Origin of the sequence: Calidifontibacillus oryziterrae, assembly GCF_000331575.1 — a bacterium.
GTDB lineage: Bacteria > Bacillota > Bacilli > Bacillales > Bacillaceae_J > Calidifontibacillus_A > Calidifontibacillus_A oryziterrae.
The window spans coordinates 288,357-403,699 of sequence record NZ_ANOK01000003.1; the positions used below are offsets into that span (position 1 = coordinate 288,357).

The following is a 115,343-nucleotide window of genomic DNA, read 5'->3' on the forward strand; positions in this document are numbered from 1 at the left end:
TCGCTTGTGAAGACGCTATGAAACCGTCATGGCCAGGGTGGGATGATTATGTTGGTGAAGGTAAAAAATGTAGATATTTTAACAAGTGCGCCCTTTGTAAACAAGCTGTTGTATTCCCCGAAGCCCTGCCATATATCGCCCGGAGAATTCTAGATTTGGATAAGTTGAAAAAATCACATAGTTCTTCTGATTGGGTACTTAAATACGGTGATGAGAATGACGCATGGATTCAGATCTTAGAATATTGGAACAATGAGAACCAAGTAAATGACGCATGGGAGTTAGCTAGGATGGGTTTTGTAGTTTTACCACAGATAATGAGAGGTGTGTAGAATGGGGAAGAATCTGTATGATCTAGCTATTGACCAAATAACAGAAAAATACAAGGAAGAACTAATGGATGAAGAGATAGCCGATGTTAATCCTCAATTTGAGGAAGACGAGAAATATGAAATGTCTGTTAATTTCTATAGCCTATCAGAAATCCCATTTGACAATATACAAGATTTTAAGGTTAGTAAACTAAGTACCTTTAAAGATATTATTTGGGATTGGAGGCAAGAAGGAAGCCCAATATATAAAGATATTTGCTTTTTTTCTTGGGACAAAGAAGTTTCAGAGGGTGTCTCACTGCTTGCAAATGAAAACAAGTACCTATGTCGATTGCTCAAAATGATAGCATTCTATTCCTTACCTCAAAATGCTTGTTTACAAAATGTAAAATCTTTTAATTCATCGAGAAACATTTTAGCGCAACTTATAACTTTAGGAAAGTTTCTTTATAAACATAGACTTTTTATTGATATTCAAGGCAACGGGTCTTTTACTAACGCTATTTATCTAAGACAAGAACACTTTATAGATTTTATCAAAAATGATTTGAATGGTCCTACAGCTGTCTATGACTTCGCTAAACAAGTTAAACATTGGGTGGGGCTATCTAAAAGCAAGTTAGTTCCATTGGATTATCGCCTGAATTTTGAACCATTCGATGTAGAAATGTATTCAAAACTGGGTAAAAATGCGGAAGATAATAAGGGCGAGTATTTACCTATTTCAATTGATACGCTTTCGGAATTAGTTCCTTATTGCATTGATAGTATTGAAAAAAAATCTATAGAAGTTCTGAAACTATACAGTGTCCTTTGGCCCATTATTGCCAGTAGGGATATTGCTAAAATCCAGTCCTTTGAATGGGGTAAAGCTATTTACAATTTGTTAAATATGGATTTGAAGATATTAGATCTTCAAAGCTATAAATTCACGGATTATAGACAAGTTACAATGAGCAAAGCCTTAAGTAACAAACTTAGATATGCCGTTAAGGATCACCCAGAGTGGCATGAGCAAAATCCAATTTACATTTCTAACGTTTGGACATTAAAGCTTAGTGAAGTTGTAATGATAGCTTTAGAGCTAGGGATCGAATTAGAGAGTCTAGATTTGGCTATTGTGTATGATGTATTTAAGATTAAGCTAGATGCTATGAAACTTGTAACAGAGTTAAGAAATTCATGCGTTGTCATTCTTTTTTTGGTTACTGGTATGCGAAATAGTGAAATGTATCTTCTTGAAGCCGGTGATTGTTGGCATGTTAAAGGGTCTCAGGATGATTTCCGAATAAGAATAACAGTTTCTAAAACATCCGAAGGTTCTACAGGTGATCCGGTAGTACTTCCAGTACCAGAAATAGCATATAAAGCGTTTAAATGCTTAGAGGCCTTAACAGTGGAGGCACGTGCATGGGGAAAATCAAATAAGCTGATGATTAGTACTGTTTCAAGATTTGGAACAGAGATTTGGGCACGAAGTATCTATCAGTTTCTTAAACGTTGGTGTGAAGATCTGGGAATAGAACACATACATCCTCATCAGTTTCGTAAAACAATTGCTATGTTTGCCATTTACCAAAATCCGAACAACATTAGTGTTATTAAGAGACTATTTTCTCACAAGAGTCTAGCAATGACGCTCTCATATATCGTAAAAATGCCTGGTATGGCTGAAGAAATCAAATTAGCTGTAATTGAACAAAATAAGGAGTTGCTAAGTGAATTACTTGAGGCTATAGACAAAAAATGTATTGGTGGTAAAGCAGGTATTAGGATTAATAGATTAGTAGATGAATCAACGATAATTAAGGCCAAATTGAATGATGACGGTTGGGAGGGCCTTGAACAGTATATTCAAATCCTACTACAGGATGGTTTAAATATTTTGCATCGGACATCTTTCGGTGCAATTTGTACAAATACTCATTCTGGATTAGTTCATTTAGGACCGGAATCTTGTAATTGCAATGTTACGGATTGTAATTGGACTGTTTTCACCGCCAATTCGATAGAAGACCTTGAAAATACTATCAAATTTCATGACAATTTTTTAAAAGATGATTTTTGTGGTGAGGATCAGAAGAGTTTTTCTCAAAAAACTATAAGGGATTGCGTTGAAAGGTTGTACGAATTAAAAGGAATTGATTATATAAAAAGGCGTTTTCCCGATCTTACCAGAGAAAATATCCAGATTTTGGAAGAGCGGGGGCATAACTATGGCAAACAAGATATTAAAGCATGATGAAGCACTTAAGTTAGTTTATTCCCTGATTGCCTCGTTACGAGATGGAGGAAAGGAAAAAATTACGATTACAGAGGTAGCTGAAATCTCTGAAGTTAGTCGTGCAACCATTTATTCGAAGCACCCAGATTGGGTTGAAGTACGTGATGTCATAAAAAACAATAAGCCCTCCAAACAGCTCAAACTTGCTTTGGCAAAAAATTATGAACAAACCAAGTGGCAAATAGAAGCTCAACGACTTGAAAATGAATTAAGAACTTGCCAGGAAAAGTTGGATTTCATAAGTGAACAGGCTGACAATGTATTCAAAAAACTTCTTGATGAACTTCATAAATATATGTACCTAGCCAAAAAAACGCCTGAACAAATTGAAAGAGAAACCAATACTCTTTTCGAGATAAAAGAACTGAAGGATCGTTGTGAATTCTATGAAACAGAGATTAAAAGACTAAAAATTGATTCAGGTCGTAATACCAAGATGGTTCCCTTTGTGAAAAAAGAAATAATTGACGTGTATACGGAAACTCAAAGAGGAAACATAAGTAATTTGGATTTACTTGAGTTAACGTACGAAGCCTTACTAAATTTTAATAGATTATTCTCTAAAAGTTATCCACCTACTATCGTTTACGTACTATGTGGAAATTTTGCAAGTGGTAAATCATCATGGATTGCAGATCACAAACCACAGAATGTGGGTTCTGTTGTGTACTTTGACGGAACAAATCATACTCAATCAATTAGAAGAATCATCTTGAGGTATATAAGAAACCTAAATTCAGATTGCAAGATTGTTTGTGTAAGAATTTTATGTGATACGAGAGAGTGTTTGGAAAGAAATATTAACGAGAGTAGAATTAGACTTAATACTACTATTCCTAAAGAATTAATAATTAAGTTTGCTGAGATATTTGAAGAGGTTACGGTTAAAGAAGGATTCGATGAAATTATCATCGGGGGATCACGTAATGTCTGAATCGGGACGGATTAAAGGAGCAAAAAACGTAAAGGCATTTGAGGAATTTATTAAGCTACATAATCAACAAGACGATTGGCTCAATTACCTTAACCCGAGTAAAGAAAAATTAAGAAGATCACATATATGGGAAGAGTGCGGCTTTAGTAAAAGTGCGTTGAGACAAAATCCATTACTAAAAGATATGTTAAAGAATCTTGAGCTTGAGTTATTGCAAAAAGGGGTGTTAAGAAATAAATCCTTGCAGCTGGAAGATATTAATTATCCTGACCAAATCGAGTTTGTTATGTCTTATGACGAAAAGTTAATGAAATTAAAAGATAGTATGGACATGGTTGATAAGATGATTGCTTTATACCAATTGGAATTGGAAAGATTAGATTGATCGATTTTATTATGGACTTCAGTCTGTTGAGCCTGAGTAAGGCGAAACATAAAACCACCCGCTATGCGGGTGGGCAGCAAATTGTTATACAAAAAAACTCACTTTCAGTCCTATAATAGAGATTGTTCAAGCCTCTAAAATAAGAAAGGAAAGTGAGTATTTTGGCAAATAAAGCGAATAATTTGGCACATACAAAATGGATGTGTAAGTACCATATCGTCTTCACTCCAAAGTATAGACGAAAAATAATTTACAATCAATATAGAAAGAGTATTGGAGAAATTTTAAGAACACTATGCAAATACAAGGGAGTAGAGATAATCGAAGGTCATTTAATGCCAGATCATGTGCATATGTTAGTGAGCATACCACCCAAGTTATCAGTTTCAAGTGTTATGGGATATTTAAAGGGGAAGAGCGCACTCATGATTTTTGACAAACATGCAAATTTAAAATATAAATTTGGAAACAGGCATTTTTGGGCTGAAGGATACTATGTAAGTACAGTAGGGTTAAACGAAGCTACAATAAAAAAATACATTCAAGATCAAGAAAAACATGATATAGCATTAGATAAATTAAGTGTAAAAGAATATACAGACCCTTTCAAAGGGTAGCCATGTAGTAAAAATAGCCCTTTAGGGGTGGCAAAAGTGGCAAAGGCAATAGAGGCTTGAATTCATATGAAAGCCAGCGCCTTTAGACGCTGGCCGGTAGTAAAGGCTTATAGCCTTAGTGCAAACCACCCTTTGGAAGGGTGGTTATGATTAATAATGTCTTTTGATAAGGCTTAAATGTTAAAAAAGGTAGTTGAAGTTAATATGCATCTGTTTAATACTGAAGGTTTGAAAAATACTGACGTATTTCCTAAAGACACTGTTCCAATCTTTTTAGATGAAAACTTTAGAGTTATAGAAGTCCCGAGTTATTGGGCAATTGCATTAGCGCAAAAAAGATCGAGAAGTATAGAAACTCTTAAGCAGTACACAACAGTTTTAGCAAGATTCCTTCAATGGCGAGATGATAAAGGGATCAAAGCAACGAATTGGCATTTGACAGATGAAGATGTAATAAACGCTTATATCGGCTATTTAATAAATAATAGAGACGTTAAAGGAAGACCAAGTAATAAAACTATTGAGGATTACATAGCTACATTGAGCTACTTTTTTAAATGGGCAGGAGAAAAAGGATATAAACATTATTGGAAAATGGATTTAAAGAAAGTAACTGTACAAATAAAGGGTAGCTCTGCAATGGTTAAAACTGAAAAACAAGTAGAAAAGCGAATACGTATAGGAAATGGTTCAACCATGCATGTTGATCGTGAGCAGGATAAGTTTATTCATAGAGAAAATATTCCTAGAATTATAGAATTGTTTGATGATGTTGTGTACGCCTTTATTGTGCTTTTTTTATGGAAAACAGCACTAAGACCTAAAGAGTTATTCCAGTTGCCGTATAAGGGTACAGGATTAAATGCCGGACTAAAACGTTATCGAGATGAAGAGTTATCAGATCTAAAAGAAATCCTGTTTCGGTTTGAATCAAAGGGAAAAGATAGAGACATCAAGTTCCCATCTGATGTTTGGGCAATTATATGTAGAAAATGGATGCCCGAACGGGTTATCCGTGCTGCAAAATACCAAGAAAGAAATGACGGTAAAATGCCACCAAATAATGCATTGTTTCTATCAGAGAACGGAACGATTGTTACACCCAAAATGCTTCGTGACAACTTTAACAAAATAGCCAAAAATCCTAAGTGTCCAGAGAAGAAAATAACTCCAAAAATGTTTAGACATGCTTTTGCAACATACTTTATTCTCGATAGATTAAAACAATATGAATTATTAGGCAAGGCTTATGTTTATAATGCCGTCATAGATGCGGAATTGCGTGAGTGGATGGGGCATGAGAATATTGAAACTACATATAAATACTATGTCCATTTGGTTAATCGTTATTTTCATAATGGCCTATTAGATGTTCTCGATGATCCTGTTAATAAAGAGATATTTGAAGCTTTTGGGAAAAAATAATGGGTTTAGCTGAGGGATGCATTTATAAGAATTTCATGATTGTTGCCTTAAAAGGAATAACATTATTCAAGTAAAGGTGTGAATGCTTTTATTATGGTGCAGAGATGCCTAACGAAGCAGTTAAACTTGTTTTTTGATTTGTTAGATTACAAAAAATAACAAGTATTGCAATAATCTATTGGTCAGAGTAAGCGGACAAATAGCTCCTGTTATTTAACTTTTGTAATAAAGAAAATAAGGCATTATTAATATTAATGAGGATGAGCTTTCATTTTTTTTAGAGGGGACACCTAGTGGAATAGTGATATTCAAACAGAGAACTAAAATGCTACTGAGGGATGAGGAATCAATTGAGCATTCACTAAAATGTAACAAGAAAATGAATGGTTGATATTGATGTTGTTGAAAACTATGAAAATTACATGGAGTTACCGACTAATTAAAATGCAGGAGCGCAACATTGTTATGATCTTTTTTTTGTTAACACTTGTCTTTTTCTAATACTAGTTCTACTTCTTTAATAAGTAAGTGTGGCTTCATTTTTAAGGTGGATGAAATTGAAAAAATACTATTAACTGTAGGTTTTCTTTTGCCTCGTTCCAATAAACTTATATACGTTCTATCAAGGCCAGATTCTAATGCTAATTTCTCTTGTGATAGGGATAGTTTCTCCCTATGATGCTTAATTATTACTCCAAAGGCCTCTTCGATTTTCATTATAATTTCCTCCATCTCTAAAGCAATTTTAGTGATTAGAAGGAAGAAGTCTACAGACTATAGTCTACAGAGGTTTTTTGTGTTATTATTCTTTTAATATGTGAAATTTCTCAGGAGGAAATTAGTAAATGGAGAAAATAGATGAATACAGACTTCCAATTCAACTTGCTACCTATTTTCAAGATAGTAAAAAAGTCAGTGAATTTCTTAACGAAAAGGTTTTAGAAGATATAGAAGAGTTATATACGATGTATAAATCGCTTTACCTTTTTGATGAAACCGAATTTAGTAAATATGCCATAAAGTGTGTTGAAAGGTGTAAGGATATTGATGGTTTCTATTATTATTTTAAAAAAGTTATTGATTCTAGTATTGAATTAAACTCTAAAGGGAACATGAAAAGTAACTCTGGTATAGATATTGATTATGTAGATAAAATCTTTAAAAAAGTATCCAACCTTTTTGTTAAAAACTTAGAGGAAATAAAGGATGGGTGGGGTATTTTAAATATAAAAAATACTTATACTTTGTTGGGAAAGCTAGAACTTATTTGTGAGTTAGTCGAAGATGAATTTTATTTAGATGTGTTAACAATGGGGAAGGTAATAATTGAAAGATATGAAGACAAAGGAAACGAAGATTATATGGGGTAACTCAATCTATTTGTAGAAAAAAATGCTTATTACGGTACCGACACGGTGCGTTTTTCGACAGCAGGTCATACAAGAATTTCAGTATATTATGATTTTTTCTATAATGGTCACCTTAGTTTCACTGATTTGGCTATCTATTTTCAAAGACAAAACAATAGCTCTTTCTATTTAGTTAACGAGGGGTGAATGCTTAACAAGGGCATTAGCTTCTTTCATTATAGAGTAATGCAAATAGAGTAGGCGCATGATTTTTCATGCGCCTACTCTATTATATTATGGACTTCAGTCTGTTGAGCCTGAATAAGGCGAAGCATAAAACCACCCGCTATGCGGGTGGGCAGCAAATTGTTATACAAAAAAACTCACTTTCAGTCCTATAATAGAGATTGTTCAAGCCTCTAAAATAAGAAAGGAAAGTGAGTATTTTGGCAAATAAAGCGAATAATTTGGCACATACAAAATGGATGTGTAAGTACCATATCGTCTTCACTCCAAAGTATAGACGAAAAATAATTTACAATCAATATAGAAAGAGTATTGGAGAAATTTTAAGAACACTATGCAAATACAAGGGAGTAGAGATAATCGAAGGTCATTTAATGCCAGATCATGTGCATATGTTAGTGAGCATACCACCCAAGTTATCAGTTTCAAGTGTTATGGGATATTTAAAGGGGAAGAGCGCACTCATGATTTTTGACAAACATGCAAATTTAAAATATAAATTTGGAAACAGGCATTTTTGGGCTGAAGGATACTATGTAAGTACAGTAGGGTTAAACGAAGCTACAATAAAAAAATACATTCAAGATCAAGAAAAACATGATATAGCATTAGATAAATTAAGTGTGAAAGAATATACAGACCCTTTCAAAGGGTAGCCATGTAGTAAAAATAGCCCTTTAGGGGTGGCAAAAGTGGCAAAGGCAATAGAGGCTTGAATTCATATGAAAGCCAGCGCCTTTAGACGCTGGCCGGTAGTAAAGGCTTATAGCCTTAGTGCAAACCACCCTTTGGAAGGGTGGTTATGATTTAATTTATGTTAAGTTATCTAATTGATTTTTAATAAGGGATACGTTTCATAGTAACTATAAATAATTCTAGGAATACAAGCTTTTTTGAGGTGAAATTAATTTGAACTATAAAGGGTATTAATGTCGTTACGTTTTACAGTAACTATAATTAGTTGCTCTTAAATGTAACGATAATAAACCAGCAATAGGTTATTGATCAACAAATTATTTTTCATTGTTTGTGTCAATGATATATAGGTAAAATTGCATAGCGAAGAGATTTACATATGGTAAAATAATAATTGTAAATAAACTGTAAACTATCCTGTTTGTAGAATTTCATTTTTAACAGAGTCATCTGAGATAGCCTATTATTATCCAGTTAACTTCAAAAAAACTCTATTTTTTAAAGGGCATTTGATTTAAAGGATTAATAGTTTATTGTTTTTGCTTATCTATAATATCTAAATATTGATAGTGTAAAGTGTCCGCATTTTGACGGGAATTGTGAGCGATATCGTAAATTCAGAGGTGAGGCGAACTTTTAAATAAAATGAAAGATTTGGAGAGTCTGCCAACCTTGCTAGTGAACAATATATGGCTATTGTTCACTATACAAAACCCTTTAAATTGGAAATTCAGTTCTAAATCAGCAGCCTGTTTTGGTAAAATGAACTTAAACTTTGTGAAAAGGTACACTTAAACTACCATGAAAATAACTTCGGGGATTCCGGAAAAAAGGCAATACTAAATAAGACGCAGCTCATTCATTTTTAAAAAAGGAGAGCGCCTGATCATTGAGGGTATGAGAAAGTATATATTTACTGGATTAAGAAGCTTCTGGTTCAGTTAATGTTACTGTGTAACCAAGACTTTCAAGTCTTTTTAATGAATGGCGTACGATTGCTTGTTGTCTTTGTTTATCAAAATAATCTTCTCCTAAGTCTACATACATTTCTTTGCATGTTAATAGATAATAAGCAATACGTAACATTGCGTGAGCGACAACAATGCCTGTTCGTTTTTTACCTTTTCGAGCAGCATTCTACGATAAAGAGCGCCAAGATAATTTTTAGATCCTCTTACGGAATGGGCTGCTTCAATTAAGGCGGACTTTAGGTATTTGTTACCTTTTCTTGTTTTGGACGATTTCCTTTTTCCTGCACTTTCATTATTACCGGGAACCAGACCTGCCCATGAACACATGTGAGGCGCACTTGGAAATTGTTCTTTTACATTTGTTCCAACTTCAGATAGTATTTGCTCTGCCATTAGAGTGGCGATACCCGGTATGGAGTCTAAACGTTCAACATCTTCTTGATATTCACTCACCCTTTTTGCAACTTCATGATCAAGCATTTCAATCTGTTCTTTTAAAAAGTCGATATGATTTAGAATTGTTTTAAGCATCATGCGTTGGTGTGGGCTTATGTAACCATATAATGCTAGTTCAAGTTCGTCTTTTTTCTTCTTTAATGTTCTACGAGCGAAGCTTGCGAGTTTTATAGAATCTTCTTCGCCATCTGCAATCGCTCGAAGCATTTCTAAAGATGAATCGCCTATTATTTCTGATACAACAGATCCCAGCTTGATGTTAGCCCCTTCTAAAACCTTTTGAATTCGATTTTGTTGTCTAGCTGATTCTTCGATGATACTACGACGATATCGAACTAGTTCTCGTAATTCTCGTTGAGTTCGGTCAGGAATAAAATTAGCTTTAAGTAATCCGTGACGAAGAAGTTTTGCAATCCATTCAGAGTCTTTAACATCAGTTTTTCGTCCCGGAACTGTTTTGATATGTTTGGCATTTACCACTAGAAATTCAATGTCCTCAGCTTCTAGTAAATTAACAATAGGTTTCCAATAAACACCAGTACTTTCCATTGCAACATGAGTGCAGCCATGTTGCTTAATCCAGTCAATTAACTGTAGTAGAAAAATAGTATTCGTTGAAAATGTTTGAATCTCCTTTCCTTCAGGTGTGACAACACATGCGGTGATGCTATCTTTATGAATGTCCATACCACATGCTCTTTCAATAATTACATCCATTGAAAAAACATCCTTTCTACGGTCAATATAATCAGAGGCTGGTGCAACAACCAGAATAGGATTAATCTACCATGTGTGCTTCCCGTAGGGGAGCGACAATTAGTGGTGCAACATGGTCGCAAGAGTCAGATTAACGGAAGGGCTCTAACGCACCATAGCTCACCGACCTTCCTCACCCAGCCGTATAATCAGTATCGACGGGACAATTCATTTTCATTCTTTGTGGTGAAGCACTGTTTTTGACGCTTCGTTAACTAGAGAAGAGGCAGCAGTATCAATAAATAAATTTGACAAGTACATCTTTGAAGAAGATTCAATTATAACAATGATACTAAAAGGGCAGCTATTGATTGAAAGTCAAGTTGAGTCTTTATTAAATACAGTACTATTCGAATCGTCAGTATTCGATTTTAGTAGAATGTATCTTCCTCAAAAATTAGATTTACTTGTAGCAATTGGAGTATTTTCGAAAAGTGATGTCACGTACAGAAAATCAAGTGAAATGCAAATTGGCCCTCAAGAATCCAAAACTGGTTCCACATCGATTTTACGTTTAAATGAAATGATTTGTTCATCTTTAGTTCATAAAAGAGGTATATTCTGAGGATGTCGAAAAGAGATTGGAGGAATTCATGATGAATCTTGCATTTAAAGAAATGAAAAAAAATAAAGTGAGATTTTTGATATTAGGTTCAATTGTTTTTCTCGTTAGTTTTCTTACTTTTATTATATCGGGTTTGGCAAATGGATTATCGCAAGACAATGCCGGATTAATTAGGGATCTACCAGAAGGGCAATTTTATATGACTGAAGCTGCGGAGGAAACTAATAATCTGTCAAAAATAGATAACAGTATCCAAAATGAAATAGTAAACAAACAAAAAGATGCTGTAGCATTCTCTGTTCAAATGGGTTTTCTAAATGGCAAGGATGATAAACAACAAAGTGTTGCCTTTGTTACATCAAGCTATTCAAAGTTATTTGAAAATGTGAAACACGATGAAATTATATTAGACAGCTCATTAATGGATAAAGGAATAAAAGTTGGAGATACCTTAACTAACGATCATTTTAGCGGCAAATTTATTGTAAAAGGCTTTGCTGATCATAAGAAATATAGTCATGTCCCAGTTGCTTATATCAATAAGGAGGACTACAAAGAAATCTACAGAGTTGAAGAAATGCAAGTAGTCTTTATCCCAGGAGGGGATTCCTCTCAAGCATTCACAGGGTTACAATCATTTTCAAAGCATGATTTTCTAAATACGATTTCAAGTTATAAAGCAGAACAAATGTCCCTTAATATGATTATTTGGTTTTTAGTTGCCATTAGTGGAATGTTATTTGCTATCTTTTTCTACATGATGAACATTCAAAAGATTGGTTTATATGGCATTTTAAAAGCAATTGGCGTAAAAACGGGTAAATTATTTAAAATGATGTGGACACAGATGATTTTTATTACAGTGATTTCTCTTGCAATGTCTATTGCTCTTAGTCAAGTTTTTAATATCATTGCACCCGAAGGAATGCCTTTTCAATTAACTGGTGAAACAACGGCTCAATTGTCTATAGTCTTTCTAGTGATTGGCTTTATTGGGGCCTCACTCTCAGGCATTCAAATTAAGAAGATTGAACCATTACAAGCAATACAACAAGGAGAGGTTTAATATGACAATATTTACAATTGATGAAGTTAGAAAATCATTTACAAATGGAGAGGTAAAAGAAGAAATATTAAAAGGAATTAATCTTTCCCTACAAGAAGGGGAAGTGACGGCATTGGTTGGCGCATCAGGGTCTGGTAAAAGTACTCTTCTAACAATAGCGGCAGGACTTCAGCCTGCATCAGACGGAAAGATCATATTCGATGATAAAAATATGGCTGACATGAGTTCAGAACAAATCCGAAAGGTACGGGCAAGTAAATTTGGTTTTGTCTTTCAATTCGCCCATCTTGTACCCTTTTTAACAGTGGAAGAACAACTAATGCTCATGCTAGATGTCTCTGAAACGAAATTTAAGAAACAGGAACAAAAAAGAGAAGTGAACAGAATTCTACAATTAGTTGCAATGGACCATCGTAAAAATGCTTATCCACCTTCATTGTCAGGTGGGGAGAAACAGAGAGTTGCGATTGCTCGTGCAATCATTCATAAGCCTAAAGTTCTTTTCGCTGATGAACCAACTGCAAGTCTTGATTCGAAAAGATCTAGAGATGTAATGGCATTAATCCGCGATTTAACCAAAACGCTAAACATTACTACCCTAATGGTTACACATGATGAAGAAATGCTCCCATACGCAGATCGTATAATCAAAATGAGCGATGGTCTAATTTCGCCGAATAAAGACTCAATTCTTGAGCTGCAAGGAGCTTAAGAATCCACCTAATTATAAGACAGCCCTGCCTTCTTGCGCCGGGCTATTTTTTTGTATACATTTTTAATAACAAGGTGATTGGTAGGGGATGACATTATGACGAATATTCTAATTGTTGATGACGATATCAACATAGTACAACTTGTATATATTCACTTAACTGAACAAGGTTATCATGTGTTCAAAGCAAATAATGGTATTGAGGCCTTAGAAACACTTAAAAAGGAAATGTGTGACCTCGCTATTGTAGACGTGATGATGCCTTATATGGATGGGTATGCTTTAACGAAAGAAATTAGAGCAAAATACGATATTCCGGTAATTCTTTTAACAGCCAAGAATCAAATTGAGGATAAGGAAAAGGGGTTTCAATCTGGAACGGATGATTATCTAGTTAAACCATTTGAACCAAAAGAATTAAGTTTTCGGATAAAGGCTTTGTTGCGGCGGTATGATGATCAATCAGACGAGTCTATTGTTCGTATGGGGAATATAACAATTAACAAAAAAAACTATGAAGTTCAAGTTGGAGACCGAACGATTCTTTTACCTTTAAAGGAATTCGAACTTCTGTATTTTCTTATGTCAAAACCAATGCAAGTGTTTTCGAGGGATCACCTTATTGAACAGATTTGGGGCTTAGATTATGAAGGAGACGAACGAACGGTAGATGTTCATGTGAAAAGATTAAGAGAGCGTTTTTCGAAATTAACGGATGATTTTCAAATTAAAACAGTACGAGGGGTTGGATATTCATTGGAGGCCAAGAAATAATGAAAACTCTTTACGTAAAATTCGTTGTCATTACGATTGGGATTATGGTTTTAAGCAGTGTCCTTGCTTTTATAATATCCAATACTTATTATCAGCAAAAGTTAAAACCATATAACGACCAAAAAATTACAAAGATTGCACAATCTATCGCTACATATACGAATGAGCACCCCAATGTCAATTTAAAAGAGTACTTAGAAAACATCTCTTCAATTGGATATCAAATTTACCTGATCGATCCTGTTGGAGAAGAAGTCTTTTTTGGCACACCATTCAGAGATAAAAATATTTCGGTTTCAATCAAAGAACTTGTATTGAACGGCAATATCTACCATGGCATTCTTCAATTTCCGCAAGAAACGTTTGTAACAGGATTTTTTGCAAATGAATTGAAGAACACAATTGGTGTCCCATTAATACATAACGGAAAAAGTTATGCCCTTTTCCTCAGACCGGATATTAAACTTCTTTTTAGTGAGATGCATTTTTTAATTGGGTGGATGATTGTAATTATGATTTTTTTGACCATTGTTTTGGTGCTTTTTAATACTAAGTATTTAGTAAAGCCAATTTCAAAATTAACAAGAGCCACGAAATCACTTTCTAATGGTGATTACAATGTCGAACTCGATATTACTCGTCACGACGAGTTAGGGGACCTTTCACATAGCTTTTTACGGATGGCAAGAAAATTGGAACAAATGGATGACATCAGAAAAGAGTTCATTTCTAACATTTCTCATGATATTCAGTCGCCTTTGTCCAATATAAAAGGTTATGTTGACCTATTAGAAAATGAATCAATCGGTTTAGAAGAAAGAGGTCAATACGTTTCCATCATTAATAATGAAATACAGAGGCTTTCAACGCTAACGAAACAACTATTACTTCTTGCCTCATTAGATCGCAATGATGATATTATGAAAAAAAGGACATTCAATGTTGGTCAGCAAATTAAAGAATTAGTACGAAATTATCAATGGCTGGTAAGTGAAAAAGGTATTATGTTGAGCTATTCCTTACTGGATACTGAAATCATCGGTGACCCATCTTTACTCAATACGGTATGGGATAACTTATTAACAAATGCGATTAAATATAACAAACCCGATGGAAGTATTGAAATATCAATTGAACAAAAAAGAGAATCGATGGTAGTAACCTTTAAAGATACGGGAATAGGATTAAATAGTACCGATATTGAAAGGATTTTCGACCGCTTTTATCGGGTAGATACCGCACGGACACGAACAATTGAGGGAACAGGCCTCGGGCTATCCATTGTTTGGACCATTGTCAAAATGCATGATGGTCATATTCATGTGAATAGTAAAGAAAAGGAAGGAACTACGTTTATTGTTGAGTTACCTTTAAATATATAATTTCTATTTAAATTTTAATAAAAACCCCTGAAAGGATGGTTCCCTTTCAGGGGTTTTGTCATTCGGATTCCTTTGTTCAATAAAATTCACCTGTTCATACTGCGTTCATATAAGTATGGAATAATAGTAACCATATATTGGAACAAATAAAGGAGGAAATAAAAATGCCTAATAAATTAATAGGCTCATTTTTCATTCTTATGTTCATCCTTATTATGGCCGGATGTCAGGCACAGGAAACTTCAACAACAGACATGGAAAGAGCATTTCCCGTACATATTGCTGTGGCGCAGACAGGGTTATTGAAAGAAAGTCAGCTTTTCACTGGGGAAATTGTGGCTAGTAAGGAACTCAATATCTCCCCAAAGGTATCTGGAACGGTCCAGGCCGTATACGTTAAAAAAGGGCAACGAGTCGAAGCAGACCAGGTGTTAGCGGCATTAGAACAAACTGATTTTGAGAATAATATTAAACAAGCAAAAGTATCGCTTCAAACCGCCCAAGTAAACGTAGAAAACGCCAAGTTAAACTATCGGAAAGGTGTAGAGCAGGCGGAACTTAACTTAAAGAATTCCGAAATAGCTTTCGAGGAGGTTCAAGTCAGTCTTTCAAATGCAATGACTACCCATCAAACAGCAGAAACAAACTATCAGCGCGTATTAACACTTTATGAACATGGAGCCATGGCTAAACAGGAGCTTGAGCAGGCTGAAAATACACTAAAACAAGCTGTAGCTGGATTACAACAAAATGAACTTTCATTAAAAAAAGCACAAGCGGCCATTCAGGCAGCCGAAAAGGCCATGGCTAACGCCAAACGGACAGAATCGATTAAAGTCGCAGAAGCCTCTGTCGCCCAAGCTAAACTTTCCATTGAATTGGCCGAACGACAAAAAGAACAAACGGTCATTACGGCCCCTATGAGCGGTGAAATAACGAAAACAACCATAGAGCTTGGGGAGCTTGCTTCCTCGCAAACGGTGTTATTTACGTTAGTACAGACTGAGCCACTGCTAGTCAAAGCATCTGTTACTGAGGAAATGTTGGTAAATCTAGAGGTAAATAAAGAACTATCTATATTTGTGAAATCTATTCAAGCGGAAGTGAAGGGAAAGGTTACCTTTATTAGCTCGGTTAAAGACCCGCAGACTAAGGTTTATCCAATAGAGATTGAACTGTTTTCTTCCACCCCAAAAGTAAAACCGGGTATGCTTGCTGAAATAGCTATCAGTCTTCATAAAAACGACATCGAAAGTGTTCTTGTACCAAGTTCTGCTTTGATATTGGCGAACCAAGAGTATAATGTTTTCGTTGTGAATGGCGATAGGGCTGAGCGTAAACTTGTGGAAGTTGGTGAAGAAAATGAACACTTTGTACAAATTAAAAAGGGACTTACTAAAGGCGAAAAAGTCATTGTTAAAGGTCACCTTACGTTAGAAGACGGGTCATTGATCCAAATCGCGGAGGTGAATAAACATGAAGCTAATTGATACATCTGTCAAAAGACCAATTGGTGTTTTAATTAGTATTTTCATCGTGTTGTTAATAGGCATCGTTTCCTTAAGAAGCATTGCCATCGATTTATATCCCAATTTCAATATCCCTGTTGCTTATATTAGTACTTCTTATGATGGAGCTGCTCCTGAAGAAATAGAAAATCTTGTAACGAAACCTTTGGAGAGGTCACTCAGCACAATTGAAGGTCTAGACACAATTCAATCTTCATCAGTTAGTAACCAATCAATCATCTTAATGGTTTTTCAGACAGGTACGAACCTAGATAAGACCCTAAATGACATTTGGGAAAAAGTAGATCAAGTGAAGGGAGCGTTGCCACAGGATGCGAAAACACCTTTAGTTATGAAAATAGATCCAAATGCGAAACCTATCATACAGTTAAGTCTATCTGGAAATGATCAGTCGTTACAAACAATGACTGATCTAGCCGAAGATCTCATTCAACCACAAATCGAAAGAATTCCCGGAGTTGCCGAGGCGAGTTTAACTGGCGCACAATCTAAAGAAATAAAGGTGGAAGTAGATCCGAGCAAGTTGGAGGGATATGGTTTAAGCATGGCGGATATCTCCCAGGCCATATCGATGAATAATAAAAGTATGCCGGCAGGAAAAATTCTAAGAGGATCACAAGATATGAATATTCGCTTGCTTGGTGAGTATAAACAGCTTAAAGATCTAGAACGATTATTAATCAGCATACCATCTAAACAAACGATAAGATTAACGGATGTGGCCAAAATTGAGGAATCGTTTACGGTACAAAGCGCTTATTCTTATATAAACGGAGAACCCGCCATAGGTATTTCTGTAACAAAACAATCGGATGCAAATACGGTTCAGGTTGCCAAGGAAGTTATAAAGCAAGTAGAGAATCTAGCTTCATCTTTGCCTGCCGGTGTTAGCTTGCAAGTGGTTTCGGACAGCTCAGAGTTTATCCAGTCAGCGATTGATAATGTTTTGAAAAACTTAATCTATGGAAGTATTCTTGCTTCCATTGTCTTGTGGCTATTTTTGCGTAATTTTCGAAGTACATTGGTGATCATTTTGTCCATTCCGATTTCGATTATCTCTACCTTTATTATGATGTACTTTTTCGGAGAAACGATTAATATGTTGACCATGAGTGGACTGGCGCTCGGAGTTGGGATGATGGTAGACAGCTCGATTGTTATTTTAGAAAATATATTCCGTTATCGGCAACAAGGTTATAGACGACTGGAGGCAGCTATTGCAGGTGCCAAAGAAGTAGTGATGGCTGTTATTGCTTCAGCCTTAACTACCGTTGTTGCCTTCCTTCCTGTAGCTTTTACCCAGGGAATGGCAGGTCAATTGTTTAAACCGCTTGCTTTGACGATTAGTTTTTCCTTGATTTCTTCTTTAGTCGTATCGATTACTTTAGTTCCGATGTTGGCCAGCCGTCTTTTAAAAACAGAAGATATAGTTTCAAAAAAATGGACTAATCAAATAGGTTCAATGGTCAAAGAAAGGTATTCACGTTTTTTACATTGGTCCTTGCGAAGGAAGAAAACTGTGCTTTCAATAACGGTTGGATCTATGTTAGCAAGTCTTTTGCTTTTGCCTTTATTAAAAATGGACTTTTTACCAGCACTTGATCAGGGAGAAATTCAGGTAACAGCTACATTTCCTGAAGGTACCAATATAGAAGAAACATCCGAGGTTGTTTCATCTTTGGAGAATTTTCTTGTTGAAAAGCCCAGTGTGGAGTTGGTATCTGCAACTATCGGTGGAGCCGGTGGCAGAGATGGGGATCAGTCAAACGAAGGCAACTTGTTCATACGTCTTCACAAAACGGAAAACAGAAACAAGTCAACGGAACAAATCATCGAGGAGATTAGTGAATTTGCCAATCGATTTCCGGACGTAAAACTAAACACAGCGGCAGTGCAAGACGGTGGTATAGGCCAATCTGCTATATCTTTAAAAATAGCAGGCAATGATGTAGATATTTTACAGGATTTATCTGAAGAAGTTGAGACCATTCTGACTACCATTCCAGGGATTGCGAACATCAATAGCTCCATGGGAGATACTCGTCCTGAACTACAGATTCGTGTCAATCAAGATGCCGCTGATTACTATCATTTGACCATAAGCCAGGTAATGCAAAATGTACGTGCTAGTTTTCAAGGACAGGTGGCTACTTCCCTGAAGATTGACGGACAGGAAATTAACGTTTTCGTTTCTTTACCGGAAATATATCGCAAGGATTTGAATCATTTACAAGATTTACGAATCATGACACCTATGGGAACAGCGGTACCGTTAGCCGCCCTTGCAGAAATAAAAATTGTAGATGGGCCGAATACGATTAGCCGTGAGAACATGGAAAGAGGTGTAGAGATTACAGCAGATGTTTTCGGTAGTGATTTGCGGTCTGTCACACGGGACATAGAGCAAGTAATAGATTCTATGAATGCACCGGAAGGCTATAGGATCTACCTCGATGGACAAAACACGGAACAAAGATTTGCATTTAAAGAAATGCTTATTGCATTGGCCCTATCCATTATCTTGGTTTATTCAATCATGGCTATACAATTTGAATCCATTTTGTATCCATTTATTATTATGTTCAGCATCCCTGCCACCATTATTGGGGTGATTGTCGGCCTATTTATTACCCGACAACCTTTAAATGCTCCGGCATTAGTTGGTTTAATCATGCTTGCTGGAATCGTAGTAAATAATGGGATTATCATGGTTGACTATATTAATAGTTTAAGAGCCCAAGGGATGGAAAGAGCTGAAGCGCTGGTGACAGGGAGTACTCGCCGTTTGCGTCCCATTTTTATGACCATGCTAACAACCGTACTGGGAATGCTTCCCCTTGCAATAGGCCTAGGAGAAGGGTCTGAACTGCAGCGATCATTAGGTATTGTTATTGTCTTTGGTTTATCACTTTCAACTTTGATTACATTATTCGTGATTCCGATTATGTATGTCTATCTAGATAATATGAGTATGTGGCTGCGTAAATTATTTTTCAAAAAGAATGATGCAGATCAGATTAGTCTTTAAGTAGGATATTTTTGAATATTGCATTTGTTCATACAGTGTTCATATTCATTGAGTATAGTTTAAATAACAATTTATTTGGAGGGATTATTTCAAATGAATAATAGTAAATTATTATTGCGATTCGCCGGTCTTTTTGGAGTGATTGGGGCCATTTTGGGGGCACATATGGCTGGGGCTGGTTCGTATGCTTTTCGCCCCGTTCACGCACACATCCTTGTTGTGGGCTGGTTAAGCTTGTTTGCATGGTCAGTATATTATAAGGTTTTCCAAACCTCTCAAACCCTATTAACCAAACTTCATGTTTGGACGGCGATTATTGGATCCGTAGGTTTAACCGTTGGGATGTGGCTTTACATGGTAAAACCATTCGATTTACCGCAAGGATTAACATTAACCTTTTATATAGGCGGTGGGGTTGCATTACTTTCAAGCTACATCCTATTCTTCCTGTTGACCATGTTATATCGTGAAGGAAAATAAACATTTTGAAATCACAATCATCGGAGGTGGAAGTAATCGCCTCCGCGTTCTATATTTTCGACAAAAATATTAACTAGCGCTTGAAAATTGGGAATGATCAAGATGATTGAATCTGAGGTAAAAATACTATGGAACGTTTGCGGGAAGTAATTGCATATGCTGGATTGCATTTAGAAGAAAGGTAGAATAGCTAATTACTGAAGGGAAAGTTAAGGCAAATGTATTCTATCAATCGATAAGAAAAAAGGATCTTCCATTGTTCATGGGGAAATTGTAGATATCATTACTGGACAATTAACGGAAAAGTTAATTAAAAGTCATATGGAAAGATTCAAGCCATATGTTGTTGGGGGAGTAAGATGAATAAAGTAAAATGTGAATGTGGCCATGTTAACCCTCATGGAACGATATTTTGTGAGGCCTGCGGTAAGTCATTTGAGGAGAATGGCACTCATGGCCTTTTAGATATGCGTTATGATGGTAGTGCAAGGCGCTCACAAACATATAAAAAAACTTTTATAGATAGTATTTGGAATTTTTTCTCTTCTGTTAAGGTTGGAGTTTGGTTAATTGTTATAACACTAGTTGCCTCTGCATTAGGTACATTATTCCCGCAGGAGATGTATATACCTCGAAATATGTCTCCCGGGGATTTTTATGAGCAGGAGTATGGGGTTCTTGGAAAGGTTTATTACGGGCTAGGATTCAATAATTTATATGGTTCCTGGTGGTACATGATCCTAGTAGCATCGATTGCAATCTCACTTGTAATCTGTTCTTTAGACCGAGTAGTTCCTTTATATAAAGCCCTCAAAAAGCAAGGAGTAAAAAGAAATCCAAACTTTCTAAGTAGACAACGGTTGTTTGCTGGGGCAAAGGTGGATACACCGGAGTCTATCGATACGTGGATTAAAGCGTTAAAAAAGATGCATTACAACGTTCGTGTTGAAGATGGAAATATTCTTGCTGAGAAAGGCCGTTTCTCACGCTGGGGCCCTTATGTTAACCATATAGGATTAATTATCTTCCTAATTGGTGCGATGCTTCGCTTTTTCCCAGGCATGTACATTGATGGTGCATTATGGCTTCGTGACGGAGAAACAAAAGTGATTCCTGGTACGAATGGGAAGTATTATTTAGAAAATAAGCAGTTCATAAAGGAAGTATATGATGATGAAGACAACCTTACTGTCGGGATGGGTATGGCTAAAAACTACCAAGCGGATGTTCTCCTTTATGAACGTGTAGATGAAGCTGTTCCGGGAACTGAGCCTGAGCTAAAAAAAATAAAGGAGCAAAAGGTCCGTGTTAATGAACCATTAAAGTTTGAAGGGTTTGCACTATACCAAACGGATTACAAGCTAGATGAATTTTATGAAATGACATTTAATCTCACTGAAAAAAATACAAAGAAAAACTATGGCAGTGTTGTTATTAATTTGGAAAATCCAGAAAAACTATATGATCTTGGTGATGGCTATAAAGTAGAGATTATGAGCTATTTCCCTAACTTTTATTTCAATGCAGAAGGCAATCCGAATACTAGAAATAGATTACCAGACAATCCGGCATTCATTTTCAAAATGTACTCGCCTCAAGCCACGGACGGAGAAGTTAGCTTTGTTGGAATTCAATCAAATGCTGAGCCATTTGGTGAAAATATATTTAGAATGGCATTTCAAGATATGACCACAAGAAATGCAACCGGACTAACCGTACGCCTTGACCGAACAATCGGTATTATTATTGCTGGTGGGATTCTTTTCATGATTGGTGTAATCCAAGGGATGTATTGGAACCATCGCCGGATTTGGATCCAAAAAAATGATGAAGACATTATCGTAGCGGCACATACTAATAAAAACTGGTATGGACTAAAAAGAGAGATTGAAACAATGTTTAAAGGAACGACGTTGCCGATTCCTAACGATAACTTAGAAAGTGTGAAATAAGGGGGGCGAATTAAATGATCGAAATAAGCAGTAATTTATTATACGTTGCGTTTGTTTTATACTTATTTGCAACTATATTTTTTGCGGCATCTATTCGTGATAAACATTCAAAAGCAAATACAAATAAATGGGGAAAGTTAGGGATATTAGTTACGATAATAGGCTTTTTAGCGCAAATAGGATACTTTATTACAAGGTGGATTGCTTCGGGACATGCTCCGGTTAGTAATCTATTCGAATATACAACTTTCTTTGGAATGATGCTCGTATTTGCTTTTATTATCATTTATTTTATGTATAAAAATACGTTGATTGGAGCTTTTACAATGCCGGTCGCATTATTAGTAATCGCTTATGCAGCAATGTTTTCAAGAGATGTTTCACCATTAATTCCAGCCTTGCAAAGTCATTGGCTCTATATTCATGTTACAACAGCGGCTTTAGGTGAGGCAATATTAGCGATCAGCTTTGCTGCCGGACTAATATATTTAATTCATGTTGTTGACCAATCAAGGTCTAGTAAGCGGACATTTTGGCTTGAGTTTGTTTTATATGGAATTATTGCCGTTATTGGTTTTGTAATCGTATCCTCTACCTTTAAAGCAATGGATTATGAAATGACCTTCAAATGGATTAATAAAACGAAGCAGGAGGTCGAACTCGTATATGAAATGCCTGCTATTGCAGGACCAATTGGTGGAGAAAAGATTACTGAGGGATTTGGTCCAGTATTTGAAACACCGTCTTGGATGACTGGAGAAAATGCACCAAAGAAATTTAATACATTGATCTGGTCATTATTTTCTGGTTTAATCCTGTATGGTTTCATGCGTCTGCTATTGCGTAAGAGGATTGCGGCAGCGATTCAACCGTTGTTAAAAAGTGTGAATCTAGATTTAGTAGATGAGATAAGCTACCGTTCCGTTACGATTGGTTTTCCAGTTTTCTCATTAGGGGCGCTGATATTTGCGATGATTTGGGCCCAAGTTGCCTGGACTAGGTTTTGGGGCTGGGATCCAAAGGAAGTATGGGCTTTAATAACATGGTTATTTTACGCTGCGTTTTTACATTTACGTCTTTCAAAAGGCTGGCATGGTGAAAAATCCGCATGGTTAGCGGTAGTGGGCTTTGCAATCATCATGTTTAACCTAGTAGCAGTAAATCTAGTCATTGCTGGCCTACATTCTTATGCGGGTTAATATTATTCATCTTAATCGCCAAAAATGGCTCGAAGAAGAGTTGGAAATGACTCGACAAAATTTGAAAGATACAATCCGAAAACAACAAGGGATGACTTTTAAATTTATAAAACGTAATGGGGAATTTATCCATACAATGTGTGATGGGGAACTACTTTATCAAGCAGGGATGACACCTGAGCATATTGTAGGTAAGGGACTTTATGACATTTATCCTGAAAATGTTGCTAATAATAAAATACGATATTACGAGAGGGCATGGGAAGTAGAGGAGAATGTTAGTTACGAAGGGAAATTAGGAGATATCTGGTATCTCGCTTCCTTACGACCTATCAGAAGAGGTGGACAAATAGTTGAGGTTATTGGTTCATGTGTGGATATTACACAAAGGAAGGTATTAGAAGAGGAAATAAAAATAAGTGAATACAAGTATCGACTTATTGCAGAGAATACGCAGGATTTACTTGCAATATTAGATTCAAATGGTATTATTCAGTATGCCTCTCCTTCCCATGAAACGGTCTTAGGATACCGTCTCTTTACATATGAAGGGAATTCCCCTTTTGACATGGTGCATCCAGATGATAGAATTCAGATTCAGAAGGAATATCAACAAATGGTTTTGTCCAAAGCCCCACGTTATGTTGAATACCGTTGTAAACATGCAAATGGTGGTTGGGTATATTTAGAAGCTTTTGGAACACCTGTATTTGGTGAACAGGGAGAACTTGAACATTTTATTGTTGTAGCTCGTGATATTTCAAAACGAAAGAAAGCTGAGGAATTGCTCATTAAAACTGAAAAGCACTCCGTTGTAGGACAATTGGCTAAAGGGGTGGTCCATGAAATTAGAAATCCCCTTACTTCCATAAAAGGTTTTGTTCAGTTATTGCAAAAAAACGAGTATCAACCTTTCTATTCAGATATTATGATGTCCGAGATTCATAGATTAGAAAGTATCGTGAATGATTTTCTGTTACTTGCTAAGACTGAAAAAAATCAAATGAGAGACGTGGACAGTAAGAATTTTTTTGATAAAGTCGTACAAGTATATAGGCTTAAAGCAATTCTAAAAAATGTTAAAATCCTACAAGAGCCACTATTAGAAAATATTTTTATTTATTGTGATGTAGATCAAATGAAATATGTTTTTATCAATATTCTACAAAATGCAACAGAAGCTATGCCAAATGGTGGTATTATTACAATCCAAATGGTTAGGAAGGATTCAGAATTTATTACATTCAGATTTATAGATCACGGGCAGGGTATCCCAGAAGAAAGAATGAAATATATTGGAGGACCATTTTATAGTAATAAAGAAAAAGGAACGGGGTTAGGTTAACGATTAGTCAAAAAATAATTTATGAACATGGCGGAACAATGGTAATCAAAAGCACTGTAAATAAAGGCACAATCGTTGATGTCAACTTACCATTCAAATGACTTTATTTTGTTGAAAATATAATCTAAAAATAACATGAGTAAAACAAGTAGCAATCCTGTTTTGCTCATTTTTTATTGTAAAAGAAGAAAATACAAGAAAAATAGCGTTTGGAGTAAATTTAGGAAAAAGGAGGCAATATAGTAAAGATATTTTCTTTGAAAAAGTCCCACGGGGGCTTTAGTTTAACAAACCACATAAAGAACGTCATTTCCAATAGCTAAGGAAATGGAGTTTCTTTAGTTGAATTTTGAAGTCTTTGCGATCTCCGCAGTGAAACAATATCCCTCAAAAGTTCAGTAGATTAGTGGAGAATTGTTGGCTATTGTTCACTAACTAAAAAGCTAATACAAGAGCCTTTAATCAAAAATGTCGGTCTACTACCTTGGCAATAGACCGACATCTTAAAATTGGGGCTGTTTCTTTAATGGCCAGTTTATTGAAAAGTGTTTCAATTTGGAAGCGCACTCAGAAAGATTTACTCCATTAATCTCCCTAAAGGACCAAAAATGTATTGAAGAAGAGTTATAGGACCTGGTAGGTTTTCTAAGTTAAAAAAGGACATAAAGGCTGACAAAATCAGGATTACAGAAAATGTAATTCTGTCAGCCTTCAAGGTTTTTTTGAATTGCTTCCACTCGAATAATACAATTAACCAAATAATAAATTGCACAATAAAAACGGTTGTCCAATTCAATTGCATTATTCTATCACCTCATCTTTTGGTAGTGCTGCGGGCGGGCCAATGTAACCAGGTCTCCTTATATTGGCATTAACATTGATTTGCACCTGTACCTCTGGGAACTTTTCATCCCATCTATCTTTTACCTTTCTCCATTCCTTCGGATATTTTTGATGAAATCTCCTCCCGAAATCGATGACATCTGCCTTGAATTCCTGTTGGAGATTTTTCACTGTCAAGGCTATTATTTCCTTTAAGGCCTTTTCATATTCTTTCTTCATTTCCATCAAGACATCCTCATTCATAAGATTTAAATGAGTTTCGTTTTGAACAATATCTCCTTCAATAGCAATGTTTAGATTCATAATCCAGTGATTCTCTTTGATTTCGGGGCTATACTTTATTTTTCCTAAGGTCGGTGTCATCGTAATTTCTCCGTCCGTACCCTCAGGTTGAATGGATATAGTACTCCTTTTTACAATGTCCTTTAACCACAGTAATCCGCGAGCTTCCTTCATGCTTAACGTTCCAACCATTTTATCTTTTTTAAAAACAGCCGTCCCATCAATAACAGGTATGGTCTCATATGTTTTCCTTGCTTTTTCTTTTGATATCAGCTTTTTTATATAGGGCATAGATACACTTTCACTATCCCCCATTAAACCCATATCGACATCCCTTAATGTTGTTTTTGTTCCATACTCGTCTTGTGTTAATTTTTTAAGAGCCTCTGCTGAATATCTTTCTAGAGGTGGGACTAGCGTTAACATTTCCTTTGCCTCACCTTCACTTACATATAAAAAGGAACTTTCCCTTGGACTTGGGTGGCGAAACAAATAATCTATTTCATTACGTATACCGTCTAAAGCAAGTTGTTTCCCAAAAATATATATTTTACACTGCCCCCAAAACAGTCTCCTCGGAACGTTGGTTTGTAATATTGAAATCGCATTTGCCAGATTATCACCTGTTCCTTCACGTACAAAAGTAGAGCCTAAACTTGGATCCTCACCTCCTTGTCCGCTTGAAATGGTACGTGGGATAAAGATTTGGACAGATATTCTTGTATTTCCATCCTCTAAACGATCTATTGCAGCTGAGGTAACAATTGCAAGTTCCTGCATTTCTATTCGATCCCAGCAGCCTGCAAGAGTTGGAACACAAAAGCACATGATGAAAAAAATCCATTTCTTCAACTGCTCTTACTCCTTTCCCGGCGTACTAAAGCAATTAGTAGTAAAACTAAAGGAAGAAGAGTCTGTACGATGACAAAATAAAAAGGCTGAATTTTTGTCAGGTAGTCTACTAAGGTCACTATATTAGGGATGTCCCAATAACTAAAAAAAAGTAAAAGTAGGCTTAAGGGAAACACAATAAGCCGATAACTTGAAAGTCTTAACAGCTGTGCAAGTCCCAAACTTACGACATATAAAAATACGGTAACCTTAACAAAATTTCCTAAAACCCAGGAAGCAGTAACAATGATTTCAAAGTTTTCAAAAAATCCAAATACACTAATGTTACGGAAAATAGAATATACTGGATAAAAGTTATTAAAGGATGAAACTCCTAATAGGGTGATTACAAAAAAGTTAATATATAATAGTATAAACATAACGAAAAGAGACGCTCTCATCCCAGACTTTAAACTCCGTTTTTGGCTATTTATAAAAGGATAAATGAATGACAAAAGAAAAAATTCACTAATCCATGCATTATTTACAAAACCTCCCTTAATTACAGGGATCAAACCATTCTCTAGAATAGGTAACATGTAGGTAACATCAATATCCTTAAGTAAAAAAAGAAGAGATATAGTAGTTATTAGGAATAGTGTGGTACAAATTACAGCAGATCTTGCAATCACTTCAATCCCCCCACGCGCCGCTAGTGCGCTTACAAACAGGATACTGATGGAAAAAACAACGACTGGGGTTTGGAGCATAACGTTACCTGTGATGAAATCAGAGTACTGTCTAATTAATATTCCTGTATTGTGCATATAAAATAAAACAAGAAAAAGACCCAATAACCTTCCTAGTGGTTTTCCAAGAATTTTTTGACTATATTCAATGGGGGTCAATTTTGGAAACAATTGATGGAGTTTCCAAGTGATATATACCGTTACAAAACCTATTAGAGAGCCTAGGATGGGTGTCATCCACATATCACGACCTGCAAGTCTTCCTGCTATGGAGGGGATAGAAAGGATCCCCGTAGCAATAATAGTTGGAACAATCATAAACTCCATTTGAAGGGCAGTTATTTTCCCTTTTTCTAGCACGTTACTTTCACCACCTTCTTACCTACTCACTACCATTATTAGGTCCAGGCTTTAAGTTAGTTCCTTGTCTATTGGCATTAAATTCTCCTGTTAAATGAGGACGTTTGTTCATCTTCCATAAAGAAGTACGAAAGAGTGTATCTCTCATCAGATGTTTTTGTAGAGTGTTTATTGGACTCAAGTAAGGAATCCCAAAGGATCTTAGCGTTGATAGATGAATAATGAGCATAATTAAGGCAATCATCACACCAATTAATCCTAAAAAGCCTGCTAGGAAAATGATAGGGAACCTTAACAATCGAATGGCAAGACCAACTGAATAGCGAGGGACCATGAATGAAGCAATTCCTGTGATACTCACCACGATGATCATGGGTGCTGATACAATCCCCGCCTGAACAGCTGCCTGTCCAATAACAAGTGCCCCAACGATACTAACAGCTGAACCCACTTGTTTAGGAAGACGAATTCCTGCCTCACGCAAGGCTTCAAAGGCAATTTCCATTATTACAGCTTCCACGATGGCAGGGAAAGGGACGCTTTCTCTCGAGGACGCTATACTTAGCAGCAGGTCTGTCGGAACCATTTCCTGATGATAAGTGGTAATAGCAACATATATGGAAGGGAGGAATAAGGCTATTCCTAAAAAAAGAAACCGAAGAGCCCGAATAAAGGTCCCGATCCAAAACCGTTCATAATAGTCCTCCTGAGATTGAAATAAACTAAAGAAACTCACTGGTACAACCAATGAAAATGGTGTTCCATCAATCATTAAAATAGCTCTGCCCTCTAGCAAATTAGCACAAACCACATCAGGACGCTCTGTATATAATACCTGCGGAAAAGGGGAATAGGGGTTATCCTCAATAAATTGTTCAATGTACCCACTTTCTAACACCCCATCAATATCAATGCGTTTAAGGCGGTTTTCGATTTCCTCAATCAACGTTTTATCTACTAATCCCTCAATATAAGAAATCGCAACCTTGGTTTTCGTATATTTGCCGACATGGACGTTCTTCATTTTTAGTGCAGGGTCTTTAATAATCCGACGCAATAAAGATGTATTGACACTAAGTGATTCAGTGAAACCTTCCCTTGGACCTCTAATGGAGGACTCAGCCTGAGGCTCCTCAATCGAACGCATTTCAAACTTTACTAAGCCTAAGGATAAAGCTTCTTCAAATCCATCAAAAAGCAAAATTGGATTTCCAGTGGCAACTGCATCGATACACGCGGAGAACGTAGAAATCTTTTTTATATTTGAAACTGGTAATCGATTTTTTATAGAAAGAAGAAAGTCTGTTTCATCAAACTTGTTTTTATCAAATAATATTTCAAGCACTTGTTCATCTAGCTTTTGAGTATCACTTAAACCTTCTATATAAATAATAATAGCTTCTTTTTTACCAACAACAAAAGAACGAAATATTACATCTGAACTCTCCTGATATAGAGAGGAGAAATATTGTATATTATCTTCTAGCTTTTTTGATAAGGTGGTGTCCTGAGATGGATTTTGTTGTTGTTCTTTATGCTCTTTTTCTATTTTCTTTGAAGGAAGCCTTCTAATTCGAATCACCTCAAAATCCTCCTCTATCTATATGTGTAATTTTATATTTCCTGAATTTCTCAAAAAGTATACAAAGTGGAAGAAGATAAAAATAAACAAAAAAATTAACAGCTCGTACTAATTAAAGAGCGTGTATGGGATAGAATTTTAAAGCATAGTGTTTATTTGTAAGCGTCAAACCGTACCCACATGTTAACAAATACTAGATTATGAGATAATCTCTTCAAATTAAAATTTGAGGAGGTTTTTTGATGTCTCAAAATGATTTGCGCCAAGAATGGGAACGACGTATCGCTGTTTTTAGAGCTAGTGGACAGCCCCAAACCAAATGGTGCGAAGCCAACGAATTAAATATTCATCAATTAAAATATTGGTTAAAGAAGATAGAAGGTCCAAAGTCTGCTTCAACACCATTATCAAAATGGGTTCCGGTCACAATGGATGACCAAGTGGATGACTCATCCGAATCAACCATACAGATTAAAATGGGGCAAGCATCCATAGAGGTTAAATCTGGTTTTGATCCTACTCTCCTTGCGAACGTCGTACGGACGTTAGGGGCGCTATGTTAAATGAAACGTTGGTCGACCGTGTGTATCTTGCACGCGGAAGTACAGATTTACGAAAGTCTATAGATGGATTAGCTGCTATAGTGAAAGTGGGGTTTGAACTAGACCCATTTTCGCCCAGTAGTTACTTTGTCTTTTGTAATCGAAACCAGGATAAACTCAAGATCCTTCATTGGGAAACCAACGGTTTCTGGCTTTATTATCGTAGGTTGGAACGCGGGAAATTTCAATGGCCAACGGAAGATAGCGAAGCACCATTAAAAATAAGCCGTCGTCAGTTTCGGTGGTTATTGGATGGACTTCCGCTTGAACAGCGACAGGCTCATCCCAAAGTTATCGCTAGAACGGTCATTTGAATCCTATTTTTCGTGCCCAATTCTAAAGGAATTTGTTTGAATATGTCGAATATATTAAGATATGAAAACGACAATGAACACATTCACCCCAACAATGAAAATCTCCAAGAACGATGTGAAACCCTTGAAAAGCAAGTGGCTGAACTGGCTGGGAAGGTCAAATGGTATGAGGAACAATTTCGTCTCAGCCAAAAAAGACAATTTGGCTCATCGAGTGAAAAAACAAATCTCGATCAGTTAGAACTTTTATTGTTTAATGAAGCTGAGGTAGAAGTATCATCCTTAAATGATCCAGTTACCGAAACGATTACTTATCACCGTCGTAAGAAAAATGGACAACATGAAACGATGCTAGAAGACTTGCCTACGGAAACGGTAGAATACCGCCTTTCCGCAGAAGAGCAGGTCTGTTCGTGTTGCGGCGGGAAATTACATGAAATGAGCACGGAAGTGCGTCAAGAAATAAAAATCATTCCGGTTGAAGTGAAAGTGGTGAAACATGTACGGTATGTGTATGCTTGCCGTCACTGTGAGCACGATGAGATTCAGACCCCTATCGTCACAGCACCCATGCCAGCACCTGTTTTTTCTGGGAGCTTAGCTTCCCCTTCAAGTATGGCGTATGTGATGAGCCAGAAATATGTAGAAGGGTTACCCCTTTATCGTCAAGAAAAGCAATTTGAGCGACTGGGTTTTACATTATCTCGCCAGACGATGGCGAATTGGATGATCCACGGGGCTGATAAGTGGTTGAGCATCATGTATGATCGAATGAAGGAGCACTTACTCAAACAGGAGACCCTTCATGCAGACGAAACGACCTTACAGGTGCTTCATGAACCAGGGCGAAAGGCAACATCGACTTCTTATATGTGGCTCTATCGCACAGGAAGAGTAGGTCCTGCCATTGTCCTTTATGACTACCAACAAACACGAGGGAAAGAACATCCTCGAAAGTTTCTAACTGGTTTTAAGGGCTACCTCCATGTAGATGGCTATGCAGGATATCATGGAATTCCAAATGTGGCTTTAGTTGGTTGTTGGGCGCATGCGCGACGCAAATTTGATGAGGCGTTAAAGGCATTACCAGTTTCGAAGCAATCAACTCCAGTAGCTGCAAAAGAAGGTCTTACCTTCTGTAATCAACTTTTTCTGATTGAGCGTGATTTAAAGGATTCAACCCCTGAAGAACGCTTTGAGGCAAGAATTGAACGCAGTCAGCCAGTGCTGGATGCTTTTTCAGTGTGGCTTAAAACTCAACGATCTAAAGTTCTTCCGAAAAGTGCCCTAGGTCAAGCCATTCAATATTGTCTAAACCAATGGGATAAACTCGTGGTCTTTTTAAAAGATGGTCGATTGGAAATAGATAATAATCGTAGCGAACGTTCCATTAAACCATTTGTCATTGGCCGCAAAAATTGGCTATTCGCCAACACAAAAAGAGGTGCTAAATCTAGCGCAACCATTTACAGTATTATTGAAACAGCTGAGGAAAATAACTTAAATCCATTTACGTATCTCACTTATCTTTTTGAGAAACTACCAAATATGGATACTCAAGATCAAGATGCATTAGATCAATTAATGCCTTGGTCATCAACCATACCGTTAACTTGCCGTGTATTCAAAAAGAATACTTAAATCATAACGAACCAGCCCTCATCTTCACAGGTGGGGGCTATTTTACGCTTACATTTCAAAACGAGTGGGTTTCTTCTATAATATATATATTATAGAAGGGTCTTTGGCTAGAGTGCCTAAATTATTGGAAGTAAATGCATTCGGTAAAAAAGAGTGTATTAATTAGTGATGGTTCAAGCTATGGAATGCTAAAAAATTCTTGTGCCGATACATAATCTTGTTTAAACTAAAATGGCGACTATACCCTGCATAAATAGTAACCCTAAGGGAATTGACTTGCAGGAAAAGGTCAAGCAGAAATGAACTGCCTAACCTACATCTATTTTAGGCGCGTGCAATGATTGCTATTTAGGGAAATAGAATAGACGTTTATCTTTACTAACTATAAACAAAGTCATACATAATAATATGACAAACCGTTCAATATAGTCTGATTTCAGGTGGTTATACTTAGACATGTTTGGAATAACGTACTCAGACAAAATTTAGTTGATAAATAAGCTAGAAACCTTATGAAATCATATATTTTAGATTAGTCATCCAATATATGTATGAATATAAAAAGTCGAATAAGAGCGGGCCCATTGGCTGGACCAGTTGTAGCTGCAGCTGTTATCCTAGGTGAGGATTTTTATTTACCAGGATTAAATGATTCAAAGAAGGTTTCTGAAAGTAAACGAGAGCAATTTTATAAATACATTATGGAACACGCAATATGTGTTGCGATTGGTAAAGCGACAGCAGCAGAAATAGATGAACTTAATATATATCAAGCAACGAAGCTCGCAATGTCAAGGGCTGTTGACAGCCTAAAAATAAAGCCAGATTATTTATTAATTGACGCTATGGAAATTCCAATCACTATTCCGCAAAAGCCTATTATTAAAGGGGATGCGAAAAGTGTATCGATTGCTGCAAGCTCCATTATTGCCAAGGTAACAAGAGATCGGTATATGAAAGACTTAGGTGAAAAATATCCTCATTTTGGATTTGAAAATCATATGGGGTATGGGACAGCTGCACATATGGAAAGCATTGAGAAATATGGAATTATTGACGAACATCGTCGCTCATTTGCACCAATTAAACAATATGGTTAATTCCTATAGCTAGAATGGTACAAAACCAACTCTAGCATCTTTTTTCTTTTTACTGAGGAAGGAGTCCATAAAAATGATTGACTTTCAAAACTTACAATCATTTATATCGAACGAAAATTTGTTTAAGTCACAAAAGCTTACGCTTAAACCTGGACAGATTTTCTATGGTGGAATAGTAAAGCTTTATCCGGATGATCTTGCACTTATTCAGCTTGGTGGTGTTAAGCTGCATGCAAAGTTACATGCAGCACTCGACATTAATATGAAATACTGGTTTCAAGTTGTACCGAACGAAAATATGATCGAATTAAAAATAATAGAACATTCCCAATTAAACAAAACGAATAATAATCAAGTTAATCCAATTCTTTCTCCTACTCAATTTGATGCTTCGCAGCTTCTAAAGCAATTAGGACTAGCAACAACCAGTGAAAATGAACAATTAATTAGCATGGTTGTAAAAGACGGTCTGCCTATTACGAAGGATGGATTGAAGCAAGCTTCAGAATGGTTAAAAGATAAAACAGACATCAAAAGGGCATTAATTGCTACAAAGTTTGTAATTCAGAACGATCTGCCAATGAATCATAACATTTTAAATAGTATGTATGCCGTATATACAAAAGAATCGTTGTCTTCAAGTCTTGTAAACATTTTTGCGGATATACTTGACGTACCGCAAAAGACCTCGACAATGATGCAACTAGCAAATTTGTTACAGTCGGTTATATTAGTGAAACACCAAGACGAAGCTGTGAAGATGATTCAGGATCTGCTCAAATTTATAACAAAAACAGAATCCAATGCTGAACAAAAAACCGCACAAGGACTATTGCACAAACTTGGGTTCACGTCAGCGGAATTAAATGAGTTGAAAAGTTTAATTAATTCAAATGAAAGAATTATATTAGAAAAGAATGCTATCATCTTGAAGGTAGTAGAGAATAATAATACTGCTATAAAACAAGCCTTGCTTCACCATAATGAAATTTTAACTGAAGACGAAATAAATCTCTTAAATAAAACTATTCAACCATTAAATGAGTCCTCAGCTAATTGGGGAAATGGGAAGGTGGTTTTAAGGAATTTCATACAGTTATTCAACAGTCTTGGCCTGAATTACGAACGGTCTTTGCTATTTGCAGAGAATAAGCAAGAAATAGAAGCAAATCTGCAAACATTAAAGCCTTTATTAATGAAAGTTCTTTCAGATGAGGTACTAACCCCACATCTGAAGGATAAACTTGACCAATTACTTCAACGGATAACAGGGCAACAACTACTTTTTTCCTCGGAGCAAGGACCGGTTCAACAATTGATCATGCAAATCCCGATTCAGCTACAACACTTTATGACCGATTTAACGATACAGTGGAGTGGAAGAAGAGGGAAAAACGGTGATATTGATCCCGATTTCTGTAGAATTGTATTTTACATAGATTTAGCACATATTAAAGAAACATTAGTTGATGTTCATGTACAAAATAGAATCGTAAATATAAGAGTATATAATGAAACGCCACAACTAGATATTTTAGTAAAGAAGTTGATGTTTTCGTTAAAAGAAAATCTCAATAAGTTAAATTATCATTTATCTAGCATAAAGGTTGTCGACCAACAGCAATCTGTCCGAAAGGTTAATTCTATACAAACGAAAAATATTTCTTCAGCAAACGGGGTGGATTTTCGCGTATGAATGATTTACATAAACAGAGAAAACAGGCTGTTGCATTATCCTATAATCAATCAAAGGATTATGCACCAAAGATAGTTGCCAAAGGTCGGGGAGAAATTGCTGATAACATACTAGAGAAAGCAAAACAATTTAATATTCCGATTCAAGAAGATCCATCACTTGTACAGCTACTTGGACAGTTAGAAATAAATGAAACCATTCCTGAAGAGCTTTATCAAGCTGTTGCGGAAATTTTTGCTTTTTTATATCGTTTAGATCAAACAATTTGTAAAGAAGAATAGAAGAAAACTAGCATCAGTAAAGGATATGTCAGCAATTTATTTTTTGACTGAAAATTAAAAAAGCTTGCAGGATTTTATACTTTTATGTTGAAATATAGACACTGGACAAATATATATATACAATAGTACAGTAGTCCAAGTTTGTATACATAAGATAGGAGGATGGAGAATGAATATCCACGAGTATCAAGGGAAAGAAATCCTCAGAAAATACGGGGTGGCAGTTCCAAATGGGAAGGTTGCTTTTTCGGTTGAGGAAGCTGTTGATGCAGCACGCGCACTAGGTGGCAATGTTTGGGTAGTTAAAGCTCAAATTCATGCTGGTGGTCGCGGTAAAGCAGGGGGAGTTAAAGTTGCAAAGAGTCTTGATGAGGTGCGCGAGTATGCTAACGAAATATTAGGCAAAACGCTTGTAACCCATCAAACAGGCCCTGAGGGCAAGGAAGTTAAGCGTTTGCTTATTGAAGAGGGCTGCGACATTAAGAAGGAATACTATGTAGGACTTGTATTAGATCGTGCTACGTCTCGTGTCGTTATGATGGCATCAGAAGAAGGTGGTACAGAAATTGAAGAGGTAGCAGCTGCTACACCAGAAAAAATATTTAAAGAAGTAATTGATCCAGTTGTAGGTTTAACTGGTTTCCAAGCACGTCGTTTAGCATTTAATATTAATATTCCTACTGAACTAGTAAACAAAGCTGCTAAGTTTATGCTTGGATTATATGAAGTATTTGTTGCTAAGGATTGTTCGATTGCAGAAATTAACCCACTTGTTGTAACAGGTGATGGAAATGTTATGGCGCTTGATGCGAAATTCAACTTCGATTCTAACGCTTTATATCGTCAAAAGGATGTAGTAGAATATCGCGATTTAGATGAAGAGGATCCAAAAGAAATTGAGGCTTCTAAATATGATTTAAGCTATATTGCTTTAGACGGGAACATTGGTTGTATGGTAAACGGTGCTGGCCTTGCAATGGCTACTATGGATACAATTAAGCACTACGGCGGAGAACCTGCTAACTTCCTAGATGTAGGTGGCGGTGCCACAACTGAAAAGGTTACAGAAGCTTTCAAAATCATTCTTTCTGACAAAAACGTGAAAGGGATATTTGTTAACATCTTCGGTGGGATAATGAAATGTGACGTAATTGCCCAAGGTGTTGTCGAAGCTACGAAACAAGTAGGTTTAAAGCTTCCACTTGTTGTTCGTTTAGAAGGTACTAACGTTGATGCCGGAAAAGAGATTTTAAAGAACTCAGGTTTAAATATTACGTCTGCAGACTCTATGGCTGATGGCGCACAAAAAATTGTATCACTAGTAAAGTAGTAGAAAGGCGGGGTACTAATGAGCGTTTTTATAAATAAAGATACAAAAGTAATTGTTCAAGGTATAACAGGTTCCACAGCTTTGTTTCATACAAAGCAAATGTTAGAGTATGGAACAAAAATAGTCGGTGGGGTAACACCAGGTAAAGGTGGTACAGAGGTTGAAGGTGTACCAGTATTTAACACTGTAGAAGAAGCAGTCAAGGCTACAGGTGCAAATGCTTCTGTTATTTATGTACCTGCTCCTTTCGCAGCTGATGCGATTATGGAGGGTGTAGATGCTGAACTTGATATTGTAATTTGTATTACTGAGCATATTCCAGTTTTAGATATGGTCAAAGTAAAGCGTTATATGGAAGGCAAGAAAACGCGTTTAGTTGGGCCTAACTGTCCGGGGGTCATTACACCTGATGAATGTAAAATCGGGATCATGCCAGGCTATATACATCAAAAAGGCTACGTAGGTGTTGTTTCCCGTTCTGGTACATTAACTTATGAAGCTGTACACCAATTAACTCAAGCCGGTGTGGGCCAATCGTCTGCTGTTGGGATTGGTGGAGACCCAGTAAATGGGACTGACTTTATTGATGTATTAAAAGCATTCAATGAAGACCCAGAAACTGAAGCTGTTATTATGATTGGTGAAATTGGCGGAACGGCTGAAGAAGAAGCGGCTGAATGGGTGAAAGCTAACATGACGAAGCCTGTCGTTGGTTTCATCGGTGGTCAAACGGCTCCTCCAGGAAAGCGCATGGGTCATGCTGGCGCGATTATTTCTGGTGGGAAAGGTACAGCTGCTGAGAAGATTAAAGTTATGAATGAATGTGGTATTAAAGTGGCTGAAACTCCATCTGTTATGGGTGAAACATTAATTTCTGTGTTGAAAGAAAAAGGCTTATACGAAAAGTGTAAGAATCTATAAATCATCGTGTTAATTTCTCTATTGCCTGCTGGCACACAGCAGGCAATTATCAATCAATTGCTATTCATAAATTTGGGCAAATAATGAGAATCCCGGTGGGGGGATCTTACCAACCCCCCAATTATCCAAAAAAATGGAGATGTTCGAAATGGATGAAGTCCGACAAAGGTTAGTTTGTATCCATTCGTGTCAAGGAATTGGCTGGAAAACAATCTATAAATTTATTAAATTTGATTCCTCACTTCGTTTGATTTTTTCCTTAAAGGAACATGAATTCAGTGAACTGTTCCAAATGAATGGAAAAAATGCTAAACTTTTTTACCGAGATCTACATAGTAAATCATACGACCAATTGAATAGAGAGTATGATCAAAAGAAAATTCATTTACTTGTGATTGGGGACGAAATTTATCCGCCGTTATTAAAGCAAATTTACGATCCACCATGGGTGCTATACGTTAAAGGGAAAATTGAGTTGTTACAAGGAAAATGCTTTAGTGTTGTAGGAACTCGTAACGCAACAAAATACGGATATAACGCATTGAATAAAATAGTACCTCGGTTAATTGAGAATCATTGGATTATTGTTAGTGGGCTTGCAGCTGGAATTGATACAGAGGCGCATCGAATAGCAATTCGAGAAAATGGAAAAACTATTGCCATTTTAGGTTCAGGCTTCGAGCATATTTATCCCCCTCAGAATAAAATCCTCGCAGAAGAAATTTCTTCAAATCACTTGCTTATTTCTGAATTTCCGCCAAATAAAAAACCGGAAAAGTGGCATTTCCCTTTAAGAAATCGAATAATAAGTGGTATTGCAAAAGGTACATTGATTATTGAAGCTAAGGTACGCAGTGGATCCTTAATTACTGCTGAGCAAGCTCTAGAACAAGGTAGAGATGTATTTGCAATTCCTGGTTCAATATTTGATGCAAACAGTCAAGGGACGAATCACCTTATTCAACAAGGGGCAAAATTAGTGATAGATGCAAACGATATCATGCAAGAATTGTAAGTAAAAATTCATAAAAAATACAATAAATTGGATATTTTGAGAAAACATGTTTGACAAAACCATAGAAAGTATTTAATAATAGTGAAGATTTTATTTATACTATCAGAATTTCCATGTATAAGGATCATAGTATAGGAAAGGACATATCTTCCGCTATTATCAGCGGAAAGTGAAGTCTTTCTAATACCTCTTTGGGGGGAAGATTTAATGGCAGATTATTTAGTAATTGTGGAGTCACCAGCAAAGGCTAAGACAATAGAACGTTATCTTGGACGTAAATATAAAGTAAAAGCATCGATGGGACATGTTCGTGACCTACCTAAAAGTCAAATGGGTGTTAATCCAGGTGAAGGAATTGAACCTAAGTATATTACGATCCGCGGAAAAGGGCCCGTTTTAAAAGATTTGAAAACAGCTGCAAAAAAAGTGAAGAAAGTTTTTCTAGCAGCTGACCCTGATCGCGAGGGAGAAGCGATTGCTTGGCACTTAGCACACATTTTAAATATTGATGAAACTTCACCTTGTCGTGTTGTTTTTAATGAAATTACAAAGGATGCTATTAAAGAAGCATTTAAACATCCTAGGTCAATTAATATGGACCTCGTTAACTCGCAACAAGCTAGAAGAATTTTAGATCGTCTTGTCGGTTATAATATTAGCCCAATTCTTTGGAAGAAAGTGAAAAAGGGACTGAGTGCGGGTCGTGTGCAATCGGTTGCTGTTCGACTTATTATTGAACGTGAAAAAGAAATAGTACAATTTATTCCGGAAGAATATTGGTCGATTAACGGACAATTCGATATGAATGGTGAGGTTTTTGAGGCTTACTTTTACGGACTTGGTGGAAATAAGGTTGAACTGAAAACAGAGTTGGATGTAAAAAATGTATTAAGCAAAGTAAAAGGAAATAAATTTAATGTGATTTCTGTAAAAAAGAAAGAAAGAAAAAGAAATCCAGTAGCACCTTTCACGACATCTACCTTACAGCAGGAAGCTGCTAGGAAGTTAAACTTTCGCGCTAAAAAGACAATGATGATTGCTCAACAGCTTTATGAAGGGCTTGACTTAGGTAAAGAAGGAACCGTTGGTCTGATTACTTATATGAGAACGGATTCAACAAGAATATCAGAAACTGCACAAACAGAAGCAAGACAGTTTATTACCTCAGAATACGGAAAGGACTATGTCGCACAAGACGTGCGTACTGAGAAGAAATCAAGCAATGCTCAAGATGCTCATGAAGCAATTAGGCCTACATCTACGCTCCGAACACCAAATAGTTTAAAAACGTTACTTAGCCGTGACCAATTAAGACTGTATCGCTTAATATGGGAACGTTTTGTTGCGAGCCAAATGGCAGCGGCAATTATGGATACAATGACAGTTGATCTTGAAAATGAAGGGGTTCAATTTAGAGCGAATGGCTCGAAAGTGAAATTTCCAGGTTTTATGAAGGTGTATATTGAGGGTAATGATGATGTAACAAAGGATGAAGATAAACTTTTACCTGATATTGAGGAAGGGAAGATTGTTGTATCTAAGGAAATAGATCCGAAACAACATTTTACCCAACCACCGCCAAGATACACAGAGGCCAGACTTGTAAAGACACTCGAGGAATTGGGAATTGGACGACCTTCAACTTATGCACCAACGCTGGATACAATTCAGAAACGTGGGTATGTAGCACTTGATAATAAACGGTTTATCCCAACTGAATTAGGAACGATTGTTCATGAATTAATGATGGAATTTTTTCCTGAAATTCTCGATTTAGAGTTTACTGCAAAAATGGAATCGAGTCTTGACCAAGTTGAAGAAGGAACTGAAAATTGGATTAAAATTATTGATGAGTTTTATCAGGGCTTTGAAAAACGGTTAAAAGTTGCTGAACAAGAAATGCAAAAGGTTGAAATAAAAGATGAGCCAGCTGGTGAATCATGTGAAATTTGTGGTCATGATATGGTTTATAAAATGGGCCGTTACGGAAAATTTATGGCATGCTCTAATTTTCCGGAATGCCGTAATACAAAAGCGATTGTTAAGGAAATTGGCGTAGCATGTCCGAGCTGTGAAAAAGGAAATATAATAGAAAGAAAAAGTAAAAAGAATCGACTTTTTTATGGTTGTGATACTTTTCCTAATTGTGAATTTGTCTCATGGGATAAACCGCTTGCGAGGAAATGTCCAAAGTGTAATGGTTTATTAGTTGAGAAAAAAGCAAAAAAAGGTATCCAAGTACAATGTACATCTTGCGATTATAAAGAAGAGGTTCAAGAATAAATAAGTGAAAAAGAACTCCGTGTGACAACTGATTAATATATGTAGATAAAGGATGAACTCGATTGAATAATGAATATATAACAATAGTTGGCGCGGGCTTGGCTGGGAGTGAAGCTGCATGGCAGGCCGCAAACCGTGGAGTAAAGGTCAAACTTTTTGAAATGAGGCCGAAGAAGCAAACACCTGCCCATCATACAGATCAATTTGCTGAGCTTGTATGTAGTAATTCTTTGAGAGCTAATACACTAACTAATGCTGTTGGAGTTATGAAAGAAGAAATGAGACAGCTCAACTCCTTGATCATTCAGTCAGCTGATGAATGTTCAGTGCCAGCTGGTGGTGCTTTAGCAGTTGACCGCCATGAGTTCGCTGGAATGGTGACTGAAAAGCTGAAAAATCATCCAAATATTACTGTAAAAAATGAAGAAGTGTTAGAAATTCCAGATGGGATTGCAATAATAGCTTCCGGCCCATTGACCTCAGAAGGCTTAGCTAAGCAAATTAAAGAGGTAACTGGTGAAGAGTACTTTTATTTTTATGATGCGGCTGCCCCGATCTTAGAAAAAGAAAGCATTAACATGGAAAAAGCGTACTTAAAGTCGAGGTATGATAAGGGTGAAGCAGCATACCTTAACTGTCCGTTGACAGAGGCCGAATTTACTACTTTTTATGAGGCGTTAATTACTGCAGAGACTGTTCCATTAAAGGAGTTTGAGAAAGAAATCTTTTTTGAAGGCTGTATGCCGTTAGAAGTAATGGCTAAGCGCGGTAAAAAAACACTTCTTTTCGGACCTCTTAAGCCAGTAGGGTTAGAGGATCCGCGCACGGGTAAGCGTCCATTTGCAGTTGTACAGTTAAGGCAGGATGACGCAGCAGGGACGCTATATAACATTGTTGGTTTTCAAACCCATTTAAAGTGGGGGGCGCAGCAAGAAGTTATTCGCTTAATACCAGGTTTAGAAAATGCAGAGATTGTCAGATACGGCGTCATGCACCGAAATACATTTATCAATTCACCAAAGCTTCTTAATGCAACATATCAATTGAGAGCTAGTGAAAAGCTATTTTTTGCAGGTCAGATGACAGGTGTCGAAGGTTATGTAGAGTCAGCGGCTTCAGGTCTTGTTGCGGGGATTAATGCAGCAAAGTTATATTACAATAAACCGCCAGTCGAGTTTCCTGAGGATACAGCAATTGGAAGTATGGCAAAATATATTACAAGCACTAACAGTAATAACTTCCAGCCTATGAATGCAAACTTTGGCTTGTTTCCGCCATTACCTGAGAGAATTAAAGGTAAACAAGAACGTAATGAAAAGCATGCAGAAAGAGCGTTAGCGTCAATTCGGAATTTTGTAAATTATATATAAATTATTTGCAAAGGGCTACACCAATATGGTACGATTTAGTAGCCCTTATAATTTTATCTAAATATCATTTATTACCCACATTTCTTAATGTTTAGATGAGAGTGATAACGAGAAATTATTTTTTAATTAAAGCAGCAATGAAAGGTAGAATTTGCTGCTGTTTTGTATGTTTGGAAATTATTAAATATAGGGGGGCTATTATGAATTCTTCATTTCATGCAACCACTATTTTTGCAATTAAACATCAAGGAAAATGTGCGATGGCTGGTGATGGTCAAGTTACCTTCGGGAATGCTGTTGTTATGAAGCATACCGCTCGAAAGGTTCGGAAATTATATAACGGAAAAGTTGTTGCCGGTTTTGCAGGATCTGTTGCTGATGCTTTTACTTTATTTGAAAAATTCGAAGGAAGATTAGATGAGTACAATGGTAATCTGCAACGCGCAGCTGTTGAATTAGCAAAGGAATGGAGAAGCGATAAAGTACTTCGTCGTCTTGAAGCAATGCTGATCGTTATGAATACTGAGCACCTTTTTATTGTTTCAGGGACAGGTGAAGTAATTGAACCTGATGATGGAATTCTGGCAATAGGATCAGGTGGGAATTATGCATTGGCAGCTGGTCGAGCTTTGAAGAAATATGCCGGGGAAGGACTAACGGCAAAGGAAATTGCAAAGTCTGCGTTAGAGATAGCTAGTGATATTTGTGTTTATACAAATTCGAATATCATTGTGGAAGAACTATAAAAGTTGGAGGGATCAATAATGAAGAAGGATTTAACTCCACGGCAAATAGTCGATAAGTTAGACCAATTTATTGTTGGCCAGAATAAAGCAAAACGAGCAGTGGCTGTTGCATTGAGAAATCGTTATCGTCGCAGCTTGTTAAATGAGAAGCTTCGAGATGAAATAACACCTAAGAACATCTTAATGATTGGACCTACAGGTGTTGGAAAGACCGAAATCGCAAGAAGACTTGCGAAGCTAGTAGGAGCACCTTTTATAAAGGTAGAGGCTACAAAATTTACGGAAGTTGGCTATGTTGGACGTGATGTCGAGTCTATGGTGAGAGATCTTATCGAAACTTCGATTCGATTGGTTAAGGAAGAGAAAATGCAAAGCGTTCAAACAAAAGCTGAGGAAAATGCAAACAAACGCCTTGTAGAGTTACTTGTTCCTGCAAAGCAAAAACAAACTCAATATAAAAATCCATTAGAAATGTTTTTTGGTGGACAGAACGAAGCCAATGATACGGAACAACAAACTGATGATCAAGACATTAATCAAAGACGTAAGCAAATGGCCCATCAATTAGCGTTAGGTGAACTAGAAGATCATATGGTTACGGTTGAAGTTGAAGAGCAACAGCAATCCATGTTTGATTTGCTTCAAGGCTCAGGGATGGAACAAATGGGAATGAATATGCAGGATGCCTTTAGTTCCCTCATACCGAAAAGAAAGAAAAAACGTAAGTTAACGGTGCGGGAAGCAAGAAAGGTTTTGATCCAGGATGAAGCCAATAAGTTAATTGATATGGAAGAGGTTACAGGTGAAGCAGTATCAAAAGCGGAACAAATGGGAATTATTTTCATTGATGAAATTGATAAAATTGCGGGAAAACATCAAAGTTCTGCAGATGTTTCCCGTGAGGGTGTTCAACGAGATATCTTACCAATTGTTGAAGGGTCAACAGTTATGACAAAATATGGACCAGTAAAAACGGATCATGTTCTGTTTGTTGCTGCTGGAGCATTCCACATCGCAAAACCATCGGATTTAATTCCTGAACTGCAAGGTCGTTTTCCAATTCGAGTAGAATTAACTAACTTGGGAGTTGAAGATTTTATTAGAATTTTAACGGAGCCAAGTAACGCACTTCTTAAACAATATCAAGCATTATTGGAAACCGAAGGTATAAAACTTGAATTTTCTGACGATGCTATTCGTAAGATTGCGGAAATTGCTTTTGATGTCAATCAAGAAACCGATAACATTGGTGCAAGGAGGCTTCATACAGTACTTGAGCGATTGTTAGAGGATCTTTCCTTTGAAGCAAGTGATATAACCATGGAAAAAATAACAATTACGCCAGAATATGTTGAAGAAAAATTGAACTCTATTGCAAGAAATAAAGATTTAAGTCAATATATATTATAAATAGCGTATCTATAATAGGAGGAGTAAAATGAAACTGCTAGAAAAAACAAGACAAATTAATGCTATGCTACAAAAAGTTGCAGGGAAGCCAGTTAATTTTAAAGAAATGGCAGAAACTTTACGGGACGTTATTGAAGCAAATATTTATGTCGTTAGTCGTCGAGGGAAATTATTAGGATTTGCAATCAAACAGGAAATTGAAAATGAACGCATGAAAAAGATGCTTGAAGAAAGACAATTTCCGACTGAATATACAAATAACCTATTCAATGTAACAGAAACATCAGCTAATATTGATATTAATAGTGAATACACAGCCTTCCCAGTTGAAAATAGAGATCTCTTTCAATCAGGGTTAACTACAATCATTCCGATTATTGGCGGCGGAGAACGATTAGGTACGCTAATACTTGCAAGAGTTCAAGAAAAGTTCGAAGATGATGATTTGATTCTTGGCGAATATGGTGCAACTGTTGTTGGAATGGAGATCCTACGCGAGAAAGCGGAAGAAATCGAAGAGGAAGCAAGAAGCAAAGCAGTTGTCCAAATGGCGATTAGTTCCTTATCTTATAGCGAACTTGAAGCAATTGAACATATTTTTGAAGAGCTTGACGGAAATGAAGGCTTGCTCGTAGCAAGTAAAATAGCTGACCGAGTTGGAATTACTCGTTCTGTGATCGTTAACGCGTTACGCAAGCTAGAAAGTGCTGGTGTTATTGAATCACGCTCTTTAGGAATGAAAGGAACATATATTAAAGTATTAAATGATAAATTTCTTGTAGAGCTTTCCAAACTAAAAACAAGTTAAACGATAAAAAATATTGGAACTATTAGGAAAAATAGCCAAATATAAGTAGGATTTTTAAAATCTGTGTCGAATGTATTCGATGCAGGTTTTTTTTGTTTTAAAAAAATAGGACTATTAGATGCTTTTTTGTATACATTTGTCGACAATTTGATTTTTATGTTATCTTTTACAGGAAAATCATTTATAATTAAAAATAATTGTGTTCAATATTTAATATGTAAATTATATTAATTTGTGCCAGCAAACTATGAGTTCAATGTGTAGTAAGAGTAAGTAAAATGAAAATAGAGCGAGGGGAAATTATGAAACTATTTTCAAATTCGATGAATCTGTTAGAAAATTCATTAGCCTATTCTTCTCTTAAGCAGAAGGTGACTGCGAATAATATTGCAAATGTGGATACACCAAACTATAAAGCAAAAGATGTTAGCTTTAAAACGGAATTGGAAAATGCGTCTTTACGTGCTTATCGAACGGATCATCGCCATATTGAGTTTAAACGTGGGGCTTCTAATTTAAGTGTCTACACAACGAAAAATACCTCCTATAATCATAATGGTAATAATGTTGATATTGATAAAGAAATGTCTGATATGGCACAAAATCAAATCTACTACTATGTCCTAATTGATCGTATGAATAGTAAGTTTAATGGCTTAAAAGAGGCTTTTAAGGGAGGTAACGGATGATGCGAGTTTTTAACGGAATGAATATTTCTGCATCTGCTTTGACAGCACAACGTTTCCGTATGGATGTAATATCTTCTAATATGGCAAATGCTGAAACGACAAGAGCTAATTTTGTCAATGGAGAGTGGCAGCCATATCGAAGAAAGATGGTTGACTTATCGCCAACAACTGGTAGATTTGATTCATATTTAAACAAAGCGATGAAAAATTCAGGTTCACCTGGTGAAGGTGTCCGTGTTAGCAGGGTTGTAGAGGATCAAACACCATTTAAAATGGTTTATAATCCAGATCATCCAGATGCGAATGAAGAAGGTTATGTAGCAATGCCTAACGTAGACCCGCTTAAGGAAATGGTCGATTTTATGAGTGCGACTAGATCATATGAAGCAAATATTACTGCGTTTAATGCTACAAAAGGAATGTTAATGAAGGCGCTTGAAATCGGAAAGTAGTAGGAGGGAAGATAAATGGAACGAATTTCACCTTTTAATATGAATCAACCCATTAGACCATATGAGATAAATAATACGCAAAAGGCAACTGCCGCAGATGCTCATAAGAGATTTTCAGAAGCTTTAAGTAATGCCATTAATGATTTAAATAAATCACAAATACAATCTGATACTACAACAGAAAAATTTATTACAGGGCAAATATCTGATATCCACGAAGTCATGATTGCAGCGCAAAAAGCTAGCGTGACTCGTCAGGCCGCGATTGAAGTTAGGAATAAGGTTATTGACGCCTATAAAGAAATAATGAGAATGCAAGTATAAATAATTAGTTAAATAAAGAGAGAATGTATTTAAAAGAGGAATTGTATATTGATTTATTAAGCTGGGGGACGCTATGAACGAGAAGCTATTAAACTTCAAAACAAAATTTATAGATTTTTGGAACGCGAGAACAAAAACCCAACAAGGGGTTATTATCGGTTCAATCGTTTCCATAATTGCTCTATTAATTCTCGTATCAACCATTGCTGCTAAACCAAATCTCGTCCCACTCTTTCATAATGTATCACCACAGGAAATCGGTCAAATTAAAGCTACTTTGGATGAAAGAGGTATTCAATCTGAAATCACTCCAGGTGGTACCGGAATATTAGTTCCTGAAGAGCTAGTTGATACTTTATTAGTGGAATTATCCGCAGAGGGAATTCCGGATAGCGGTGAAACGTACTTTTCATCGTTTGGTGAAAGCGGGTTTGGTATAACGCAAGAAGAATTTGAAATGAGGAAAAATGCTGCTGTACAAAGTGAATTAAAACGACTTATTAAAAAGTTTGAAGGTGTACAAGATGCAGAAGTAATGATTTCGCTACCACAGCAGAGCGTGTTTATAGGTGAAGAGCAAGGGACTGCTTCCGCATCAATTGTCATCCACCAAAAGCCTGGCTATAAATTTAAAGATGAACAGATTGAAGGTCTTTATCATCTAGTTTCAAAAAGTGTGGCAAACCTACCTATTGAGAATATCGTCATTACGAATCAATATTTTGAGCATATCGATAAGAAGAATTTATTTGCTTCAAATAGTGATACATCCCGTATTCAATTTGCTGATCAATATCAAATTCAGAAACAAATTGAAAGGGATATTCAGCTTCAAGTGCAACAAATGTTAGGTCTAATGATGGGTAGGGAAAAGGTTATTGTTACTGTCACAGCAGACATTGATACATCTCAGGTTAATACTAGAAGCGATATTGTACAACCAATCGATGAAGAAAATATGAAGGGTATTGCAATAAGTGCTGAGAAAATTTCCGAATCGTTCGTTGGTAGTGGGACGGGGCCTGGCGGTGTTGTCGGAACTGGTGAAACTGATATTCCGAATCAATATGTTGAGCAAACAGGAGAAAATGGAGAATACGAAAATATAGAGGAACGAATTAATTATGATGTAACACGGATCATGGAGACAGTTGAAGGATCTCCGTATAAAGTGGAAGACTTAGGTATTCAGGTGGCAATCGATAGTACAGATATGGATGAACAAACGATGCAAGCTTTGACACCTGAAATTCAAAATATGTTAAATGGAATTATCAAAACAACTGTTTCCAATAAAGATGCAAATCTAGATGGTCGTGTTAATGTTACATGGCAACAATTTAATGGCATTGTACCATTACCAGAGCCGACTTTTATGGATTTCTTAATGAATAATCCTTCACTAGTACTTGTAGGCTTGCTATTATTACTAATTATTATTGTAGCAATTGTATTGCTTGTTCGTAGGAAAAAGAAAGGGAATGTTGATAATGAGATACAAGAAATGGCGAAGACGCCATCATTTGATATCCCAGATGTTAACGAAGAACACGAAACAGAGGCAGTTGCAAGAAGAAAACAATTAGAAAAAATGGCAAAAGAAAAACCAGATGAATTTGCGAAGCTGCTTCGCTCATGGTTAGCAGAAGATTAGGAGGAAAGTGTAATGGCTAGGAATTCTGAAGAATTAACAGGCAGACAAAAGGCCGCAATACTCCTAATTTCTCTTGGACCTGAAGTTTCTGCACAAGTTTATAAGCATTTATCAGAGGAAGAAATTGAAAAGCTTACCCTTGAAATCTCAAGTGTCAAAAAAGTAGAAACAAAGCAAAAGGAGGATGTACTTGAGCAATTCCATCAAATTGCACTTGCGCAAGAATACATCTCTCAAGGCGGTATAGGCTATGCCAAAACCGTCCTTGAAAAAGCATTAGGATCTGACCAAGCGGCATCAATTATTAACCGTTTGACTTCATCCTTGCAAGTAAAACCATTCGACTTTGCGAGAAGAGCCGAACCTTCCCAGATACTTAACTTTATCCAAAACGAGCATCCGCAGACAATTTCTTTAATTTTGTCGTATCTTGACCCAGAGAAAGCTGGTCAAATACTATCTGAGCTTCCCCAAGAAGTACAAGCAGATATTGCAAGAAGGATTGCTTTAATGGATAGTACATCACCAGAGGTCATTAATGAAGTTGAACAGATTCTGGAACGAAAGCTGTCTGCTACCGTTACACAAGACTATACGCAAACCGGTGGTATTGAAGCAGTCGTTGAAGTGTTGAATGGTGTAGATAGAAGTACTGAGCGGACAATACTAGATGCGCTTGAAATTCAAGACCCAGAACTAGCTGAAGAGATTAAAAAGAGAATGTTTGTCTTTGAAGATATCGTTACGCTTGATAATCGGGCTATTCAACGTGTCATCCGTGATTGTGAGAACGAAGACCTTATGCTTGCGCTTAAGGTTGCAAGTGAAGAAGTGCGAGAGACAGTATTTAAAAACATGTCTAAACGTATGGCAGAAACGTTCAAGGAAGAAATGGAGTTTATGGGACCTGTACGTCTTCGTGATGTTGAAGAAGCACAGACAAGGATTGTTGCAACGATTAGACGTCTAGAAGAAGCAGGTGAAATCGTTGTAGCACGCGGTGGAGGAGATGATATTATTGTCTAGGGTTATTAAGTCACACTTTACATCGACTGATCAGAAAAATGAACGTGTAATAACTCTTAAACCATTATCATTTCATCTAAATACTTTTACGAATGATATAGAAGCAGAAGAAATAGATCAGCAACTTGATTTAGAAGAACTCGAAACTCAAAAGGAAGCGATCATACAAAATGCTGAGGCTGAGGCAACGAATATAATTAATGAAGCTGAAAACCAAGCCCAAGAGCTACTCCATCAAATTGAACTAGAGAAACAAAATTGGGAAGTGGAGAAAGAACATTGGATTGAAACAGCAAAACAAGAAGGATATGCGGAAGGTTTTGAGATCGGTAAAGAACAAGCGCTTAATGAGTATAAAGCAATTGTTGATGAAGCGAAAAGAACTGTTGAACTTTGTAAGAATGATTATAAAAAAAACATCGATCAATCTGAATTAACAATCCTTCATCTCGGATTAAAAACAGCTGAGAAAATTATGGGATTCACTTTAGATTTAAACCCCGATGCGTTTTTAAATTTAGTTAGAAGGGTTATTAAGGAAGCTCGTGATCATCAAGATATTCAAGTCCATGTTCATCCCGCTTATTATGATTTAGTACTATCGCAAAGAGAGGAACTAAGAGCGCTATTAAATAATCCTACAGCACAGTTGTATATCTATCCTAATGACGAGCTTGAAACGACGAATTGCATTATTGAATCGTCATTTGGAAGAATTGATGCAAGCATAGATAGTCAGTTAAAGGAAATGAAGCATAAGCTACTCCAAGTTTTGGAGGGGGAAATGGATGATGAAGGCAGTTGATCTCATTTCAAGAATCGATTTCATTGATACGTATAAGCGTTATGGTCGAGTAACTAGAGTTGTCGGTTTAATGATAGAATCGAGAGGTCCAGAAGCTTCGATCGGCGATTTATGCTATATACATGTAGGTAGTAAAAGAAAGAGAATTATTCAAGCCGAAGTTGTCGGTTTCCGTGAGGAATTTGTTGTTCTTATGCCTTATACAAATGTTCAGGATATTTCACCTGGTTCATTAGTTGAGGCAACTGGTGAGTCGTTGCAAATTAAGGTTGGCACTGGCTTAATCGGGAAGGTTTTAGATTCGTTAGGACTTCCAATGGATGATAGTCCGCTCCCTAAAGGACTAACTAATGTATCGACAGACCAAGCTCCACCAAATCCAATGAAGCGACCACCGATTACAGAAGAAATTGAAGTTGGTGTTCGCGTAATTGACAGCATTCTAACGGTTGGAAAAGGACAGCGGATTGGAATATTTGCTGGTAGTGGTGTCGGTAAAAGTACGATTATGGGGATGATTGCCCGAAATACAGAGGCTACAATTAATGTAATTGCGTTAGTTGGGGAACGCGGCCGAGAGGTTAGAGAATTCATCGAAAGAGATTTAGGGGAAGAAGGCTTAAAAAGATCTGTTGTCGTTGTTGCAACCTCGGATCAACCAGCTTTAATGAGAATTAAAGCAGCCTATACGGCAACTGCAATTGCAGAGTATTACCGTGATCAAGGTCATAACGTCATGCTAATGATGGATTCTGTTACACGTGTAGCGATGGCGCAACGCGAAATTGGGTTAGCCATTGGCGAGCCGCCGACGACTAAAGGTTATACTCCTTCCGTATTCTCGATGTTGCCGAAGCTTCTTGAGAGAACTGGCACGAATCATTTAGGTTCAATCACAGCTTTTTATACAGTTCTTGTTGATGGTGATGATATGAATGAACCAATCGCCGATACTGTTCGTGGAATTTTAGATGGTCACTTTGTTTTAGACCGGGCACTTGCAAATAAAGGTCATTACCCCGCTATTAATGTACTAAATAGTGTAAGTCGGGTAATGAACAACATAGTTACGAATGAACACCGCAGGGCAGCTGAAAGATTACGAGACTTGTTAGCAACCTATATCGATGCTGAAGATTTAATTAATATCGGTGCTTATAAGCGTGGTTCATCTCGTGAAATCGATGAAGCAATTCGTTTTTATCCAAAAATCAACGCCTTTCTGAAACAGGAAGTTGATGAACAAGTACGAAAAAAAGATTCCATATCAACTTTAATAGAACTTATGGGAATAGGTGAGTAGATATGGGATTTCAATATAAATTTGAAAAGATTTTAGCAGTTAAAGAAAATGAAAAAGATAAAGCGATCGGCGATTATCATGAATCGGTGGTCAAATTTGAAGAAGTGGCAACGAAGCTTTATAACGTTTTGAAGCAAAAGGAAGATATAATTGCTGAGCAGGAGCAGCAAATACAAACTGGATTAAATATTATCCAAATCCAGCAGCTCCAACGCTTTCTAGAAACTTTAGAACAATCGATAAATTATTGGCAAGAAAAAGTAGCAAATGCTAGACATCATATGGAAGTTAAAGAAAAAATTCTCCTTGAAAAAAATATTGAAGTGAAAAAGTATGAAAAAATGAAACAAAAAGCGAAACTTACATTTCATCAAATTGCGAAGGTAGAGGAGAATAAATTAATGGATGAGATCTCGATCCAACAATTTATGAATCGAGGAAATTAGGTGTTCATATGAGTAAAAACGACCAACAACAAACAGCAAATATTGAACTAAAGCAAACAAAAGCCGAAAGTAATTATAGCAAGTTACAATGGTTTTTCTTTGTGATTGTCATCCCATTTCTTTTTGCGATTGCCATTGCTCTAGTCGTTATGACAATCGCAGGCCTCAATGTTTTTGATATTGTCGAAAAATATGGGGAGAAAATCCCTGGTGTGTCTTCAATAATCAATAAAAATGAAGGCTCTAGTGAAAATATTGAGAATGTATTTACGTTGAGAGCAACGATTGAAGATCAGAAGGCTGAAATTGCCAAGCTTCAAAGCGAGATTGATAGTAAGCTAGCTGAAATAGATGCTTCACAAACTGAAATCGATGAATTGACTGCACAATTAACAGAATTACAGGAAAAGGAAAGAGAAGTAACAATAAAGCTCGAAGAGCTTGCGAAAGTATATGAAACAATGTCTGCTAAAAAATCGTCGGCTATTTTAGCTGAAATGACAAATGATGATGCGATTGATATTCTTGTAAAAATGAACAACGAATCAAGAGCAGCTATTTTAGAAAAAATGGAACCGGCAAAAGCAGCGGAGTTAACGGTACTACTAAAAGCTGAGGAAAATAAAATGACGGCAGAACAGACTGAGGAAGATGGAACTCAACAAACAGAAGAGTCTCAACAACAGGACCAAAATGAGCCAGCTTTTGAAAACACAGTTCAGTAAAAGGACTTTACGATTCCTTAACTTGAAAGGAGGTGAGAAAAGATGAATGCGGCACAATTATTAGCAATCGCAATTCCAAATGGTGGTACCAGTATTCGTTCCCAAGTAGCAAATCAAACCCAACAAACTAGCAATCATTCGGTTGGATTTTCAAGGTTGTTGATCGGGGCGTTGACTCAAGCTGAGGATGCGACGACAGTGGAAGATATGAATCTAGCAGCTGTTTCTGATGATTTCGATGCTAAGCTCAATTCTATCGACTACGAACAACTATTTGCTGTTTTTGAAGAACTATTCGATATGCTACCAATGACTGAAGGATATTTTGATCAGGCGCTTTTACAAGATCCGGATGTAATCGCATTATTGAACCAACTGCCACAACCAATGCAACAGCTATTGTCTAATTTTTTAAGCTCAGCAATAGCATTTGAACAGGTGTTAGTGCAGACAGAAAAAGGCAGCAAGGAACAAGTAATGCTTTTAGTAATGGCGATGCTCCAGCTTGAGAAAAAGGGGCAATTTCCGGAGCAAATGAAGCAGATCGACTTTGTGAAGCAGCTGCAGCAGCAACTAAATGAAGTATTTAAAATGCAACTTCCAGAACAATCTGGAAATGTAGCACTGTTAGTTAGTAAGCTCATCCAAACACTTGAGAAAAGAACAACTAATGATTCAGTAAAGGTCGAAGCTGGACAACCTTTCACACAGCTCAAAACAGAACTAACGCAAATTATTCAAAGAGTGTTGTATAGCGAAGCTAATAATCAAGGTAATCCAAACAATCCTTCTGGGCAACAAAGTGCTAACAAAGGGACTGCTGTTAATATCACAACTGAAATAACAGGTACATCCGTTCCTTTTGAAGAAGGGGTATTTGACCAGCTTGTTAACAGTTCGCTTAAAGATGGTGGCTCGGTTAATCGAATTCAGCAGTATGTATTAAATGTTCAGCAACCAACAGGCTCTCCCGTTTCAGAGGAACAAATTCTTAGCCAGCTCAAAAACATCATGAAGCAAAGTAAATTTAGTACAACACCTAATGGAACAAATCAGCTCATGATTCGCTTGAATCCGGCACACTTAGGCTCATTAACAATTAAGCTGACAGAATCAAACGGTGAAATGATGGCACGAATTATTGCTTCAACGGCAACTGCGAAAGAAATCATTGAATCGAACTTGAATGGACTGCGTCATGTGTTTACATCGCAAAACATTACGGTTGAGAAGTTTGAGATAAACTACCAAGGCGACAGCCAGTTTGAAGGTGCAAAAAAAGAACAAAATGAGCAGGATAGTTCAAAATCAAGACAACAGGCCTCTGAACAAGATGCGAATTCGGAGAACGAATCACAATCTGATTCCTTCAAAGACGAGTTGCTCAATCTAATCGTATAGGGGGGATAAGCAATGACAACTGCAATACAACCAAGTGATTACTTAGATTACTACAAAGAGACGCAAAAAAGGCAACCATCCAACAACCTTGGCAAAGATGAATTTTTGAAAATTTTAATGGTTCAGCTTGCCAACCAGGATCCGTTAAATCCAATGGAGGATAAAGAATTCATTGCGCAAATGGCCCAGTTTACATCATTAGAACAAATGACGAAAATGGCGTCATCGTTCGAACAATTTATTGCTTTTCAAAAAAGTAACACATTAACAGGCTATGTCGGTTGGATTGGTAAACAAGTGGATTGGGAAGTAATCATTAAAAATTACGATGAAGAAGGTAATGAATTAGAGCCAACGGTTGAAACTGGCACAGGGACAATCGAATCAATTGTAAATAAAGGTGAAATTGTTGAAATTCATTTGCATGACGGCAAAATCATTTATCAAGATGAAATTAAAAAAATCCAAAATCAATACGAAACATCGTATGAAAATCAATTAACGATGGCGAGTCAAATGATTGGAAAACTAGTCTCATGGACGAATGACGGCGATGAAGTTGTCGAATCCATTGTCCGATCTGTGCAAATGAAAAATGGTAAAGTCATGTATGAGCTCGAATCAGGTCATACAATTAATGGGAACCAAATAACTAAGGTTACAAACTAGAAGATTAACAGATTTATAATTTTAATGAAATTGGTGGTGGGGAATATGGATCATCGTATACGTCAATTAAACTACCATCCACTCGCACAAATTAACCAACCGGTCAAAAAACCGCTTGACCCAAATCGTACATCGTTTAAAGACTTACTAGATACACTGCAAACGGAACAATCTTCACTGAAAATTAGTAAGCATGCGGAAAAGCGCTTAAACGAGCGAAATATTCACATCGATCAAGAGTTATGGCAGCGGATTGAGCAAAAGGTAAATGAAGCGAAAGTAAAAGGTGTTCATGATTCATTAGTCGTGACAGACCAAGCAGCGCTGATCGTCAGTGCGAAAAATAACACAGTTATTACGGCAATGGATAGACAAGAGGCAAGCTCACAAATTTTTACAAATATTAATGGTACGATTCTGATGTAATGAAATGATTTAAGAGCTGGACCGTAAGGAAGCTCTAAAACGTTGCTGACCGACAGACGCAACAGATTTAAAATAAAGGAGCGAAAAAAATATGTTACGTTCAATGTATTCAGGAATTTCTGGAATGAAAAACTTCCAAACAAAGCTAGATGTTATTGGTAACAATATCGCCAACGTCAATACGTATGGCTTTAAAAAGGGACGAGTTGTTTTTAAAGATTTATTTAGTCAGCAAATTGCTGGTGCTAGTGCACCTGGAGCTACACGAGGTGGGGTCAATCCGAAACAAGTTGGGTTAGGGAGCCAATTAGCATCAATTGATACCATTCATACTGAAGGAAGTACACAACCAACAGGTAGAACTTTAGACTTAGCAATCGCAGGTGATGGCTATTTTATGGTTGGGACAGGCGAAGTTGATGACACAGGATTTGGAAATAACACATTTGATACAACAAATGGAGTTCCAGATATCAGCTATACACGTGCCGGGAATTTTTACTTTGATGAAGAGGGCTTTATTGTTAATGCTGATGGACTTTATTTAATGGGATTAACTGCAGATGGGGATGATGTAGAAAGTATTGATTTGAGTGATTTTAGTGGTTTAGACGATAGTGAATTAGGGGCAATCCGTATACCAGAGAACGCTCAAACTTATAGCATTGGTGCGGATGGAGTTGTTACCTATAATAATAAAGATGGTGAGTTACGAGTTGCTGGGATCATATCAATTGGCAAATTTGCTAACAATGAAGGACTTCAAAAGATAGGCGAAAATCTATATAAACCAAGTCCAAACTCAGGAACACATGATGTATACGATGGTGACACTTTTCAAACTACTGATCTTTATTTTCCAGGAGTTAATGGTGCTGGGAAAATTGCAGCAGGCGCTCTTGAAATGTCGAATGTTGACCTTTCAGAAGAGTTTACGGAAATGATCGTTGCGCAACGGGCGTTCCAGGCAAATACAAAAATGATTACAACATCTGACGAAATTCTCCAAGAGCTAGTGAATTTGAAACGATAATGTAAGGAGGTAGGGAGCTGGGCTCTAACTGCTTAGCTCCCATCTATATTGATAAAATTAACGAGATTGAATGGTCAAAGCTTTCATGTCAATGCTTTATATATAGAGCAAGTCCAATCATTTCCAGATACGACAATTACGATGACGAATGGTAAAAAAATTGTCGTGCGGGAACAAGAGGAAGATGTTATTCTTTTAGTTAAGGATTTCTACCGGGATGTCAACATTTTTGACCTTACAAATCGTGAAGAAGGGGAGGGGGAGTAATTGTTTAAAAATAAGCTACTTAGCATTATGATTATTATTCTAATTGTGATTACATTAATCGGCGTTGTGGCGTTCTTTGTCATCACAAACTTTACAAAAGGTGGCGCAGACGAGACGCAACCAACTATTGATGAAATACTCGAACAATCGGTTGATATAGAAGAAATGACGACTAATTTAATCGACGGTTCCTATGTTGTAATTCAATTGAAAATCCAAACTGATAATAAAAAAGCAAAAGAAGAGCTTGAAAAACGTAATTTCCAAATAAAAAATATTTTAATTCAAGAGCTTGCTTCAATGAAATCTGATCAATTTAAAAGTAAAGAAGGTCTCATAGAAGTTGAGGATATTTTAAAAGTGAGAATGAACGAAATCCTTCAAGAAGGTACTGTTCAAAGGGTTTATATAACGAATCGCTTAATTCAGTAATAGGTTTTTACTTGAGCATTCGGGAGGTGAGTTTGAATGGCAGAAGAAGTCTTGTCCCAAAATGAAATAGATGCACTTCTCTCCGCACTTTCTGCTGGGGAAATGGATGCAGATGAACTAAAAAAAGAAGAAAAAGAGAAAAAGGTCAAAGTCTATGATTTTAAGCGAGCACTCAGGTTTTCAAAGGATCAAATACGTAGCTTATCGAGAATTCATGAAAACTTTGCACGTTTACTCACAACCTATTTTTCTGCACAGCTCAGGACCTATGTTCATATATCAGTTGCGTCTGTTGATCAAATCCCATACGAAGAGTTTATTCGCTCCATACCGAAAATGACAATTTTGAACGTCTTTGAGGTACCACCGCTTGAAGGTCGCTTATTGATCGAAGTGAATCCTAATATTGCGTATGCGATGATGGATCGTGTTTTAGGTGGTAAAGGTATAAGCATCAATAAAGTTGAGAATTTGACAGAGATTGAAACAAGAGTAATGTCGAACTTATTTGAAAGAGCTGTTGAAAATCTTCAGGAAGCTTGGGCATCTGTAGTTGAAATAGATCCCATTTTAACAGACTTTGAGGTAAATCCACAGTTTTTGCAGATGGTTTCACCGAATGAAACGGTAGTTGTTATTTCGCTGAATACAACGATAGGAGAAACAAGCGGAATGATTAACATATGTCTCCCACATGTCGTACTTGAGCCGATTATACCAAAGCTATCTGCTCATTATTGGATGCAAAATATTAAGAAAGAACGGTTACCTGAAGAAATTTCATTATTGGAACGTAGAATTAAGAAGGCCGATTTACCAGTTCAAGCAATTCTTGGTGAAGCAAAAATAACAGTTCATGAATTTTTGAACTTAAATATAGGTGATGTTGTTCAGCTTGATCAGCTTGTTGAGCGGCCATTAACGATCAGAGTTGCTGATCATCCTAAATTTATTGGCCAACCTGGTAAACTTAAAAATAAAATTGCTATTCAAATACTCGAAAAAATAAAGGGAGGTGAAGACGATGGTGAGTGAAGATATGCTGTCTCAGGATGAGATTGATGCTCTATTAAAAGGTGGAGATGATTCAGATTTTGATAGTACGATCGATGATGTAGATGACGCTGAACCGATTACTGAAGAATATTTAACATCATTAGAACAAGATGCATTAGGTGAAATAGGGAATATCTCATTTGGCAGCTCTGCCACAGCACTTTCGACTTTACTTAACCAGAAGGTTGAAATAACCACACCAGCTGTCTCAATTGTTAGAAAAGCGCATTTAGCAGATGAATTTCCACAGCCCTATGTAGCTGTTCAAGTAGAATATACTGTTGGTTTTAGGGGCTATAACTTACTAGTTATTAAACAAAGTGATGCCGCGATAATTGCTGATTTAATGCTTGGTGGTGACGGTACAAATCCATCACCAGATCTAGGCGAAATTCAACTAAGTGCTGTTCAAGAGGCAATGAACCAAATGATGGGTTCTGCTGCAACTTCTATGTCTACTGTTTTTAGTAAAAAGGTTGACATATCACCGCCAAAAATTGATATTCTTGATTTCATGGAGGGAGAAGGTACTGATCAAGTACCTGATGATGAAGTGCTTGTGCAGGTTTCTTTCAATTTGAAAATTGGTGATTTAATAGATTCAAATATAATGCAACTATTACAGCTAGATTTTGCAAAGGAGCTTGTTGAAAACTTATTAAATCCAGCTCAAGAAACCGGCCCTGATTTAACCGATAGTCCCTCTGCCCAGTCTTCACACGATACGGCAGCTGCAACACAAGTTGGACAGCAGCAAAGTGCACCACAATACAGCGCACCGCAAGAAGTACCAACGCTGAACACGAATAATCAGCAGCCTGTGGGGTATAATGCACCACCTATGGCACAGCCAATGATGCCTTCATATAATGGTCCACAGCACATTGGAGCTGGACAAGCAAACCCAGCTAATATTCAACCTGTTGCATTTTCAGCATTTGAGCAAACTACATTAGAGCCTCAGGAATCTAGTAATCTAAATATGTTATTAGATATACCTCTACATGTAACGGTTGAGCTAGGAAGAACAAAGCGATCAGTTAAGGAAATTCTTGAACTGTCTGCTGGTTCAATCATAGAATTGGATAAGCTTGCTGGTGAACCTGTTGATATTTTAGTCAACAATAAACTGATAGCGAAAGGTGAGGTTGTTGTTATTGAAGAGAATTTTGGTGTGAGGGTCACTGATATTATTAGCCAAACAGACCGTATAAAGAAGCTTCAATAACAAAATGATAAATTATTAATTTTTTAATAACGGGGGAATGTATAATGGCAGGTAAAATTTTAATCGTAGATGATGCTGCTTTTATGAGAATGATGATAAAAGATATTTTAACGAAAAATGGCTTTGAAGTTGTCGGTGAGGCTGCCGATGGAGCCCAAGCTGTTGAAAAATATCAAGAGGTATCTCCTGACTTAGTGACAATGGATATTACGATGCCTGAAATGGATGGAATTACTGCACTAAAGGAAATTAAAAAAATTGATCCAAATGCAAAAATTATCATGTGTTCTGCAATGGGACAGCAAGCGATGGTTATCGATGCAATTCAAGCTGGTGCAAAGGATTTCATTGTGAAGCCTTTCCAGGCTGATCGCGTCATCGAAGCGATTAAGAAAACATTAGGATAGTAAAGAGGTGGCAACTTTTGTTGCGTAAACTGCTATTATTCATAACAATTGCTATTTTATATTCTCCGTTTGGACCAGATGTTCAGGCGGAGACTACAACTAATAATGAGAATAAAACAGTAAGTGAAATGCTCCAAGAAGGTAAGGATGATGAGTTTGATCGAGAGCAAAGCTTGGACCAGACGATTGAGGGCCAAGAGACTCAAGATCAAAATCAGGATCGCGCTAATAATCAGGTTGAAAGTCCGTCTGCTTTAGAAACGGCTCCCCCTGAATTTGAAAGCCAATTTTCTTTGTTCGATTTTGTCAAAATGTTCTTTGCATTAGGTGTTGTCATTGCTCTAATTTATATTATTCTTCGATTTATTAATACAAAAAATCGACTTTATGGTCAAACGAAAACATTAGAGAATATGGGTGGAATTCCATTAGGAACAAATCGCTCGATTCAGTTAGTTCGCATTGGTGATACCGTGCTAGTAGTTGGTGTTGGTGAAACGATTCAATTATTAAAAGAAATTACTTCTCCTGAAGAAGTTGAACAGCTAATGAGTAACCAAAGTTCAACACAATCACTTCAGGTTGGACAAGCGTTTTTGAAAAAAGTTTTCCCAAAAAGTGATGATCATAGAGTCAATACTAGTTCAATGAATAGCTTTAGTAACATGTTAAAGGGGCAATTGGATGAGTTAACTGAAGGGAGAAAAAAAGTTTATGACAAATTTAAGAGGGATCACGACGAATGAATGAGTTTCTTCCTGAGATTAATTTAGATATAGCGAATGCTGCTGGGGCAGCGAACGTATCCACAACCGTTCAATTAATCCTTCTGTTAACTGTTTTATCAATCGCTCCGAGTATATTAATTTTAATGACAAGCTTTACTAGGATTATCATTGTACTTTCATTTGTACGAACATCACTTGCAACACAACAAATGCCACCTACGCAAGTATTAATTAGTTTGGCGTTGTTTATGACATTTTTTATTATGGCGCCAACCTTTTCGGAAGTTAACGATCAGGCACTCGGTCCTTTTTTAAATGGTGAAATAAACGAGCAGCAAGCGTTTGAACGAGCGGCTGAACCAATGAAAGAGTTTATGAGTAACCATACGCGAGAAAAGGATTTGCTATTATTTTTAGGCTATGCTGAAATGGAAAGGCCACAAACGATAGATGATATTCCATTAACAGCACTTGTACCAGCTTTTGCAATTAGTGAAATAAAAACAGCTTTCCAAATTGGTTTTATGATTTTTGTACCATTTTTAGTAATTGATATGATTGTCGCGAGTGTTTTAATGTCGATGGGGATGATGATGCTACCGCCAGTTATGATTTCATTACCTTTTAAAATACTATTATTTGTCATGGTTGACGGTTGGTACCTAGTTGTAAAGTCATTGTTAATAAGCTTCTAAACTTTTAAAGGGTGATCTTACATGAACTCGCATTTTATCATCGGTGTTGCAGAACAAGGGATTATGACAGTTCTAGCAATCTCGTTACCTTTATTGTTAATAGCGCTAGGAATAGGTCTCTTGGTTAGTATTTTTCAAGCGACAACCCAGATTCAAGAGCAAACATTAGCTTTCATCCCGAAAATTATCGGTGTTCTTCTTGGCCTCATTTTTTTTGGACCGTGGATGCTTTCAAGAATCGTAGATTATTCATTTCAAATCTTTAATAATCTTTATCGGTTTATAGGATAAGTTATGATAACTTTAGTAAATGAACTACCTGTATTTTTATTAATTTTAATTCGTGTTACATCTTTTTTTGCTACTGTCCCTCTTTTTTCTTATCGGAACATACCGAATGTTCATAAAGTAGGTTTAGCAGTTTTTTTGTCTTATTTAATGTTTTTAACATTGGATCGCCCAATTATAGCGATTGACGGTACATTTTTTATGCTAATTCTTAAAGAAGCCTTAGTAGGCTTATTAATAGGCGTAATCGCCTTTATGATTTTGTCAGCAATTCAAATTGCCGGTGGTTTTATCGACTTTCAAATGGGTTTTGCGATCGCAAATGTTATTGATCCGCAAACTGGAGCGCAAAGTCCGATCATTGGACAATATTTATATACATTTGCCTTGCTTTTATTATTGGCTGTTAATGGCCATCATTTACTTTTGGATGGCATTTATTATAGCTATAGATTCATACCGCTTGATGAACCTTGGATCCCACTAGGAAGTGAAAGGCTTATAGAATTTGTAACTAGAACATTTAATTCAATGTTTGTCATAGCCTTTCAAATGGCTATCCCAATTGTTGGTTGTTTATTTTTAGTTGACGTTGCACTAGGTATTACAGCGAGAACAGTTCCACAGCTTAACATTTTTGTAGTTGGTCTACCACTTAAAATATTAGTTAGTTTTATACTATTAGCGATAATTTTACCTGCATTTATTATTCTATTTCAAAATTTATTTGAATCGATGATCATCGCGATGAGAAATTTGATGCAGATCATTGGGAGCTGATAAGCTTGGGTTTTTATGTTGAATTAGACCTGCAATTTTTTTCGGGAGAAAAAACAGAAAAAGCAACGCCGAAAAAACGACAAGATGCCCGCAAAAAGGGGCAGGTGGCAAAAAGCCAAGATGTCAGTGCTGCTCTTATGTTATTCGCTGTGTTTTTGTTGTTATTATTTTTAGGCGGCTCATTAAAGGAGCAAATGCTTTCTTTCGTAACCCACACGTTTAATGAATATATACTTTGGGATGTTACGGCAGAGAATATTCATAAAATGTTTATTGAGTTTTCAATTAAGGCTGCATACTTTGTTGCTCCGATTATGCTCACAGTAATTATTGTGGGGATTGCCGCAAACTATATGCAATTTGGTTTTTTATTTTCAACTGAAGCAATTAAATTCAAACTTGAAAAACTCAACCCAATTAGTGGTGCAAAACGAATCTTTTCATTAAGAGCAATTGTAGAACTGTTTAAATCGATATTGAAAATATCGATTGTAGGTACAGGCGCTTTTGCCGTTCTTTGGATAAATTTTGATGAGATTCCAGTGTTATCGCAAAAAACAATAGGCGTAGCATTAGCGTTTGTAGCAAATATCACGGTTCAAATGGGACTGGTAGTCTCAATCTTATTAATTATTTTATCGGTGTTTGATTATTCGTATCAAAAATATGAGCATGAAAAAAACCTTCGCATGTCAAAGCAAGATATAAAAGATGAGTACAAGAACATGGAAGGGGACCCGAAAATCAAATCAAAAATTAAGGAAAAGCAACGGCAGATGGCTATGCAGCGAATGATGCAGGAAATTCCTAAAGCAGATGTTGTCATAACAAATCCAACCCACTATGCTGTCGTACTGAAATATGATGAAGCGAAAGCTGATGCCCCAATTGTTGTCGCAAAAGGGGTCGATTATATAGCGGTAAAAATAAAGCAGATTGCTAAAAACCATGACATTGTTATGGTTGAAAACCGCCCCTTGGCTCGCGCCTTATATGCACAGGCTGAAATAGGCGATGTTATCCCAGAACAATTTTTTAAAGCTGTAGCTGAAATTTTAGCTTACGTCTATCGACTTAAAAGAAAAGTTTGATAGCTTACTAGATTGGAGAGAAAGTGAATGTCAGCAAGAGACCTTCCAGTTCTATTAGGTGTTATTCTAATTGTAGCAATGCTAGTTATCCCTCTTCCGGGATGGCTTTTAAGTGTACTAATTATTATTAATATTACGCTGGCATTGATCGTTATCCTAGTTTCAATGAACATGCGGGAAGCTCTTGAATTCTCAATCTTTCCTTCCTTATTGCTATTATTAACATTGTTTCGGCTAGGACTAAACGTTTCTACAACAAGGGCAATTCTTAGTAAAGGGGATGCCGGTGGCGTTGTTGATACATTTGGTAGCTTCGTAACAGGGAATAACCCGCTTGTCGGTTTTGTTGTATTTTTGATTTTAATTATTATTCAATTTATTGTCATTACAAAAGGAGCGGAACGTGTTTCTGAGGTAGCTGCACGTTTCACCTTAGATGCGATGCCTGGTAAGCAAATGAGCATCGATGCTGATTTAAATGCGGGAATGATCTCCGAATTAGAGGCAAGAGAACGTCGTGAAAAAATTCAACGTGAGGCTGATTTTTACGGGGCAATGGATGGTGCCAGTAAATTCGTAAAAGGGGATGCGATTGCTGGTATCATTATTACTCTCATTAACATTATCGTCGGAATTATTATTGGTATGATGCAAATGGATTTATCATTTGGTGAATCAACGCAGAGATTCACACAGTTAACTGTTGGTGATGGCTTGGTCAGTCAGATTCCAGCACTGTTAATTTCAACAGCTACTGGTATTGTTGTGACAAGAGCAGCATCGAACGGTAACCTAGGCTCTGATGTAATCGGGCAGATGTTTGCCTTTCCAAAACTTTTGTATGTTGCGGCTGGAACAATTGCGGGTCTTGGTCTTTTTACACCAATTAATGATATACTAACTTTACCAATTGCTGGACTATTATCTATTGGGGGATATATGCTGTCCAAGACGGAAAAACAGAAGGATGAGGTTGCTACAGCTGTTGGTGAGGAAGAAATTGAAGCAAATGATCTGAAAAGCCCTGAAAGTGTCGTAAACTTATTAAATGTTGATCCAATTGAATTTGAATTCGGTTATGGGTTAATCCCACTAGCTGATACAAATCAGGGTGGGGATTTATTAGATCGAATTGTTATGATTCGAAGACAGCTAGCAATCGAATTAGGATTGATTGTTCCAGTCGTTCGGATCCGTGACAATATACAATTACAGCCTAATGAATACAGGATTAAGATAAAAGGGAATGAAATCGCCCGTGGTGAGTTATTGTTAGATCATTATATGGCGATGAGTCCGGGCATTGAGGATGAAAATATTGAAGGTATTGACACAGTAGAGCCTGCTTTTGGATTGCCTGCAAAATGGATTGCCGAGGACATGAAGGAAAATGCTGAGTTGTCGGGTTATACGGTGGTAGATCCACCTTCTGTTGTATCTACGCATTTAACTGAGATTATAAAAAATAATGCAAATGTGTTATTAGGCCGCCAAGAGACGAAACAGCTTATCGATCACTTAAAGGAATCGTATCCTATTTTAGTTGACGAAGTGACACCAGACCCATTAACAATCGGGGATGTTCAACGGGTACTTGCGAAGCTATTGAAAGAGCGCGTTTCCATTCGGAATTTACCAATTATCTTTGAAGCGCTTGCTGATTACGGCCGTCTTACATCTGATCCTGACCTTTTAACCGAATATGTAAGACAAGCTTTATCAAGGCAAATTACAAACCAATATTTAATGGGTGAAGATTCACTAAAGGTTGTTACATTGTCAGGTAAGGTTGAAAAAGTCATTGCTGAAGGTATTCAGCAAACTGAGCATGGGAATTATTTATCTTTAGATCCTTCAATCACGCAAACCTTAATTGAGACAATTGCGACTGAAATTGAAAGGGTTTCGATGATGGGACAAAACCCTATCATTTTATGCTCACCAGCTGTGCGAATGTATGTGAAACAATTAATTGAGCCTTACCTTCCTGGTGTTGCCGTGTTATCTTACAATGAATTGGAATCTACTGTAGAAGTGCAGAGTGTTGGGGTGGTGAAAATTGAATGAAGGTAAAGAAGTTTATAGCACCAACTATGCCGGAAGCAATGAAAATGATCCGAAATGAATTAGGACAGGATGCGGTTATTTTAAATTCAAAGGTTGTTCAGAAGGGCGGATTTTTTGGACTTTTTACCAAGAAAAACATTGAAGTAATTGCCGCTGTTGATCCTCAACCAATTCCTAAAAAACAGCCAGTAAATAAGGATGTTGTTCAATCGGTTCAAACAAATAAGCACATTGTCTATGCTAACGAACAAGAGGCTGTAAAACCTGATAAAGAGCTATTAAAAGAAATTCAAGCTTTAAAGTCAATGATGCAGAGCCTCTCGCATCATGATGACCGGGATAACATTGAAGAATATCCCGGTCCATTAAAAGAAATGAACCACTATTTAGCTGATCAAGAAATAGAAGCATCAGTTAGAAAAGGGATCATGAGTCATCTCCTTGAAAAGTGGTATTTAAATCATGCTCAAGCAGACTATTCAAAAATAGTTGAATGGGTAAAGGATTATATGAATGAAATGCTATTGCCTTACTCTTTTGGAGCAATTGACTACTCAAAAAAATATATAAACGTGGTCGGTCCTACAGGAGTAGGGAAAACTACAACACTTGCTAAAATAGCTGCCCAGGCTGTTCTTAAGTATCAAAAGAAGGTAGCATTTATTACAACTGATACATATAGAATTGCAGCAATTGATCAGTTAAAAACGTATGCTAAAATACTAAACGTCCCATTAGAAGTTACGTATACAATAGATGACTTTAAGAAAGCGAAGGACAAATTCGCGCATTTTGATTTAATCTTAATCGATACTGCAGGTAGAAATTTTCGCAACAAACAATATGTAGAAGATTTAAAGTCTGTCATTGATTTTGACGAGCAACTAGAAACAATATTAGTACTTGCGTTAACATCGAAGTATTCCGACATGATCGATATCGTGGATCAATTTTCCTTCATAAAAATTAATAAGCTAATTTTTACTAAGGTAGATGAAACGTCCAGATACGGATCAATGTTAAATCTTATTTTCAAATACAAGCTAGGTGTAGCTTACTTAACAAACGGGCAAAACGTGCCTGATGATATTGTTGAAGCTTCACCTAAATCGATTGTAAATACTTTCTTTGGGGTAAACAAACATGAGGGATCAAGCTGAAAAATTGCGTGCAAAAATTGAACAATTAAACAATGGTGCCCAGTCAAAATCAATCGCTGTCGTTAGTGGTAAGGGTGGCGTGGGGAAATCAAACTTTTCGTTAAATTTTGCACTAGGTTTAGCGAAAACTGGTGCAAACGTGCTACTATTTGACATGGATATAGGTATGGGAAATATTGATATCTTAATGGGTGTGACACCAAACCATACGATTGTTAATATGTTTGAAGACGACTTAAAGCTTCAGGACATTATTGAAAAAGGGCCAAACAATTTGTCATACATAGCTGCTGGGACAGGTCTTTCAAGAATGTTTAAGCTTGATTTTGAAAAGTTTAATAGCTTCATTACTCAACTTGAGGAACTACTTCAGGAATATCAATATATAATTTTTGATATGGGAGCAGGAATAACAGAAGAAAGTCTTCAATTTATCATGTCTGCTCAAGAAATTATTGTCATTACGACACCTGAGCCAACATCTATAACAGATGCGTATGCAATGATTAAATATATTAATATTCATGAATCAGAGACTCCATTCTATTTACTTGTTAATAGAGCTTATTCCGAAAAACAAGCCTTATCGACTTCAAAGCGTCTTGGCAATGCTGTAAAGCAATTTTTAAAAAAGGATGTTCGAATGTTGGGAAATTTACCTGATGACCGGGTAGTATTAAAAGCTGTAAGTCATCAGATGCCATTTTTACTTTATGCACCGGACTCAAGAGTAAGCCGTGCAATGTTAAAGGTTGTGGATCGTTATACTGAAAACGCTTTTGAAGATAAACCAACATCATCCTCCTATAGTTTTATTGCCAAGCTAAGGCAATATTTTATAGAAAGGTAGGGTTATACATGACGAGTCCAATTAAGGTGTTAGTAGTTGATGATTCAGCATTTATGAGAAAGCTTATCTCAGACTTCCTAAAAGGGGACTCTCGTTTTCAAGTTGTAGCTACTGCAAGGGATGGGCTTGATGCTATTAAAAAGGTGAAGCAATTCCAACCAGATGTTGTTACACTTGACATTGAAATGCCTGAAATGAATGGCCTTGATGCATTAAAGGTAATTATGAGTGAGAACCCAACCCGAGTAGTAATGCTTTCTAGTACAACTCAGGAAGGCGCTGAAAATACAGTAACAGCTATTGAATATGGTGCAGTAGATTTTATTGCTAAGCCATCAGGTGCAATATCACTTGATTTACACAAAATAAAAGGTGAAATACTTACTAAAATCTTGATGGCGTCTAAAGCCAATATTCGTGGAGTGTCGTCGGCCACTGCTTTAACGACTAATACACAAATAGCTAATAAACTGGATTCTAAAGAAACTAGCATTGTGAAACAAGATGGCAAGCCAATAGTCGGGTCAATGATCAGCACCGGCAAGAAGCTACTTTGTATAGGGACCTCAACTGGTGGGCCAAGAGCGTTACAGCAGGTTTTAACGAAGCTTCCAGCAACTATAGATGCTCCAATTTTGATCGTTCAACATATGCCAGCAGGCTTTACAAAATCATTAGCTATTAGATTAGACACTCTTTGTGCGATCCGTGTAAAAGAAGCAGAGGATGGAGATACACTCCAAAAAGGGACTGCCTATATCGCCCCTGGTGGATATCATTTAAAAGTAAAAAGTGTTGGTAGTAATTTGAACATTTATTTAGATTCATCTGACCCAAGAAACGGACACCGCCCTGCGGTCGATGTAATGTTTGAATCAATAGCTCAGTTAAAAGGCTATGAAAAGGTTGCCGTTATTATGACTGGGATGGGCTCAGACGGAACACTTGGTTTGAAAGCATTAAAAAATTCAGGATCAACAATTGCAATTGCTGAGTCAGAAGAATCTTCAATTGTATTCGGAATGCCGAAATCTGCTATTGCAACAAATTTAGTTGATGAAGTGGAACACCTTGAAAAAATTAGCTCTACTATTTTAAAGTACATTAATGCTTAAAAAGGGGTGTAAAGTATGGATACAAATCAGTATTTAGAGATGTTTATTGATGAAAGTAAAGAGCATTTGCAATCCATTAATGAACAATTATTGGCACTCGAAAACGATCCAACTGACATGGGGATTGTAAACGAAATTTTCAGATCTGCACATACTCTTAAAGGTATGTCTGCAACGATGGGCTATGAGGATTTGGCTAATTTAACCCATAAGATGGAAAATGTATTAGACGCAATAAGGAATAATAAAATTGTCGTTAATCCAGACATTTTAGACGTTGTGTTTGCTTCAACAGATGATTTGGAAGCCATGGTTAATGATATTGCTAGTGGTGGCGATGGGAAGAGAGATGTAACGGAAGTTGTTTCAAAATTATTACTAATTGAAAAAGGCGAAGACCCTAAATCCGCTAGTAAACAAACTACTCAAGAAGAACAAACTTCAAGTAAGGGTTCTGCAACAAGTGATTTGGAAGCTTTTGATCAATTCGAATTGACTGTTTTAGAACAATCAAGAGAACAGGGATTTGAAAGCTATCAAACAACTGTTAAGTTACGAGACGACTGTCTCCTTCGCGGTGCACGTGTATTTATGGTGTTCGAAATATTAGAACAAATTGGTGAAGTTATAAAATCAAATCCTCCTGTTGAAGATTTAGAGGAAGAACGTTTTGATTATGAATTTACTGTCGTATTAGTATCAAAAGAAAGCGCAGAAGATATTGAAAAACGTATAATGAAAGTTTCAGAGATTGAAAGTGTAACCGTAGTTAAGCTTACCGCTGATGATATTAAAAAGAAGCAAGTTCAAAAAGCTAGCAAAGCTAACAATCAACCAGAATCTGGCAATAGTGAGTCTGGTGAACAGCCTGATAGTAAAAAGACGAATGGTGGCACAAAGGAAAAATCAAAAGGACAAAGTGTTTCTAATAAAACGATTCGTGTTAATATAGAACGGTTAGACATTTTGATGAATTTGTTCGAAGAGCTCGTCATTGATAGAGGAAGACTTGAACAAATATCAAACGATTTGAATAATCCTGAGCTTCATGAAACGGTAGAAAGAATGTCGCGAATATCTGGCGACCTGCAAAATATTATTCTAAATATGCGAATGGTTCCGGTTGAACAAGTGTTTAACCGATTCCCACGGATGGTCAGACAACTAGCTCGTGATTTAAATAAAAAGATTAATTTGGAAATTATTGGTGCAGAAACTGAACTAGACCGTACTGTTATCGATGAAATCGGTGATCCGTTAGTACATTTAATTCGGAATGCTCTAGATCATGGTGTAGAAACACCGGAAGTTCGTCGTTCAAAAGGAAAGTCTGAAGAAGGAACAGTTGTTTTAAAAGCATACCATAGTGGAAATCACGTGTTTATTGAAATAGAAGATGATGGTGCTGGGATAAGTAGGGACAAAGTTTTAAGCAAAGCTATTGAAAGAGGCGTTGTGACAGCTGAACAAGGCGCGAATATGACGGACAAGCAAGTGTATGAACTAATAATGGCATCTGGGTTTTCAACGGCTGAAAAAATTTCAGATGTATCGGGTCGTGGTGTTGGTCTTGATGTTGTGAAAAATACAATAGAGTCATTAAGTGGATCTGTAACCATCGATTCAAAGGCTGGGGAAGGATCAATTTTCTCTATTCAACTGCCACTTACGCTTTCTATTATTTCTGTTATGTTGGTTGAAATTCAAGAAGAAAAATATGCAATTCCTTTATCTTCTATTATTGAAACAGCAATTATTAAGAAGGAAGACATTTTGAATGCACATAATCAAAAAGTGATCGACTTTAGAGGAAAAGTAGTTCCATTACTATTTTTGAAGGACATTTTTGAAGTCCCTGTTATGAAAGAGGATGATGAGTTCTTCTCAATAGTCATAGTCCGGAAAGGCGACAAAATGGCAGGTCTAGTTGTAGATTCCTTTATCGGTCAACAGGAGGTCGTTTTGAAGTCATTAGGAAACTATTTAACGTCTGCTTTTGCAATATCAGGTGCGACAATACTCGGAAATGGTCAGGTTGCGTTAATTATTGATTGTAATGCCTTAATAAAATAAGATACGATACTGGTTTTATTGAGGGTCATCCGCGTAAAGGAGGAAATCAAATGTCTGATACTTTAGTAAATGACTTAAAAGTAATTGTGTTTCAGTTAAAGGACGAAGAGTATGGCATACCTGTTCAACAAGTTCAATCAATTGAAAGAATGATGCATATCACTCGCGTCCCTAAAGTGGCAAAATTTGTTAAAGGTGTTATGAACTTACGAGGGGTTGTTACACCTATCATTGATTTACGGAGAAGATTTGGTATCGAGCCTATTGAGTATTCAGAAAGTACAAGAATTATTATTGTTGGTGTCGGTGATATGGAAGTAGGCCTTATCGTTGATGCAGCCAATGATGTAATTGATATACCAGAGGGTTCAATTGAACCACCGCCAGAAGTAGTGGGGTCTGTTGAAGTCGAATATTTAAATGGCGTTGCTAAGGTAGAAAAACGACTGTTAATCTTACTAAACTTGGAAAAAGTATTAAATACTGAAGAAATGAAAGAACTTAAAGTACTAGAGGGATAATGATATGTCATTTTTCGATAAAATAAAAAGCCACCATTTAGATATTTTGAAGGAAGTTGGCAATATTGGTGCAGGAAATGCCGCAACCGCTCTATCAAAAATACTTGGAAAAACGATAGATATGACAGTACCGAAAGTAAGTGTTGTATCCTTTGATGAAATGATGGATCTAGTAGGCGGATCAGAAAATGTCATTGCTTCAGTCTTTCTTAGAATAGAAGGGGATGCACCAGGTAGCATGTACTTTATGCTACCTTTAGAGCAGGCAGAGAAGTTTGTGTAACAAATGACAGGAGAAGAGGGCTTTTCTTTTGAAAACCCTCCTTATTCAGAACTTTCTGTATCTGCTTTACAAGAACTAGGGAACATGGTTTCGGGTTCTTATTTATCAGCCTTATCAGATTTTACTCAGCTTAATCTATATCCGTCTGTTCCAGCCCTTTGTATTGACATGGTAGGAGCTATTTTGAGCTATGGTTTAATGGAACTTTCCCAAGTTAGTGATTATGCTATTGTTATAGATACTGCTGTTAGTGAACAAACTTCTCCAAACAATGATAGTGTGAAGGGGCACTTTTTCCTTTTACCGGACCCTGATTCTTTTGGGAAAATTTTTAGTGCGTTGGGAGTTCCTATTGATGAATGAGACAGTGAATATTATTAAAGTCGGGATTGCCGATATGAATGTAGTCGAATCCCCAAATCTCATTCGTACGTCGGGTTTGGGGTCATGTGTTGGCGTAGTAATTTATGATTTGACGAAAGAAGCAGCTGGCCTAGCTCATGTTATGCTTCCCGATTCATCATTAGCCAAAACAGGTACAATTAACACTGCAAAATATGCAGATACCGCAATTGAGGAATTATTGAATCGCATCTATAAATTAGGTTGTAAACAAGCGAATTTAAAGGCGAAAATTGCCGGTGGTGCGCAAATGTTTCAATTTTCCGCACAAAATGACATGATGAGGATTGGGCCAAGGAATGTCGAAGCAGTAAAGAAAGAATTACAAAGGTTCCGGATTTCAATTACCGCTGAAGATGTTGGTGGGAATAGTGGCCGGACAATTGAATTTAACCCAGCGACAAGGAAATTAAATATTAGAACCGTGAATCAAGGAGTTAAGGATATTTAATGATAAATTCATTGTTGTTTAATGTTTTTACCGCCTTTTTTGGTTTTTTCCTTGTTGTTATCATATCAATTAAAACAAACACCTTGGAGACATCTTTCATTCGTGGCTTGTTATCGCTTATTTTATTTTTTTTCCTAGGTTTTGGCTTACGATGGGTAATTAAGTATGTTTTAAAGGATACTATTAATAAGAATGATAGTATAAATTTATCTAAACAAAGAGATACGAAGGATAAAGTAGCATACGATGGGAGCGGAATTTTGAGGCAATCTGTAGGAACAAGTCATGATCCGGCCTCTTTATCTTCACAATCTGATAATGATGAGGGTATAGGAGAGTCTTTTGAAGGGGACTTATATGAAAGAACATCGGAATATGTTCGTGAATTATTAAATGAAGATGACCAAAATTAAATTGGCTTTTTAAGGAGGGAAGGCGATGACACAACCATCAACAAATGAGGATCAAATATGGCAAAGATGGATAGAAACAAGAGATCCTCAAGCTGGTGATTCGTTAATCCGTCTTTATATGCCTTTAGTCAATTACCATGTACAAAGAATATCTGTTGGCTTACCAAAAAGCGTAAGCCGAGATGATGTAAAAAGCTATGGACTTATGGGATTATATGATGCCCTTGAAAAGTTTGATTATAAGAGGGATCTGAAGTTTGATACTTACGCTTCTTTTCGAATAAGAGGCGCTATTATAGATGGTCTCCGTAAAGAAGATTGGCTTCCGCGTAGCATGAGAGAGAAAAATAAGAAGATCGAGGCCGCAATCGACCGCCTTGAGCAAAAGCTTATGAGAAATGTAACAATTGAGGAAATCGCAATGGAAGTGGAAATGTCCGAGGATGAAGTTCAGCATATTATAACTGAAGGTTTTTTTGCCAATATTTTATCAATTGATGAAGGCACAAAGGATGCTGAAGAAAAAGAAGGTCTTAGCTTTACGATTCGCGACAAAAAAACTTTGACACCTGAAGAAGAGATGGTAAAAGAGGAGCTTTATAAAGTTTTAGCTAATGCCATTGAAGGCCTTAATGATAAAGAGCAGCTTGTTATAAGCTTATTTTATCAAGAAGAGCTTACATTGACGGAAATTGGACAAGTCCTTGGATTATCAACGTCGAGAATTTCACAAATTCATTCAAAAGCACTATTAAAACTACGAGGTTTATTAGGTAAGGCCTTGGCAATGTAAGGAATTTTGTAAAAAATTTTCGAGGGGATAAACCAATGGAAAAATTACAAGGATTGTTCAAGATAAAAATCAGCCCCGATAAAATGGAAGCCACCATCCAATATAATGATAAGCGTCCTAACAATGAATTGAATGTGAATGATCCATTTATCTTTGAGGAGCTGCTAGATTTCATCGCTGAAAATCATGTTACGTACGGATTATTGGAGGATGTAATTAAAAATGTTTATGCAAGACCTGAAGCTTTTCGGGAACCTGTTGTTATTGCAAAAGGGAAACCACCTATAAATGGTACCGATGGCTTCCTAAGAAACGAAATCATTACTGTATCAAAAAAAGAGATCGATCAAAAGCAGCATTTTATTAATTTGCGAGAAGTAAAACAAATACCATCTGTAGCAAAAGGACAAAAGCTGGCAACAATAATTCATCCAACTATGGGTGAAGACGGTTGTAATGTCTTAGGTCAAAAAGTACCAGCTAAAACCGGAAAACCCTATCGATTAAGACCTGGAAAAAATATTGAGCAAATTAATGATGAGATATTTGCGGCAATTGATGGACAAATTAGTTTTGGGGATCGGACTATTAATGTTTTTCCAATGTACGAGGTTAGAGGAGATCTTGACCTTAAAACAGGAAACATTGATTTTATAGGGAATGTTATCATTAGAGGCAATGTTCCCACTGGCTTTAAAGTAAAGTCAAAAGGGGATATACAAATTTATGGTCTTGTCGAGGGTGCAGAATTAATTGCGGACGGCTCGATATATATTACCGGTGGAATTGCTGCATTAAATAGGGGTATCGTAAAAGCTGGAGTGGATATTCATACTTCGTACATAAACCAAGCACACGTTGAATGCTGCCGTAATATTGAAGTAGAGAGGTCGATTTTTCACAGTAAATGTATTGCCGGTGGAAGCATTGTTACGAAAAATGGTACAATAGTAGGTGGAACTATATCGGTAGGTACCGGCCTCGAAGCCAAATCAATTGGGAATAAAATGCACACAAAAACTGATTTGTTTATTGGAATTAACGAAAGAATTGTTGAGCAGGAAAAGTCGTTACAGCATCAGCTTATTGATATAGAAGATGTTGTTTATAAACTTGAAATTGCTGTTAACAATCTAGCAATGAAATTAAAGCAAACGGGTACGCTTTCACCAAAAGAAAAGCAGCTGTTGGTAAAAAGTCGAAATACGATTGAACAGTACCGAAAAAAACAAACTGAAGTTCGAGAAGATTTAGATGAGCTCCATGCTTTGTTTACTAATTTTGAAGATGCCTATGTAATTGTTTCAGATGTGATTTACCCTAATACATGTATACATTTCGGTAAATATGTTCATTTGGCAAACCAACATTATCGTCATGTGAAAGTTCACTTAGTTGAGAATGAGGTAGCTTTTAGTCCGCTGTAATAAAAAAAGGAAGTGGTAAAATGGGTTTACGATTAGTTGAAATGCAGGTTGCGCTTCCAAGAACACAAGATGTCGGAAAAATGCAAGAACAAATGCAGCAAAAAGGACAGCACCTTCAAGAGCATTTAGCATCCATGCAGAATAAAGAAGATGAAATTAAAAGTAAACAAGTCTATAAAAAAGATGAACCAACAAAAAATCAACTGCAAAAGGATGGACAAGGCTCAAACAAAGAAGAATTACCGCAGAGAAGGCACAAAAATACCTCAAATACCAATCAAAATGAAAAGTTGCACCATCCCTATAAAGGAAATCTTATAGATATCGAGGGATAATATGGTCTCAATATTGATAGCAATTAGCTTTATTTTACATTTATTAGCTTTTTTCTGGATTATTTTACTTTCTATTAGAGTAAACAAATCAAAGGAAATTAATGCAAAACAAGTTGAAGTTCAAAAGGAAATTGAAGACATGTTTCAAGCCTATTTACTTGAAATGAAAGAAGAAAATGAAAAACTATTGCATATTATTGAAGAATCTGGGAAAACTAACAAAGTCAAACCATTAGCTCAAACAGCGACAAGCGAACCAATAAATGATATGCAAACTTCATATAAGCCATCGCCGTTACTTCAGGGGAAAATAGCAAAACAGACGTATCAAAGTCAAAAACCTCAACAAAGAGCCTCACTGACAAATGAAAAACCAAATAATTATGTGCCGCCCGTACCGGTAGGGGAAGAGCAATTTGAACAATCATTCACATCACAGGTTTTTCGCCTAAATGCGGATGGCCTTTCGGCCGGTGAGATTGCTAGAAAACTGAATAGAGGTAAAACTGAAATTGAATTATTGCTTAAATTTCGCGAACAAAGTAAATAAATATCTTGATACATGAGGAGCAATATGGTATAGTAACTTTCGGTGTTAAATACACACGCTCGTCGATTAAAGTATTGGTGCTGCATGATGTAGTGTTACTTTAGGATGAAATGAGCGGAGGAATTATAACCAATTAGGAGGAAAAAAGAATGTCAGTTATTTCAATGAAACAATTGCTAGAAGCAGGTGTTCACTTTGGACACCAAACACGTCGATGGAATCCCAAAATGAAGCGTTATATCTTTACAGAGCGCAATGGTATTTACATCATCGACTTACAAAAAACAGTAAGAAAAGTAGAAGAAGCATTTAACTTCATGAAAGAAGTTGCTGCAAACGGTGGTACTATTCTTTTTGTTGGTACGAAGAAACAAGCTCAAGATTCAGTGAAAGAAGAAGCTGAGCGTTGCGGAATGTACTATGTTAACCAACGTTGGTTAGGTGGTACATTAACAAACTTCGAAACAATCCAAAAGCGTATACAACGTCTTAAAGATATTGAAAAAATGCGCGAAGATGGTACTTTCGACGTTTTACCAAAGAAAGAAGTCGTAAATTTAAACAAAGAATTAGAGCGTCTTGAGAAGTTCTTAGGCGGTATTAAGGAAATGAAAGCAACTCCTGATTGCCTATTTATTATTGATCCTCGTAAAGAGCGCATTGCCGTTGCTGAAGCTCATAAATTAAACATTCCTATTGTAGGGATTGTTGATACAAACTGTGATCCAGACGAAATTGACTATGTTATTCCAGGAAATGACGATGCAATTCGTGCTGTGAAACTTCTTACTGCAAAAATGGCTGATGCTGTTATTGAAGCAAAACAAGGTGAAGAAATTACTACTGCATAAGAAAAGTAAACAATAAAGGTGGTAAGAGGGATAAGCCTTTTATCACCTTTTTTAAAAGAATAAATGGAAGTAATTACATAACATAACTGTAAACCAAGGAGGAATTTAAATGGCCATTACTGCACAAATGGTAAAAGAACTTCGTGAAAAAACTGGTGCTGGTATGATGGATTGTAAAAAAGCACTTACTGAAACGAATGGTGATATGGAAAAAGCAATCGATTATCTTCGTGAAAAAGGAATTGCAAAAGCTGCAAATAAAGCAGACCGTATTGCAGCAGAAGGAATTACAGCTATTAAGCATGACGGAAATACTGCAGTTATTTTAGAAGTAAATTCTGAAACAGACTTTGTTGCAAAGAATGAAGGATTCCAACAATTAGTATCTGAACTTGCAGGTCATATATTATCACAAAAGCCTGCAAACGTTGAAGAAGCGTTAAAACAAAATTTAAATGGTAGCGGTCCATCAGTAGAAGAGCACATTAATACTGCAATTGCTAAAATTGGTGAAAAGCTTTCATTACGCCGTCTCCAAGTCGTTGAAAAAGAGGATAACGATGTATTTGGTGTTTACCTCCATATGGGTGGACGTATAGGTGTATTAACTGTTTTATCTGGAACAAGTGATGAAAACCTTGCTAAAGATATTGCTATGCATGTTGCTGCGGTTAACCCACGATACGTTTCTCGTGATCAGGTTTCAGAAGAAGAAACAACAAGAGAGCGTGAAGTATTAACGCAACAAGCACTTAACGAAGGAAAGCCAGCAAATATCGTTGAAAAAATGGTAGAAGGCCGTCTTGGTAAGTTCTTTGAAGAGATCTGTTTACTTGATCAAGCCTTTGTTAAAGATCCAGATCAAAAGGTTGGCAAATATGTACAATCTAAAGGCGCTACTGTAAAAGGCTTTGTACGTTATGAAGTTGGAGAAGGAATGGAAAAGCGTCAAGACAACTTTGCTGAAGAAGTAATGAGTCAAGTAAACAAATAAGATTATGGTAGGGAACACGAAGTGTGTTCCCTATTTTAAGATGCAAATAGAATGATTGCTAGACCAATAAGATAGCGTAAAATTGATGTAACGGTGGAGGTTGTCATGACGAATCCTAAATACAAGCGGGTAATATTGAAGTTAAGTGGTGAGGCTCTTGCAGGTGATAAAGGATTTGGGATAGACCCAACCATTATTAAGAGCATTGCTACGCAAGTAAAAGAAATCGCAGAAATGGGTGTTGAAGTCGCTGTTGTTGTCGGTGGTGGAAATATTTGGCGTGGTAAAGTAGGTAGTGAAATGGGTATGGACCGGACAACTGCTGATTACATGGGAATGCTTGCAACATGTATGAATTCCTTGGCTCTACAAGATAGTCTTGAAAATTTAGGAATACAAACACGAGTCCAAACCTCAATTGAAATGAGACAGGTTGCTGAACCATACATAAGAAGAAAAGCTATACGGCATTTAGAAAAGAAACGTGTTGTTATTTTTGCAGCAGGAACAGGCAACCCATATTTCTCAACGGATACAACAGCAGCTCTTAGAGCAGCTGAAATTGAAGCGGACGTAATATTAATGGCAAAAAATAATGTTGATGGTGTTTATAGTGCTGACCCATCAATAGATAAAAATGCTGTTAAATATGAAACACTCTCATATTTAGATGTTTTGAAGGAAGGTTTAGCAGTGATGGATTCAACGGCTTCTTCTTTATGTATGGATAATAATATTCCATTAATTGTCTTCTCTATTATGGAGGAAGGAAATATTAAAAGAGCAATTATCGGTGAAAATATTGGAACGATCGTGAGGGGGAAATAATAATGGGTCAACAGGTTATTCGTAATACAAAAGAGAAAATGAACAAAGCGATTCAAGCTTACAAGCGTGAGCTTGCAACAGTCCGGGCGGGTCGTGCAAATCCATCAATTTTAGATCGAGTTCAGGTAGACTATTATGGAGCACCAACACCATTAAATCAATTATCTTCAATTACAGTTCCTGAAGCTCGGCTATTAGTCATTCAACCGTATGATAAATCAGTACTTCAAGAAATTGAAAAGGCAATTCAAAAGGCTGACTTAGGGTTAAATCCAACAAATGATGGTTCAATTATTCGAATCTCTATCCCACCATTAACAGAGGAACGCCGAAAAGCGTTAGTAAAAGATGTAAAGGCTATGGCTGAAGAAGCAAAGGTAGCACTTCGTAATATTCGTCGTGATGCTAATGATGAATTGAAAAAGCTAGAAAAAGATGGTCAAATTACTGAGGATGATCATCGTAGTTATACTGAAGATGTTCAAAAAGAAACAGATAACCATGTCAAGGAAATTGATAATATTACTAAAGAAAAAGAAAAAGAAATAATGGAAGTTTAGACCATTTCACGATACAATATAATGTACAGAACCCTCTATTATATTTCAGGGGGTTTTTTTACTATTAACGATTTTAAATTTAATTTGGTGGAGGATTCGAATGCTCGAAAAGTTCTCATTTCGAAAGGAGAAAACTGATTCAAAGGGATCAGTTTATTCACTAGAACAAATAGATCGTAGTTCTGTACCTAATCATATAGCCATCATTATGGATGGAAATGGTCGTTGGGCAAAAAAACGTGGGCTTCCTAGAGTTGCTGGCCATCATGAAGGAATGAAGGTTGTCCGGAAAATTGTAAAAGCTTCCAACGAAGTTGGAATTAGAGCTTTAACTCTCTATGCTTTTTCGACTGAAAATTGGAAAAGACCAAAAACTGAAGTTGATTATTTAATGAAGTTGCCAGAGGAATTTTTAGGGACCTTTCTACCTGAACTAATTGAAGCAAATGTTCAAGTTAGAGTAATGGGCAATAAAGATCAACTGCCACCCCATACACGAAATGCAATTACGAAAGCGATAAGTGAAACAAGAACGAATGATGGGCTAATATTAAATTTTGCCTTAAACTATGGCAGTCGTTTCGAAATTATTGAAGGTATTAAAAGCTTATTAAAAGAAAGCAACGAAGGTAAACTAAATATAGAGGAAATAAATGAAGAGGTTTTCGAAAGGTTTTTATTGAGTGCTGGTCTTAAAGATCCTGATTTGCTTATTCGAACTAGCGGTGAAATTCGTTTAAGTAATTTTATGCTTTGGCAGTTGGCGTATTCAGAGTTGTGGTTTACTGATATTCTCTGGCCGGATTTTAATGAGAACCACTTTTATCAAGCTATTGTCGAATATCAACGCCGGACGAGGAGATTTGGTGGCGTATAAATAAAGGTGAGGTACGTAATGAAAACTCGAATTATTACAGCTGTTTTTGCGATAGCAATTTTTTTGCCACTAGTCATCATTGGAAATACTCCATTTATTATTTTGGTCTATTTACTAGGGACCATTGCTTTTCGTGAATTATTGCGAATGAAAAGAATAAAGTCTTTATCAATACCTGGAATAATAGGTTTTGTTTTTTTGTGGGTTCTATTGATTCCACAGTCTTTGGTTATTGAAAATATTGGAACAAATTTTTCGAAAATTGAAGCTGCATTAATTGTGGTAATGCTGTTATTATCGTATACGGTTATTTCAAAAAATAAATTTTCATTTGATGATGCAGGGTTTATGATTTTATCAACATTGTACGTCGGAGTCGGCTTTTATTATTTAATAGAAACTAGGATGATCGGCTTAACGTATGTTTTTTATGCCCTTTTTGTTATTTGGGCTACTGACTCAGGTGCTTATTTTGTTGGAAGAGCCTTTGGGAAAAGAAAGCTATGGCCAGAAATTAGTCCAAATAAAACAATTGCAGGATTTGTAGGCGGTATTTTCTCAGCTTTATTAGTGGGTTGTGTATTCCAACTTATTTCCCCAATTCATGATTCTACATTTTTCTTACTGGCAGTTACAGTTGTTACATCCGTATTTGGACAGATGGGCGATTTAGTTGAGTCTGCTTTGAAACGTCATTTTATAGTAAAAGACTCAGGACATATTTTACCTGGACACGGAGGTATATTAGACCGCTTTGATAGTCTTTTGTTTGTTTTACCAATACTACATTTCTTACAGCTAATATAAGGAGTCGTTATGAAAAAAATAAGTTTACTTGGCGCAACTGGTTCAATTGGAACACAAACACTTGATATAATAAAACTTCATCCTCAGCAATTTTCACTAGAAGCAATTTCAATCGGAAAAAATTTAACATTGGGCTTGGATATTATACATACATTTATACCGAAGGTTGTTTCAGTAATTGATAAAGATAGTTGTGAATATTTAAAACAACACGTTCCAAGTGGTGTGAAGGTTGTTTATGGTGACGAGGGTTTAATAGAAGTAGCAGCAAATTGTGATTCAGATGTTTTGGTCAACGCTGTTATGGGAAGTGTAGGGTTACGACCAACATTAAAGGCGATCGAGGCAGGGAAAACAATAGCAATTGCAAACAAGGAAACATTAGTAACCGCAGGCCATCTTGTTATGGAACAAGCAAAAAAACATAATGTTATGATCTTGCCAGTTGATAGTGAGCATTCCGCCATATTTCAATGTTTAAATGGTGAAGATAAGAAAGCTTTAGCAAGGATTGTCCTAACAGCATCAGGCGGTAGCTTTCGAGAAAAATCTCGTGCTGAGCTTGAGCATGTGACAATAGAATCGGCACTTAACCATCCAAATTGGTCGATGGGCGCAAAAATTACTATTGATTCAGCGACAATGATGAATAAAGGTTTAGAAGTAATTGAGGCCCATTGGTTATTTAATATGCCGTACGATAAGATTGATGTTGTCCTTCACAAAGAAAGCATTATTCACTCACTAGTAGAATTCGAAGATTCTAGTATGATCGCTCAGCTAGGATCACCAGATATGAGGGTACCAATTCAATATGCTCTAACATATCCTGAAAGACTTGCACTACCCCTTGCGAAAAGGTTAAACTTAATTGAAATAGGTTTGCTACATTTCGAAAAGGCTAGCCATGAAAGATATCGCTGTTTAAAATTTGCTTATGATGCTGGCAGAATTGGTGGAACAATGACTACAGCGTTAAACGCAGCGAATGAGGAAGCTGTTCAAATGTTCTTAAACAAGGAAATTTCTTTTTTAACTATTGAAAGCCTAATTGAAAAAGCTTTAGAGTTTCATTCTCCTATTTCAAACCCTAATTTAGATACAATTATTATGGTTGATCAAGAAGTAAGGGAGTATGTAAAATCTATAAAGGGAATAGGATAATTTATATAAAAGGTGGTTATAAATTTGAACACGGTAATTGCATTCGTGATAATTTTCGGAGCGCTTGTATTCTTCCATGAATTTGGTCATCTAGTTTTTGCAAAACGAGCTGGAATGCTTTGTCGTGAATTTGCAATTGGATTTGGACCTAAAGTGTTTTCATTCCGTTGGAATGAGACTTTATATACAATTCGCCTATTACCATTTGGTGGATTCGTTCGAGTTGCTGGTGAGGACCCGGAATTAGTAGAAATAAAACCAGGCTATAATATTGGATTGCTTTTTAATTCAGAGGAGAAGGTCACAAAAATTATTGTCAACAATAAGTCTAAATACCAAAATGCAAAAGTAATAGAAGTTGAAAATATCGATTTAGTGCATCGCTTATTTATTTCAGGATATGAACAAGATGAGGATGTATTACAAACGTTTCAGGTTCATGAGCAAGCTATGCTCGTTGTAGATGATCAGGAAACGCAAATCGCACCATACAACCGCCAGTTTGCTTCAAAGACCGTTACACAACGCTTCCTGCAAATTTTTGCTGGACCGGCAATGAACTTTGTTCTCGCTTTTGTATTGTTTATTGTATTGGGCAGTCTAGTTGGGACTCCGGTAAAAGAACCTATATTAGGGGAATTAACAACGGACGGTTCAGCCATTGATTCGGGGTTAAAACAAGGCGACCGGGTATTAATGATAAAAGACTCAAAACAAACGGGTTGGGATGAAGCAAATGTAATTAATAATTGGGATGAAATGGTTGATATTATCGAAATAAGTGCTAAGGAACCTTTACAATTCCTCGTAAATCGTAATGGTGAAAAACTTCAATTTGAAGTGACGCCAAAGCCGCGGGAAATGGATGGAACTGGGTTCATCGGCGTTTATCCAACTGTTGAAAAGTCTGTATTTGGATCTATTCAATATGGATTTGAACAAACATATTTTTGGACAAAAGAAATTATTTTTGGTTTAGGGAAACTTATTACGGGTCAGTTTACAATTGATGATCTTTCTGGCCCAGTAGGAATTTACAGTTTAACAGATCAGGTAGCACAGTCAGGTATTTATAATTTAATTCGCTGGGCTGCTCTCTTAAGTATAAACTTAGGAATTATTAATTTATTACCCCTTCCGGCACTAGATGGGGGCAGGTTAACGTTTATTACGATAGAAGCAGTACGTGGCAAACCAATTGACCCTCAGAAAGAAGGGATTGTTCATTTTATTGGTTTCGCTTTATTAATGCTATTGATGCTTGTCGTAACTTGGAATGATATTCAAAAATATTTCCTATAAATAACACGTTCTAATTCATAAACAATTGTTGTTATAATAAAGAGGTGCTAAAGATGAAACAAAGTAAAATGTTAATCCCGACATTAAGGGATGTACCTGCAGACGCAGAAATTAAAAGTCATCAGCTACTACTTCGTGCCGGCTTTATGCGTCAGAATGCATCAGGAGTTTATAGCTATTTACCATTAGGGAAACGAGTTATAAACAAGGTTGAACAAATAGTTCGAGAGGAAATGGATGCAATTGGGGGCAGTGAATTATTAATGCCAGCCTTACAGCCAGCAGAACTATGGCAGGAAACCGGGCGATGGTATAATTTCGGTTCTGAACTCATGCGTTTAAGAGACCGTCATGATCGTGAGTTTGCGCTAGGTCCAACTCACGAAGAGGTTGTTACTTCTTTGGTCCGGGATGAAGTAAGCTCGTACAAAAAGTTACCATTAATTCTTTATCAAATTCAAACGAAATTCCGTGATGAAGCGAGGCCTCGATTTGGCTTGTTAAGAGGTCGCGAGTTTATTATGAAGGATGCATATTCCTTTCATTCATCACCAGAAAGCTTAGATGAAGCCTATCAAGATATGGTTCGTGCCTATACAAATATATTTAGAAGATGCGGTTTGAATTTCCGAGCTGTTATTGCTGATTCTGGAGCAATGGGCGGTAAAGATACGCACGAATTTATGGTTTTATCTGATGTAGGAGAAGATACGATTGCTTTTTCAGATACATCAGATTTTGCCGCAAATATTGAAATGGCACCAGTTGTTGTTGATTATGAAAAGTCAAATGAAACTCCTACAACCTTAGAAAAGGTAGCGACAAAAGATCAAAAAACAATTGAAGAAGTTTCAAAGTTTTTTAATGTGTCTAAAGAAAAATGCTTGAAGTCGCTATTATTCAAGGTTGACGAAAAGTATGTATTAATTGTTGTCCGTGGCGATCATGAGGTTAACGATATAAAAGTAAAAAACCTACTTGAGGCAAAAATGGTTGAGCTAGCAACAGCTGAAGAAACACTGTCAATACTTGATTGTGAAATTGGATCAATTGGGCCAATTGGAGTGCCAAAGGAAGTTGAAGTTATTGCTGACCATGCTGTACAATTTGTAGTGAACGGAATATGCGGGGCAAATGAACCTGATTTTCACTATACGGGTGTAAACGTTGGCAGAGATTTTATGGTTAGTCAATTTGCTGATCTTCGTTTTATCAAAGCAGGAGACCCATCACCAGATGGACAAGGTACTATTCAATTTGCTAAAGGAATTGAAGTAGGGCATGTGTTTAAGCTTGGAACATTTTACAGTGAAGCGATGAAAGCCACATATTTAGATGAAAACGGGAAATCCCAACCAATGATTATGGGATGTTATGGCATTGGTGTGTCACGAACAGTTGCAGCAGTAGTTGAACAATTTAATGATGAAAATGGGATGGTATGGCCTGTTGCGCTTACACCGTTTGAAGTCCATCTTATACCAATTAATATGAAAATGGATGTCCAAAAAGAACTAGCAGAAGAAATTTATGAACATCTAAATAGTCATTCAATTTCAGTTTTATATGATGATCGTAATGAACGACCTGGTGTGAAATTTGCTGACTCCGACTTGTTTGGATTTCCAATTCGAATTACAGTCGGTAAGAAGGCTGAAGATAGAATAGTTGAATTAAAGCTTCGTAAAACGGGTGAGGTTTTCGAAGTTAGTGTTAACGATTTAGTTGACGTCATCCGTGAAAAATTAAGTTCTTATTAATTTCTAGATGATTATAGAGTGCATGTCTTAAGGGGGTCTGGTTGCCACTGGTAAATAAACATTTAGCGCAGTATCTTCTGCATAAATCTAAATGGTATACCAGAGGTACCTGCCCCTTCATTTTTGTTAATATATATAGATTTAGACAAGGTAGTAAAAGGGGAGATAAGGAGATGACAGAAGAAATTAAAATTAGAAAAGAACGGTTTCAGCTTTTATTAGAGCAAATTTCTTTGCCTAGTACCTTTTCATCTACCTTCTTTCAGGATGCTTGGATAGAAAAGCTAACGATAGAACGTAAGAAAAAATCTTGGCATTTCCAATTTGGTTTTGAAAAACACATATCTTTAGAAGCATTCTTGTTATTTAAATCCCATTTAGTCAATGCTTTTCAAGAAATCGCTACAGTAACGTTTTCGATAACATGTAAAGAAGAATTGATCTCTGAGCAACAGTTACATGATTACTGGCCATATATTGTCGAACAGCTCGAGGGAATATCACCATCACTTATTTCATTAATGAAACAGCAATCTCCTCATTTAAATGGAAATAAACTTATTATACAAGTAAGAAATGAACCGGAATCCATTTCACTTAAAAAGAAATATGCAGAGTTATTTGATCCTATTTTTAAATCCCTAGGATTCCCGTCCTTGATAATTGAAACTGAAATTGTCTATTCAAAGGAGGAATTTGAAGAATTTATTATCCAAAAGGAGCAGGAAGATCGCTCGAAAATGATGGAGGCACTTATAGAGCAGGCTAAAAAGCCAAAAAATAGTGATAACAGTCAACACGATGGTCCGATCACAATCGGCTATATGATAAAGGATGAGCCTGTGGAAATTAAACAAATACAAGAAGAGGAGCGCCGTATTACAATCCAAGGCTACATATTTTCTAGCGAAATAAAAGAACTTAAAAGTGGACGTTCATTGTTAACGTTTAAAATAACAGACTATACTGATTCGCTAACAATTAAAATCTTTTCTCGAGATAAAGAAGATGTAAATATTTTGCAATCTGTTAAAAAAGGAATGTGGGTTAAGGTACGAGGTAGTGTCCAAACCGATACATTTATGCGTGAGCTTGTCATGATGGCACAGGATATTAATGAAGTAAAAGCAGTGGAGCGGCAAGATACATCTGAAAAAAAGCGGGTTGAATTACATCTACATACACCAATGAGTCAAATGGATGCAGTTACTTCTATTTCTGAGCTTGTAATTCAAGCGAAAAAATGGGGTCACGAAGCGATTGCGGTGACTGATCATGCTGTAGTTCAAGCGTTCCCAGAGGCATACTCTGCTGGGAAAAAACATGGGATAAAAATACTTTATGGGTTGGAAGCAAATCTTGTAGATGACGGTGTACCGATTGCTTACAATCCAGTTCACCGTTTGTTAGCTGATGAAACGTATATTGTTTTTGATGTTGAAACTACAGGTCTATCCGCAGTATACGATACAATTATTGAACTAGCCGCAGTCAAAGTGAAAAATGGTGAAATTATCGATCGGTTTGAAAGATTTTCGAACCCTCATCATCCATTATCTGCAACGACAATCGAGTTAACAGGAATAACGGATGAGATGGTTAAGGATGCACCGGATATAGATGTAGTTTTAAATGAGTTTAAAGCATGGATTATGGATGATACGCTAGTAGCTCATAATGCAAGCTTTGATATGGGCTTTTTGAATGTTGGTTTAAAGAAACTCGGTCACGATAAGGTTACAAATCCTGTAATTGACACACTTGAACTTGGTCGATTTTTATATCCAGAGTTAAAAAATCATCGTTTAAATACGCTATGTAAGAAATTTGATATTGAATTAACCCAGCATCACCGTGCTATTTATGATGCAGAAGCAACCGGATATTTATTAGTAAAAATGCTTAAAGATTGTGAAGAGAAAGGAATTTCCTACCACGATGAGCTTAACGAAAATATGGGACAATCAGATGCGTATAAGCGCTCTCGACCTTCCCATTGTATTTTGCTGGCACAAAACGAGGTCGGATTAAAGAATTTATTTAAATTAGTTTCGTATTCCCATATTCATTATTATTATCGAGTTCCAAGAATTCCAAGGTCTTTATTAGTTAAATATCGTGAAGGCCTATTAGTAGGGTCTGGCTGTGATAAAGGTGAAGTTTTTGAAGCGATGATGCAAAAATCCCCTGAAGAAACAGAGGAAATAGCCCAGTTTTATGACTACCTGGAAATTCAACCGCCAGAAAATTATGCTCATTTAATAGAAAAAGAAATGATTCAAAATGAGCAGGCGTTACAAGAGATTTTAACAAATATCGTGAAGCTTGGAGAAAAAGTTAATAAACTTGTTGTTGCTACTGGGAATGTTCACTATTTAAATAAGGAAGCTCATCTGTATCGAAAAATCTTAATCGCTTCACAAAGTGGTAATCCATTAAATCGTGAGAAACAACCTCTTGTTTACTTTCGCACAACGAATGAAATGTTAGATTCCTTTTCCTTTTTAGGGAAACACAGGGCAGAAGAGGTCGTTATTACGAATACTAATAAGATTGCCGAGATGATCAATGACATTAAACCGATTAAGGATGATCTATATACCCCAAAAATTGAGGGAGCCGACGACGAGATTCGCGAAATGAGTTATAATCGTGCCCGTTCTATTTATGGAGATACATTACCGAAAATCGTTGAGGACCGTCTTGAAAAAGAATTAAAAAGTATTATTGGACATGGATTTGCAGTTATTTATTTAATTTCCCACAAGCTCGTAAAAAAGTCATTAAATGATGGGTATTTAGTAGGTTCCCGTGGATCAGTTGGGTCATCTCTAGTTGCAACTATGACTGAAATTACTGAAGTAAATCCATTGCCACCACATTATGTTTGTCCTACGTGTAAGAATTCACAGTTTTTTGATGATGGTTCTGTTGGCTCTGGGTTTGATTTGCCAGATAAAAATTGTCCAGAGTGCGGAGCAAGCTATAAAAAAGATGGCCATGATATCCCATTTGAAACCTTCCTTGGATTTAAAGGGGATAAAGTTCCAGATATTGATTTAAATTTTTCTGGGGATTATCAGCCGAGGGCACATAACTATACGAAGGTACTATTCGGTGAAGATAATGTTTATCGTGCTGGGACAATTGGTACGGTTGCGGATAAAACAGCTTTTGGTTATGTGAAAGGGTATGCTTCTGATCATAATTTAACATATCGCGGTGCGGAGATAGAAAGGCTTGCAACAGGTTGTACTGGGGTAAAACGTACAACAGGACAACATCCGGGTGGAATAATCGTTGTTCCTGATTATATGGATATTTATGATTTTTCACCAATACAATATCCTGCCGATGATACGAATTCAGAATGGAGAACAACACATTTTGATTTCCATTCTATCCATGATAACTTGTTAAAGCTTGATATACTAGGTCATGACGATCCAACTGTAATTAGAATGTTGCAAGATTTAAGTGGGATTGATCCAAAAACGATCCCGACTGACGACCCTGAAGTAATGAAGATTTTTTCAACTCCTGAACCATTGGGAGTAAGCGAAGAACAGATTATGTGCAAGACAGGAACATTAGGAATACCCGAATTTGGGACTCGGTTTGTTAGACAAATGCTTGAAGAAACAAATCCAAGTTCTTTTTCTGAATTAGTCCAAATTTCTGGATTATCCCATGGTACCGATGTTTGGTTAAATAATGCTAATGAGCTTATTCAAAACGGAACTTGTACATTAAGTGAAGTTATCGGCTGTCGGGATGACATAATGGTGTATTTAATTTATAAAGGACTAGACCCATCATTAGCTTTTAAAATAATGGAATCTGTTCGTAAAGGGAAAGGTTTAACACCCGAATTTATTGAGGAAATGAAAAAGAACAATGTACCAGATTGGTATATTGAGTCATGTTTAAAAATAAAATACATGTTCCCGAAAGCCCATGCTGCTGCTTATGTGCTTATGGCGGTACGGATTGCATATTTTAAAGTTCATTTTCCAATTTTATTTTATGCTGCTTATTTTACTGTCCGCGCCGATGATTTTGAAATTGATGCGATGATCAAAGGCGGGAATGCCATTCGTGGCAAGATTGAGGAAATTAATGCAAAAGGGTTAGATGCATCGACGAAGGAGAAAAACGTCCAAACCGTGTTAGAGTTAGCGTTGGAAATGTGTGAACGTGGATTTTCCTTCCAAAAAATTGATTTATATCGCTCAAGTGCGTCCGAATTTTTGGTTGACGGAAATACTTTAATACCACCGTTTAATGCAATTCCGGGCTTAGGTACAAATGCCGCTGTAAATATTGTCAAAGCACGTGAACAAGGTGAATTTTTATCAAAAGAAGATTTACAGCAAAGAAGTAAAATTTCGAAAACAGTGCTAGAATACCTTGAAAATCAAGGCTGCCTCGAAGGATTACCTGACCAGAATCAGTTGTCGCTATTTTAAACCGGACTTCTTTTGTGGGAAGAGCACGACGAACAGGACGTTCTAATTCTGGCGTTGCTATAAGATGTAGCGAAGTTAGCCAGTGTTTTTCTGTCGGGCTGACCAAGACGCTTCCGCTTTTGTTTGTTGCATATTTTTCTTCAATATGGTATATTTTTATTGACAATACTAAAAATATTGGTAAATGATAAAAGAGTGGGCCAAAACCCACTCTTTCGTTTTCGACTAGTTGTAAAGGATTTGGAGTAATTTTATCCCTGCTTATTTTAGCAGGGAATTTTATATAAATTTGCTAAATCAATCTAATCGCTCAAGGTGTTGCTAGAAAAGGGGGTTTTTTATGAGCAAAAAAATAACTGAGGTAACAGAAGAACTCGTGTTACCGATCCTTGCAAAAATGAATTTAGAGCTAGTTGATATTGAATTCGTTAAAGAAGGTAAAAATTGGTACCTGAAAGTTTTTATTGATTCAGAAAAGGGCATTGACATCGAAGACTGTGGGAACGTCAGTGAGCAGTTAAGTGAAAAACTAGATGAAACCGATCCAATATCCTATCCTTATTTTCTAGAGGTATCATCGCCAGGTGTCGAAAGACCACTAAAAAAGCCGGAAGACGTACAAAAAGCAATTGGAAAACAAGTTCATATTAAAACGTATGAACCAATTAATAATGAAAAAATCTTTGAGGGCAAACTGATACAATTCGATGGAGAAAGGTTAATAGTGGAGGTACTCATTAAAACAAGGAAAAAGCAAGTTGAAATACCTTACAACAAGGTTGCTAGTGCTAGACTTGCTGTTACGTTCCACTAGGTCGATTATTTTAAAGGGGAGAACATAATGAGTAGTGAATTACTTGATGCATTAACAATGCTTGAAAAAGAGAAAGGAATTAGCAAGGATATTATATTAGAAGCTATTGAAGCTGCATTGATATCTGCTTATAAGCGAAATTTTAATTCGGCGCAAAATGTTCGTGTTGATATTAATCGTGAAACAGGGACAATGAAGGTTTATGCACGTAAAGAAGTTGTTGAAGAAGTATTTGATCCACGTTTAGAGATTTCCCATGAGGAAGCAAAGAAAATAAATCCAAACTATGAAATTGAAGATATATTGGAAATTGAAGTAACACCAAAGGATTTTGGTAGAATTGCTGCACAAACAGCGAAGCAAGTTGTAACACAACGCGTTCGTGAAGCTGAAAGAGGTGTGATCTATTCCGAGTATATTGACCGTGAAGAAGATATTATGACTGGTATTGTTCAGAGACAGGATGCTAGGTTTATCTATGTGAATTTAGGAAAGATTGAAGCTTTACTCCCTTTAACAGAACAAATGCCAAACGAGACATATAAACCGCATGATCGAATTAAAGTGTTTATTACAAAGGTTGAAAAAACGACAAAAGGACCGCAAATATTCGTTTCACGAACACATCCAGGTCTCCTAAAACGATTATTTGAAATTGAAGTACCTGAAATATATGATGGAACTGTTGAAATTAAATCAGTATCTCGTGAAGCAGGGGACCGTTCAAAAATTGCAGTTCATTCTGATAATCCAGAGGTAGATCCTGTTGGTTCTTGCGTCGGTCAAAAAGGACAAAGAGTTCAGGCGATTGTGACAGAATTAAAAGGTGAAAAAATTGATATCGTTCGTTGGTCTAAAGATCCGGTAGAATATGTTGCTAATGCATTAAGCCCATCACAAGTAATAAAGGTAATTGTGAATGAAGAAGAAAAAGCAACTACTGTTATTGTACCTGATTATCAACTATCACTTGCCATCGGTAAAAGAGGCCAAAATGCACGATTAGCAGCTAAGTTAACAGGGTGGAAGATTGATATAAAAAGTTTGTCAGAAGCTGAACAACTAAATTTACTAGAAGAAGAACCGCCGCTTTTTCAAAATACAGAAGATCAAGATTTAGATTTTGATGATTTCTATGGAGATGACTTTGAGGATAATACAGACGAAAATTAATTAGAAGTAGAGGTGGAGCCGGATGAAGAATCGCAAAATACCATTGCGGAAATGTGTTGCGAGCCAAGAAATGAAACCAAAACGCGAACTCATTCGAATTGTCCGTTCCAAAGAAGGCGATGTCTCGATTGATCCCACTGGGAAAATGCCGGGGCGAGGAGCTTATATTAGTAAGGATAAACAATGCATTCTTGATGCCAAAAAGAAAAATGTTCTAGAGCATCATTTAGGCGTAAAAGTTGATGAATCTATTTACAATGAATTACTTCAATTCATTGAAAAGGAGCAAAGGTAGTTTGAAGCAAGATCGATGGATAACTTTATTAGGCCTTATCAATCGAGCAGGTCAACTAACTTCAGGGGAAGAATTAGTATTGAAGGAAATTAAGAAAGGCAAAGCAAAGCTTGTCCTTCTGTCTTCGGATGCGTCATATAATACTTCAAAAAAAATTACAGACAAGTGTCTATATTATAAGATCCCATTGAAAAAAGTGAAAGACCGATATATGTTAGGTCAAGCCATTGGCAAAGAAGCTCGTGTAGTCGTTGCAATTTTGGAAAATGGTTTCGCAAATAAATTAGCGGAGTTGCTCGATTAATTTTCTTGGGGGTGAACGTATGAGTAAAATGCGTGTATATGAATATGCAAAACAAATGAATAAGTCAAGTAAAGAAATTATTTCTAAGCTAACAGAAAAAAATATTGAGGTAACAAATCATATGTCAACGATTGATGAGGAAGCAATTAAAGTATTAGATTCTATCTACAAGAAAACACCACAAAAACAGGAAGCAGCAGCGACAAAAACTGAAACGAGCGGACGGAAGGATAATAGTAAAAAAGCTTCAAACCCTGATTCAAAACCAGCTTCAAAGCCTGATTCAAAGCCTGATTCAAAGCCTGATGTAAAAAAGAAGAAGCCAACAGTGCCACATTCGAAAGAGCTAGGTCAAAATAATGATGATGATGATTATAAATTTGCGGATAAAACGAAGGCTAAAGGACCTAAAAAGTTAAAAGCTAAGCAAGACAAGGACAAGAATGAAAAAACAACCTTTCAAAATCCTAAGAATAAAGAACAGCAAAGACAGCAACCACAATCACCAAAACAAGAGCAAGCGCCTAAAGTAATAAAATATGAGGATTCGTTGACTGTCGGTGAGTTAGCTAAAAGATTAGGAAAAGAGCCTTCAGAAATCATTAAGAAATTAATGATGCTTGGTGTAATGGCAACGATTAATCAGGATCTAGACGATGATACGATCGAGTTAATTGCATCAGAGTTTGGAGTGCAGGTTGAAAAAGAAGTTGTAGTAGATTTAACCGATTTAGATAGTTATTTAGTTGAGGATAGTCCTAACGATCTAGTTGAACGGCCTTCAGTTGTAACCATAATGGGTCATGTTGACCACGGAAAAACAACATTATTAGATTCAATCCGGAATGCTAAGGTAGCAGCTGGTGAAGCAGGTGGAATTACACAACATATCGGTGCTTATCAAGTAGTAGTAAATGGGAAAAGGATTACATTTTTAGATACACCGGGTCACGAAGCATTTACAACCATGCGTGCCCGTGGAGCAAGTGTAACTGATATTACAATTCTTGTTGTTGCAGCTGATGATGGTGTTATGCCACAAACAAAGGAAGCAATTAACCATGCAAAAGCAGCGGGTGTACCGATTATTGTTGCGGTAAACAAAATTGATAAAGAGGGTGCGAACCCAGATCGCGTCATGCAGGAATTAACTGAATTCAACCTAATCCCTGAGTCTTGGGGCGGAGATACTATATTTGTTATGCTTTCTGCATTAAAAGGAGAAGGAATTGACGAACTCCTAGAAATGATTTTATTAGTAAGTGAAGTTGAAGAATATAAAGCGAATCCTAATAGAATGGCTACTGGAACAGTAATTGAGGCTAATTTGGATAAAGGACGAGGACCTGTCGCAACTTTATTAGTACAAAATGGAACTCTAAAGGTAGGGGATCCGATTGTTGTAGGAAATACGTATGGTCGTGTTCGGGCAATGGTTAATGATATCGGTCGTCGCGTGAAGGCTGCTCCACCGTCAACTCCTGTAGAAATTACAGGACTTCATGAGGTGCCAAGTGCCGGTGATCGCTTTGTCGTGTTTGAGGATGAGAAAAAAGCTCGTCATATCGGGGAAGCTCGTGCTCAAAAACAAATCGAAGCACAGCGTAGTGAGCGAAATAAAGTAAGCCTTGAAGATTTATTTGAACATATAAAGCAAGGTGAAATGAAGGAAATCAATCTAATTGTAAAAGCTGATGTTCATGGTTCGGCAGAAGCAATGTCATCATCACTACAAAAAATCGAAGTAGAAGGTGTTAAAGTTAAAATTATTCATGCCGGGGTTGGGGCGATTACCGAGTCTGATGTTATTTTAGCGTCTGCTTCCAATGCAATTATTATTGGTTTTAATGTCCGTCCTGATGTAAATGCGAAGAAAACGGCTGAAGTAGAAAACGTTGATATACGTTTACACCGCATCATCTATAAAGCGATTGAAGAAATTGAAGCAGCAATGAAAGGGATGCTTGACCCTGAATTTGAAGAAAAGATAATTGGTCAAGCCGAAGTTCGTAATACATTCAAAGTATCTAAAGTAGGCACTATTGCTGGCTGTTATGTAACGGATGGTAAAGTAACACGTGATGCTGGAATTCGTCTTGTTCGTGACGGGGTCGTTATTTTTGAAGGCGAAGTTGATACATTGAAGCGTTTTAAGGATGATGCAAAAGAAGTCGCACAAGGCTATGAATGTGGAATGACGATTAAAAACTTTAATGATATTAAAGAAGGAGACATCATTGAGGCATTTGTAATGCAAGAAGTTGAGCGTAAATGATCGCTAGCGCTCGAATCGAGTGTCTACTCTATAATCCACAATCTTTAAAAGAAAAGCGGGCTATTTTGCAGCGTATTATTACCCGTTTGAGGCAAAAATATAATGTATCAGTAAGTGAAACAAATTTTCAAGATTTGTGGCAACGTACAGAAATTACAATTGTGACGGTCTCGTCTGCAAAGATCAGTGCTGAAAAGGAATTAAATCGCGCTTTGAAAATGATAGATTCTTTTCCGGAGATTGAACGAGCTGTTACAGATGTAGAATGGTGTTAAAGTCGAGGTGATTGAAATGAGTAATAATCGTCCATCACGAGTTGGCGAACTAATGAAGCAAGAATTAAGTGACATCATAAGTAGAAAAATAAAAGATCCTCGTATTGGTTTTGTAACCGTAACGGATGTTCAAGTAACAGGAGATTTGCAACAAGCTAAAGTCTATATTACTGTTTTAGGTGACGAAGAACAAAAGCAGAACACTTTATTGGCACTTGCAAAAGCAAATGGGTTTATTAGGTCAGAAATTGGACACCGCATTAGATTAAGAAAGACACCAGAAATTTCTTTTGAATTTGATGAGTCGATTGAATACGGAAATCGAATTGAAACGTTACTTGAACAGCTTAAAAAAAATTCAGAGACTTAAGTTGAGGATAGACGTTTGTCTATCCTTTTAACTTTTAGATGAGGTGTTCAAAATGGAAGGAATACTACCGCTATGGAAGCCTAAAGGCATGACATCACATGATTGTGTTTTTAAAATAAGAAAGATTTTAAAAATAAAAAAAGTTGGTCATACTGGAACGCTTGATCCTGATGTAGACGGAGTATTACCAATATGCATTGGTCGGGCTACAAAGGTAGTGGAATATTTAACGGAAGTACCAAAGGCATATGAAGGAGAAGTAACGATTGGAACCGCAACAACAACTGAAGATGCTTCCGGAGAGGTCATTGCTGTAAAGCCAATTGGTGAAGCTATTACTCGAGCAGAAATCGAACAAGTTTTGAATCAATTTCATGGCAGTATAACTCAAATACCACCGATATACTCTGCTGTAAAAGTAAATGGTAAACGATTATATGAATACGCAAGGGCAGGCATTACGGTTGAAAGACCAAAACGAGAAGTTATCATATATGAATTGAAATTATTGGATGATATAGAGTTTGTCGACCAAGAACATAATCGATTTCGCTTTTATGTAAGATCAAGTAAAGGAACATACATCCGAACATTAGCAGTTGATATGGGGAAAGAGCTAGGCTATCCTGCACATATGTCAATGTTAACGCGTGTATCCTCAGGAACCTTCAGCAAAAATGATTGTCTTACTCTTGAGGAAATTGAAGAGAAATTCACAGCAGGCAACTTGGAATTATTACCATTAGAAAGAGCTCTTTCAGATTTGACTAAATATGTAATAAATGAAAAACTAGAATCACAAGTAAAAAATGGGCAGGTGCTTGAGATTCCAGTTGGTTATGAGAATGAAAAGCATATTGCTCTGTTCAATCAAAACCAATTATGTGTGGCTGTTTATAAACCTCATCCTGATAAACCGGGATGGATGAAGCCTGAAAAAGTTTTAAGAAATGAGTAGATAAAGTGGAATTCGTAAAGCAGGTGAAAGTATGAATGTCATAAATTTGACTCATCCGCATTCCTTTAATGCTAACGATTTATCACCAACTGTATTAGCATTAGGTTATTTTGATGGAGTTCATCTTGGACATAAAAAGGTGATAACAACTGCTAAGAAAATCGCCGATCAACGTGGATATAAAAGTGCTGTTATGACATTTCATCCACACCCAGCAGTTGTGTTAAGAAATAGTGTGGAGCATGGCGAATGTATAACTTCAATCGCGGACAAAGAAGAAGAAATTCGCAAGTTAGGCATTGATACTTTGTACATTGTTCAATTTTGTCATTCTTTTGCAGAGTTATTGCCTCAACAATTTGTAGATCAATATATTATCGATCTTAATGTAAAGCATGTTGTAGCAGGTTTCGACTATACTTATGGGCGGTTAGGTAAAGGAACGATGGAAACTTTACCGTTCCATTCACGGGAGAAGTTTACACAAACCGTTATTGATAAGGTAGTTGAAAAAAATGAGAAGATAAGCTCAACCCTAATCCGCGAGTTAATTCATGAAGGAAATATGCAAATACTACCCCATTATTTAGGACGTTATTACACAATGCACGGAAAAGTCATTCATGGTGAAAAGCGGGGAAGATTGCTTGGTTTTCCGACGGCTAATATCGAGCTTTTCGCTAAATATATACTTCCACCAACAGGTGTGTATGCCGTAAGAATTTTCGTGAATAATCGATATTATAATGGAGTGTTAAATATTGGTTTTAAGCCAACCTTTCATGATGAAACAAAAATAAAGCTCGCGATAGAGGCTCACATTTTTGATTTCAATGAATCGATCTATGGGGAACAAGTTATAATAGAATGGCACCAAAGATTGCGACAGGAACAAAAATTCCAGTCAGTAGAACAATTAATTTCGCAAATTCACGCTGATAAAGAGGATGCATTGCGCTATTTTGGTGCAATTAGACATTAAAAACTTGCATTTTTGTTGAAACAATAGTATTCTATATAACGTATAAAAATATGAACCATTGCTTGGCAATGCGAGTCACCAACGCTTGCTCAGTAATTGGGGATCACATTCGGAGGAGGTGAATAGGATGGCTATCACACAAGAGCGTAAGCAAGAACTTATTAATGAGTACAAAACTCATGAAAATGATACTGGTTCTCCAGAAGTTCAAATTGCTGTCCTAACAGAAGAGATTAACAATTTAAATGAACATTTACGTGTTCATAAAAAGGATCATCATTCACGTCGTGGACTTTTAAAGATGGTTGGTAAACGTCGTAACTTACTTAACTATCTTCGCAATAAAGATGTTACACGCTATCGTGAATTAATTCAAAAGCTTGGATTACGTCGATAGGTCTTACAAAAAGCGGGATATTTCCCGCTTTTTTGTTAGCACTTTATTAAAACTATGGGATTAAATTGGCTTATTCGTGTGAGACACGTTTTCATACTCATTTGAAGCATAGCTTTAACGTAAAATCGGTCAAATAACTTTACATATATTTAGGGAATAATAAAATAACCATAATTATTTAATAAAATTTTTACATAAGAGAGGGGTACAAAAGTACATGGAACAAGATAAAAAAATTTTCTCCATGGATTGGGCTGGACGTAAGCTTACGATAGAAATAGGACAACTAGCGAAGCAGGCTAATGGTGCATGTTTAGTTCGTTACGGAGAAACAGCTGTACTTTCTACTGCCACAGCATCAAAGGAGCCAAAAAATTTAAGCTTCTTCCCGTTAACAGTAAATTACGAAGAACGCTTATATGCAGTTGGTAAAATCCCAGGTGGATTTATTAAACGGGAAGGTCGCCCTAGTGAAAAAGCAATTTTAGCTAGTCGCTTAATTGATCGCCCAATCCGTCCTTTATTTGCTGATGGGTTTAGAAATGAAGTTCAAGTTATTAGTATAGTAATGAGTGTTGATCAAGATTGTTCTTCTGAAATGGCGGCAATGTTTGGTTCTTCATTAGCACTTTCAATATCTGATATTCCGTTTGAAGGACCGATTGCTGGTGTAACGGTTGGTCGAGTTAATAACGAATTTATCATAAATCCAACGGTTGAACTTCAAGAACAGAGTGATATTCATTTAGTTGTTGCTGGAACAAAAGATGCTATTAACATGGTGGAAGCAGGAGCAAACGAAGTACCGGAAGAAACGATGTTAGAAGCAATTATGTTTGGTCACGAAGAAATAAAGAAACTTATCGCATTTCAAGAGGAGATTGTTGCTCAAGTAGGTAAACAAAAAACGGTGGTTCAGCTTTTTGAAATCGATCAAGATCTTGAAGCTGAAGTCCGAGGGATCTCTGAGGATAATATTAAAAAAGCTGTTCAAGTTGCTGAAAAGCATGCACGTGAAGATGCAATCAATCAAGTGAAAGCTAGCGTGAAAGAGCAGTTTGAAGCTCGTGAGGATCTTCCAGAAGGTACCCTAGTGCAGGTTGAAGAAATAATGTACAAGCTTGTTAAAGAGGAAGTTCGCCGTCTTATTACTAAAGAAAAAATCCGACCTGATGGCCGTAAAATTGATGAAATTCGTCCATTGTCGTCTGAAGTTGGTTTGTTGCCAAGAACACACGGTTCAGGACTATTCACTCGTGGACAAACACAAGCGTTAAGTATTTGTACATTAGGAGCTCTTGGAGATGTCCAAATTTTAGATGGTTTAGGAATAGAAGAGTCTAAAAGGTTTATGCACCATTATAATTTCCCTTCCTTTAGTGTTGGTGAAACAGGTCCAATTCGGGGTCCTGGTCGCCGTGAGATTGGTCATGGTGCATTGGGTGAACGCGCATTGGAACCAGTTATTCCATCTGAAAAGGATTTTCCTTATACGGTTCGTTTAGTATCAGAAGTACTCGAATCAAATGGATCAACTTCCCAAGCTAGTATTTGTGCAAGTACACTGGCCATGATGGATGCGGGTGTTCCAATAAAAGCTCCTGTTGCCGGAATAGCAATGGGCTTAGTTAAATCTGGCGATGATTATACAGTGTTAACAGATATCCAAGGGATGGAAGATCACTTAGGTGATATGGATTTTAAAGTTGCTGGTACTAGTAAAGGTGTAACTGCCCTGCAAATGGATATTAAAATTGACGGACTATCTCGGGAAATTTTAGAAGAAGCGTTACAACAAGCTCAAAAAGGTCGTATGCAAATATTAGAACATATGATGCAAACGATTGGAACACCAAGACCAGAGCTATCACAGTATGCTCCAAAAATACTTACAATGACAATTAAACCAGATAAAATTCGTGATGTCATTGGACCAAGTGGAAAACAAATTAATAAAATCATTGAAGAAACTGGTGTTAAAATCGATATCGAACAAGATGGAACAATCTTTATCGCGTCGCCAAATATGGAAATGAACGAAAAAGCGAAAAAAATCATTGAAGATATTGTTCGTGAAGTTGAGATAGGGCAAATGTATCTTGGAAAGGTAAAGCGAATTGAAAAGTTCGGTGCTTTCGTAGAAATTTTCCAAGGAAAAGATGGACTTGTTCATATTTCTGAATTAGCACAAGAGCGCGTTGGTAAGGTTGAGGATGTTGTCAAGCTTGGTGACGAAATCCTTGTAAAGGTTACAGAGATTGATAACCAAGGAAGAGTAAATCTTTCAAGAAAAGCTGTTCTTAAAGAACAAAAAGAAAAGCAAGAACAAAGCTAGGAGCTGTAGCCATACAGCTTCTTTTTTGTTCTATCTTGTCCGTTCCCTTCATAGTTTTCATAGTGAAGGGAGTCGTGATGATTATATGAAAAGACTAGCTATTCAACTAGTTGCCTATTCATTTATTTTAATAATGACATTTGGTTTTATTCAAAATCCTTATACATCAGATTATGTAAATGGACTAAAACAATCGGCCATAACAGTCGCTAAACAAAATGATCCTTTATATTTAGAAATTGAAACAAAAGCAAAGCAGTATGAGGTTCCCCCACAGGATGCACAAATCCATAGAGTATGGAAAGCAATGCCGGGGCTGAATGGTCTGACAGTCGATATTGATGAATCTTATCAAAAAATGAGGAAAGAAGGAGGATTTAATCCAAAAAAGCTAGTCTATAAGGAAGTATCACCAAAAATTACTTTAAATGACCTCCCACCAGCACCAATTTATCGCGGTCATCCTGAAAAACGAATGGTCAGCTTTTTAATAAATGTCGCATGGGGAAATGAATATATACCTAGCATGTTAAAAATACTTGAAAAGCATGGTGTTACAGCAACATTTTTTTTAGAGGGTCAATGGGTAAAAAAATACCCTGATGTAGCTAAAATGATTGTCGATGCAGGACATGAGCTTGGCAACCATGCTTATTCACATCCTGATATGAAAAAATTAACTTCTCAATCGATCCGTGAGGAGATTGTGAAGACAAATGAAATTATAAAGGCAACAACGGGTATTACACCGGTTTGGTTTGGTCCACCAAGTGGAAGTTTTAAGGAAGAAGTTGTAAAAATTGCTGCTGAAGAAAAGATGAAAGTAGTAATGTGGACTGCTGATACGGTAGATTGGAAAAATCCTAATCCGACTGAAATGGTAAATCGAGTGGCCGGTAAAGTGTTTGCTGGTGCAATGATTTTAATGCATCCGACTGCATCCACTGCCGCTGGATTAGAAAATCTAATCTTAATTATGAAAGAAAAGGAATATCAAATTGGTAATGTGTCCACATTATTAAGTGAAGAGCGAATTAAGTAGGGAAATTTTGGGGGAAAATGAAATGCGTGACATACTTTTCTGATATTGGTATGATGCTATCATAGGTTTTTTTGTTGAATTTTGATAGGTTACGTTTAGGTACATAGTTGTCTAGTTTAAAACCAATGCATTTCTATTGGGGATGACAAAGGCTCTTGCACTTTGCTTATTAGGAGGATGTAGGTTGATAAAAAAATATACATGTCAAAATGGAGTAAGAATTGTACTAGAAAACATACCAACAGTTCGATCTGTAGCGATTGGCATATGGATCGGTACTGGCTCTCGTAATGAAAATGAAAAAAACAATGGGATTTCCCATTTTCTCGAGCATATGTTTTTTAAAGGAACGAATACAAGATCGGCTCGCGAGATTGCTGAAAGCTTTGATAGTATTGGTGGTCAAGTTAACGCTTTTACTTCAAAGGAATATACATGCTATTATGCGAAGGTTTTAGATGAGCATGCAGGTATCGCTCTTGAAGTATTAGCTGATATGTTTTTTAATTCGGTCTTTGACGAGGAAGAATTGAAGAAAGAAAAAAATGTAGTATTAGAAGAGATCAAAATGTATGAGGATACTCCTGACGATATTGTCCATGATATACTAAGTAAAGCTACATTTGGTAATCATGCTCTTGCTTATCCGATTCTAGGCACTGAGGAAACATTAGAAACCTTTAACGGTGATAAGCTCAGAGAGTATATTTACGAACATTACACACCAGACAACGTCGTTATATCTATAGCAGGTAATATTGATGAGTCATATATTAAAGATGTTGAAGGGTATTTTGGAAAATATGAGTCTAAATTTACTAGAAAAGAATATACGACGCCGACTGTATTAGCTGAGAAGTTATCGCGTAAAAAAGAAACGGAACAAGCTCATCTTTGCATTGGCTATAATGGCTTAAAACTAGGGCATGAACAAATTTATTCACTAATCGTTTTAAACAATGTTCTTGGTGGCAGTATGTCAAGTCGCCTATTTCAAGATGTTAGAGAGCAGCGAGGATTGGCATATTCGATTTTTAGCTATCATTCAGCCTTTCTAGATAATGGCTTGTTAACCATTTATGGTGGGACAGCAAGTAACCAGTTAAACACATTATTTGAGACCATTCAAGCTACAATAGCGGTATTGAAAAAGGATGGAATTACAGAAAGAGAATTATATAATAGTAAAGAACAGCTGAAAGGAAGCCTAATGCTTTCTTTGGAAAGCACGAATAGTCGGATGAGTAGAAACGGCAAAAATGAATTGTTACTTAAGCGGCACCGTTCATTAGATGAAATTATTGAGATGATTTCTAATGTTACCCTTGATACAGTAAACAATCTTACTAAAAGTATTTTTACCGATCATTATTCGGTTGCTTTAATTAGTCCTGAAGGTGATCTGCCAAAAAATCTTATGTGTTAAGATTTATTTGATAATACCTATTTGTAAATGGCTATGTTTAAGATTTTGTTGATTGATAATGCCTTGCAAATAGGTATTTTTTTGTTTTGTAAAAATAAATATTAGTTAAAAGATGGCAGCTTGAGGGGGGCGATGACAAAATGAGGTTAACTGAAATAAACGGCAAGGAAATTATTGATTTAAAAAAAGGAGAACGAATGGGAATATTGGGGCAAGCAGATCTAGAGATCGATGAAAATTCAGGGTATATTAAGGCTTTACTAATACCGACAATCAAGTGGTTTGGATTTAAAAAAAATGGTATGGAGGCACGAATACCATGGAGTCATATTAAAAAGATTGGGACCGATATGATCATTATTGATTTCAATGAGTGAAAAGCAAAAAGTGAAGGCTACTTGTTCTACCCTAACAGATTTATCCAAGGAGGCATATAAGAAAGCCTCTTTTTTTATGCTTTTTTTTATTCACCTTCTGTTTTCGGCTTTCATAATATGTTGAAGAATTAAAAATAGGCTATTTGCTTAGATGATACAACCGATGAGAAGGTGAATTCAATGTTAACCGATTTGAATGTCGCAGTATTAGGTGGAGATGCACGGCAATTGGAGGTTATTAGAAAACTATCTGAATTGGATGCAAAGCTTTCACTTGTTGGCTTCGACCAACTTACTCAAAACTTTATCGGTGCCACAAAGATGGAAATATCGGAATTAGATTTTTCAGAAATTGATGCAATTATTCTGCCAGTCCCAGGTACAAACTTGTCAGGGGAAATTGAAACGATTTTTTCAAATGAAAAAATAATATTAGAGGAAGAAATGCTAACGAAAACACCTGAACACTGCCTTGTTTTTTCCGGGATTAGCAATCGCTATTTAGATGAAGCGATAATAAATTCAAAGCGTAAGCTTATTAAATTATTTGAACGTGATGATGTTGCTATTTATAACTCAATCCCAACTGTCGAAGGCACGATTATGATGGTTATACAGCATACAGATATTACGATTCATGGCTCAAATGTGATTGTAATAGGGCTAGGAAGAGTTGGCATGTCCGTTGCAAGGGCATTTTCCTGTCTAGGCGCGCAAGTGAGGGTTGGAGCGAGAAAATCAGAAGACATAGCAAGAATAGCTGAAATGGGACTTAAACCGTTCTATACTGCCAATATCGAGCACGAAGTAGATGACGTCGATATTGTTATCAATACAGCTCCATCATTAGTTGTCACTGCCTCTGTTATATCAAAAATGCCCCTACACACACTAATAGTTGATTTAGCATCAAAACCTGGCGGAACAGATTTTAGATATGCTGAAAAAAGGGGAATCAAAGCATTATTAGCGCCAGGTCTTCCTGGTATCGTAGCACCAAAAACAGCTGGGCAAATTGTTGCAAATGTCATTTCTCGATTGCTAAAAGAAGAGTTACTACATGGAAAGGAGAAATCATAATGTCGTCTGTGAAAGGGAAACGTATAGGTTTTGGCTTAACTGGCTCACATTGTACGTATGATGCTGTTTTACCGGAAATTCAAAGGCTTGTTGATCATGGTGCGAACGTAATACCAGTTGTTACGTTTACTCTAAAAAATACTACAACAAGATTTGGTGATGGTGAAGATTGGATAAAAAAGCTTGAGACTGTAACTGGAAATAAAGTGATTGATTCAATTGTCGCTGCTGAACCATTAGGTCCGAAAACACCGTTAGACTGTATGGTCATTGCTCCGCTAACAGGGGCATCGATGAGTAAATTTGCAAATGCATTAACGGATTCTCCAGTACTAATGGCAGCCAAGGCAACATTAAGAAATTTAAGCCCTGTTGTGCTTGGTATATCCACAAATGATGCTTTAGGGTTAAATGGAATGAATTTAATGAAACTAATGGCAACAAAAAACATTTACTTTATTCCGTTTGGGCAGGATGCTCCATCGAAAAAGCCAAATTCAATTGTCGCTCGAATGGATTCTTTACTAGCAACTGTTGAGGCTGCATTAGAAGGACGCCAATTACAGCCTGTTTTAGTCGAACGATTTCGCGATTGAAAATGGAAAAAGTTTTTTGAGTAAAAAATATCTCATATAAGAAAAATCCTCTCTCTTTAATGCAAGAGTATGTTAAAATAAACCTTATACCATTTAGAAAAATAAATGTATACGTTACCTTGTAATTGATGGAAGGGGAAAAAAGGAATGGAAAATATAAAAGGATATCATGTAGCAGTTGTAGGAGCAACAGGTGCAGTTGGGGAGAAGATGTTACAGACTTTAGAGAGACGTGACTTCCCAATTTCTAAATTAACACTTTTATCTTCTGAACGATCAGCTGGGAAAAAAATTATTTTCAAAGGTGAGGAGCATACTGTTCAAGTAGCAAAGCCTGAAAGCTTCGAAGGGGTAGATGTTGCCTTATTTAGTGCAGGTGGATCAGTTTCCAAAGTACTTGCCCCAGAGGCAGCAAAAAGAGGAGCAATTGTCGTCGACAATACAAGTGCTTTCCGGATGGATCCTGAGGTACCGCTCGTTGTTCCTGAAGTAAACGAAGCTGATATTCATGCTCATAAAGGAATTATTGCCAATCCTAACTGTTCAACGATTCAAATGGTTGTAGCTCTGGAACCGATTCGTCAAGCATATGGCTTAAAGAAAGTCATCGTGTCAACCTACCAAGCTGTTTCTGGAGCAGGAGCTAGTGCGATTAGAGAAATGAAGGAGCAATCACAGGCTGTATTAAATGATGAAGAATTCACACCTGAAATTTTGCCTTGTGGTTCTGATAAAAAGCACTATCAAATCGCATTTAATGCTGTACCACAAATTGATAAATTTACAGATAATGGCTATACATTTGAAGAAATGAAAATGATCAATGAAACAAAGAAAATCATGCATGCCCCAGATCTTCAAGTTGCGGCAACATGTGTTAGAATTCCCGTTGAATATGGTCATTCTGAATCCGTTTATATTGAGATTGATAAAGAAGGAGTAACTGTAGAAGATTTGAAAAACCTTCTTAGTGATGCAGACGGTGTTATTTTAGAAGATAAACCAGAGGAACAGCTATATCCAATGGCTGTCACTGCAACAGGTAAGCTTGAAACTTTTGTTGGACGTATCCGTAAAGACTTAGATAATGACAAAGGCTTCCATATGTGGATCGTATCGGATAATTTATTAAAAGGTGCGGCTTGGAATTCTGTCCAAATTGCAGAGCGTTTAGTAGCTCTTAATCTCCTCAAATAATCAGTCTATAAAGTTTCAAGGGTCAATAGTGAATAGTAACTAAACATAAATTTAAATAAGGTGAGGCTGTCCCGTAAAAGCTAGTCAGAGCATTGGTACTACATTTAGAAGATAATCTCTCTAAACTTTCTTAATACTAAATGTAATGTCCAAATTTAAGCATGGCTCGCAAAGGATAGCCTCATTTTGTTGACAACATGAAATGATACTAGAAGAGGTGTGTTCATGAAAATCATCGTTCAAAAATTTGGTGGCACATCAGTTAAGGATGAAGAAAGCCGACTCCGTGCCTTATTACATGTACAAAATGCTGTAAAAGAAGGATACAAGGTGGTTGTAGTTGTTTCAGCTATGGGAAGAAATGGCGATCCGTATGCAACAGATACGCTCTTAAACCAAATTGATTCGACTAAAATTAGTGATCGTGAACTTGATTTATTACTTTCATGTGGGGAAATATTGTCTGCCGTCGTATTTGCAAATATTATAAATGTAAACGGATTAACTGCTGTTGCACTGACAGGGGCACAGGCGGGATTCCGAACGAATGAGGAGCATACAAATGCCAAAATAGTTGAAATGCGATGTGAACGAATTTTTAAGGAATTTGAGAATCATGACGTAGTTGTTGTTGCTGGTTTTCAAGGTATTTCAATGAGTGGAGAAGTAACAACTTTAGGGAGAGGAGGAAGTGATACTTCAGCAGCAGCTTTAGGCGTAGCAATAAATGCTGAAATTATTGATATTTTCACAGATGTTGAAGGTATAATGACTGCTGACCCAAGAATTGTCGAAGCTGCTAGACCGCTCTCAGTGATGACGTATAATGAAGTTTGCAATTTGGCACATCAAGGTGCAAAGGTGATTCATCCACGTGCTGTTGAAATAGCAATGCAAGCTAAAGTACCACTTCGTATCCGTTCTACCTATTCAGATACAGTAGGTACATTAATTACCGCCTCTGTTCATGATAATAAAGGTAGTGACATTCACGAGCGTGTTGTAACAGGCATTGCTCATGTTTCTAGTATTACACAAATTACAGTGTCTCCGAAAGAAGGACAATACAATTTACAAGCGGAAGTATTCAAGGCGATGGCCCAAGCAGGTATTAGTGTAGACTTTATTAATATATCACCTAGTGCCGTCATTTATACTGTAATGGACCAAATGACAGAACGTGCTATTTCTGCATTAAAAGAACTAGGCTATGAACCTACGATCATACGAAATTGCGCAAAAGTATCTGCAGTTGGAGCGGGAATGACCGGAGTTCCTGGTGTAACCGCTAAAATAGTAAACGCACTCTCTAAAGAAGGTATTCAAATTCTCCAGTCGGCAGATAGCCATACAACGATATGGGTACTCGTTCATGAAGAAGACATGGTGCGTGCAGTCAATTCTTTACACAATGAATTCTGCTTAAGCTAAATATATTTTAATGGAAAACAAGTAAAACGAGCCTATTTACAGGCTCGTTTTACTTGTTTTCCATTTCTCCATTACGTTATAATATGTTTAAGTGACTTAGTGCGGTTCAAAATTAAATATAGGAGGATATTCTATTGTTCAAGAAAGATAATAATCCAGTGAGGATTTTTGCACTTGGGGGACTAGGAGAAATTGGCAAGAACATGTATATCGTTGAAGTAGGTCCCGAAATATATGTCATAGATGCTGGATTGAAATTCCCTGAAGATGAAATGCTTGGTATTGATATTGTGATACCAGATATAACCTACCTAATAGAAAATCAGCTCCGGATTAAAGGGATTTTTCTCACCCATGGACATGAGGATCATATTGGGGCTATTTCCTATGTATTAAGAAGTATCAAAATTCCAATATATGGAACAAAATTGACGCTAGGTTTAGTCGAAGATCAACTAATGGAAGCGGGTATACAAACCGCTGACCTTCGTGAAATTCATTCTGAAACAGTTTTAGAGTTTGAGCATGCTTCAGTTTCATTTTTTCGGACGACCCATAGTATCCCAGATTCAGTTGGAATTGTCGTTCATACACCTGATGGCGCTATAGTGAATACAGGTGATTTTAAATTTGATCAAACACCAGTAGATGGGATTGGACCTGATTATTTTAAAATGTCTGAGCTTGGAGAAAAAGGTGTTCTATGTCTAATGTCAGATAGTACGAATGCTGATCATCCTGGGTTTACCGGCTCCGAAGGCTTAGCTGGGGAAGAATTATCCGATAGCTGTTATTCAGCAGAAGGTCGGGTAATTGTTGCTTCGTTTGCATCAAATATTCACCGCATTCAACAAGTGTTAGACGCAGCAGTATTAACGAATCGTAAAGTTGCTATTATTGGAAAGAATATGCGAAGAGTCATTGATATTTCAATGGGGCTGGGTTACATATCTGCTGAGGAAGATTTAATTATTCCAGTTTCCGACATTGGGAAATTACCTGACGATAAGATTGTGCTATTAACAACAGGTGGACAAGGTGAACCGCTTGTCGCACTTGGGAAAATGGCAACAAAGACACATAAACAAGCGTCGATTAAACAAGGTGATACAGTTATCATAGCTTTTCCACCGCTACCAGGACATGAAAAAGCTGTCTCGAAAACAATCGATCAGTTATTCAGAGCTGGTGCTAACGTCATTTATGGGGGCAGAAAGATCCAAGTATCTGGTCACGCCAGTCAGGAAGAGCTAAAAATGATGTTAGGCTTTATGAAGCCTCAATATTTTATCCCAATACATGGTGATTATAGTATGCAGCAAGTACATGGAAAACTAGCTGAAGCAACTGGGATGGACCCTGATCAAATCTACTTATTAGAAAATGGAGAGGTTTTTGAATATAAAAATCAACAAGCTCGTATTAATGGTAAAGTTCCATCAGGTAATGTGTTAATTGATGGGCTTGGAATTGGAGATGTCGGGAATATTGTTTTACGGGATCGAAGATTGTTATCACAAGATGGGATCCTAATTGTTGTTGTTACGTTGTGTAAAGAGAAAAAACAAATTGTGTCAGGACCTGAAATAATTTCGCGTGGATTTGTGTATGTTCGTGAATCAGAGGAATTATTTGAAAAATCAAATGAAATGGTTGAGCAAATTATAACGAAATGTATGAAGGATCACATCATCGATTGGTCGACATTGAAAACATCAATTCGAGAATCATTAAGTCACTTTTTATTTGAGAGAACAAAACGAAGACCAATGATTTTGCCTGTCATAATGGAGATTTAAACAATCTAAAAGTTACGGAGCCGATTTCCTATCCCAAAAAGTATTACTGTTAAGGTAATTGCCTTTTGGGTGGTGAAAACGGCTCTTTAATTATTTGAAGGAATTAAATTAGTCATTGGGATTCATACTAAAGGTAGTTTGAATTAATGAAAGGAGTTCCTACATGGTAAAGTCTAATCCATTATCTTTCCAGCAATCAGATCAAGAACAAGAAAAGCCAGATGTGAAAGAGTCACTCGTTGACAAAATTCAGCAACTTGGACAAACAAATATCCCACAAATGGGTCAGGAATCAAATATTCATTGTTTAACAATTGTTGGGCAAATTGAGGGCCATATGCAATTACCACCACAAAATAAAACAACGAAATATGAGCATCTAATTCCGCAAATTGTTGCTATCGAACAAAATTCAAAAATTGAGGGACTATTAATCATTCTAAACACTGTAGGAGGAGATGTTGAGGCAGGACTTGCAATTGCTGAAATGATTTCTTCATTATCAAAACCAACTGTGTCTATTGTACTAGGTGGGGGACATTCAATTGGAGTACCAATAGCTGTTAGTGCGGATTATAGCTTTATTGCTGAAACGGCAACGATGACAATCCATCCAGTTCGTCTAACTGGTCTTGTTATTGGTGTACCACAAACCTTTGAATATTTAGATAAAATGCAGGATCGTGTTGTTCATTTTGTAACTTCACATTCTAATATTACGGAGGACCGCTTCAAAGAATTAATGCTTTCTAAAGGGAATTTGACTAGAGATATCGGAACAAACGTTGTTGGAAGAGATGCTGTGAAATATGGTTTGATCAATGATGTAGGTGGCGTGGGAAAGGCGATTGCAAAGCTTAACGAGTTGATTGAGAAGCGGCGTTCTGCCAGTGAGGGCAGCGAAGGTGGGCTTATACAATGATCATGTATACTACAATGCCGCATGAATTAATTTTTCAAGAGAATGAAAGTGTATTTTCAAAGAGAAAGATGATGAATGTAAATGGGATTTCATTAATTGTTGAGCCACTCTCACAAGAAGAATGTCGCGTTGTTCAAGTTTTAAGTACAAATCCATATGATTTTTTATATGAAGCTTATTCGCCAGGATCAATATTGTCAATAAAACCTCAATTTTATTAAATAGTCGTTCAACTTCACAATATGTTATAATATAAGCAAACTTACACATTGCAGCCTCTATACTGGCTGCTTTCTTTTTCTTTTCTGATGAGGTGGTAGCATATGGCAAAATCAAAGAAAAAACGTTCAAATAAAAAAAATGGGAATTGGAAAAAAACATTAACGTTTGAATTAGTTGGATTAGCACTACTAGCGATTACAATTATTTCAATTGCAGAATTAGGTGGAGTTATTGGACAAGCGTTTGTTCTACTTGCTCGCTTCTTTTTTGGCGAATGGCATTGGATTTTCCTAGTTTGTCTTTTAATATTATCTTTATATTTTATTATTAAACAAGGCTGGCCAACGTTTTTTACAAGGCGATTAATTGGATTGTATACAATTATTAGTGCAATTTTGTTAATTACTCATGTTGGTGTATTTAGTGAAATTAATAACCATGCTGCCGTAGGGAACCCTTCCGTTATCAAAAATACATGGGCCCACTTTTGGGAAGAAGCAAAAGGAAATACTTCTTACGATTTAGGTGGCGGAATGGTAGGCGCAGTATTATTTGCGATATCGTATTTTTTATTTAATGAACAAGGCACGAAAATTATATTTTTATTCTTAATGATAATTGGTATTATTTTAATGACAGGTTTTTCTTTGCATGATGTTATTTCAAAGATTGGTGGTACATTATACAAATTTACAAAAAAGCAATTTATCAGTTTTTTTGAAGATATAAAAATGTCGTTATCCGAAATAAAGGCTGGAAAACGGAAAAAGAAAAAAAGTAAGGAAAACAAAAACAAACAAAAACCTAATAAAGATCCTCAGCATTCTAGTATAGACCATCATGTTGAGATCGATGTCCATCAATATGAGCATAGTGAACCAATTATATCGAACTTCATAGATGTTGCTACAAACGACACCCAAATACATAGGGATCCTATTGATGAAGATACTCTCAATGATCGTTCAAATTCAACATTGACTAATGCTGAATTTGAGCCTCCGGATTCGACGATATCGGTGGTTTTTAGTGAAGCTGAAAATGTTGATTATGAGCTTCCAACAAATGATTTATTAAAGAAACCAATCTATAACTCACAAAGTGACGAGAAAAAAATTATTACGATGAATGCGCAAAAGCTAGAAAAAACGTTTCATAGCTTTGGTGTAAAAGCGCGGGTTAAAAAGGTCCATTTAGGTCCTGCTGTGACTAAATATGAGGTACATCCTGATGAAGGTGTGAAGGTTAGTAAGATAGTAAGCTTAAGTGATGATTTAGCGTTAGCGTTGGCTGCTAAAGATATTCGAATTGAAGCTCCAATTCCTGGTAAATCTGCAGTTGGGATTGAAGTCCCAAATAAAGAAGTGGCGATGGTTTCACTTCGCGAGGTATTAGAATCAAAAAATAATAACATCGATAAAAAGCTAATGGTAGGGCTAGGTCGCGATATTTCAGGTGAAGCAATTTTGACAGAGTTAAATAAAATGCCACACTTACTAGTTGCTGGTGCAACTGGTAGTGGTAAGAGTGTTTGCATTAACGGTATTATTGTTAGTATTCTTATGCGGGCAAAGCCACACGAAGTAAAACTAATGATGATAGATCCGAAGATGGTTGAGTTGACTATGTATAACGGGATACCTCATTTATTAACACCTGTTGTAACGGAGCCCAAAAAGGCGTCACAAGCTCTAAAAAAAGTTGTGGCAGAAATGGAACGCCGTTATGAATTATTTTCACATACTGGAACTAGAAATATTGAAGGATATAATGAACATGTACGTCGACATAATCAAGAGACAAACGAACAGCAACGAGAGTTACCATTTATTGTTGTAATTGTTGATGAGCTTGCTGATTTAATGATGGTGGCCTCTAGTGATGTGGAAGATGCTATTACGAGATTAGCACAGATGGCACGAGCTGCTGGGATTCATTTAATTATTGCGACACAACGACCTTCAGTCGATGTAATTACTGGTGTTATTAAAGCAAATATTCCATCACGGATCGCCTTTAGTGTTTCATCTTCAATAGATTCAAGGACGATTCTTGATATGGGGGGTGCAGAGAAACTTCTTGGGAGAGGTGATATGTTATTTTTACCTGTAGGTGCCTCTAAACCGGTGAGAATTCAGGGTGCTTTTGTTTCTGATGAAGAAGTGGAAGCAATCGTTGATTATGTTATCTCGCAGCAAAAAGCTCAATACCATCAAGAAATGATGCCAGTTGAAGAAGAAAAGGATACTGAGGTAGAAGTAGATGACGACTTATATAACGATGCAGTTGAGCTGATCATTGAAATGCAGACGGCATCCGTTTCTATGCTGCAAAGACGTTTTAGAATAGGATATACGAGAGCAGCTAGGTTAATTGATGCTATGGAAGCAAAGGGTATTGTTGGTCCTTATGAAGGCAGTAAGCCTCGTGCAGTATTAGTGTCACAAATAAAAGACGAAGCCTCAAATCACTAATTAGCCATTTATTTAAAAGTTTAAAAGTGATATAGTATTATCAATACACGAATGAATCGTCAGAGGTCTAACCTCTGACATTTTTTGGAGGAAAGAAATGATTGTAAAACCTGATACAAGGCATCGTTATTTACAAGTAATTGATCGGCTGAAAAAAGATATTGATCACGGAATTTATAAGGAAAATGAAAAACTACCTTCAGAATTTGATTTAGCGAAAACTCTAGGAGTAAGCCGAGCAACACTTCGAGAAGCACTCCGAGTGCTTGAGGAGGAAAGCATCATTATTCGTAGACATGGTGTTGGAACTTTTGTGAATCCAAAGCCACTTTTTACATCAGGGATTGAAGAGTTATTCAGTGTTACCGAGATGATTAAACGCGCAGGGAAAAAACCTGGCACGATTTTTATTTCGTCTAATTCGAGAGCAGCAACACCAGAGGATGTTCACCAGTTTAAGTGCTCTAATACTGAAGAAATTATCGTAATTGAACGAGTACGAACGTCTGATGATGAGCCTGTTGTGTATTGTGTTGATGAGATACCAGAATCAATTCTTCCGAAAAGCTACACCCACGAATCAGGGTCGATATTTGAATTATTTGAAAGGGAAGTCGGACGATATATCTCCTATGCGATCACATATATCGAACCATTAGGCTTTTCTGAAAGAATTTCGCCAATCCTTAATTGTGAGGTTGACGCTTCTTTATTAGTTATGAAACAAGTGCACTATGATCAAAATGATGAACCGGTATTTTACTCATGCAACTATTTCCGGGCTGACAAATTTAACTTTCATGTATTACGAAAACGAGGATAACATAAGGAGCTGCCAAAAAGTTATTAAATTTGACTTTTTGGCAGCTCCTTTTTATGTCTGTATATGGCTTATAGACTGAATAGATTTATACTTGTCTGTACAAATTATAAAAGTATATAAAGTATTTTTGTTTTTTTTCATTCAAAAAGGAGGATTAAACATGGTTTCAAAAAAAGCAGGTCTTTTCATATCTTTTTTATTTGCAATTAGTACGATTTTAGGTGGATGTGGGACTGCAGATAATGACAATAAAAATAATGCAGGTGAAGGTGGCACTCAAGAAGCTGAAGAGAATAAAGGTAATCAATCCATTAGTATTGCAATGGTAACAGATGAGGGTGGTATCGACGATCGTTCCTTTAATCAATCTGCATGGGAAGGAATTCAAGCCTTTGGGAAAAAACATAATCTAGAAAAAGGGAAAGGTGGTTATGATTACTTACAATCTAATGGTCCTGAAGATTTTAAACCAAATTTAAATAAACTGGCACGTAATGAATTTGATGTGATTTTTGCAACTGGTTTTGCATTTGGAGAGGCACTTACAGAAATAGCTCAACAGTTCCCAGAAATAAACTTCGCTGTGGTTGATGCAGTTGTGGAGCAACCGAATGTGACAAGTGTTACCTTTAAAGAACATGAAGGTTCGTTTTTAGTTGGTGTGGCAGCAGGTTTAGCCACGACATCTAACAAAGTCGGCTTTATTGGTGGAAAGGAGATACCTTTAATAGAAAAATTCGAAACAGGCTATATCGCTGGAGTGAAAGCAGTTAAACCTGATGCTACTGTTGAAGTTCAATATGCTGATTCTTGGACAGATGAAGCAAAAGGGAAACAAATTGCCTCAAGTATGTACGCATCAGGTGTAGATGTAATTTATCATGCTGCAGGTGGGGTAGGCAACGGGTTATTCTCAGAAGCTGTCGATATTAAGAAAAAAGATCCGGCAAAAAACATTTATGCTATTGGAGTAGACCGTGATCAATGGGAATTAGGCTGTACGAAATGGGATGAAAATGCAAATGAAACCGAGCGTAAACCAGAGGATTGTACTGGTGATAACATAGCGCTCACTTCGATGGTTAAACGAGTGGATGTAGCAGTTCAAGATATTGCTGAAAAGACGTTAAAAGGTGAGCAGACAGGTGGACAAATTATTGAATACGGAATAGAGGAGGATGGAATTGATATTGCGCCAACGCAAACAAATATTTCAGACACGATGTTAGCTACAATTAACGAATGGAAAACGAAAATCATTAATGGTGATGTCAAAGTTCCACAAACACGTGCAGAACTCAAATAGGGAACTAGAGCGAGAGGGGGCGGATTAGCCTCTGGCGGGAAAGCACATGTCCAAAACCCCTCAGCTCGTATTCGTTTGACGAGGTGTTTGAACCGTTGTCAGCGAAAAATATTCGCTCTTAGCAATTTCAAAATCACCTTTTATGTTGAGATGTTGAGATATTGAGACCAATTGTGAAGCTTAACTACATAAGGAGTGGAGCAACATGAGTGAGTACATAATTGAAATGCTAAACATAAAAAAAGAATTTGCTGGATTTGTTGCTAACGATAACATCACTCTTCAGCTGAAAAAAGGTGAAATCCACGCCTTATTAGGAGAAAATGGTGCAGGTAAGTCAACGTTAATGAACGTATTATTTGGGTTATACCAACCAGAGCAAGGCGAGATCCGTGTCAAGGGTGAACCTGTAAAAATTAGTAACCCTACTATTGCTAATGAGTTAGGTATCGGTATGGTTCACCAACATTTCATGTTGGTTGATTCCTTTACAGTTACTGAAAACATTATTCTTGGGAGTGAGCCTAAAAAGGCTGGAAAAATCAATATTAAACAGGCTGTTGAGGAAGTAAAACAATTATCAGAACGATACGGATTAAGAGTTGACCCAACTGCAAAAACAGCTGATATATCTGTAGGAATGCAGCAGCGAGTAGAAATATTAAAAACTTTATATCGCGGGGCGGAAATTATTATTTTTGATGAACCCACTGCTGTACTTACCCCTCAGGAAATAAAAGAGTTAATTCAAATTATGAGAAATTTAATTAAAGAAGGAAAATCAATTATATTAATTACTCATAAGCTAAAGGAAATTATGGAGGTTTGCGATCGTGTTACTGTTATAAGAAAAGGAAAAGGAATTGGAACTTTAGAAATTCGACAAACAAATGCGAATGAGCTAGCAGCTTTAATGGTCGGTCGTGAAGTCCAATTTAAAACGGACAAAAAGGAAGCAATACTTGGGGATATTGTGCTTGAAATTGACAATTTAGTCGTTAAGGATGTGCGTGGAATTGAAGCCGTTCACCATTTGAATTTAACAGTTCATGCTGGTGAAATTGTTGGAATTGCAGGTGTAGACGGAAACGGGCAGACGGAATTAATAGAAGCAATAACGGGGCTTACCAAAGTACAAGCAGGGTCAATCAAGCTTAATGGAAAAAATATCACAAACCTCTCTCCACGTAAAATTACTGAATCAGGCGTAGGGCATATCCCGCAAGATCGCCATAAACATGGATTAGTACTGGATTTTCCAATTGGCGAAAATATGGTTTTGCAAACGTACTATCAGAAACCGTTTTCAATAAACGGTATTTTAAATTTCAATGAAATTTATCAAAAGGCGAATAGATTAATTGATGAATTTGATGTTAGGACTCCAAGTGAACACACAATTGCACGTGAATTATCAGGCGGTAATCAACAAAAAGCGATAATTGGCCGTGAATTCGATCGAGATCCTGCTTTATTAATTGCAGCGCAACCAACAAGAGGACTGGATGTAGGTGCAATTGAATTTATTCATAAAAGATTAATTGAGCAGCGTGACCATGGGAAGGCTGTTTTGCTAGTCTCGTTTGAATTAGAAGAAATTATGAATGTTAGTGATCGAATTGCAGTTATATTTGAAGGTAAAATTCTCGCAATATTAGATCCTAAAAACACAACTGAACAAGAGTTAGGGTTATATATGGCTGGTAGTAAGAGGGAAGCAGGTGTTTCATAATGAATTCTAAACTGATGGATATTTTCTCTCCGGTATTTTCAGTAATTTTAGGAATTTTGGTAGGTGCCCTTGTTATGATTATCAGTGGCTATAACCCTATAGCGGGATATCAAT

Annotated in this window: 108 protein-coding genes and 3 pseudogenes (2 of these 111 cut by a window edge); 105 read left to right on the top strand and 6 right to left on the bottom strand. The window is 36.7% G+C overall.

What is annotated here, in order from left to right; translation table 11 throughout:
- The 6 genes from D612_RS0101525 to D612_RS0101550 form a co-directional block, all read left to right on the top strand.
- Positions 1-332, top strand: partial view of a hypothetical protein gene (locus D612_RS0101525; RefSeq protein ID WP_017753710.1) — the 3' end only. It extends 2,008 nt beyond the left edge of the window; only the last 332 of its 2,340 coding nucleotides appear in the window; its start codon lies off the left edge, out of view; its stop codon occupies positions 330-332.
- Position 333: 1 nt separating this feature from the next.
- Complete coding sequence (locus D612_RS0101530; RefSeq protein ID WP_017753711.1) at positions 334-2,574, top strand: tyrosine-type recombinase/integrase; 2,241 nt, start codon at positions 334-336, stop codon at positions 2,572-2,574.
- Complete coding sequence (locus tag D612_RS0101535; protein ID WP_017753712.1) at positions 2,549-3,550, top strand: helix-turn-helix domain-containing protein; 1,002 nt, start codon at positions 2,549-2,551, stop codon at positions 3,548-3,550. The genes D612_RS0101530 and D612_RS0101535 overlap by 26 nt, the downstream gene beginning before the upstream one ends.
- Positions 3,543-3,935 carry a hypothetical protein gene (locus D612_RS0101540; protein WP_017753713.1) on the top strand — a complete coding sequence of 131 codons (393 nt, stop codon included), beginning with the start codon at positions 3,543-3,545 and terminating at the stop codon, positions 3,933-3,935. Before D612_RS0101535 ends, D612_RS0101540 begins: the two co-directional genes overlap by 8 nt.
- Before the next feature lie 161 nt (positions 3,936-4,096).
- Positions 4,097-4,552 (top strand): IS200/IS605 family transposase, encoded by a 456-nt coding sequence (gene tnpA / locus D612_RS0101545; protein WP_017753714.1) that lies wholly within the window; start codon positions 4,097-4,099, stop codon positions 4,550-4,552.
- Positions 4,553-4,729: 177 nt separating this feature from the next.
- Positions 4,730-5,977: a tyrosine-type recombinase/integrase gene (locus tag D612_RS0101550; RefSeq protein ID WP_017753715.1), complete on the top strand. Its 1,248-nt coding sequence runs from the start codon at positions 4,730-4,732 to the stop codon at positions 5,975-5,977.
- A 480-nt stretch (positions 5,978-6,457) separates the two neighbouring features.
- On the opposite strand, the gene D612_RS0101555 is transcribed toward D612_RS0101550, so the two are convergent.
- On the bottom strand, positions 6,458-6,694 hold the full coding sequence (locus D612_RS0101555) for a helix-turn-helix domain-containing protein (protein ID WP_017753716.1): 237 nt from the start codon (positions 6,692-6,694) through the stop codon (positions 6,458-6,460).
- A gap of 128 nt (positions 6,695-6,822) precedes the next feature.
- On the opposite strand from D612_RS0101555, the gene D612_RS0101560 reads away from it, so the two are divergent.
- Both D612_RS0101560 and tnpA (D612_RS0101565) read left to right on the top strand, forming a co-directional pair.
- Positions 6,823-7,347: a hypothetical protein gene (locus D612_RS0101560; RefSeq protein ID WP_017753717.1), complete on the top strand. Its 525-nt coding sequence runs from the start codon at positions 6,823-6,825 to the stop codon at positions 7,345-7,347.
- Positions 7,348-7,772: 425 nt separating this feature from the next.
- Positions 7,773-8,228, top strand: a complete 456-nt coding sequence (tnpA, locus tag D612_RS0101565; RefSeq protein ID WP_017753714.1) for an IS200/IS605 family transposase — start codon at positions 7,773-7,775, stop codon at positions 8,226-8,228.
- Between the two features lie 961 nt (positions 8,229-9,189).
- Here the strand turns inward: tnpA (D612_RS0101565) and D612_RS17670 are convergent.
- Positions 9,190-10,412: pseudogene (locus tag D612_RS17670) on the bottom strand (IS110 family RNA-guided transposase).
- Between the two features lie 346 nt (positions 10,413-10,758).
- Here D612_RS17670 and D612_RS0101575 point away from each other — a divergent pair.
- The 11 genes from D612_RS0101575 to D612_RS17675 all read left to right on the top strand — a co-directional run bounded on the left by D612_RS0101575 (position 10,759) and on the right by D612_RS17675 (position 24,483).
- Entirely contained in the window at positions 10,759-11,016 is a 258-nt protein-coding gene (locus tag D612_RS0101575) for a hypothetical protein (RefSeq protein WP_154649409.1), read from the top strand.
- 31 nt (positions 11,017-11,047) lie between these two features.
- The gene (locus D612_RS0101580) at positions 11,048-12,082 is read left to right on the top strand and encodes an ABC transporter permease (protein ID WP_017753720.1); all 1,035 of its coding nucleotides are present in this window, start codon (positions 11,048-11,050) and stop codon (positions 12,080-12,082) included.
- 1 nt (position 12,083) lies between these two features.
- Positions 12,084-12,794: an ABC transporter ATP-binding protein gene (locus D612_RS0101585; protein ID WP_017753721.1), complete on the top strand. Its 711-nt coding sequence runs from the start codon at positions 12,084-12,086 to the stop codon at positions 12,792-12,794.
- 96 nt (positions 12,795-12,890) lie between these two features.
- Positions 12,891-13,568 (top strand): response regulator transcription factor, encoded by a 678-nt coding sequence (locus D612_RS0101590; RefSeq protein WP_017753722.1) that lies wholly within the window; start codon positions 12,891-12,893, stop codon positions 13,566-13,568.
- Positions 13,568-14,950 (top strand): sensor histidine kinase, encoded by a 1,383-nt coding sequence (locus D612_RS0101595; RefSeq protein ID WP_017753723.1) that lies wholly within the window; start codon positions 13,568-13,570, stop codon positions 14,948-14,950. Before D612_RS0101590 ends, D612_RS0101595 begins: the two co-directional genes overlap by 1 nt.
- Before the next feature lie 137 nt (positions 14,951-15,087).
- A complete protein-coding gene (locus tag D612_RS0101600) occupies positions 15,088-16,440 on the top strand; it encodes an efflux RND transporter periplasmic adaptor subunit (RefSeq protein ID WP_154649410.1) in 1,353 nt (450 codons plus the stop codon).
- On the top strand, positions 16,427-19,507 hold the full coding sequence (locus tag D612_RS0101605; RefSeq protein WP_017753725.1) for an efflux RND transporter permease subunit: 3,081 nt from the start codon (positions 16,427-16,429) through the stop codon (positions 19,505-19,507). The genes D612_RS0101600 and D612_RS0101605 overlap by 14 nt, the downstream gene beginning before the upstream one ends.
- A 93-nt stretch (positions 19,508-19,600) precedes the next feature.
- Positions 19,601-19,987 (top strand): hypothetical protein, encoded by a 387-nt coding sequence (locus D612_RS0101610; protein WP_017753726.1) that lies wholly within the window; start codon positions 19,601-19,603, stop codon positions 19,985-19,987.
- A 359-nt stretch (positions 19,988-20,346) separates the two neighbouring features.
- Positions 20,347-21,939: a cytochrome c biogenesis protein ResB gene (locus D612_RS0101615; RefSeq protein WP_017753727.1), complete on the top strand. Its 1,593-nt coding sequence runs from the start codon at positions 20,347-20,349 to the stop codon at positions 21,937-21,939.
- Between the two features lie 14 nt (positions 21,940-21,953).
- Positions 21,954-23,138, top strand: a complete 1,185-nt coding sequence (gene ccsB, locus D612_RS0101620; RefSeq protein WP_017753728.1) for a c-type cytochrome biogenesis protein CcsB — start codon at positions 21,954-21,956, stop codon at positions 23,136-23,138.
- A gap of 46 nt (positions 23,139-23,184) precedes the next feature.
- Positions 23,185-24,483, top strand: coding sequence for a PAS domain S-box protein (locus D612_RS17675; protein WP_017753729.1), 1,299 nt, complete (start codon positions 23,185-23,187; stop codon positions 24,481-24,483).
- 577 nt (positions 24,484-25,060) lie between these two features.
- On the opposite strand, the gene D612_RS17680 is transcribed toward D612_RS17675, so the two are convergent.
- The 4 genes from D612_RS17680 to D612_RS0101645 are packed head-to-tail and all read right to left on the bottom strand — an operon-like array spanning position 25,061 to position 29,130.
- Positions 25,061-25,285 (bottom strand): hypothetical protein, encoded by a 225-nt coding sequence (locus D612_RS17680; protein WP_017753730.1) that lies wholly within the window; start codon positions 25,283-25,285, stop codon positions 25,061-25,063.
- A complete protein-coding gene (locus D612_RS0101635) occupies positions 25,285-26,460 on the bottom strand; it encodes a Ger(x)C family spore germination protein (RefSeq protein ID WP_017753731.1) in 1,176 nt (391 codons plus the stop codon). Before D612_RS0101635 ends, D612_RS17680 begins: the two co-directional genes overlap by 1 nt.
- On the bottom strand, positions 26,457-27,548 hold the full coding sequence (locus D612_RS0101640; RefSeq protein WP_017753732.1) for a GerAB/ArcD/ProY family transporter: 1,092 nt from the start codon (positions 27,546-27,548) through the stop codon (positions 26,457-26,459). Before D612_RS0101640 ends, D612_RS0101635 begins: the two co-directional genes overlap by 4 nt.
- 22 nt (positions 27,549-27,570) lie before the next feature.
- Positions 27,571-29,130 carry a spore germination protein gene (locus tag D612_RS0101645; RefSeq protein ID WP_017753733.1) on the bottom strand — a complete coding sequence of 520 codons (1,560 nt, stop codon included), beginning with the start codon at positions 29,128-29,130 and terminating at the stop codon, positions 27,571-27,573.
- Between the two features lie 242 nt (positions 29,131-29,372).
- Here D612_RS0101645 and tnpA (D612_RS0101650) point away from each other — a divergent pair, with 242 nt between their 5' ends.
- From tnpA (D612_RS0101650) to D612_RS0102075, 86 genes and pseudogenes are all read left to right on the top strand, one after another.
- Positions 29,373-29,693 (top strand): IS66 family insertion sequence element accessory protein TnpA, encoded by a 321-nt coding sequence (gene tnpA, locus D612_RS0101650; protein WP_017753734.1) that lies wholly within the window; start codon positions 29,373-29,375, stop codon positions 29,691-29,693.
- Positions 29,694-29,713: 20 nt separating this feature from the next.
- Positions 29,714-30,046, top strand: a complete 333-nt coding sequence (tnpB, locus tag D612_RS0101655) for an IS66 family insertion sequence element accessory protein TnpB (protein ID WP_161603218.1) — start codon at positions 29,714-29,716, stop codon at positions 30,044-30,046.
- A gap of 42 nt (positions 30,047-30,088) precedes the next feature.
- A complete protein-coding gene (gene tnpC / locus D612_RS0101660) occupies positions 30,089-31,687 on the top strand; it encodes an IS66 family transposase (protein WP_017753736.1) in 1,599 nt (532 codons plus the stop codon).
- Between the two features lie 578 nt (positions 31,688-32,265).
- Positions 32,266-32,787 (top strand): annotated as a pseudogene (locus tag D612_RS17685) (ribonuclease HII); the annotation flags it as partial.
- Positions 32,788-32,860: 73 nt separating this feature from the next.
- Positions 32,861-34,483 (top strand): hypothetical protein, encoded by a 1,623-nt coding sequence (locus tag D612_RS18585; protein ID WP_017753738.1) that lies wholly within the window; start codon positions 32,861-32,863, stop codon positions 34,481-34,483.
- Complete coding sequence (locus D612_RS0101675; protein ID WP_017753739.1) at positions 34,480-34,764, top strand: FlhB-like flagellar biosynthesis protein; 285 nt, start codon at positions 34,480-34,482, stop codon at positions 34,762-34,764. Before D612_RS18585 ends, D612_RS0101675 begins: the two co-directional genes overlap by 4 nt.
- Positions 34,765-34,933: 169 nt before the next feature.
- Positions 34,934-36,094: an ADP-forming succinate--CoA ligase subunit beta gene (gene sucC, locus D612_RS0101680; RefSeq protein WP_017753740.1), complete on the top strand. Its 1,161-nt coding sequence runs from the start codon at positions 34,934-34,936 to the stop codon at positions 36,092-36,094.
- 18 nt (positions 36,095-36,112) lie between these two features.
- Positions 36,113-37,015 (top strand): succinate--CoA ligase subunit alpha, encoded by a 903-nt coding sequence (gene sucD, locus D612_RS0101685; RefSeq protein WP_017753741.1) that lies wholly within the window; start codon positions 36,113-36,115, stop codon positions 37,013-37,015.
- A gap of 148 nt (positions 37,016-37,163) precedes the next feature.
- Positions 37,164-38,030: a DNA-processing protein DprA gene (gene dprA, locus D612_RS0101690; RefSeq protein WP_051023121.1), complete on the top strand. Its 867-nt coding sequence runs from the start codon at positions 37,164-37,166 to the stop codon at positions 38,028-38,030.
- 207 nt (positions 38,031-38,237) lie between these two features.
- The gene (gene topA / locus D612_RS0101695) at positions 38,238-40,313 is read left to right on the top strand and encodes a type I DNA topoisomerase (protein ID WP_017753743.1); all 2,076 of its coding nucleotides are present in this window, start codon (positions 38,238-38,240) and stop codon (positions 40,311-40,313) included.
- A gap of 62 nt (positions 40,314-40,375) precedes the next feature.
- Positions 40,376-41,683 carry an FADH(2)-oxidizing methylenetetrahydrofolate--tRNA-(uracil(54)-C(5))-methyltransferase TrmFO gene (trmFO, locus tag D612_RS0101700; protein ID WP_017753744.1) on the top strand — a complete coding sequence of 436 codons (1,308 nt, stop codon included), beginning with the start codon at positions 40,376-40,378 and terminating at the stop codon, positions 41,681-41,683.
- 197 nt (positions 41,684-41,880) lie between these two features.
- On the top strand, positions 41,881-42,429 hold the full coding sequence (gene hslV / locus D612_RS0101705; RefSeq protein WP_324603074.1) for an ATP-dependent protease subunit HslV: 549 nt from the start codon (positions 41,881-41,883) through the stop codon (positions 42,427-42,429).
- A gap of 15 nt (positions 42,430-42,444) precedes the next feature.
- Positions 42,445-43,839, top strand: coding sequence for an HslU--HslV peptidase ATPase subunit (gene hslU, locus D612_RS0101710; protein ID WP_026092353.1), 1,395 nt, complete (start codon positions 42,445-42,447; stop codon positions 43,837-43,839).
- Between the two features lie 28 nt (positions 43,840-43,867).
- Complete coding sequence (codY, locus tag D612_RS0101715) at positions 43,868-44,647, top strand: GTP-sensing pleiotropic transcriptional regulator CodY (protein ID WP_017753747.1); 780 nt, start codon at positions 43,868-43,870, stop codon at positions 44,645-44,647.
- 302 nt (positions 44,648-44,949) lie between these two features.
- The gene (flgB, locus tag D612_RS0101720) at positions 44,950-45,336 is read left to right on the top strand and encodes a flagellar basal body rod protein FlgB (RefSeq protein WP_026092354.1); all 387 of its coding nucleotides are present in this window, start codon (positions 44,950-44,952) and stop codon (positions 45,334-45,336) included.
- Positions 45,336-45,788, top strand: a complete 453-nt coding sequence (flgC, locus tag D612_RS0101725) for a flagellar basal body rod protein FlgC (protein WP_026092355.1) — start codon at positions 45,336-45,338, stop codon at positions 45,786-45,788. The genes flgB and flgC overlap by 1 nt, the downstream gene beginning before the upstream one ends.
- A gap of 15 nt (positions 45,789-45,803) precedes the next feature.
- Positions 45,804-46,112 (top strand): flagellar hook-basal body complex protein FliE, encoded by a 309-nt coding sequence (gene fliE / locus D612_RS0101730; protein ID WP_017753750.1) that lies wholly within the window; start codon positions 45,804-45,806, stop codon positions 46,110-46,112.
- Positions 46,113-46,185: 73 nt separating this feature from the next.
- Complete coding sequence (gene fliF, locus D612_RS0101735) at positions 46,186-47,766, top strand: flagellar basal-body MS-ring/collar protein FliF (RefSeq protein WP_017753751.1); 1,581 nt, start codon at positions 46,186-46,188, stop codon at positions 47,764-47,766.
- 12 nt (positions 47,767-47,778) lie between these two features.
- Positions 47,779-48,792 (top strand): flagellar motor switch protein FliG, encoded by a 1,014-nt coding sequence (fliG, locus tag D612_RS0101740; RefSeq protein ID WP_017753752.1) that lies wholly within the window; start codon positions 47,779-47,781, stop codon positions 48,790-48,792.
- Complete coding sequence (fliH, locus tag D612_RS0101745; RefSeq protein ID WP_407637440.1) at positions 48,776-49,597, top strand: flagellar assembly protein FliH; 822 nt, start codon at positions 48,776-48,778, stop codon at positions 49,595-49,597. Before fliG ends, fliH begins: the two co-directional genes overlap by 17 nt.
- A complete protein-coding gene (gene fliI / locus D612_RS0101750) occupies positions 49,584-50,900 on the top strand; it encodes a flagellar protein export ATPase FliI (protein ID WP_026092356.1) in 1,317 nt (438 codons plus the stop codon). Before fliH ends, fliI begins: the two co-directional genes overlap by 14 nt.
- 2 nt (positions 50,901-50,902) lie before the next feature.
- Entirely contained in the window at positions 50,903-51,346 is a 444-nt protein-coding gene (fliJ, locus tag D612_RS0101755; protein WP_017753755.1) for a flagellar export protein FliJ, read from the top strand.
- Between the two features lie 8 nt (positions 51,347-51,354).
- Complete coding sequence (locus tag D612_RS0101760; protein WP_017753756.1) at positions 51,355-52,071, top strand: MotE family protein; 717 nt, start codon at positions 51,355-51,357, stop codon at positions 52,069-52,071.
- Positions 52,072-52,113: 42 nt separating this feature from the next.
- Positions 52,114-53,472, top strand: coding sequence for a flagellar hook-length control protein FliK (locus D612_RS18590; protein WP_017753757.1), 1,359 nt, complete (start codon positions 52,114-52,116; stop codon positions 53,470-53,472).
- A 12-nt stretch (positions 53,473-53,484) separates the two neighbouring features.
- The gene (gene flgD / locus D612_RS0101770; protein ID WP_017753758.1) at positions 53,485-54,141 is read left to right on the top strand and encodes a flagellar hook assembly protein FlgD; all 657 of its coding nucleotides are present in this window, start codon (positions 53,485-53,487) and stop codon (positions 54,139-54,141) included.
- Between the two features lie 45 nt (positions 54,142-54,186).
- The gene (locus tag D612_RS0101775; protein WP_017753759.1) at positions 54,187-54,567 is read left to right on the top strand and encodes a TIGR02530 family flagellar biosynthesis protein; all 381 of its coding nucleotides are present in this window, start codon (positions 54,187-54,189) and stop codon (positions 54,565-54,567) included.
- Positions 54,568-54,658: 91 nt separating this feature from the next.
- Complete coding sequence (gene flgG / locus D612_RS0101780) at positions 54,659-55,600, top strand: flagellar basal body rod protein FlgG (RefSeq protein ID WP_017753760.1); 942 nt, start codon at positions 54,659-54,661, stop codon at positions 55,598-55,600.
- 48 nt (positions 55,601-55,648) lie between these two features.
- A complete protein-coding gene (locus D612_RS0101785; protein WP_017753761.1) occupies positions 55,649-55,867 on the top strand; it encodes a flagellar FlbD family protein in 219 nt (72 codons plus the stop codon).
- Positions 55,868-56,299 carry a flagellar basal body-associated protein FliL gene (fliL, locus tag D612_RS0101790; RefSeq protein WP_017753762.1) on the top strand — a complete coding sequence of 144 codons (432 nt, stop codon included), beginning with the start codon at positions 55,868-55,870 and terminating at the stop codon, positions 56,297-56,299.
- Positions 56,300-56,335: 36 nt separating this feature from the next.
- On the top strand, positions 56,336-57,334 hold the full coding sequence (gene fliM, locus D612_RS0101795; protein WP_017753763.1) for a flagellar motor switch protein FliM: 999 nt from the start codon (positions 56,336-56,338) through the stop codon (positions 57,332-57,334).
- On the top strand, positions 57,324-58,583 hold the full coding sequence (gene fliY / locus D612_RS0101800; RefSeq protein ID WP_017753764.1) for a flagellar motor switch phosphatase FliY: 1,260 nt from the start codon (positions 57,324-57,326) through the stop codon (positions 58,581-58,583). The genes fliM and fliY overlap by 11 nt, the downstream gene beginning before the upstream one ends.
- A 44-nt stretch (positions 58,584-58,627) precedes the next feature.
- Positions 58,628-58,990, top strand: coding sequence for a response regulator (locus tag D612_RS0101805; protein ID WP_017753765.1), 363 nt, complete (start codon positions 58,628-58,630; stop codon positions 58,988-58,990).
- A gap of 17 nt (positions 58,991-59,007) precedes the next feature.
- A complete protein-coding gene (locus tag D612_RS0101810) occupies positions 59,008-59,736 on the top strand; it encodes a flagellar biosynthetic protein FliO (protein ID WP_233274974.1) in 729 nt (242 codons plus the stop codon).
- Positions 59,733-60,413: a flagellar type III secretion system pore protein FliP gene (fliP, locus tag D612_RS0101815; RefSeq protein ID WP_017753767.1), complete on the top strand. Its 681-nt coding sequence runs from the start codon at positions 59,733-59,735 to the stop codon at positions 60,411-60,413. The genes D612_RS0101810 and fliP overlap by 4 nt, the downstream gene beginning before the upstream one ends.
- 21 nt (positions 60,414-60,434) lie before the next feature.
- Positions 60,435-60,704: a flagellar biosynthesis protein FliQ gene (fliQ, locus tag D612_RS0101820; RefSeq protein ID WP_017753768.1), complete on the top strand. Its 270-nt coding sequence runs from the start codon at positions 60,435-60,437 to the stop codon at positions 60,702-60,704.
- A 3-nt stretch (positions 60,705-60,707) separates the two neighbouring features.
- A complete protein-coding gene (gene fliR / locus D612_RS0101825; RefSeq protein ID WP_017753769.1) occupies positions 60,708-61,481 on the top strand; it encodes a flagellar biosynthetic protein FliR in 774 nt (257 codons plus the stop codon).
- Between the two features lie 5 nt (positions 61,482-61,486).
- Positions 61,487-62,572, top strand: coding sequence for a flagellar biosynthesis protein FlhB (gene flhB, locus D612_RS0101830; protein ID WP_017753770.1), 1,086 nt, complete (start codon positions 61,487-61,489; stop codon positions 62,570-62,572).
- Positions 62,573-62,599: 27 nt separating this feature from the next.
- A complete protein-coding gene (gene flhA / locus D612_RS0101835; RefSeq protein ID WP_017753771.1) occupies positions 62,600-64,639 on the top strand; it encodes a flagellar biosynthesis protein FlhA in 2,040 nt (679 codons plus the stop codon).
- Positions 64,636-65,799, top strand: coding sequence for a flagellar biosynthesis protein FlhF (gene flhF / locus D612_RS0101840; RefSeq protein ID WP_017753772.1), 1,164 nt, complete (start codon positions 64,636-64,638; stop codon positions 65,797-65,799). The genes flhA and flhF overlap by 4 nt, the downstream gene beginning before the upstream one ends.
- Entirely contained in the window at positions 65,783-66,649 is an 867-nt protein-coding gene (locus tag D612_RS0101845; protein ID WP_017753773.1) for a MinD/ParA family protein, read from the top strand. Before flhF ends, D612_RS0101845 begins: the two co-directional genes overlap by 17 nt.
- Before the next feature lie 8 nt (positions 66,650-66,657).
- Positions 66,658-67,764 carry a protein-glutamate methylesterase/protein-glutamine glutaminase gene (locus tag D612_RS0101850; RefSeq protein WP_017753774.1) on the top strand — a complete coding sequence of 369 codons (1,107 nt, stop codon included), beginning with the start codon at positions 66,658-66,660 and terminating at the stop codon, positions 67,762-67,764.
- A gap of 15 nt (positions 67,765-67,779) precedes the next feature.
- Positions 67,780-69,837, top strand: a complete 2,058-nt coding sequence (locus D612_RS0101855) for a chemotaxis protein CheA (RefSeq protein ID WP_017753775.1) — start codon at positions 67,780-67,782, stop codon at positions 69,835-69,837.
- A 50-nt stretch (positions 69,838-69,887) separates the two neighbouring features.
- Complete coding sequence (locus tag D612_RS0101860; protein WP_017753776.1) at positions 69,888-70,358, top strand: chemotaxis protein CheW; 471 nt, start codon at positions 69,888-69,890, stop codon at positions 70,356-70,358.
- Positions 70,359-70,362: 4 nt separating this feature from the next.
- Positions 70,363-71,004, top strand: a pseudogene (locus D612_RS17700) (chemotaxis protein CheC).
- Positions 70,997-71,494, top strand: coding sequence for a chemotaxis protein CheD (locus D612_RS0101870; RefSeq protein ID WP_017753779.1), 498 nt, complete (start codon positions 70,997-70,999; stop codon positions 71,492-71,494). The pseudogene D612_RS17700 and the gene D612_RS0101870 overlap by 8 nt, the downstream one beginning before the upstream one ends.
- Entirely contained in the window at positions 71,494-71,907 is a 414-nt protein-coding gene (locus D612_RS0101875; RefSeq protein ID WP_017753780.1) for a hypothetical protein, read from the top strand. Before D612_RS0101870 ends, D612_RS0101875 begins: the two co-directional genes overlap by 1 nt.
- Before the next feature lie 25 nt (positions 71,908-71,932).
- Positions 71,933-72,700, top strand: a complete 768-nt coding sequence (locus D612_RS0101880) for a FliA/WhiG family RNA polymerase sigma factor (RefSeq protein ID WP_017753781.1) — start codon at positions 71,933-71,935, stop codon at positions 72,698-72,700.
- A 35-nt stretch (positions 72,701-72,735) separates the two neighbouring features.
- A complete protein-coding gene (locus tag D612_RS0101885; RefSeq protein WP_017753782.1) occupies positions 72,736-74,127 on the top strand; it encodes a DUF342 domain-containing protein in 1,392 nt (463 codons plus the stop codon).
- 20 nt (positions 74,128-74,147) lie between these two features.
- Positions 74,148-74,462 carry a hypothetical protein gene (locus D612_RS0101890; protein ID WP_017753783.1) on the top strand — a complete coding sequence of 105 codons (315 nt, stop codon included), beginning with the start codon at positions 74,148-74,150 and terminating at the stop codon, positions 74,460-74,462.
- A gap of 1 nt (position 74,463) precedes the next feature.
- Positions 74,464-75,012 carry a hypothetical protein gene (locus tag D612_RS0101895; protein WP_017753784.1) on the top strand — a complete coding sequence of 183 codons (549 nt, stop codon included), beginning with the start codon at positions 74,464-74,466 and terminating at the stop codon, positions 75,010-75,012.
- A 149-nt stretch (positions 75,013-75,161) separates the two neighbouring features.
- Positions 75,162-75,863: a 30S ribosomal protein S2 gene (gene rpsB / locus D612_RS0101900; RefSeq protein ID WP_017753785.1), complete on the top strand. Its 702-nt coding sequence runs from the start codon at positions 75,162-75,164 to the stop codon at positions 75,861-75,863.
- Positions 75,864-75,972: 109 nt separating this feature from the next.
- A complete protein-coding gene (gene tsf / locus D612_RS0101905) occupies positions 75,973-76,857 on the top strand; it encodes a translation elongation factor Ts (RefSeq protein ID WP_017753786.1) in 885 nt (294 codons plus the stop codon).
- Positions 76,858-76,962: 105 nt separating this feature from the next.
- The gene (gene pyrH / locus D612_RS0101910) at positions 76,963-77,685 is read left to right on the top strand and encodes a UMP kinase (RefSeq protein WP_017753787.1); all 723 of its coding nucleotides are present in this window, start codon (positions 76,963-76,965) and stop codon (positions 77,683-77,685) included.
- A gap of 2 nt (positions 77,686-77,687) precedes the next feature.
- Complete coding sequence (frr, locus tag D612_RS0101915; RefSeq protein WP_017753788.1) at positions 77,688-78,245, top strand: ribosome recycling factor; 558 nt, start codon at positions 77,688-77,690, stop codon at positions 78,243-78,245.
- Positions 78,246-78,345: 100 nt separating this feature from the next.
- Positions 78,346-79,122: an isoprenyl transferase gene (locus D612_RS0101920; RefSeq protein ID WP_017753789.1), complete on the top strand. Its 777-nt coding sequence runs from the start codon at positions 78,346-78,348 to the stop codon at positions 79,120-79,122.
- Positions 79,123-79,140: 18 nt separating this feature from the next.
- Entirely contained in the window at positions 79,141-79,929 is a 789-nt protein-coding gene (locus tag D612_RS0101925; protein WP_017753790.1) for a phosphatidate cytidylyltransferase, read from the top strand.
- A 9-nt stretch (positions 79,930-79,938) separates the two neighbouring features.
- Positions 79,939-81,093 carry a 1-deoxy-D-xylulose-5-phosphate reductoisomerase gene (gene dxr, locus D612_RS0101930; protein ID WP_017753791.1) on the top strand — a complete coding sequence of 385 codons (1,155 nt, stop codon included), beginning with the start codon at positions 79,939-79,941 and terminating at the stop codon, positions 81,091-81,093.
- Between the two features lie 24 nt (positions 81,094-81,117).
- Positions 81,118-82,395: an RIP metalloprotease RseP gene (gene rseP, locus D612_RS0101935; RefSeq protein ID WP_017753792.1), complete on the top strand. Its 1,278-nt coding sequence runs from the start codon at positions 81,118-81,120 to the stop codon at positions 82,393-82,395.
- A gap of 53 nt (positions 82,396-82,448) precedes the next feature.
- Positions 82,449-84,155: a proline--tRNA ligase gene (locus tag D612_RS0101940; protein ID WP_017753793.1), complete on the top strand. Its 1,707-nt coding sequence runs from the start codon at positions 82,449-82,451 to the stop codon at positions 84,153-84,155.
- Between the two features lie 173 nt (positions 84,156-84,328).
- Positions 84,329-88,624 (top strand): PolC-type DNA polymerase III, encoded by a 4,296-nt coding sequence (locus D612_RS0101945; protein ID WP_017753794.1) that lies wholly within the window; start codon positions 84,329-84,331, stop codon positions 88,622-88,624.
- Between the two features lie 340 nt (positions 88,625-88,964).
- Positions 88,965-89,438 (top strand): ribosome maturation factor RimP, encoded by a 474-nt coding sequence (gene rimP / locus D612_RS0101950; protein WP_017753795.1) that lies wholly within the window; start codon positions 88,965-88,967, stop codon positions 89,436-89,438.
- A 27-nt stretch (positions 89,439-89,465) separates the two neighbouring features.
- Positions 89,466-90,611: a transcription termination factor NusA gene (nusA, locus tag D612_RS0101955; RefSeq protein WP_017753796.1), complete on the top strand. Its 1,146-nt coding sequence runs from the start codon at positions 89,466-89,468 to the stop codon at positions 90,609-90,611.
- A gap of 22 nt (positions 90,612-90,633) precedes the next feature.
- Positions 90,634-90,906, top strand: coding sequence for an RNase P modulator RnpM (rnpM, locus tag D612_RS0101960; protein WP_017753797.1), 273 nt, complete (start codon positions 90,634-90,636; stop codon positions 90,904-90,906).
- A 1-nt stretch (position 90,907) separates the two neighbouring features.
- Entirely contained in the window at positions 90,908-91,210 is a 303-nt protein-coding gene (locus tag D612_RS0101965; RefSeq protein ID WP_017753798.1) for a YlxQ family RNA-binding protein, read from the top strand.
- A 19-nt stretch (positions 91,211-91,229) separates the two neighbouring features.
- Positions 91,230-93,485 carry a translation initiation factor IF-2 gene (gene infB, locus D612_RS0101970; RefSeq protein ID WP_017753799.1) on the top strand — a complete coding sequence of 752 codons (2,256 nt, stop codon included), beginning with the start codon at positions 91,230-91,232 and terminating at the stop codon, positions 93,483-93,485.
- Positions 93,482-93,760, top strand: a complete 279-nt coding sequence (locus D612_RS0101975; RefSeq protein ID WP_017753800.1) for a DUF503 domain-containing protein — start codon at positions 93,482-93,484, stop codon at positions 93,758-93,760. Before infB ends, D612_RS0101975 begins: the two co-directional genes overlap by 4 nt.
- A 16-nt stretch (positions 93,761-93,776) precedes the next feature.
- Positions 93,777-94,130 carry a 30S ribosome-binding factor RbfA gene (rbfA, locus tag D612_RS0101980; protein WP_017753801.1) on the top strand — a complete coding sequence of 118 codons (354 nt, stop codon included), beginning with the start codon at positions 93,777-93,779 and terminating at the stop codon, positions 94,128-94,130.
- Positions 94,131-94,182: 52 nt separating this feature from the next.
- Complete coding sequence (gene truB / locus D612_RS0101985; RefSeq protein ID WP_017753802.1) at positions 94,183-95,088, top strand: tRNA pseudouridine(55) synthase TruB; 906 nt, start codon at positions 94,183-94,185, stop codon at positions 95,086-95,088.
- Between the two features lie 31 nt (positions 95,089-95,119).
- Entirely contained in the window at positions 95,120-96,070 is a 951-nt protein-coding gene (gene ribF / locus D612_RS0101990; protein WP_017753803.1) for a bifunctional riboflavin kinase/FAD synthetase, read from the top strand.
- Between the two features lie 127 nt (positions 96,071-96,197).
- Positions 96,198-96,467 (top strand): 30S ribosomal protein S15, encoded by a 270-nt coding sequence (rpsO, locus tag D612_RS0101995; RefSeq protein WP_017753804.1) that lies wholly within the window; start codon positions 96,198-96,200, stop codon positions 96,465-96,467.
- 217 nt (positions 96,468-96,684) lie between these two features.
- Positions 96,685-98,802 (top strand): polyribonucleotide nucleotidyltransferase, encoded by a 2,118-nt coding sequence (gene pnp / locus D612_RS0102000; RefSeq protein ID WP_017753805.1) that lies wholly within the window; start codon positions 96,685-96,687, stop codon positions 98,800-98,802.
- Positions 98,803-98,887: 85 nt separating this feature from the next.
- Entirely contained in the window at positions 98,888-99,844 is a 957-nt protein-coding gene (locus D612_RS0102005; RefSeq protein WP_017753806.1) for a polysaccharide deacetylase family protein, read from the top strand.
- 184 nt (positions 99,845-100,028) lie between these two features.
- Positions 100,029-101,270 carry a M16 family metallopeptidase gene (locus tag D612_RS0102010; protein ID WP_017753807.1) on the top strand — a complete coding sequence of 414 codons (1,242 nt, stop codon included), beginning with the start codon at positions 100,029-100,031 and terminating at the stop codon, positions 101,268-101,270.
- 140 nt (positions 101,271-101,410) lie between these two features.
- Positions 101,411-101,647 (top strand): YlmC/YmxH family sporulation protein, encoded by a 237-nt coding sequence (locus D612_RS0102015; protein ID WP_017753808.1) that lies wholly within the window; start codon positions 101,411-101,413, stop codon positions 101,645-101,647.
- Between the two features lie 180 nt (positions 101,648-101,827).
- Positions 101,828-102,727 (top strand): dipicolinic acid synthetase subunit A, encoded by a 900-nt coding sequence (gene dpaA / locus D612_RS0102020; protein ID WP_017753809.1) that lies wholly within the window; start codon positions 101,828-101,830, stop codon positions 102,725-102,727.
- Positions 102,727-103,323: a dipicolinate synthase subunit B gene (gene dpaB / locus D612_RS0102025; RefSeq protein ID WP_017753810.1), complete on the top strand. Its 597-nt coding sequence runs from the start codon at positions 102,727-102,729 to the stop codon at positions 103,321-103,323. The genes dpaA and dpaB overlap by 1 nt, the downstream gene beginning before the upstream one ends.
- Positions 103,324-103,470: 147 nt before the next feature.
- Positions 103,471-104,520, top strand: a complete 1,050-nt coding sequence (gene asd / locus D612_RS0102030) for an aspartate-semialdehyde dehydrogenase (RefSeq protein WP_017753811.1) — start codon at positions 103,471-103,473, stop codon at positions 104,518-104,520.
- A gap of 225 nt (positions 104,521-104,745) precedes the next feature.
- A complete protein-coding gene (gene dapG, locus D612_RS0102035; RefSeq protein WP_017753812.1) occupies positions 104,746-105,951 on the top strand; it encodes an aspartate kinase in 1,206 nt (401 codons plus the stop codon).
- A gap of 134 nt (positions 105,952-106,085) precedes the next feature.
- Positions 106,086-107,750 (top strand): ribonuclease J, encoded by a 1,665-nt coding sequence (locus D612_RS0102040; RefSeq protein ID WP_017753813.1) that lies wholly within the window; start codon positions 106,086-106,088, stop codon positions 107,748-107,750.
- 163 nt (positions 107,751-107,913) lie between these two features.
- Positions 107,914-108,672: a ClpP family protease gene (locus D612_RS0102045; protein ID WP_017753814.1), complete on the top strand. Its 759-nt coding sequence runs from the start codon at positions 107,914-107,916 to the stop codon at positions 108,670-108,672.
- Complete coding sequence (locus D612_RS0102050; RefSeq protein ID WP_017753815.1) at positions 108,669-108,893, top strand: YlzJ-like family protein; 225 nt, start codon at positions 108,669-108,671, stop codon at positions 108,891-108,893. The genes D612_RS0102045 and D612_RS0102050 overlap by 4 nt, the downstream gene beginning before the upstream one ends.
- Before the next feature lie 102 nt (positions 108,894-108,995).
- Positions 108,996-111,368 carry an FtsK/SpoIIIE family DNA translocase gene (locus D612_RS0102055; protein ID WP_017753816.1) on the top strand — a complete coding sequence of 791 codons (2,373 nt, stop codon included), beginning with the start codon at positions 108,996-108,998 and terminating at the stop codon, positions 111,366-111,368.
- A gap of 97 nt (positions 111,369-111,465) precedes the next feature.
- Positions 111,466-112,191 (top strand): GntR family transcriptional regulator, encoded by a 726-nt coding sequence (locus D612_RS0102060; RefSeq protein ID WP_017753817.1) that lies wholly within the window; start codon positions 111,466-111,468, stop codon positions 112,189-112,191.
- A 160-nt stretch (positions 112,192-112,351) separates the two neighbouring features.
- The gene (locus tag D612_RS0102065) at positions 112,352-113,497 is read left to right on the top strand and encodes a BMP family lipoprotein (protein WP_017753818.1); all 1,146 of its coding nucleotides are present in this window, start codon (positions 112,352-112,354) and stop codon (positions 113,495-113,497) included.
- Positions 113,498-113,702: 205 nt separating this feature from the next.
- Positions 113,703-115,229, top strand: a complete 1,527-nt coding sequence (locus D612_RS0102070) for an ABC transporter ATP-binding protein (protein ID WP_017753819.1) — start codon at positions 113,703-113,705, stop codon at positions 115,227-115,229.
- A protein-coding gene (locus tag D612_RS0102075; protein ID WP_017753820.1) for an ABC transporter permease crosses the window boundary here: on the top strand, positions 115,229-115,343 show its 5' portion. The gene runs 929 nt beyond the window's last position; the window shows 115 of its 1,044 coding nt (coding positions 1-115); the start codon lies at positions 115,229-115,231; its stop codon lies off the right edge, out of view. The genes D612_RS0102070 and D612_RS0102075 overlap by 1 nt, the downstream gene beginning before the upstream one ends.

Coding starts and splice junctions, on each gene's coding strand:
- D612_RS0101530 (WP_017753711.1), top strand. CDS start 334: ATGGGGAAGAATCTGTATGATCTAGCTATTGACCAAATAACAGAAAAA.
- D612_RS0101535 (WP_017753712.1), top strand. CDS start 2,549: ATGGCAAACAAGATATTAAAGCATGATGAAGCACTTAAGTTAGTTTAT.
- D612_RS0101540 (WP_017753713.1), top strand. CDS start 3,543: ATGTCTGAATCGGGACGGATTAAAGGAGCAAAAAACGTAAAGGCATTT.
- D612_RS0101550 (WP_017753715.1), top strand. CDS start 4,730: ATGTTAAAAAAGGTAGTTGAAGTTAATATGCATCTGTTTAATACTGAA.
- D612_RS0101555 (WP_017753716.1), bottom strand. CDS start 6,694: ATGAAAATCGAAGAGGCCTTTGGAGTAATAATTAAGCATCATAGGGAG.
- D612_RS0101560 (WP_017753717.1), top strand. CDS start 6,823: ATGGAGAAAATAGATGAATACAGACTTCCAATTCAACTTGCTACCTAT.
- D612_RS0101580 (WP_017753720.1), top strand. CDS start 11,048: ATGAATCTTGCATTTAAAGAAATGAAAAAAAATAAAGTGAGATTTTTG.
- D612_RS0101585 (WP_017753721.1), top strand. CDS start 12,084: ATGACAATATTTACAATTGATGAAGTTAGAAAATCATTTACAAATGGA.
- D612_RS0101590 (WP_017753722.1), top strand. CDS start 12,891: ATGACGAATATTCTAATTGTTGATGACGATATCAACATAGTACAACTT.
- D612_RS0101595 (WP_017753723.1), top strand. CDS start 13,568: ATGAAAACTCTTTACGTAAAATTCGTTGTCATTACGATTGGGATTATG.
- D612_RS0101605 (WP_017753725.1), top strand. CDS start 16,427: ATGAAGCTAATTGATACATCTGTCAAAAGACCAATTGGTGTTTTAATT.
- D612_RS0101610 (WP_017753726.1), top strand. CDS start 19,601: ATGAATAATAGTAAATTATTATTGCGATTCGCCGGTCTTTTTGGAGTG.
- D612_RS0101615 (WP_017753727.1), top strand. CDS start 20,347: ATGAATAAAGTAAAATGTGAATGTGGCCATGTTAACCCTCATGGAACG.
- ccsB (WP_017753728.1), top strand. CDS start 21,954: ATGATCGAAATAAGCAGTAATTTATTATACGTTGCGTTTGTTTTATAC.
- D612_RS17675 (WP_017753729.1), top strand. CDS start 23,185: ATGACTCGACAAAATTTGAAAGATACAATCCGAAAACAACAAGGGATG.
- D612_RS17680 (WP_017753730.1), bottom strand. CDS start 25,285: ATGCAATTGAATTGGACAACCGTTTTTATTGTGCAATTTATTATTTGG.
- tnpA (WP_017753734.1), top strand. CDS start 29,373: ATGTCTCAAAATGATTTGCGCCAAGAATGGGAACGACGTATCGCTGTT.
- tnpC (WP_017753736.1), top strand. CDS start 30,089: ATGTCGAATATATTAAGATATGAAAACGACAATGAACACATTCACCCC.
- D612_RS18585 (WP_017753738.1), top strand. CDS start 32,861: ATGATTGACTTTCAAAACTTACAATCATTTATATCGAACGAAAATTTG.
- D612_RS0101675 (WP_017753739.1), top strand. CDS start 34,480: ATGAATGATTTACATAAACAGAGAAAACAGGCTGTTGCATTATCCTAT.
- sucC (WP_017753740.1), top strand. CDS start 34,934: ATGAATATCCACGAGTATCAAGGGAAAGAAATCCTCAGAAAATACGGG.
- sucD (WP_017753741.1), top strand. CDS start 36,113: ATGAGCGTTTTTATAAATAAAGATACAAAAGTAATTGTTCAAGGTATA.
- dprA (WP_051023121.1), top strand. CDS start 37,164: ATGGATGAAGTCCGACAAAGGTTAGTTTGTATCCATTCGTGTCAAGGA.
- topA (WP_017753743.1), top strand. CDS start 38,238: ATGGCAGATTATTTAGTAATTGTGGAGTCACCAGCAAAGGCTAAGACA.
- codY (WP_017753747.1), top strand. CDS start 43,868: ATGAAACTGCTAGAAAAAACAAGACAAATTAATGCTATGCTACAAAAA.
- flgB (WP_026092354.1), top strand. CDS start 44,950: ATGAAACTATTTTCAAATTCGATGAATCTGTTAGAAAATTCATTAGCC.
- flgC (WP_026092355.1), top strand. CDS start 45,336: ATGCGAGTTTTTAACGGAATGAATATTTCTGCATCTGCTTTGACAGCA.
- fliE (WP_017753750.1), top strand. CDS start 45,804: ATGGAACGAATTTCACCTTTTAATATGAATCAACCCATTAGACCATAT.
- fliF (WP_017753751.1), top strand. CDS start 46,186: ATGAACGAGAAGCTATTAAACTTCAAAACAAAATTTATAGATTTTTGG.
- fliG (WP_017753752.1), top strand. CDS start 47,779: ATGGCTAGGAATTCTGAAGAATTAACAGGCAGACAAAAGGCCGCAATA.
- fliH (WP_407637440.1), top strand. CDS start 48,776: ATGATATTATTGTCTAGGGTTATTAAGTCACACTTTACATCGACTGAT.
- fliI (WP_026092356.1), top strand. CDS start 49,584: ATGAAGGCAGTTGATCTCATTTCAAGAATCGATTTCATTGATACGTAT.
- fliJ (WP_017753755.1), top strand. CDS start 50,903: ATGGGATTTCAATATAAATTTGAAAAGATTTTAGCAGTTAAAGAAAAT.
- D612_RS0101760 (WP_017753756.1), top strand. CDS start 51,355: ATGAGTAAAAACGACCAACAACAAACAGCAAATATTGAACTAAAGCAA.
- D612_RS18590 (WP_017753757.1), top strand. CDS start 52,114: ATGAATGCGGCACAATTATTAGCAATCGCAATTCCAAATGGTGGTACC.
- flgD (WP_017753758.1), top strand. CDS start 53,485: ATGACAACTGCAATACAACCAAGTGATTACTTAGATTACTACAAAGAG.
- D612_RS0101775 (WP_017753759.1), top strand. CDS start 54,187: ATGGATCATCGTATACGTCAATTAAACTACCATCCACTCGCACAAATT.
- flgG (WP_017753760.1), top strand. CDS start 54,659: ATGTTACGTTCAATGTATTCAGGAATTTCTGGAATGAAAAACTTCCAA.
- fliM (WP_017753763.1), top strand. CDS start 56,336: ATGGCAGAAGAAGTCTTGTCCCAAAATGAAATAGATGCACTTCTCTCC.
- fliY (WP_017753764.1), top strand. CDS start 57,324: ATGGTGAGTGAAGATATGCTGTCTCAGGATGAGATTGATGCTCTATTA.
- D612_RS0101805 (WP_017753765.1), top strand. CDS start 58,628: ATGGCAGGTAAAATTTTAATCGTAGATGATGCTGCTTTTATGAGAATG.
- fliP (WP_017753767.1), top strand. CDS start 59,733: ATGAATGAGTTTCTTCCTGAGATTAATTTAGATATAGCGAATGCTGCT.
- fliQ (WP_017753768.1), top strand. CDS start 60,435: ATGAACTCGCATTTTATCATCGGTGTTGCAGAACAAGGGATTATGACA.
- fliR (WP_017753769.1), top strand. CDS start 60,708: ATGATAACTTTAGTAAATGAACTACCTGTATTTTTATTAATTTTAATT.
- flhA (WP_017753771.1), top strand. CDS start 62,600: ATGTCAGCAAGAGACCTTCCAGTTCTATTAGGTGTTATTCTAATTGTA.
- flhF (WP_017753772.1), top strand. CDS start 64,636: ATGAAGGTAAAGAAGTTTATAGCACCAACTATGCCGGAAGCAATGAAA.
- D612_RS0101845 (WP_017753773.1), top strand. CDS start 65,783: ATGAGGGATCAAGCTGAAAAATTGCGTGCAAAAATTGAACAATTAAAC.
- D612_RS0101850 (WP_017753774.1), top strand. CDS start 66,658: ATGACGAGTCCAATTAAGGTGTTAGTAGTTGATGATTCAGCATTTATG.
- D612_RS0101855 (WP_017753775.1), top strand. CDS start 67,780: ATGGATACAAATCAGTATTTAGAGATGTTTATTGATGAAAGTAAAGAG.
- D612_RS0101860 (WP_017753776.1), top strand. CDS start 69,888: ATGTCTGATACTTTAGTAAATGACTTAAAAGTAATTGTGTTTCAGTTA.
- D612_RS0101870 (WP_017753779.1), top strand. CDS start 70,997: ATGAATGAGACAGTGAATATTATTAAAGTCGGGATTGCCGATATGAAT.
- D612_RS0101875 (WP_017753780.1), top strand. CDS start 71,494: ATGATAAATTCATTGTTGTTTAATGTTTTTACCGCCTTTTTTGGTTTT.
- D612_RS0101880 (WP_017753781.1), top strand. CDS start 71,933: ATGACACAACCATCAACAAATGAGGATCAAATATGGCAAAGATGGATA.
- D612_RS0101885 (WP_017753782.1), top strand. CDS start 72,736: ATGGAAAAATTACAAGGATTGTTCAAGATAAAAATCAGCCCCGATAAA.
- D612_RS0101890 (WP_017753783.1), top strand. CDS start 74,148: ATGGGTTTACGATTAGTTGAAATGCAGGTTGCGCTTCCAAGAACACAA.
- D612_RS0101895 (WP_017753784.1), top strand. CDS start 74,464: ATGGTCTCAATATTGATAGCAATTAGCTTTATTTTACATTTATTAGCT.
- rpsB (WP_017753785.1), top strand. CDS start 75,162: ATGTCAGTTATTTCAATGAAACAATTGCTAGAAGCAGGTGTTCACTTT.
- tsf (WP_017753786.1), top strand. CDS start 75,973: ATGGCCATTACTGCACAAATGGTAAAAGAACTTCGTGAAAAAACTGGT.
- pyrH (WP_017753787.1), top strand. CDS start 76,963: ATGACGAATCCTAAATACAAGCGGGTAATATTGAAGTTAAGTGGTGAG.
- frr (WP_017753788.1), top strand. CDS start 77,688: ATGGGTCAACAGGTTATTCGTAATACAAAAGAGAAAATGAACAAAGCG.
- D612_RS0101920 (WP_017753789.1), top strand. CDS start 78,346: ATGCTCGAAAAGTTCTCATTTCGAAAGGAGAAAACTGATTCAAAGGGA.
- D612_RS0101925 (WP_017753790.1), top strand. CDS start 79,141: ATGAAAACTCGAATTATTACAGCTGTTTTTGCGATAGCAATTTTTTTG.
- dxr (WP_017753791.1), top strand. CDS start 79,939: ATGAAAAAAATAAGTTTACTTGGCGCAACTGGTTCAATTGGAACACAA.
- D612_RS0101940 (WP_017753793.1), top strand. CDS start 82,449: ATGAAACAAAGTAAAATGTTAATCCCGACATTAAGGGATGTACCTGCA.
- D612_RS0101945 (WP_017753794.1), top strand. CDS start 84,329: ATGACAGAAGAAATTAAAATTAGAAAAGAACGGTTTCAGCTTTTATTA.
- rimP (WP_017753795.1), top strand. CDS start 88,965: ATGAGCAAAAAAATAACTGAGGTAACAGAAGAACTCGTGTTACCGATC.
- nusA (WP_017753796.1), top strand. CDS start 89,466: ATGAGTAGTGAATTACTTGATGCATTAACAATGCTTGAAAAAGAGAAA.
- rnpM (WP_017753797.1), top strand. CDS start 90,634: ATGAAGAATCGCAAAATACCATTGCGGAAATGTGTTGCGAGCCAAGAA.
- infB (WP_017753799.1), top strand. CDS start 91,230: ATGAGTAAAATGCGTGTATATGAATATGCAAAACAAATGAATAAGTCA.
- D612_RS0101975 (WP_017753800.1), top strand. CDS start 93,482: ATGATCGCTAGCGCTCGAATCGAGTGTCTACTCTATAATCCACAATCT.
- rbfA (WP_017753801.1), top strand. CDS start 93,777: ATGAGTAATAATCGTCCATCACGAGTTGGCGAACTAATGAAGCAAGAA.
- truB (WP_017753802.1), top strand. CDS start 94,183: ATGGAAGGAATACTACCGCTATGGAAGCCTAAAGGCATGACATCACAT.
- ribF (WP_017753803.1), top strand. CDS start 95,120: ATGAATGTCATAAATTTGACTCATCCGCATTCCTTTAATGCTAACGAT.
- rpsO (WP_017753804.1), top strand. CDS start 96,198: ATGGCTATCACACAAGAGCGTAAGCAAGAACTTATTAATGAGTACAAA.
- pnp (WP_017753805.1), top strand. CDS start 96,685: ATGGAACAAGATAAAAAAATTTTCTCCATGGATTGGGCTGGACGTAAG.
- D612_RS0102005 (WP_017753806.1), top strand. CDS start 98,888: ATGAAAAGACTAGCTATTCAACTAGTTGCCTATTCATTTATTTTAATA.
- D612_RS0102015 (WP_017753808.1), top strand. CDS start 101,411: ATGAGGTTAACTGAAATAAACGGCAAGGAAATTATTGATTTAAAAAAA.
- dpaA (WP_017753809.1), top strand. CDS start 101,828: ATGTTAACCGATTTGAATGTCGCAGTATTAGGTGGAGATGCACGGCAA.
- dpaB (WP_017753810.1), top strand. CDS start 102,727: ATGTCGTCTGTGAAAGGGAAACGTATAGGTTTTGGCTTAACTGGCTCA.
- asd (WP_017753811.1), top strand. CDS start 103,471: ATGGAAAATATAAAAGGATATCATGTAGCAGTTGTAGGAGCAACAGGT.
- dapG (WP_017753812.1), top strand. CDS start 104,746: ATGAAAATCATCGTTCAAAAATTTGGTGGCACATCAGTTAAGGATGAA.
- D612_RS0102045 (WP_017753814.1), top strand. CDS start 107,914: ATGGTAAAGTCTAATCCATTATCTTTCCAGCAATCAGATCAAGAACAA.
- D612_RS0102050 (WP_017753815.1), top strand. CDS start 108,669: ATGATCATGTATACTACAATGCCGCATGAATTAATTTTTCAAGAGAAT.
- D612_RS0102055 (WP_017753816.1), top strand. CDS start 108,996: ATGGCAAAATCAAAGAAAAAACGTTCAAATAAAAAAAATGGGAATTGG.
- D612_RS0102060 (WP_017753817.1), top strand. CDS start 111,466: ATGATTGTAAAACCTGATACAAGGCATCGTTATTTACAAGTAATTGAT.
- D612_RS0102065 (WP_017753818.1), top strand. CDS start 112,352: ATGGTTTCAAAAAAAGCAGGTCTTTTCATATCTTTTTTATTTGCAATT.
- D612_RS0102070 (WP_017753819.1), top strand. CDS start 113,703: ATGAGTGAGTACATAATTGAAATGCTAAACATAAAAAAAGAATTTGCT.